Source organism: Rhizobium sp. BK456 (assembly GCF_014194045.1).
GTDB lineage: Bacteria > Pseudomonadota > Alphaproteobacteria > Rhizobiales > Rhizobiaceae > Rhizobium > Rhizobium redzepovicii.
Window position 1 is genome coordinate 1 of the sequence record NZ_JACIAO010000004.1, and the last position, 115343, is coordinate 115343.

At 61.6% G+C, this 115343-nt stretch carries 92 protein-coding genes and 2 pseudogenes (1 of these 94 running past the window's edge); 50 read left to right on the forward strand and 44 right to left on the reverse strand.

The annotated features are described in order from the left end of the window. From FHX03_RS12900 to FHX03_RS12930, 7 genes and pseudogenes are all read right to left on the reverse strand, one after another. Nucleotides 1-149, reverse strand: a pseudogene (locus tag FHX03_RS12900) (electron transfer flavoprotein subunit beta/FixA family protein); the annotation flags it as partial. Between the two features lie 11 nt (nucleotides 150-160). After that, nucleotides 161-1591, reverse strand: coding sequence for an aldehyde dehydrogenase family protein (locus FHX03_RS12905; RefSeq protein WP_183779645.1), 1431 nt, complete (start codon nucleotides 1589-1591; stop codon nucleotides 161-163). Nucleotides 1592-1604: 13 nt separating this feature from the next. Further along, complete coding sequence (locus FHX03_RS12910) at nucleotides 1605-2339, reverse strand: ABC transporter ATP-binding protein (protein ID WP_097628131.1); 735 nt, start codon at nucleotides 2337-2339, stop codon at nucleotides 1605-1607. Then, entirely contained in the window at nucleotides 2336-3154 is an 819-nt protein-coding gene (locus FHX03_RS12915) for an ABC transporter ATP-binding protein (RefSeq protein WP_183853968.1), read from the reverse strand. Before FHX03_RS12915 ends, FHX03_RS12910 begins: the two co-directional genes overlap by 4 nt. Beyond that, entirely contained in the window at nucleotides 3151-4461 is a 1311-nt protein-coding gene (gene livM / locus FHX03_RS12920) for a high-affinity branched-chain amino acid ABC transporter permease LivM (protein ID WP_183853970.1), read from the reverse strand. Before livM ends, FHX03_RS12915 begins: the two co-directional genes overlap by 4 nt. A 14-nt stretch (nucleotides 4462-4475) precedes the next feature. Then, entirely contained in the window at nucleotides 4476-5393 is a 918-nt protein-coding gene (locus FHX03_RS12925) for an ABC transporter permease subunit (protein ID WP_097628128.1), read from the reverse strand. 76 nt (nucleotides 5394-5469) lie between these two features. Further along, complete coding sequence (locus FHX03_RS12930) at nucleotides 5470-6585, reverse strand: ABC transporter substrate-binding protein (protein ID WP_097628127.1); 1116 nt, start codon at nucleotides 6583-6585, stop codon at nucleotides 5470-5472. 307 nt (nucleotides 6586-6892) lie between these two features. Here FHX03_RS12930 and FHX03_RS12935 point away from each other — a divergent pair, with 307 nt between their 5' ends. Genes FHX03_RS12935 through FHX03_RS12960 form a run of 6 tightly spaced genes read left to right on the forward strand, consistent with a single transcriptional unit; the run spans nucleotide 6893 to nucleotide 15592 of the window. Next, nucleotides 6893-8974: a hydantoinase/oxoprolinase family protein gene (locus tag FHX03_RS12935; RefSeq protein ID WP_183779649.1), complete on the forward strand. Its 2082-nt coding sequence runs from the start codon at nucleotides 6893-6895 to the stop codon at nucleotides 8972-8974. 10 nt (nucleotides 8975-8984) lie between these two features. Beyond that, entirely contained in the window at nucleotides 8985-10652 is a 1668-nt protein-coding gene (locus tag FHX03_RS12940; RefSeq protein ID WP_183853971.1) for a hydantoinase B/oxoprolinase family protein, read from the forward strand. Beyond that, nucleotides 10649-11860, forward strand: a complete 1212-nt coding sequence (locus FHX03_RS12945) for a pyridoxal phosphate-dependent aminotransferase (protein ID WP_183779653.1) — start codon at nucleotides 10649-10651, stop codon at nucleotides 11858-11860. Before FHX03_RS12940 ends, FHX03_RS12945 begins: the two co-directional genes overlap by 4 nt. 12 nt (nucleotides 11861-11872) lie before the next feature. Further along, the gene (locus FHX03_RS12950; RefSeq protein WP_097628123.1) at nucleotides 11873-12685 is read left to right on the forward strand and encodes an NAD-dependent epimerase/dehydratase family protein; all 813 of its coding nucleotides are present in this window, start codon (nucleotides 11873-11875) and stop codon (nucleotides 12683-12685) included. A gap of 7 nt (nucleotides 12686-12692) precedes the next feature. After that, complete coding sequence (locus FHX03_RS12955) at nucleotides 12693-13886, forward strand: NAD(P)/FAD-dependent oxidoreductase (RefSeq protein ID WP_183853973.1); 1194 nt, start codon at nucleotides 12693-12695, stop codon at nucleotides 13884-13886. 20 nt (nucleotides 13887-13906) lie between these two features. Further along, nucleotides 13907-15592 carry a thiamine pyrophosphate-binding protein gene (locus FHX03_RS12960; RefSeq protein WP_097628121.1) on the forward strand — a complete coding sequence of 562 codons (1686 nt, stop codon included), beginning with the start codon at nucleotides 13907-13909 and terminating at the stop codon, nucleotides 15590-15592. Between the two features lie 36 nt (nucleotides 15593-15628). On the opposite strand, the gene FHX03_RS12965 is transcribed toward FHX03_RS12960, so the two are convergent. Further along, nucleotides 15629-16360, reverse strand: a complete 732-nt coding sequence (locus FHX03_RS12965; RefSeq protein WP_097628120.1) for a FadR/GntR family transcriptional regulator — start codon at nucleotides 16358-16360, stop codon at nucleotides 15629-15631. 60 nt (nucleotides 16361-16420) lie between these two features. Then, the gene (locus FHX03_RS12970) at nucleotides 16421-19462 is read right to left on the reverse strand and encodes an FAD-binding and (Fe-S)-binding domain-containing protein (protein WP_183853975.1); all 3042 of its coding nucleotides are present in this window, start codon (nucleotides 19460-19462) and stop codon (nucleotides 16421-16423) included. Between the two features lie 95 nt (nucleotides 19463-19557). On the opposite strand from FHX03_RS12970, the gene FHX03_RS12975 reads away from it, so the two are divergent. The 6 genes from FHX03_RS12975 to FHX03_RS13000 all read left to right on the forward strand — a co-directional run bounded on the left by FHX03_RS12975 (nucleotide 19558) and on the right by FHX03_RS13000 (nucleotide 22784). Then, entirely contained in the window at nucleotides 19558-20307 is a 750-nt protein-coding gene (locus FHX03_RS12975) for an SDR family NAD(P)-dependent oxidoreductase (RefSeq protein ID WP_183853977.1), read from the forward strand. Continuing rightward, complete coding sequence (locus FHX03_RS12980) at nucleotides 20300-21049, forward strand: SDR family oxidoreductase (RefSeq protein WP_183853979.1); 750 nt, start codon at nucleotides 20300-20302, stop codon at nucleotides 21047-21049. Before FHX03_RS12975 ends, FHX03_RS12980 begins: the two co-directional genes overlap by 8 nt. Before the next feature lie 188 nt (nucleotides 21050-21237). Next, on the forward strand, nucleotides 21238-21528 hold the full coding sequence (locus FHX03_RS12985) for a hypothetical protein (RefSeq protein WP_097628117.1): 291 nt from the start codon (nucleotides 21238-21240) through the stop codon (nucleotides 21526-21528). A 121-nt stretch (nucleotides 21529-21649) separates the two neighbouring features. Then, nucleotides 21650-22003: a hypothetical protein gene (locus FHX03_RS12990; RefSeq protein ID WP_183853981.1), complete on the forward strand. Its 354-nt coding sequence runs from the start codon at nucleotides 21650-21652 to the stop codon at nucleotides 22001-22003. Nucleotides 22004-22033: 30 nt separating this feature from the next. Beyond that, nucleotides 22034-22360, forward strand: a complete 327-nt coding sequence (locus FHX03_RS12995) for a DUF2934 domain-containing protein (protein WP_183853983.1) — start codon at nucleotides 22034-22036, stop codon at nucleotides 22358-22360. A 4-nt stretch (nucleotides 22361-22364) separates the two neighbouring features. Further along, complete coding sequence (locus FHX03_RS13000) at nucleotides 22365-22784, forward strand: HD domain-containing protein (RefSeq protein ID WP_183853985.1); 420 nt, start codon at nucleotides 22365-22367, stop codon at nucleotides 22782-22784. 73 nt (nucleotides 22785-22857) lie between these two features. On the opposite strand, the gene FHX03_RS13005 is transcribed toward FHX03_RS13000, so the two are convergent. Together FHX03_RS13005 and FHX03_RS13010 are read right to left on the reverse strand one after the other, a co-directional pair. Beyond that, nucleotides 22858-23127, reverse strand: a complete 270-nt coding sequence (locus tag FHX03_RS13005) for a cyclase (protein ID WP_183853987.1) — start codon at nucleotides 23125-23127, stop codon at nucleotides 22858-22860. A gap of 53 nt (nucleotides 23128-23180) precedes the next feature. After that, a complete protein-coding gene (locus tag FHX03_RS13010) occupies nucleotides 23181-23444 on the reverse strand; it encodes a hypothetical protein (RefSeq protein ID WP_097628112.1) in 264 nt (87 codons plus the stop codon). A gap of 271 nt (nucleotides 23445-23715) precedes the next feature. On the opposite strand from FHX03_RS13010, the gene FHX03_RS13015 reads away from it, so the two are divergent. From FHX03_RS13015 to FHX03_RS13025, 3 genes and pseudogenes are all read left to right on the forward strand, one after another. Then, on the forward strand, nucleotides 23716-24222 hold the full coding sequence (locus FHX03_RS13015) for an HIT family protein (protein ID WP_183853988.1): 507 nt from the start codon (nucleotides 23716-23718) through the stop codon (nucleotides 24220-24222). 142 nt (nucleotides 24223-24364) lie between these two features. Further along, the gene (locus FHX03_RS13020) at nucleotides 24365-24640 is read left to right on the forward strand and encodes a type II toxin-antitoxin system Phd/YefM family antitoxin (RefSeq protein ID WP_097628110.1); all 276 of its coding nucleotides are present in this window, start codon (nucleotides 24365-24367) and stop codon (nucleotides 24638-24640) included. Then, nucleotides 24627-25055 (forward strand): annotated as a pseudogene (locus FHX03_RS13025) (plasmid maintenance toxin (PemK-like)). Before FHX03_RS13020 ends, FHX03_RS13025 begins: the two are co-directional and overlap by 14 nt. Before the next feature lie 42 nt (nucleotides 25056-25097). Here the strand turns inward: FHX03_RS13025 and FHX03_RS13030 are convergent. The 7 genes from FHX03_RS13030 to FHX03_RS13060 form a co-directional block, all read right to left on the reverse strand. Beyond that, entirely contained in the window at nucleotides 25098-26948 is a 1851-nt protein-coding gene (locus tag FHX03_RS13030) for a DUF2264 domain-containing protein (RefSeq protein WP_183853990.1), read from the reverse strand. 75 nt (nucleotides 26949-27023) lie between these two features. Next, entirely contained in the window at nucleotides 27024-28298 is a 1275-nt protein-coding gene (locus FHX03_RS13035) for an ABC transporter substrate-binding protein (protein WP_183853993.1), read from the reverse strand. Between the two features lie 31 nt (nucleotides 28299-28329). Continuing rightward, nucleotides 28330-29046, reverse strand: coding sequence for a YesL family protein (locus tag FHX03_RS13040; RefSeq protein ID WP_131710476.1), 717 nt, complete (start codon nucleotides 29044-29046; stop codon nucleotides 28330-28332). A 19-nt stretch (nucleotides 29047-29065) separates the two neighbouring features. Continuing rightward, nucleotides 29066-30175, reverse strand: a complete 1110-nt coding sequence (locus tag FHX03_RS13045) for an ABC transporter ATP-binding protein (RefSeq protein WP_131710477.1) — start codon at nucleotides 30173-30175, stop codon at nucleotides 29066-29068. A gap of 15 nt (nucleotides 30176-30190) precedes the next feature. Beyond that, nucleotides 30191-31363, reverse strand: coding sequence for a glycoside hydrolase family 88 protein (locus tag FHX03_RS13050; RefSeq protein WP_131710478.1), 1173 nt, complete (start codon nucleotides 31361-31363; stop codon nucleotides 30191-30193). Nucleotides 31364-31367: 4 nt separating this feature from the next. Then, the gene (locus FHX03_RS13055) at nucleotides 31368-32204 is read right to left on the reverse strand and encodes a carbohydrate ABC transporter permease (RefSeq protein WP_037145706.1); all 837 of its coding nucleotides are present in this window, start codon (nucleotides 32202-32204) and stop codon (nucleotides 31368-31370) included. Further along, the gene (locus tag FHX03_RS13060) at nucleotides 32201-33181 is read right to left on the reverse strand and encodes a carbohydrate ABC transporter permease (RefSeq protein WP_210298549.1); all 981 of its coding nucleotides are present in this window, start codon (nucleotides 33179-33181) and stop codon (nucleotides 32201-32203) included. Before FHX03_RS13060 ends, FHX03_RS13055 begins: the two co-directional genes overlap by 4 nt. Before the next feature lie 223 nt (nucleotides 33182-33404). Here FHX03_RS13060 and FHX03_RS13065 point away from each other — a divergent pair, with 223 nt between their 5' ends. Genes FHX03_RS13065 through FHX03_RS13080 form a run of 4 tightly spaced genes read left to right on the forward strand, consistent with a single transcriptional unit; the run spans nucleotide 33405 to nucleotide 38172 of the window. Continuing rightward, nucleotides 33405-35198: a heparinase II/III family protein gene (locus FHX03_RS13065; protein ID WP_183853995.1), complete on the forward strand. Its 1794-nt coding sequence runs from the start codon at nucleotides 33405-33407 to the stop codon at nucleotides 35196-35198. 16 nt (nucleotides 35199-35214) lie between these two features. After that, a complete protein-coding gene (locus tag FHX03_RS13070) occupies nucleotides 35215-36060 on the forward strand; it encodes a carbohydrate-binding protein (RefSeq protein WP_183779659.1) in 846 nt (281 codons plus the stop codon). A 53-nt stretch (nucleotides 36061-36113) separates the two neighbouring features. After that, nucleotides 36114-36782, forward strand: coding sequence for a response regulator (locus tag FHX03_RS13075; RefSeq protein ID WP_183853997.1), 669 nt, complete (start codon nucleotides 36114-36116; stop codon nucleotides 36780-36782). Further along, nucleotides 36772-38172: a sensor histidine kinase gene (locus FHX03_RS13080; RefSeq protein WP_183853999.1), complete on the forward strand. Its 1401-nt coding sequence runs from the start codon at nucleotides 36772-36774 to the stop codon at nucleotides 38170-38172. Before FHX03_RS13075 ends, FHX03_RS13080 begins: the two co-directional genes overlap by 11 nt. 81 nt (nucleotides 38173-38253) lie before the next feature. On the opposite strand, the gene FHX03_RS13085 is transcribed toward FHX03_RS13080, so the two are convergent. The 5 genes from FHX03_RS13085 to FHX03_RS13105 all read right to left on the reverse strand — a co-directional run bounded on the left by FHX03_RS13085 (nucleotide 38254) and on the right by FHX03_RS13105 (nucleotide 43419). Continuing rightward, nucleotides 38254-39135: an ABC transporter permease gene (locus FHX03_RS13085; protein WP_097628103.1), complete on the reverse strand. Its 882-nt coding sequence runs from the start codon at nucleotides 39133-39135 to the stop codon at nucleotides 38254-38256. 12 nt (nucleotides 39136-39147) lie between these two features. Beyond that, the gene (locus tag FHX03_RS13090) at nucleotides 39148-39966 is read right to left on the reverse strand and encodes an ABC transporter ATP-binding protein (protein WP_097628102.1); all 819 of its coding nucleotides are present in this window, start codon (nucleotides 39964-39966) and stop codon (nucleotides 39148-39150) included. A gap of 94 nt (nucleotides 39967-40060) precedes the next feature. Beyond that, nucleotides 40061-41074 carry an ABC transporter substrate-binding protein gene (locus tag FHX03_RS13095; RefSeq protein ID WP_183854001.1) on the reverse strand — a complete coding sequence of 338 codons (1014 nt, stop codon included), beginning with the start codon at nucleotides 41072-41074 and terminating at the stop codon, nucleotides 40061-40063. A 291-nt stretch (nucleotides 41075-41365) separates the two neighbouring features. Then, entirely contained in the window at nucleotides 41366-42094 is a 729-nt protein-coding gene (locus FHX03_RS13100; protein WP_183854393.1) for a FadR/GntR family transcriptional regulator, read from the reverse strand. Between the two features lie 317 nt (nucleotides 42095-42411). Continuing rightward, nucleotides 42412-43419, reverse strand: coding sequence for a LacI family DNA-binding transcriptional regulator (locus tag FHX03_RS13105; RefSeq protein WP_183854003.1), 1008 nt, complete (start codon nucleotides 43417-43419; stop codon nucleotides 42412-42414). A gap of 205 nt (nucleotides 43420-43624) precedes the next feature. Between FHX03_RS13105 and FHX03_RS13110 the strand changes: the two genes are divergently transcribed. The 6 genes from FHX03_RS13110 to FHX03_RS13135 all read left to right on the forward strand — a co-directional run bounded on the left by FHX03_RS13110 (nucleotide 43625) and on the right by FHX03_RS13135 (nucleotide 51370). Beyond that, nucleotides 43625-44947 carry an alpha-L-fucosidase gene (locus tag FHX03_RS13110; RefSeq protein ID WP_183854005.1) on the forward strand — a complete coding sequence of 441 codons (1323 nt, stop codon included), beginning with the start codon at nucleotides 43625-43627 and terminating at the stop codon, nucleotides 44945-44947. A gap of 49 nt (nucleotides 44948-44996) precedes the next feature. Then, on the forward strand, nucleotides 44997-46217 hold the full coding sequence (locus tag FHX03_RS13115; RefSeq protein ID WP_097628096.1) for an ABC transporter substrate-binding protein: 1221 nt from the start codon (nucleotides 44997-44999) through the stop codon (nucleotides 46215-46217). Nucleotides 46218-46284: 67 nt separating this feature from the next. Then, nucleotides 46285-47211 carry a carbohydrate ABC transporter permease gene (locus FHX03_RS13120; RefSeq protein ID WP_409565140.1) on the forward strand — a complete coding sequence of 309 codons (927 nt, stop codon included), beginning with the start codon at nucleotides 46285-46287 and terminating at the stop codon, nucleotides 47209-47211. Next, entirely contained in the window at nucleotides 47201-48085 is an 885-nt protein-coding gene (locus FHX03_RS13125) for a carbohydrate ABC transporter permease (protein WP_183854009.1), read from the forward strand. Before FHX03_RS13120 ends, FHX03_RS13125 begins: the two co-directional genes overlap by 11 nt. 194 nt (nucleotides 48086-48279) lie before the next feature. Beyond that, nucleotides 48280-49209, forward strand: a complete 930-nt coding sequence (locus FHX03_RS13130; protein ID WP_183854011.1) for a substrate-binding domain-containing protein — start codon at nucleotides 48280-48282, stop codon at nucleotides 49207-49209. A 16-nt stretch (nucleotides 49210-49225) separates the two neighbouring features. Further along, entirely contained in the window at nucleotides 49226-51370 is a 2145-nt protein-coding gene (locus FHX03_RS13135) for a methyl-accepting chemotaxis protein (RefSeq protein ID WP_183854013.1), read from the forward strand. Between the two features lie 58 nt (nucleotides 51371-51428). Here the strand turns inward: FHX03_RS13135 and FHX03_RS13140 are convergent, their stop codons facing one another. From FHX03_RS13140 to FHX03_RS13150, 4 genes are all read right to left on the reverse strand, one after another. Beyond that, entirely contained in the window at nucleotides 51429-52691 is a 1263-nt protein-coding gene (locus FHX03_RS13140; protein WP_097628093.1) for a DUF3422 domain-containing protein, read from the reverse strand. 171 nt (nucleotides 52692-52862) lie between these two features. Beyond that, the gene (locus FHX03_RS34420; protein ID WP_312865338.1) at nucleotides 52863-53297 is read right to left on the reverse strand and encodes an MFS transporter; all 435 of its coding nucleotides are present in this window, start codon (nucleotides 53295-53297) and stop codon (nucleotides 52863-52865) included. Next, nucleotides 53192-54223, reverse strand: a complete 1032-nt coding sequence (locus tag FHX03_RS13145; protein ID WP_246699238.1) for an MFS transporter — start codon at nucleotides 54221-54223, stop codon at nucleotides 53192-53194. Before FHX03_RS13145 ends, FHX03_RS34420 begins: the two co-directional genes overlap by 106 nt. A gap of 174 nt (nucleotides 54224-54397) precedes the next feature. Further along, the gene (locus FHX03_RS13150; RefSeq protein ID WP_183854015.1) at nucleotides 54398-55684 is read right to left on the reverse strand and encodes an ABC transporter substrate-binding protein; all 1287 of its coding nucleotides are present in this window, start codon (nucleotides 55682-55684) and stop codon (nucleotides 54398-54400) included. Nucleotides 55685-55875: 191 nt separating this feature from the next. On the opposite strand from FHX03_RS13150, the gene FHX03_RS13155 reads away from it, so the two are divergent. Genes FHX03_RS13155 through FHX03_RS13180 form a run of 6 tightly spaced genes read left to right on the forward strand, consistent with a single transcriptional unit; the run spans nucleotide 55876 to nucleotide 64015 of the window. Further along, nucleotides 55876-58398 (forward strand): hypothetical protein, encoded by a 2523-nt coding sequence (locus FHX03_RS13155; protein ID WP_183854017.1) that lies wholly within the window; start codon nucleotides 55876-55878, stop codon nucleotides 58396-58398. Between the two features lie 16 nt (nucleotides 58399-58414). Continuing rightward, nucleotides 58415-59509: a glycoside hydrolase family 105 protein gene (locus FHX03_RS13160; protein WP_097628089.1), complete on the forward strand. Its 1095-nt coding sequence runs from the start codon at nucleotides 58415-58417 to the stop codon at nucleotides 59507-59509. Further along, nucleotides 59506-60870: a glycoside hydrolase family 28 protein gene (locus tag FHX03_RS13165; RefSeq protein ID WP_183854019.1), complete on the forward strand. Its 1365-nt coding sequence runs from the start codon at nucleotides 59506-59508 to the stop codon at nucleotides 60868-60870. Before FHX03_RS13160 ends, FHX03_RS13165 begins: the two co-directional genes overlap by 4 nt. After that, nucleotides 60858-61964, forward strand: coding sequence for an ABC transporter ATP-binding protein (locus FHX03_RS13170; protein WP_183854021.1), 1107 nt, complete (start codon nucleotides 60858-60860; stop codon nucleotides 61962-61964). Before FHX03_RS13165 ends, FHX03_RS13170 begins: the two co-directional genes overlap by 13 nt. A gap of 2 nt (nucleotides 61965-61966) precedes the next feature. Continuing rightward, nucleotides 61967-62956, forward strand: coding sequence for a carbohydrate ABC transporter permease (locus FHX03_RS13175; protein ID WP_097628086.1), 990 nt, complete (start codon nucleotides 61967-61969; stop codon nucleotides 62954-62956). Between the two features lie 12 nt (nucleotides 62957-62968). Beyond that, nucleotides 62969-64015 (forward strand): carbohydrate ABC transporter permease, encoded by a 1047-nt coding sequence (locus FHX03_RS13180; protein ID WP_179867155.1) that lies wholly within the window; start codon nucleotides 62969-62971, stop codon nucleotides 64013-64015. A 181-nt stretch (nucleotides 64016-64196) separates the two neighbouring features. Here FHX03_RS13180 and FHX03_RS13185 read toward each other — a convergent pair whose 3' ends face one another. Next, nucleotides 64197-65348 (reverse strand): ROK family transcriptional regulator, encoded by a 1152-nt coding sequence (locus FHX03_RS13185; RefSeq protein ID WP_183854023.1) that lies wholly within the window; start codon nucleotides 65346-65348, stop codon nucleotides 64197-64199. 266 nt (nucleotides 65349-65614) lie between these two features. Here FHX03_RS13185 and FHX03_RS13190 point away from each other — a divergent pair, with 266 nt between their 5' ends. Beyond that, nucleotides 65615-66634 carry an AraC family transcriptional regulator gene (locus FHX03_RS13190; RefSeq protein WP_097628083.1) on the forward strand — a complete coding sequence of 340 codons (1020 nt, stop codon included), beginning with the start codon at nucleotides 65615-65617 and terminating at the stop codon, nucleotides 66632-66634. Between the two features lie 37 nt (nucleotides 66635-66671). Here FHX03_RS13190 and FHX03_RS13195 read toward each other — a convergent pair whose 3' ends face one another. Both FHX03_RS13195 and FHX03_RS13200 read right to left on the reverse strand, forming a co-directional pair. Beyond that, the gene (locus FHX03_RS13195; protein ID WP_097628082.1) at nucleotides 66672-67709 is read right to left on the reverse strand and encodes a LacI family DNA-binding transcriptional regulator; all 1038 of its coding nucleotides are present in this window, start codon (nucleotides 67707-67709) and stop codon (nucleotides 66672-66674) included. Between the two features lie 178 nt (nucleotides 67710-67887). Beyond that, complete coding sequence (locus tag FHX03_RS13200; protein WP_097628081.1) at nucleotides 67888-68520, reverse strand: TetR/AcrR family transcriptional regulator; 633 nt, start codon at nucleotides 68518-68520, stop codon at nucleotides 67888-67890. Nucleotides 68521-68630: 110 nt separating this feature from the next. Between FHX03_RS13200 and FHX03_RS13205 the strand changes: the two genes are divergently transcribed. The 5 genes from FHX03_RS13205 (at nucleotide 68631) to FHX03_RS13225 (ending at nucleotide 76676) form a co-directional block, all read left to right on the forward strand. Continuing rightward, nucleotides 68631-69704, forward strand: coding sequence for an efflux RND transporter periplasmic adaptor subunit (locus tag FHX03_RS13205; protein ID WP_097628080.1), 1074 nt, complete (start codon nucleotides 68631-68633; stop codon nucleotides 69702-69704). Next, on the forward strand, nucleotides 69701-70789 hold the full coding sequence (locus FHX03_RS13210; protein WP_097628079.1) for an efflux RND transporter periplasmic adaptor subunit: 1089 nt from the start codon (nucleotides 69701-69703) through the stop codon (nucleotides 70787-70789). The genes FHX03_RS13205 and FHX03_RS13210 overlap by 4 nt, the downstream gene beginning before the upstream one ends. Next, nucleotides 70786-73857 (forward strand): efflux RND transporter permease subunit, encoded by a 3072-nt coding sequence (locus FHX03_RS13215; protein WP_131710498.1) that lies wholly within the window; start codon nucleotides 70786-70788, stop codon nucleotides 73855-73857. The genes FHX03_RS13210 and FHX03_RS13215 overlap by 4 nt, the downstream gene beginning before the upstream one ends. A 69-nt stretch (nucleotides 73858-73926) precedes the next feature. After that, a complete protein-coding gene (locus FHX03_RS13220) occupies nucleotides 73927-75078 on the forward strand; it encodes an alpha/beta hydrolase (RefSeq protein WP_131710499.1) in 1152 nt (383 codons plus the stop codon). 143 nt (nucleotides 75079-75221) lie between these two features. Further along, the gene (locus tag FHX03_RS13225) at nucleotides 75222-76676 is read left to right on the forward strand and encodes an NCS1 family nucleobase:cation symporter-1 (protein WP_131710500.1); all 1455 of its coding nucleotides are present in this window, start codon (nucleotides 75222-75224) and stop codon (nucleotides 76674-76676) included. 113 nt (nucleotides 76677-76789) lie between these two features. Here the strand turns inward: FHX03_RS13225 and FHX03_RS13230 are convergent, their stop codons facing one another. Continuing rightward, nucleotides 76790-78673, reverse strand: coding sequence for a methyl-accepting chemotaxis protein (locus FHX03_RS13230; protein ID WP_183854025.1), 1884 nt, complete (start codon nucleotides 78671-78673; stop codon nucleotides 76790-76792). Nucleotides 78674-78873: 200 nt separating this feature from the next. On the opposite strand from FHX03_RS13230, the gene FHX03_RS13235 reads away from it, so the two are divergent. After that, nucleotides 78874-79584 (forward strand): DUF4272 domain-containing protein, encoded by a 711-nt coding sequence (locus FHX03_RS13235; protein ID WP_097628074.1) that lies wholly within the window; start codon nucleotides 78874-78876, stop codon nucleotides 79582-79584. 186 nt (nucleotides 79585-79770) lie between these two features. Next, nucleotides 79771-80814 (forward strand): magnesium and cobalt transport protein CorA, encoded by a 1044-nt coding sequence (locus tag FHX03_RS13240; protein ID WP_097628073.1) that lies wholly within the window; start codon nucleotides 79771-79773, stop codon nucleotides 80812-80814. On the opposite strand, the gene FHX03_RS13245 is transcribed toward FHX03_RS13240, so the two are convergent. From FHX03_RS13245 to FHX03_RS13255, 3 genes are all read right to left on the reverse strand, one after another. Next, nucleotides 80815-81588, reverse strand: coding sequence for a phosphotransferase enzyme family protein (locus tag FHX03_RS13245; protein WP_097628144.1), 774 nt, complete (start codon nucleotides 81586-81588; stop codon nucleotides 80815-80817). Nucleotides 81589-81612: 24 nt separating this feature from the next. Beyond that, nucleotides 81613-82494 carry an MBL fold metallo-hydrolase gene (locus FHX03_RS13250; RefSeq protein ID WP_183854027.1) on the reverse strand — a complete coding sequence of 294 codons (882 nt, stop codon included), beginning with the start codon at nucleotides 82492-82494 and terminating at the stop codon, nucleotides 81613-81615. A 65-nt stretch (nucleotides 82495-82559) separates the two neighbouring features. Beyond that, entirely contained in the window at nucleotides 82560-82943 is a 384-nt protein-coding gene (locus FHX03_RS13255; RefSeq protein ID WP_179867150.1) for a hypothetical protein, read from the reverse strand. Between the two features lie 219 nt (nucleotides 82944-83162). Between FHX03_RS13255 and FHX03_RS13260 the strand changes: the two genes are divergently transcribed. From FHX03_RS13260 to glgB, 3 genes are read left to right on the forward strand one after another with little or no spacing between them, the layout of a single operon-like run. Then, a complete protein-coding gene (locus FHX03_RS13260) occupies nucleotides 83163-86390 on the forward strand; it encodes an alpha-1,4-glucan--maltose-1-phosphate maltosyltransferase (protein ID WP_183854028.1) in 3228 nt (1075 codons plus the stop codon). Beyond that, the gene (treS, locus tag FHX03_RS13265) at nucleotides 86391-89672 is read left to right on the forward strand and encodes a maltose alpha-D-glucosyltransferase (RefSeq protein WP_131710504.1); all 3282 of its coding nucleotides are present in this window, start codon (nucleotides 86391-86393) and stop codon (nucleotides 89670-89672) included. Continuing rightward, the gene (glgB, locus tag FHX03_RS13270) at nucleotides 89669-91882 is read left to right on the forward strand and encodes a 1,4-alpha-glucan branching protein GlgB (protein ID WP_183854030.1); all 2214 of its coding nucleotides are present in this window, start codon (nucleotides 89669-89671) and stop codon (nucleotides 91880-91882) included. Before treS ends, glgB begins: the two co-directional genes overlap by 4 nt. Before the next feature lie 4 nt (nucleotides 91883-91886). Here glgB and FHX03_RS13275 read toward each other — a convergent pair whose 3' ends face one another. Beyond that, on the reverse strand, nucleotides 91887-93515 hold the full coding sequence (locus FHX03_RS13275; protein WP_183854032.1) for a thiamine pyrophosphate-dependent enzyme: 1629 nt from the start codon (nucleotides 93513-93515) through the stop codon (nucleotides 91887-91889). Then, nucleotides 93512-94687, reverse strand: a complete 1176-nt coding sequence (locus tag FHX03_RS13280) for an amino acid aminotransferase (RefSeq protein ID WP_097628068.1) — start codon at nucleotides 94685-94687, stop codon at nucleotides 93512-93514. The genes FHX03_RS13275 and FHX03_RS13280 overlap by 4 nt, the downstream gene beginning before the upstream one ends. A 149-nt stretch (nucleotides 94688-94836) precedes the next feature. Here FHX03_RS13280 and FHX03_RS13285 point away from each other — a divergent pair, with 149 nt between their 5' ends. Continuing rightward, complete coding sequence (locus FHX03_RS13285) at nucleotides 94837-95304, forward strand: Lrp/AsnC family transcriptional regulator (RefSeq protein WP_097628067.1); 468 nt, start codon at nucleotides 94837-94839, stop codon at nucleotides 95302-95304. Nucleotides 95305-95316: 12 nt separating this feature from the next. Here FHX03_RS13285 and FHX03_RS13290 read toward each other — a convergent pair whose 3' ends face one another. The 5 genes from FHX03_RS13290 to FHX03_RS13310 form a co-directional block, all read right to left on the reverse strand. Beyond that, nucleotides 95317-96078: an ABC transporter ATP-binding protein gene (locus FHX03_RS13290; protein WP_097628066.1), complete on the reverse strand. Its 762-nt coding sequence runs from the start codon at nucleotides 96076-96078 to the stop codon at nucleotides 95317-95319. Further along, on the reverse strand, nucleotides 96075-97115 hold the full coding sequence (locus FHX03_RS13295) for a FecCD family ABC transporter permease (protein WP_131710508.1): 1041 nt from the start codon (nucleotides 97113-97115) through the stop codon (nucleotides 96075-96077). Before FHX03_RS13295 ends, FHX03_RS13290 begins: the two co-directional genes overlap by 4 nt. Then, nucleotides 97112-98137 carry an ABC transporter substrate-binding protein gene (locus FHX03_RS13300; protein ID WP_183854034.1) on the reverse strand — a complete coding sequence of 342 codons (1026 nt, stop codon included), beginning with the start codon at nucleotides 98135-98137 and terminating at the stop codon, nucleotides 97112-97114. Before FHX03_RS13300 ends, FHX03_RS13295 begins: the two co-directional genes overlap by 4 nt. A gap of 169 nt (nucleotides 98138-98306) precedes the next feature. Next, a complete protein-coding gene (locus FHX03_RS13305) occupies nucleotides 98307-98588 on the reverse strand; it encodes a hypothetical protein (RefSeq protein WP_097628063.1) in 282 nt (93 codons plus the stop codon). Between the two features lie 27 nt (nucleotides 98589-98615). Beyond that, the gene (locus FHX03_RS13310) at nucleotides 98616-99080 is read right to left on the reverse strand and encodes a hypothetical protein (RefSeq protein ID WP_179867154.1); all 465 of its coding nucleotides are present in this window, start codon (nucleotides 99078-99080) and stop codon (nucleotides 98616-98618) included. A gap of 211 nt (nucleotides 99081-99291) precedes the next feature. Here FHX03_RS13310 and FHX03_RS13320 point away from each other — a divergent pair, with 211 nt between their 5' ends. Both FHX03_RS13320 and FHX03_RS13325 read left to right on the forward strand, forming a co-directional pair. Continuing rightward, a complete protein-coding gene (locus FHX03_RS13320) occupies nucleotides 99292-105591 on the forward strand; it encodes a HAMP domain-containing protein (protein ID WP_097628061.1) in 6300 nt (2099 codons plus the stop codon). A gap of 10 nt (nucleotides 105592-105601) precedes the next feature. Continuing rightward, complete coding sequence (locus FHX03_RS13325; RefSeq protein WP_131710511.1) at nucleotides 105602-107278, forward strand: response regulator; 1677 nt, start codon at nucleotides 105602-105604, stop codon at nucleotides 107276-107278. 54 nt (nucleotides 107279-107332) lie between these two features. Here FHX03_RS13325 and FHX03_RS13330 read toward each other — a convergent pair whose 3' ends face one another. Next, the gene (locus FHX03_RS13330) at nucleotides 107333-107659 is read right to left on the reverse strand and encodes a type II toxin-antitoxin system RelE/ParE family toxin (RefSeq protein WP_183854036.1); all 327 of its coding nucleotides are present in this window, start codon (nucleotides 107657-107659) and stop codon (nucleotides 107333-107335) included. Then, on the reverse strand, nucleotides 107659-107940 hold the full coding sequence (locus FHX03_RS13335) for a type II toxin-antitoxin system ParD family antitoxin (protein ID WP_116407837.1): 282 nt from the start codon (nucleotides 107938-107940) through the stop codon (nucleotides 107659-107661). Before FHX03_RS13335 ends, FHX03_RS13330 begins: the two co-directional genes overlap by 1 nt. A gap of 165 nt (nucleotides 107941-108105) precedes the next feature. On the opposite strand from FHX03_RS13335, the gene treZ reads away from it, so the two are divergent. The 3 genes from treZ to FHX03_RS13350 all read left to right on the forward strand — a co-directional run bounded on the left by treZ (nucleotide 108106) and on the right by FHX03_RS13350 (nucleotide 112082). Continuing rightward, nucleotides 108106-109899, forward strand: a complete 1794-nt coding sequence (gene treZ / locus FHX03_RS13340; protein WP_131710513.1) for a malto-oligosyltrehalose trehalohydrolase — start codon at nucleotides 108106-108108, stop codon at nucleotides 109897-109899. A gap of 26 nt (nucleotides 109900-109925) precedes the next feature. Then, complete coding sequence (gene malQ / locus FHX03_RS13345; RefSeq protein WP_183854395.1) at nucleotides 109926-111815, forward strand: 4-alpha-glucanotransferase; 1890 nt, start codon at nucleotides 109926-109928, stop codon at nucleotides 111813-111815. A gap of 105 nt (nucleotides 111816-111920) precedes the next feature. Next, entirely contained in the window at nucleotides 111921-112082 is a 162-nt protein-coding gene (locus FHX03_RS13350; RefSeq protein WP_003591297.1) for a hypothetical protein, read from the forward strand. Between the two features lie 87 nt (nucleotides 112083-112169). On the opposite strand, the gene FHX03_RS13355 is transcribed toward FHX03_RS13350, so the two are convergent. After that, nucleotides 112170-113357: a hypothetical protein gene (locus FHX03_RS13355; RefSeq protein ID WP_183854038.1), complete on the reverse strand. Its 1188-nt coding sequence runs from the start codon at nucleotides 113355-113357 to the stop codon at nucleotides 112170-112172. Between the two features lie 453 nt (nucleotides 113358-113810). Between FHX03_RS13355 and FHX03_RS13360 the strand changes: the two genes are divergently transcribed. Further along, nucleotides 113811-114686 (forward strand): DMT family transporter, encoded by an 876-nt coding sequence (locus tag FHX03_RS13360; RefSeq protein ID WP_183854039.1) that lies wholly within the window; start codon nucleotides 113811-113813, stop codon nucleotides 114684-114686. Between the two features lie 136 nt (nucleotides 114687-114822). Beyond that, nucleotides 114823-115343 carry the 5' portion of an ABC transporter permease gene (locus FHX03_RS13365; RefSeq protein ID WP_183854041.1) on the forward strand. Its footprint extends 394 nt past the window's final position, so only the first 521 of its 915 coding nucleotides appear in the window; the start codon lies at nucleotides 114823-114825; its stop codon lies beyond the right edge, outside the window.

A 115343-nucleotide genomic window follows, 5' to 3' on the forward strand; every position in this document is an offset into this window, starting at 1 on the left:
TTCAGCCGCAGCGCCTCTTCCACCGAGATCTCGTCGAACGGGTTCATCGACATCTTCACATTGGCAAGCTCGACACCGGAACCATCCGGCTTCACCCGGATCTTCACGTTGTAATCGACGACGCGCTTGACCGGCACGAGAATCTTCATGGTGTCCTTCCTTACGCAAATGTATAGGCTGTCTTGACCGAGGTGTAGAATTCCGCGGCGTACCGGCCCTGTTCGCGGGGGCCGAAGGACGAGCCCTTGCGGCCGCCGAACGGCACGTGGAAGTCGACGCCGGCCGTCGGCAGGTTGACCATCACCATGCCGGCTTCGGCATTGCGCTTGAAATGCGTCGCATGTTTCAGGCTTGTGGTGGCGATGCCGGAAGACAGGCCGAAGCTTGTGTCGTTTGCGACAGCGAGTGCTTCGTCATAATCCTTCACCCGGATGACGGCGGCGATGGGGCCGAAGATTTCCTCCCGCGCGATCCGCATCTGGTTGGTCGCTTCGGTGAAGAGCGCCGGTTCGAGATAGAAGCCGGGTGCTGCCCGCTCCAGCCTGCTGCCGCCGAAGGCCAGTCTTGCGCCTTCGTTTCGGCCGATGTCGATATAGTCGATGTCTTGTTTCAGCTGGCTTTGATCGACGACCGGACCGATATGCGTGCCGCTCTTGAGAGCGTCGTCGACGACGAGAGCCTCGAGACGTTTCTTGAGTGCGTCGACGAAACGATCGTGAATGCCTTCGGTGACGATCAGCCGCGAGGATGCCGTGCAGCGCTGGCCGGTGGAGAAGAAGGACGAATTGGCAGCTGCCTCGACGGCGACGTCGAGATCGGCATCGTCGAGCACCACGAATGGGTTCTTGCCGCCCATCTCCAGCTGGAACTTGCGGTTATGCTCTATCGAGGCAAGCGCGACGCGTTTTCCGGTCGCCGCTGATCCGGTGAAGGTGAGCGCATTGATATCGGGACTGTCGAGCATGGCTTGGCCGACCACGCTGCCGCGTCCCATGACGAGGTTGACGACGCCGGCGGGTGTGCCCGCCCGATGGAGGATTTCGACGAGGGACCAAGCGCAGCCGGGCACGAGATCGGCAGGTTTCAGCACGACCGTATTGCCATAAGCAAGTGCGGGCGCGATCTTCCAGGCAGGAATCGCGATCGGGAAATTCCACGGGGTGATGACCCCGACGACGCCCACCGGCTCGCGCGTGATATCGATGCCGACGCCGGGGCGGACCGATGGCAGCGTTTCTCCCGACAGGCGGAGAACCTCGCCGGCGAAGAAATCGAAAATCTGGCCGGCGCGGGTGACTTCGCCGATTGCCTCGGTCAGGGTCTTGCCCTCCTCGCGGGCAAGCAGGCTTCCAAGCTCCTCCTTGCGCGCCAATATCTCGTCGCCGGTCTTCTTCAGGATGGCATGGCGTGCCAGGATCGGCGATTGCGACCAGACCGGCAAAGCCGACTTTGCGGCCGCGATGGCCGTCCTGACGTCATCTGCGCTGGCGCGGGAGAATTCGCCGACAATGTCATTGGTGTTGGACGGGTTGATGTTCAGCGAGATATCGCCTGCAACCCATTCCCCGGCAATCAGGTTCTTGTGCAGCATGAAGGTCTTCCGTTCAGTGCAGTCCGAGATAGGCTTTGCGGACGTCTTGGTTGTCGAGAAGCGAGGCGCTGTCGCCGGAGAGATGGATACGGCCGTTTACCATGACATAGGCGCGCTGAGAGAGCTTCAGCGCATGGTTGGCGTTCTGCTCGACGAGAAAGATGGTCTTGCCCATCGCCGCGATCTCTCCCAGGACTTCGAAAACCCGCTTGACGATCAGCGGCGCCAGTCCCAGCGACGGTTCGTCGAACAGGATCAGCTCCGGCCGCGCCATCATCGCGCGGGCAATGGCGAGCATCTGCTGTTCGCCGCCCGACATCGTGCCGGCTGTCTGGTTGCGGCGCTCCTTGAGGCGCGGGAAGAGCTCGAACATGATGTTCCGGTCCTCTTCGAACCAGGCCATGCCGATCGGCGTCGTGCCCATCATCATGTTCTCTTCGACCGACATTTCCTGATAGATCTGACGCCCCTCGGGAACGAGCGCTATGCCGCGTCGGGAAATCCTGTTGGTTGGCATGCGGGAGATGTCTTCGCCGCGATGCAATATCCTGCCCGACGAGGCGCGCGGCGCGCCGAAAATGGAGGACAGCAGCGTAGTCTTGCCGGCTCCGTTCGCGCCGATCAGGCTGACGATTTCACCGGCGGAGATATGAACGTTGATGGCCTTCAGCGCTTCGATCGGACCGTAATGGGCATGAACGTCGGCGAATTCTAGAAGCGGCACCGGCGTGTCGGATGGCTGGCTCATGCATGGACCTCCTCTTCGCTGACGCCGAGATAGGCCGCGACGACGGCCGGATCGTTGGCGACGTGTTCAGGCGTGCCGTCGGAGATCACCTCGCCATGATCGAGCACGACGATGTGGTTTGAAATGCGCATGACGAGGCCCATGTCGTGCTCGATGACGAGCACCGTCTGGTCGTGGTCGGCGCAGAGCCGCTGGATGACCTCCGCAAGATCCCGGGTTTCCGAGGGGTTCAGGCCGGCGGCCGGTTCGTCGAGGCATATGAGGCTCGGAGCCGTGCACATGGCGCGAGCGATCTCGACGCGGCGCTGCCGGCCATAGGGCAGCTCGCCGGCAAGGCGGTTGGCGTCTTCGACGAGATTCATCTGCCGCAGCCAATGATAGGCGCGGTCGACTGCCTCTCTCTCGGCCTTGCGAAACACCGGCGTGCGGAAAACCCCGCTCAGAATATTGTTGCGGGTTGCGAGATGCTGGGCGACCAGAAGGTTTTCGATGACCGACATTTCCTTGAACAGGCGGATGTTCTGGAACGTCCGGGCGATCCCGGCGCGGGTGACGAGGTGCGAGCCGCCGGTGATCGGTTTCGTCACCAGCTCGCCGATATCGGTCGGACCATCGCGCCCGTTCAGGATGATGCGGCCGTCGCTGGCGCGATAGAAGCCGGTGATGCAGTTGAACATCGTCGTCTTGCCGGCGCCGTTCGGGCCGATCAGCGCGGTCACCGCGCCGCGTTCGACGGTGAAGCTGACGTTCCTGTTGGCGACGATGCCGCCGAAACGCATCGTGACGTTCTGTACGTCGAGGATGGTTTTGCTCATCGCCCCGCCTCCGCCTTGCTGGGGAAGGACAGTGCGCTGCCGACGCCTTCTTCCATCGTGCTCGGAAAGAAAGCCGGGCGTTTGATGCGCACCAGCCCGCGCGGCTTCCAGATCATCATGACGACCATCAGAATGCCGAAGACCAGCACCCGGTATTCGGCGAACTCGCGCAGGAGCTCGGGAAGAATGGTGAGGACCAGAGCCGCCGCGATGACGCCTGCCGTCGATCCCAGGCCACCGAGCACGACGATTGCCAGGATCAGCGCGGATTCGAAAAACGTGAAGGATGTCGGGTTCACGAAACCCTGTTGTGCGGCGAAGAAGACGCCGGCCAGCCCGCCGGTGGAAGCGCCGAGCATGAAGGCGGTGAGCTTGGTGAAGACGTGATTGACGCCGAGCGAACGGCAAGCGATCTCGTCTTCGCGCAGTGCTTCCCACATGCGGCCGAGCGGTATGACGCGCAGCCGCTCCACCGCGTAGATAACGAAGCAGACGACGAGAAACAGCACGAAATAGAGGAACCAGAACTTGTAATCCGCACTGTAGGGGATGCCCAGATATTCATGAATGGGCACGCCGCCCTGTTTGGCCGTGCGGGTGAATTCGAGGCCGAAGAAGGTCGGCGGCGGAACCGGAGCGCCGTTGGGGCCGCCGGTGAACTCAAGCCAGTTGTTCAGCACCAGGCGGATGATTTCACCGAAGCCGAGCGTGACGATAGCAAGGTAATCGCCATGCATCTTGAGGACGGGAAAGGCGAGAACCATGCCGCAAAGGCCGGCGAGGAACGGGGCAAGGATCAGCGCGCTCCAGAATCCCAGGCCAAGATATTGCGATCCGAGCGCCAGTAGATAGGCGCCGACGGCGTAGAAGGCGACGTAGCCGAGGTCCAGCAGGCCGGCAAGCCCGACGACGATGTTTAGCCCCAGGCCGAGCAGGCAGTAGATCAGCGCGAGGATTGCAATGCCTAGGAAATATTTGTCGGCAAAAAACGGCAGGCTCAGCCCTGCGACAAACAACAGGGCAAGGACGAGCATCGGCGACCGTTCCTTGCCGTTCATGACGGTCACGCCGGCGCTGTTGCCTGCCATGCGCAGGCTGAGCTTTCGACCGAGGCTGCTCATCTGAAATAGTGAGAGCGCCGATCGGCCCACCGTGACAATGGCGGCGAGCAGCAACGCCCGTGTCAGTTCGTTGGTGAACGAAAATCCGTCGAGCACCAGTCCCGAGATCGGACCGAACAAGACGATGGAGACCGTGAAGGTGAGGAGCGCTTGTTTGAGGAGCGTGTGAACGCGATTGGGTTCCATGATTCTGCTCCTCCTCAGACCTTCTGGATTTCAGGACGGCCAAGCAGGCCATACGGTCGGAAAAACAGAAGGGTGATGAGCAGCGCGAAGGCGAAGACGTCCTTGTAGTCGGTGCTGACATAGCCGGCGAACAGCGCCTCCGTCAGGCCGAGGACGATGCCGCCGAGCACAGCACCCGGCAGCGAGCCGATTCCGCCGAGAACCGCGGCCGTGAAGGCCTTGATGCCCATGACGAAGCCGATGAAGAAGTTGAAAGACCCGTAATTGAAGGTGACCAGCGTTCCACCAACGGCGGCGGTCGCTGCGCCCATGACGAACACCGTCGAGATGATCCGGTCGGTATTGACCCCCAGGATCGCCGAGATGCGGATATTCTGCTGGGTGGCGCGGCACTCGCGGCCGATCCTCGTGTAGTTGATCACATAGGTGAGCAAACCCATGGCGATCAGCGAGGCGAACAGGATGACCGTCTGCATATAGGTGATCTGCGCGAAGTGAGTTTCGTTGCCGATCCGGAACGCTCCCTGGATCAGCGTCGGTACGCCCTGGTCGCGCGCGCCCTGGGCGATCTGGACGTAGCTCTGCAGCATGAGCGAGATGCCGATCGCCGAGATGAGCGGAGCAAGCTTGGTCGAGCCGCGAAGCGGTCGATAGGCCACGCGCTCGATCACCCAGCCATAAACGGCGGTGATTGCGCAGCTGATCACCAGCACGGATATCAAGGCGAAGGGAACCGACTGGACGCCGAAATAAGCAAGCACGGCAAGGGTGATGGCGGCGATATAGGCCGATACCATGTAGACGTCGCCATGGGCGAAGTTGATCATCCGGATGACGCCGTAGACCATGGTGTATCCGACCGCGATCAGGCCGTAGATCGTCCCGAGCGTGATGCCGTTGAATAATTGTTGAACCAGGATGTAAAAGTCCATGGCGAACCCCTCTTATGTTTTCGGGGATGGATAAGCCGGCCGAACCTTGCGGTCCGGCCGATCCGGCAAAATTGCCTTACTTCACCAAGACAGGGCTTCCCTTGTCGTCGAAATTGTAGAAGACGAACTTGAAGTCCTTGATGTCGCCCTTCGCATCCCAGGTGATCTTGCCGATGGCGGAATCGACGGTGTTGTTGCGAAGATAGTCGGCCTGGGCCTTCAGCTCGTCGCCGGCCTTCAGCGCGGCGACGACCGCCTGCGCATTGGCATAGCCGTAGAGTACGTAGTTGGCGGGCGTAATATTGGCTTTCTTCAGCGCATCCTGGACGCCCTGCGTGGACGGATCCGCCAGCGGATCCGGTGTCGCCGAATAGTAGACGTTCTTCAGATTCTGAGCGCCGCCGGCGGCTGCGACGAGTTCTGCCTGGGCGAAGGCGTCGCCGCTGACGACGGCCACGTCGACACCCTGTTCCTTCAACTGGCGGATCAGCGGGCCGCCTTCGGGAATGAGCCCGCCGAAATAGACGGCGTTGGCGCCGGAGCTCTTGATCTTGGTGACGAGCGCATTGAAGTCGCGTTCGCCGCGGGTGAGACCCTCATACATGACCGGCTTTACGCCGCGCGCTTCGATCGTCTTCTTGACGGCGTCCACCAGGCCCTGGCCATAGGTGTCCTTGTCATGGATGAGGGCGATCTTGTCCCGCTTCAGCGTATCCAGAATGAAGCTGCCGGCCACCACGGCCTGCTGGTCGTCACGGCCGCAGCCGCGGAACAGATTGTCGAAGCCGCGATCGGTCACGGTCGGGTTCGTCGAGGACGGCGTCATTTCGAGGATGCCGGCGTCATTGTAGACTTCGGACGCGGGGATGGTGTTGGACGAGCAGAAATGCCCGATCACGGCCTGGACCTTGTCCTGGTCGACGAAACGGTTGGCGACCGCCACTGCCTGCTTCGGTTCGCAAGCGTCGTCGCCCTTCACCAGTTCGATCTTCTTGCCTTTGATGCCGCCATTGGCGTTGACGTCGCCGACATAGGCCGAGACGCCGCTGAACACCTGCTCACCGAAGGTCGCATTGGCGCCGGTAAAGGGGCCGGCGACGCCGATCTTGATCGTGTCGGCTGCGAAAGCGCTGGAAAAGAGCAGGGCCGAGGCGAGCGTGGTCGCCGTAAGAAGCGTTGAGATGGATTTCATTGTGCTTTCCCTCTGGTTGAAGCAACTCTGATGTTCTTGTCTTTCGGGATGCGAGTTCGGCCCGCATTCACCCTTCGCCGTGACGCGAAGCAATTATTTTTATTCAGTTATTCGTCGTTCTCCAAAAACGCTTGGAAAGCGCGTTTCGAGATCTTTGACTGTTTTTCCAATTGACACTTATATGATAAGTGACATATACGAGGATCGTCAAGCGGAAATGTTGCAGCGGCGCTGGCAACAGTGAAGAATGGCTGGATGCGGGGCCGCACGAGCGCGGACTCAAACGTGAGAACTGGGGAACAAGACGGTGAGCAGCACGCCACGAAACTGCCGGGTGGGCGTCGATATCGGCGGCACCTTTACGGATATCGCTCTCGACCTCGATGGGACGCTTCACTCGACGAAGATATTGACCGATTATACGGCGCCGGAGCGGGCGATTCTGAAGGGCGTCAAATCCGTCGCCGAGATGGCGGGCATCGCTCTTTCGGAGATCGGCATCCTTATCCACGGCACAACGCTTGCCACCAACGCTCTCATCGAGCGGCGCGGCGCCAGGACCGCTTTCGTGACGACCGAAGGGTTTCGCGATGTGCTGGAGATGCGCACCGAGAACCGTTTCGAGCAATATGATCTCAATATTTCCCTGCCGCCGGCGCTGATCGCCCGCGCCGACCGCTTCGTCATACGCGAGCGCATCGATGCTACCGGCAAGGTCCTGCTCGATCTGGACGAGGCCTCGGTCGCCGCAGCCGTCGAGAAGATTGCGGCGGGCGGCTATGAAAGTGTCGCGATCGGCTTCATTCATGCCTATGCCAATGGCGCGCATGAAATTGCCGTCCGCGATGCGATCCTGAAGCGGCTTCCTGGTATTTCCGTTTCGATCTCGTCCGAAGTCTCGCCGCAGATGCGCGAGTTCGAGCGCTTCAACACGGTCTGCGCCAATGCTTACGTCAAGCCGGCGATCAAATCCTATCTCGACCGTCTCGTCGTGTCGCTGAAGGAGATCGGCGTCGGCTGCCCGGTCTTCATGATCCATTCCGGCGGCGGCATCGTTTCGGTCGAGAGCGCCTCCGAATTTCCGGTGCGCCTCGTCGAATCGGGTCCTGCGGGTGGAGCGATCTTTGCGGCCGACATCGCCCGCCAATACGGTCTCGATACGGTTCTGTCCTTCGACATGGGCGGCACGACCGCGAAGATCTGCCTGATCGAAAACCAGGTGCCGAAGACCGCCAAGACCTTCGAGGTGGCGCGGACCTATCGCTTCCGCAAGGGATCCGGCATGCCGATTTCCATCCCTGTCGTCGAAATGGTCGAAATCGGCGCCGGCGGCGGTTCGATCGCTTCGGTCGACGGCATGCGCCAGATCCGCGTCGGGCCGCATTCGGCTGCCTCCGAGCCGGGGCCGGCCTGTTATCAGCGCGGCGGCAAGAATCCGACGGTAACCGACGCGGACCTGATCCTCGGTAAGCTCGATCCTGATAATTTCGCCGGCGGCGCCATCCCGCTTTCCATCGAGGCGAGCCGTAAGGCGATGAGCGACGATATCGGCGCAGTCATCGGCCTCGACCCGGAAGCTTCCGCCTACGGCACCTGCGAGATGGTGGATGAGAACATGGCAAATGCCGGCCGCGTCCACACCGTCGAGAACGGAAAGAACATTTCCGATTTCACCATGATCACCTTCGGCGGCGCAGGCCCGCTGCATGCCGCGCGGCTCTGCGAAAAGATGGGGATCTCGACCTTCCTCGTGCCACTCGGCGCCGGCGTCGGTTCAGCGATCGGCTTCCTCAAGGCGCCGTTCGGCTATGAATCGGTCCGCAGCGCCGTCTTCAACCTGTCGCATTTCGAATATGCCGAGGCCAACCGGCTGCTGGAAACCATGAAGGCTGAAGCGCTCGGCTTCGTCGAAGGCGGCCTCGACGCCGGGGCTCCGGTCATCGAACGCACGCTCTTCATGCGCTATGCCGGGCAGGGCTGGGACATTCCGGTGCCGCTTGCTGACGACAACTTCGATTCAACGAGCGCTGAGGCGATCGCAGCCGCGTTCGAGCGTGAATATGAGCGCTTCTTCGGTCGTGCCATCGAAGGTTTGGATATCGAGATCGTCAGTTGGTCGGTCAAGGCGAGTTCGCCGCTGCCGCCGGTCGAGCGCATCCCTTCCGTCGCCGAAGGCGGTGTCGTGCCGCCGGTCAAGACCCGCCGCCTGTTCGAGGCCTCGCAGGGCGCCTATCTCGACGCCGGCATTCACGAGCGGACCACGCTGAGGCCGGGCGACGTCGTCAAGGGTCCCGCCGTCATCGTCGAGCGCGAGACATCGGCGGTCCTTACCGCCTCCTTCAAGGCCATCGTCCAGCACGACGGCTGCCTGCTCGTAACCCGGATCTGAGGATCGTCACATGAACAAATCCATGATCGATATCCATATGCAGGTCATGTGGAACCGGCTGATTTCCGTCGTCGAGGAGCAGGCGCAGACGCTGATCCGCACTGCCTTCTCCACCTCCGTCCGCGAGGCGGGCGATCTGTCGGCCGGCGTTTTCGACCTCGACGGCCGCATGCTGGCGCAGGCGGTGACCGGTACGCCCGGCCACGTCAATGCGATGGCGGAATCCGTCGCGCATTTCATTGCCGATATCGGGCCGGAGAATATCTTCGAAGGCGACGTCTACATCACCAACGATCCGTGGAAGGGGACGGGTCACCTGCACGACATCACCGTCGTCACCCCCTCCTTCCATCACGGCAAGCTGGTGGGGTATTTCGCCTCGACCGCCCATGTCGTCGACGTCGGCGGCCGAGGCTTCGGCCCGGATGCGCGCGAGGTCTATGAAGAAGGCATCTTCATCCCGATCATGAAGTTCTTCGAGCGTGGCGAATTGAACCGGACGCTGATCCATATCGTCCGCAACAATGTGCGCGAAAGCGACAAGGTTGTCGGCGATTTCTATGCGCTCGCCGCCTGCAACGAGACGGGTCATCGCCGGCTCGCCGATATGCTGACGGAATTCAATCTCCCCGATCTGTCGACGATCGGCGGCTTCATCCTCAAGCACAGCCGCGAGGCGACGCTGGAGCGGCTGAGGAACCTTCCGCATGGCGCCTGGAGCTACAGCCTCGATCTCGACGGCTATGACGAGCCGGTGCATCTGGCAGCCAGGCTCAGCATCGGTCCCGAGGGCATCGTCGTCGATTTCGACGGCACCTCCGGCATGAGCAAGTTCGGCATCAACGTGCCGCTCGTCTATGCCAAGGCCTATGCCTGCTACGGCATCAAATGCGTGGTGGCGCCTGAGATTCCGAACAATGCGGCCTCTCTCGCCCCCTTCGACGTGGTGGCGCCTGAAGGCTGCATCCTCAACGCCAAGCGGCCGGCGCCGGTCGCGGTGCGCCACGTCCTCGGCCATTTCGTGCCGGATCTCGTTTTGGGCGCGCTGCATCAGGCGCTCCCGGGCCAGGCGCCGGCCGAAGGTGCGAGCGCGCTCTGGAATCTGCATATGAGCGTGCGCCCGCTTTCCGACCAGATCGGCGGCAAGGGCGCGGAAATCCTGATGTTCAATTCCGGCGGCACTGGTGCGCGCGCCTCCCTCGACGGCTTGAACGCCACCGCCTTTCCGAGCGGCGTGCACACGATGCCGATCGAGGCGACGGAGAATGTCGGCCCGGTCATCGTCTGGCGCAAGGAGTTGCGGGAGGGGTCGGGTGGTGCCGGCGCGCAACGCGGCGGTCTCGGCCAGATGATCGAAATCGAGGCGGCCGAAGGCTTCAGCTTCCGCTTCTCCGCCATGTTCGACAGGCTCGGCCATCCCGCGCGCGGCCGTGATGGCGGATTGGACGGCGCGGCCGGCGCCGTTGCGCTCGATGACGGCACGGTTCTCAAGGGCAAGGGGCTGCAATTCGTGCCGGAAGGCCGCCGCCTCGTTCTGTCGCTTCCGGGCGGCGGCGGTTACGGCGATCCGGCCGCCCGCCCGAGCGAGGCGGTCGAACACGATCTCAGGCATGGATACATCACCGAAGAACAGGCTGGCGCTTACGGCCGGAGCCGGAGCCAGGGAGGCAAGGCATGAATATGGTTGCATTCGAAAGCACGCGTGTCGCGACGATCAAGTCCTCGCCCTCCATGGCGGTCTCCATGGCCGCCAAGGCAATGCGGGCCAAGGGAGAGCATGTCATCGACCTGTCGCTCGGCGAGCCCGATTTCGATACGCCCGCTCACATCGTCGAAGCTGCGATCGAGGCGATGAAGCACGGCATCACGCGCTATACGGCGCCGGACGGCCTGCCAGAACTGCGCCAGGCAATCGTCGCCAAGTTCAAGCGCGAAAACGGCCTCGACTATGCCATGGACGAAATCTCCATCGGCAACGGCGCCAAGCAGATCCTCTTCAACGCTTTCCTCGCCACCTTGGAGCCCGGCGACGAAGTGGTCGTGCCGGCGCCTTACTGGGTCTCCTACACCGACATCGTCATCCTGCATGGCGGCGTGCCGAAGGTCGTTGCCTGCGGCGTCGAGGATGCCTTCAAGATCACGCCGGAACGCCTCGAAGCGGCGATTACGCCAAGGACGCGCTGGTTCCTGTTCAACTCGCCATCGAACCCGACGGGCGCGATCTACACGGCGGACGAGTTGAGGGCGCTCGGCGCGGTGCTGGCGCGCCATCCCCATGTCGCCATCATGTCGGACGAGATCTACGAGCATATCGTCTGCGCCGACGTGCCGTTTACCTCCTTCGCCGTCGCCTGCCCGGAGCTGAAAGAGCGCACGCTGATCATCAACGGTGTCTCGAAAGCCTATGCGATGACGGGATGGCGCCTCGGCTATGCGGCTGGTCCGAAGCAATTGACCAAGACCTTGAACAAGCTCCAGTCGCAGAGCACGACCTGCCCGTCCTCCATCACCCAGGTCGCGGCCGCTGCCGCCCTCGACGGCCCTCAAGACTTCGTCACGACGGCGGTCGCTGAATATAAGGCGCGCGGCCAACTTGTCGCCAAGGGTTTCGCCGCGATACCGGGCCTCGAAGTGCGGGCGCCCGAAGGCGCCTTCTACCTCTTCCCCAAATGCGCCGGCTATATCGGTAGGACGGCGCCTGACGGCACCCGGATTTCCAACGATACGGAACTGGCCTCCTATCTCCTGAAAGAGGGGAAGGTCGCCACCGTCCCCGGTGCCGCTTTCGGCGTCGAGCCCTATATCCGCCTTTCGTTCGCAACATCGCGCGAAAATCTCGCCATTGCCATCGAGCGCACCGCCGATGCGCTGGCCAGACTTCGCTAAGGGGAAAATATTATGACCGATTATCAGCGCACGCTTCTGACCGGCGCGGCTGGCGCTCTCGGAACCCAGCTGCGCGAATCCGGAACAAGGCTCGGCAAGATCGTCAGGCTGTCGGCGCGCAAACCCTGCGAAAACCTTGCTCCGCACGAGGAGGATGTTCCGGCTGATCTTTCCGATTTCGACGCCGTCTCGAAAGCGGTGGAGGGCTGCGACGCCATCATCCATATGGGCGGCCAGGGGCTGGAAGCGTCCTGGAACACCATTCTCAACGCCAATATCGTCGGCAGCTACAACATTTATGAGGCGGCCCGGCAGCACGGCGTCAAGCGTATCGTCTATGCCAGCTCCGTTCACGCTATCGGTTTTTACGAGCGCACCGAGACGATCGACGGCAATGCGCCGACCCGCCCCGACAGCCTCTACGGCGTGTCGAAGACCTTCGTCGAAAACCTCGGCCGCTATTATTTCGACAAGTTCGGCATCGAGACGGTCAGTCTGCGCATCGGCTCCTCCTTCCCGGAGCCGACGGACCGGCGCCATCTCATCACCTGGCTTTCCTATCGCGATTGCCGCCAGCTCGTCGAAAAGAGCCTGTCGGCCGAACGCGTCGGCTTCATGGTCGCCTATGGCATGTCCGACAACAGCCGGGCTTTCTGGGACAACCGCACGGCGGCTTCCCTCGGTTACAAGCCGGAAGACAGCGCCGACGACTACGAAGAAAAGGTCTTCGCGAAGACACGGCAGGGCGATCCCAACGATCCGGCCGTGCGTTTCCAGGGCGGCAGCTTTGCCGCCGCCGGCCATTTCGAAGACGAGAAGAAGTGAGACGCCGATGCAAGCATCCAAGTCATCCTATGACGTGGTGATCGTCGGCGGCGCGGTAGTCGGCAGTTCGGCCGCCTACTTCCTCGCGACCAATCCCGACTTCAAGGGCTCGGTCCTGGTGATCGAGAAGGACTGGACCTATCAGCGTTCGGCCACCGCGCTTTCCTCCAGTTCCATCCGCCACCAGTTCTCCAATGCAATCAACGTCAAAGTCTCGCAATTCGGCACGGAGTTCATCCGCAACTTCAAGGAAAACGTCGCCATCGATGACGACACGCCGGAGATCGGCTTTCACGAGGCCGGTTACCTGTTCCTTGCCGAGGACGAGCGCGGCGATCAGGTCTTGAGACGCAATCACGAGACCCAGCTTTCCTGCGGCGCCGAGGTGACGCTTCTCGATCCTGACGGCCTCCGCCGGCGGTTTCCCTGGCTCAATCTCGAAGGGCTGACGCTCGGCAGCACCGGTGAGCGTGGCGAGGGCTGGTTCGACAGTGTCGGCCTGCTGCAGGGCTTTCGCAAGAAGGCTCGCTCGCTCGGGGTCGAATACATCGAAGACGAGGTCGTCTCCGTCAACAGAGAGGGAGACCGCGTCGTATCCGTATCGACGAAGAGCGGTCAGACGATCGCATGCGGCACGATGGTCAATACCTCAGGCACCAACGGCAAGAAGGTTGCGCGGATGGCCGGTCTCGACGTTCCCATCGAGCCGCGGCGGCGCTCGCTGTTCGTCGTCGATTGCCGCACGCCGCTCGAGGGAAAAGTCGGCCTGACGATCGACCCCACGGGCGTTTTCTTCCGGCCGGAAGGCAAATTCTATCTGATGGGCACCTATCCCAAACACGATCCGGAAGTGGACCCGAACGATTTCGACGTCATGCATGACGAATTCGACGAGGAAATCTGGCCGATCCTGGCGAACCGGGTTCCGGCCTTCGAAGCGATCAAGGTCGTCAACTCCTGGGCCGGCCATTACGACTACTGCACCCTCGACCACAATGTCGTCCTCGGGCCGCATACGGAAGTCGGAAATTTCCTCTTTGCAAACGGCTTCTCAGGCCACGGCCTGCAGCAGTCGCCGGCGATGGGCCGGGGTCTCTCGGAGCTGATCGCCTATGGCGGCTTCAAGACCCTCGATCTTTCGCCATTCGGCTATGAGCGGGTGACGGTGAACCGGCCCTTCCTCGAAGACGCCGTCATCTAACGAACAGGAGAGGGAACCCGATGAGAAACGAAACATCAAAGCGCAGCGGCGGCCAGGTGCTCGTCGATGCCTTGCACATCCACGGCGTCGATCGTGTGTTCGGCGTGCCGGGTGAAAGCTATCTTGCCGCCCTCGACGCCTTCCACGACCTAGAAGAGGCCATCGAATTCGTCATCTGCCGGCAGGAGGGCGGGGCTGCCTATATGGCGGAAGCCTATGGCAAGATGACCGGCAAGCCCGGCATCTGTTTCGTGACCCGCGGGCCGGGCGCCACGAATGCGTCTATCGGCGTGCATACGGCTTTCCAGGATTCGACGCCGATGATCCTGTTCATCGGCCAGGTGGCGCGTGACCAGATGGAGCGCGAAGCCTTCCAGGAGATCGATTATCGCCGGATGTTCGGCCAGATGGCGAAATGGGTGGTCGAGATCGAGGACGCCGCCCGCATCCCCGAACTCATCAGCCAGGCCTTCCACCGCGCCGTCAACGGCCGGCCGGGACCGGTGGTCGTCGCGCTTCCCGAGGATATGCTGACCGATATGGTTGATGTCGCCGACACGCCGCCCCACAAAAAGGTCGAAGCCTTTGCCGGCGAACAGCAATTGGAGGAATTGCTCGGTCTTCTCTCGCAGGCCAAGCGCCCGATGACCGTCGTCGGCGGCGGCGGCTGGACGCAGCAGGCCGTGGATGACCTCAAGGCCTTTTCCGAGGCCTTCAGCCTGCCGATCGCCGCGTCCTTCCGCTGTCAGGACCTGTTCGACAACCGCCACGAAAACTATGCTGGCGACCTCGGCCTTGCCGCAGGGCCGAAGCTGATCAGACACGTCAAGGATTGCGATCTGCTGATATCGATCGGCGCCCGTCTCGGGGAGATGACGACAGGCGCTTATACGCTGATCGACATTCCCGTTCCGAGGCAGTCACTCGTTCACATCCATCCGGGCGCCGAAGAACTCGGGCGGGTCTATCACGCAAGCCTGCCGATCAATGCCAGCGTCGCCGGTTTCCTGTCGCAGGCGGCAAAGCTGAAGCCGCCTGTCGCACCGGTATGGACGGATTGGACCAGGACTGCCCATACCGACTACCTCGAAAACCTCAAGCATCCCGAGGTGCCGGGTCCGGTGCAGATGGGCGACATCATGGAATGGCTGCGCGGCCATCTCAAACCCGATGCCATCCTGACCACCGGCGCCGGCAATTATTCCGCCTGGGCTCATCGTTTCTATCAGTATCGCTCGTTCCGCACCCAGCTCGGGCCGACCAACGGCTCCATGGGTTATGGCGTGCCGGCGGCGGTCGCCGCCAAGATCACCGATCCCTCGCGCACGGTGGTTGCCTTTGCCGGCGACGGATGTTTCCTGATGAACGGCCAGGAACTCGCAACGGCGATGCAATATGACGCCCGGGCGATCTTCCTCGTCATCAACAACGGCATGTACGGAACGATCCGCATGCATCAGGAGCGCAGCTATCCCGGCCGTGTTTCCGGCACCCGCCTGACGAACCCGGATTTTGCCGCGCTGGCGCGGTCCTACGGCCTGCATGGCGAGACCGTGGAGAAGACGGAGGACTTCGCCGGCGCTTTCGAACGCTGCGAGGCATCGGGCAAGCCCGGCCTCATCGAAATCCGAATCGACCCGGAAGCGCTGACGCCGAAAATGAGCCTGACGCAGATTCGCCAGCAGGCGATTGCTCAGGGAAAATGATCGGGAATGCGCCGCCTGAAAGCTAGGCGGCGCGCTTCAATCTTCCGCGTCGATGCTCGCCGGCTCGTCGAGCATCGTGCGGTAACGATGCAAGCTTTCTTCCAGGTGGGTGATCAGCGCGTTCTTCGCGGCCTTGACGTCACCCTGGGTGATCGCGGCCAGAATGGCGGCATGTTCCTTGTTTATCTTCTTCAGATAACCGCTGTAGCCGCGCGCCGATTGCCGATGCTTGAGCACGAGATCGAAATTGATGCTCTCCATCACCGCTTCCAGAAAACTCGGAAAATGCGGATTGCGGGTGGCACGGGCGATCGCAAGGTGGAATTCGTAATCGGCGCGCGCCTCGACGACGGCATCATCGGTGACCAGGTTTTCGAGGGCGTCGTAGGCCCGGGCGATCTCGGCAAGCGCCTCTGGCGTACGCCTCGCGGCTGCAAGCGCGACGGACTGGATCTCGACGCCGAGCCGCAATTCCAGGATTTGCATCGCCGAGCGAATATCCTCGATGCGGCTGATCTCGAAATTGAGAGTCTTGGCATCCTTGTCGGAAACATAGACGCCGGCGCCCTGGCGCGCGGTCACCCTGCCGCCGACCTTGAGCGAGGTGAGCGCCTCGCGAATGACGGTTCGGGAAACGCCGAATTCCTCGCATAGCTGGGCACTTGACGGAATTTTCTCGCCGGGCGCATAAAGGCCGGAGTCGATGCGCTCCATCAGCTTCGCAACGACGATTTCCGCGAGATTGCCTCGTTGCGTGATGATTGACACTTGTGTGCTCCGGTTTCCACGATCGAATTTAGCACATATCACATGTCATGCCACATATGATCACGAGATGTCCGGCTTTTCGGAAATTATCCGGTTGATGACCTGAAACGGATGCGGGATACGCTTGCCGTCGATTTCCTTTACCTGGGAGCGGCACGAATATCCTGTCGCCATGAGGATATCGGCTTCACCGGCCGCATCAAGCTCGGGCTTCCAACTCATCGCATAGAGGCGTTCGGAGATCGGTCGGTTGCGGGCTTCGTGGCCGAAGGTGCCGGCCATGCCGCAACAGCCGGTTTGTGCCGCCTGAAGGTCGATGCCGAGGCTTTCGAATATTTTCTGCCATTGTGCGACGGAGGCGGGCGCATTGGTGCGCTCGGTGCAATGGGCCATCAAGCGGAAGCTTTTGCCTTCGGCAGCGGAAGGCGAGGCGGCGAGCCGATCGAGGTTGGCGACCAGCCATTCCTGCGGCAGCAGGACATTCGCCTTCGATATCCCCTTATATTCGCTGCGAAAGGCGAGCGTCATCGATGGATCGAGCCCGACGAGCGCCACGCCTGTTTCATCCAGTCGCTCGAGATAGCGGGCCGTCCGCTTGGCCGCCGCCTCGAAGCGTCCGAGATAGCCATGAACATGCAGGGCTTTGCCATTGGTGTGGGAGGCTGCAAGGAACGGCGTGAGCCCGATTTTTCTGGCGAGCCCGATTGCGGCAAGCGCAACGTCAGGATCGAAATAGGCGGTGAAGGCGTCGGCGACGAAGACGACGCAGCGCTGCCGTTCTTGCGGCGGCAGAGCTTCGATCGTTTGAGAGGTCGCAAGCGGCACGCCGAGGCGGGCGGCTTCCCTGGCGAGCGAGATCCGCGGCAAATGCGGCAGGGAGGTCAGCCCGACGACACGCATCATCGTCCTGCCGGCGCGCGTGCCCACGACCAGATTATAGGCGGGCCGGATGCGCCGGACGAGCGGCAGGGTGGTTTCGATCGCCGCGACCAGCGGATCCTTTAGCGGGCGGAGGTAGCGTCCGTAATAGAGTTCGAGGAATTTCGAGCGGAAGGCCGGCACGCTCACCTTCACCGGACACTGCCCCGCGCAGGCCTTGCAGGCTAGACACGTGTCCATCGCCGCGCGCACCTCGTGGGAAAAGTCATCGCGGTTTGCCGGGTTCAGCGAATTGAAGGCGCGCCGCGCGAGGCTGGCGAACGGAATGCTCCGCCGCAGGCGCGCCGCCTCCTGGCGGGGGTCGATGCGCTTGTCGGCCAGCAGCCTCAGCCATTCCCGCATCAGCGCGGCGCGGCCCTTGGGCGAAAAGCGCCGGTCGCGCGTCGCCTTGTAAGAGGGGCACATCGGGCTCGTTTCGTCGAAATCGAAGCAGGCGCCGTTGCCGTTGCAATAGGCGGCATTGTCGAAGGCGGAGCGGATCTCGTTGCCGATGATGCGATCGATGCCTCCGCGCAACGGAACATCGTCGATCTTCGTCAGTCCCTCCGCGGAAGGGGTCGCGATCTTGCCAGGATTGAGCCGATTCTCGGGATCGAAAGCCCGCTTGATCTCCTGCAGGCTGGGATAAAGAGCGCCGAAAAATTCCGGCACATATTCCGAACGTACGCCCTTGCCATGCTCTCCCCAGAGCACGCCGCCATATTTGCGGGTGAGCGCCACGACGGCGTCGCTGACTTCCCGAACCAGCCGGACGTGATCAGCGCGGGTCAGGTCGAGCGCCGGCCGCACGTGCAGGACGCCGGCATCGACATGGCCGAACATGCCGTAGGAAAGGCCGGCGCCATCGAGAAGTGCGCGGAATTCGCGAATATAGGCCGCCAGATTCTCCGGCGGCACGGCCGTATCCTCGACGAAAGCGACGGGTCTGACCGGCCCTTCCACGTTGCCGAGCAGGCCGACCGCGCGCTTGCGCATCGACCAGATCGCCTCGACATCGGCATGATCCCGGGCGATCGTATAACCGGCATGGCGGGCATTCGCGCCCGTGTCGAGCGCGGCGGTCACCTCCGCAAGCTGGCGTTCGAGTTCCTCTTCATCGTCGGCGAGCACTTCGGCAATATTGATGCCGTTCGTCGTGCTGTCCGGATCGTCGGGAAAGAAGCGCGCAATGCCGGTCCAGACGATGTCGCCTTTCGCGAGGCCGAGAACTTTCTCGTCGACCGTTTCCACCGAGGCGACGTTCAGCGCCACGAGGTTGCGGGCATCCTCCAAGGCGGTGTTGAAGTCGCCGTAGCGGATGTTGATCAGCGCCGCATGGGCGGGGATCGGCAGGAGGTTAAGCTCGGCTTCGGCGATCATCGCCAGCGTTCCCTCCGAGCCGCAGAGTATGGCATTGAGGTCGAAGTGTCCGTCGTCGCGCCTGACATGGGCGAGGTCGTAGCCGGTCATATAGCGGTTGAGCTTCGGGAAGATTTCGGCGATCTGCTCGTGTTTTTCCCGGGCGATCCGTTCAACCGCCCTGTGGATCTTGCCGACGCGGCTCTCTCGCGCGGCGATCTCCTCGAACGCTTCCGCGTCGAGCGGGCGCGACCAAAAGTCGGACCCGTCCGTAAGAACGATGCGCAATCCGAGGACGTGGTTGCTGGTCTTGCCGTAGAGGCAGGAACCCTGGCCGCAGGCGTCGGTGGAGATCATGCCGCCGATGGTGGCGCGGTTGGAGGTGGAGAGTTCGGGAGCGAAAAAGAGCCCATGGGGCTTCAATGCCCGGTTCAACTGATCCTTGACGACGCCCGCCTGGACGCGCGCAATCCTTCGGACGGGATCGATCTCGAGAATGGACGTCATGTGCCGCGAACAGTCCAGCACAATGCCCGATGTCAGCGATTGACCGTTGGTGCCGGTGCCGCCGCCGCGCGGCGCGAGGCTGATCCCTCGGAAGGCGGGTTCCGATAGCACGGCCGCCACGACCTGCAGGTCTTCGACGGCCCGCGGAAAAAGGATGCCGGTCGGTTCGACCTGGTAGATGGAATTGTCGGTCGAAAACACGGTTCGGCTTGCCGCGCCGGTTTCGATATCGCCGGAAAACCCCGCCTCGATAAGCCGCTGGAAGAAACCTGCGGGGGGCAGGGGGATTGAAACCTTCGGCTGGAGGCGTGGAATCATTTCGAAACCTTCAGAATGCACTTGAGCTTTACCAAGCTTAGCATATAAGTGATAACATACAATGATGGCGCAGCGCCAAACAACGAGGTGGAACTTTGAAGAACCAGACCGCAATCATCGTCGGCGGCGCTTCCGGGCTCGGATTGACGACGGCGAAGCTCATGATCTCGCATGGGGCCACCAGGATTGGGCTCATCGATCGCAACGAGGAACTGCTTGCTTCGTCGGCTGCGGCGCTGCGCGCGCTGGGCGCCGAGGTCGCAACGGCCGTTGCCGATATTTCCAAGTCGGAAACGGCGCATCGCGGGTTTAACGAGATCGCCGGCACGCTCGGCCGGATCCATGTGCTCGTCAACAGCGCCGCCATCTATCCCCGGCGGCCTATCCTTGAGATCACCGATGAGGAGTGGGATCTCGAAAATGCGATCAACGTCAAGGGTACCTATCATATGATGGTCGCTGCCGTCCTGCATATGCGCCAGCATGTGAACGCGCCCGCGGTGACGGGGCGGATCGTCAACGTGACCTCGGTCGATGCTTTCAAGGCCCACCCCCAAAACGCCCATTATGCCGCAACCAAGGCTGCCGTCGTCAGCCTGACGAAATCTTTTGCCCAGGAATGCGCCAAGGATCAGATCCTTGTCAATTCCGTCGCACCCGCCGGTTTTGCAACGGACCGGGCGAGGGAACTGGGATTCCTGCCGGAACTGGCCAAGGCCAGTGCGCTCGGCCGTGCGGCCGAGCCCGTCGAGATGGCGGAATGGATTGTCATGATGGCGTCGAGCCGCAACACCTATGCCACCGGCGAAAACGTCGTCGTCAGCGGAGGCTACATCTATGTCTGAGCCGCTGGCCTATCGGGTCGCCGTCGTCACGGGTGCGACGAGCGGCATCGGCCGCGCCACCGTCGGCAGGCTGCGCGACATGGGGCTGACGGTTTATGCCGTCGGCCGAAACGCCGAGGCGCTCGATGAATTGGCCGCGGAGAGCGGAGCCAAGCCGATCCGGGCCGATGTCCGCGACACCGCTGAAATCGTGCGGCAGCTTGATGGCGTTGATGTCGACATCCTGGTCAACAATGCCGGCATTCTCTCGACGCGGGCGACATTCAGCGAGATCGAACCCTCCGAGATCGACGCCATGATCGATACCAATCTCAAAGCGCCGATGCATCTGACCCGCGCGTTCCTGCCTGCCATGGTCGAGCGAAAGCGTGGCCATCTCATCTATATCGGTTCGAGCGGCGGCCAGGCGCCTTATCCGAACATGGCGGCCTACGGCCCGTCGAAGGCCGGGCTCAGCCTGTTTTGCGACAATCTCCGCTGCGATCTGCTCGGAAGCTCGGTTCGCGTGACGGAGGTGGTGCCGGGTCGCGTCCAGACGGACCTTTATCGCACCGCAATGGCGGGCAATCAGGCTCGGACCCTGCTCTACGACGGCTACCGTCCGATACAGTCCTCCCACATCGCCACTATCATCGCCAATGCCATCGAGCTTCCCATCTTCGTCGACGTAGCCCGGATCGAAGTCTTCCCGACGGATCAGGCGACCGGCGGCGGCACGATGGTCAAATTCCCTGGGCAGTAGGCGGGCAATCTGGAGACTTGCCGATAATGGCTGAACTTTCCGCTCCGGACTGTCGGCAATCCAGCGCCTCGATCGGGCGGCAACGATGCCGGTGCCGAGGCACCTGCATCGCCCTCCAGGGAACAGAAGCGCCACTCCGGCGTTCGAACTAAAGACGACGGTTCTCACGTCTTTTGGGAGTGCGCGATATGGAAGAGATGACCAATATCATCAAGGACCTCAGCATCGAGGAACGCGAGGAAATCTTCGTCGACATCGCTCGTACGCTGGAAGACACGGCACGTGAGGCCCTTGTCGAGGGCAATATGCAGTTTGCAGAAATTTCCAACAACATGGCCGAAGCGATCCGCGTCAACGCTGACGAACTCGCCCGCGACGATCCTGAGAATGCCGAGCGCGTGCTGCTGCAGGCAACGGCGATGATCTCGCAGTTCGAGGCCGTGCACCCCTATCGCATGGTGAGCATGGCCGTCCACTGACGACCGGCCGAGTGCTCCGGTTGATCCTCCGTTCAAATCATTTGCCATAGGCGGGAACTCTCGCTACCCGCGAGGGTTATCGGATCACAACATCCTTTGCATGAATGGAAGGAGGACCGCTATGACGTCCAGATCCGTTGTGCCGCCGGAAAGCGGTACCGACGACGCGCGCTCCGCCGACACGCGAGATGCCGAGAAGGATCGCCGAAGGACATTGGAGAATGTCCGCAGCACCGTAAGGCCTGAGACAGACGGCGACAGCAACACCGAAACTCCAAGCCTGAAGCTCGCGAAGGAATATCTTAGCCTCGGCGGGCGCCGCCGGTCCAAGATTGACGACAATATCACCGAAGTCCGCCCATGGGATCGAGATCCGCCCGAGGCCGAACGGTTCTGGACGGAACGGGTAGAGACGCTTTCAAAACATGACCGTAAACAGGTGGAGGATTTTCTTCCAACCATCAACACGCCCTGAACGGCTCATTGAAATGTGTTGGAGGAGATCATGGCTATAGACAAGCACGAGCAGATACGCCGCCGTGCCTATGAAATCTGGGAGGCCGAGGGCCGCCCTGATGGTGCGGACCAGCGCCATTGGCTGCAAGCCTGCGATGAACTGGCTGGCGACGATGAGCACGAGACCCTGCAGGACCTGCTCGATGAAGACGCTAGGGATGATGCGGCGCTGCTTCAAGGCGCCGGTGAGAGCGGCGATCTCGATCGGCCGCCACCAAGGCTTGGCCGGGCCGCCATGACTTCCGTGCCCGATATCGAGATGACCACAGGCGAAAAGCCGTCCCAGCGGAAGATCAGGAAGACTGAAGGGCCTTAATCGGATGCAGCATCTCGATCACGCCATCCAGATCGCTCTCGAGGCGCATGAAGGGCAGGCTGATAAGACCGACCGGCCGTACTTCGAGCACTGCCAGCGGGTAGCCCTTCTCGTTTCCGGCGACGAGACGCGAACGGTCGCCTACCTTCATGACGTCGCCGAGAAGGGAAACGGGTGGACGCTCGACAGGCTGAGGGAGGAAAGCTTTCCGCCGGCGATCATCTCCGCGGTGGATGCCTTGACACGGCGGCCCGACGAGGCGGACGACGACTTTGTCAGACGCGCGGCGTCAAACCCGCTGGCGCTGCCGGTCAAGCAGGCCGACCTCGAAGACAATCTTCGCCAGGCCGAACAGGCCAGCAAGAACACGGAGAAATACCAGCGCGACCTGGATCTCCTGCGCGATCTGAGGAGCGGGCAATAGGAGCGCTCGGAAGAGCGCGTACGACCCTACTTCAAGTCATGCGCCGAGAGCGGCTGCAGTCGTTTGCCCCATCTCACGTTTTATTGGCAAACCACACGGTCGGAGTGCCGAGCACGCCTCCGTTGCGCATGGCCGCCTTCAGCTCTTCGAGCTTGCCGAAGGCCTGAGCTGCTTCCAGTGTGGCGAACTCGTGCGTGACGGTAATGTCGTTGGGATTGTCAGTGGCCCGGTAGACGGCTTGCGCCGTAACGCCATTGGCCTTTTGCACCTGATCAAACGCATCGTATATCTTGCGCCATGTGGCGTAGTCGGAGACCTCGTGCCTCACGAATAGAGTGGTCATATCATCCTCCCGCGTTGCCCGCGCTGCATTGCCAAGTCCCGTTGAGATGTGTGTTACGATTGAACCAGGATCATCATGGTCTCCGGTAGGACGCCGTCACTCGCCATCGCATCGGCCGCGGTCTTAGTCTGCATGAAGGCCATCAACTTTTGTATGTCTGCGACCTCCATCACCAAACCAACGCGGTTGGGCGTTTGAGGGTCTGTAAAGGTGCGAATATTCGTGACGCCGACGGGTTCCAGCACCTGCTTGCGAACAGGCGAGGCGAGCCAGTGTTTCGTGTCTTTGACGTTGTGGCAGACCATTACGGTAGGCATCGCATCCTCCTCCCATGACTCCGAAATGAAGTCGGAGTATACCACTGGGGCAGGCTGGATTTCACTTAAATAATATTGCATTTAAGGAGAGCTAAACTATGAATTAAAGGGGTCAGTATGATTATTATAAGTAATCCGAAAATATTAATGGCGCGCGAGATAAATACATAGAACTCGCCAAATCTGAAGGATCGTGACGGATTTTGGGATACCATGGCAATATCGGTCGACGTATCATCGACAATCGAAGCCGCGCACGAGAGGGTCAGCAATGATCGAACGCGTACCATTTGATCTCAAGGCCTATGTGCGCGGCAGTGAAACAAAGCCATGCTTTATCTGCGGCTTGGTCAACAACGACCCCGCTTGCTTTCATCATCGCATTTTCGAGGACGATGAGACCATCATCTTCCTGAGCAAATATCCGACCCTTCCTGGTTATTGCCTTGTCAGTCCGAGGGAGCACCGGGAGGATCTGGCGCGAGACATATCGACAGACGAATATCTTCGATTGCAGGAGAAGGTTCACATCTTGTCGCGCGCCCTCAAAAGGGTGTTCGACGCCGAGCGAATTTATGTGCTTTCACTCGGCAGTCAGCAAGCCAATAGCCATTTACATTTTCACGTCGTTCCCCTGCCTTCGGGCGTGCCGCTTGAAAAGCAGCAATACCATGCGTTGATGGGTGAGCATGGCGTTCTGCAGATACCGGACGATCAAATGGCAGAATTGGCGCGGCGGATCGCTGAAACTTACGATACTGAACGGATCGCATCATAGCTAAACGGCGTCCTTGGAGTCGACGTGGCCGCCCTAATTTGGTGGCGCTACCGGTCGCCGCACTGTGTGAAAAGCAGTCGGCATCCGATCTCAACTCAAAAAATCCGGAAATCCCGTATATTACGGAAAATAGGTGATCCGAATGACATCCACAGTCACGGCCGCTGCCGTGTCCAAGAATTTTGGTGCCTATCAGGATGCGGCTGTACGTGAGCCGGTGATTATTACAAAGAACGGTCGGCCGCGGACGGTATTGATAGCCTATGAAGACTATCTCCGTTTCACGAAACGCGATCGTCGTGTCGACCTGACGACGACCCTCGGCGATGAAGAGCTTGCGGCGATCGAAGCGTCGCAGATGGGGCCGGGGCTTGAGCATTTGGATTCCGAACTAATGAATAAGCATGCTTCCGACTGAGCCGAAGGTTGGTTGGTTTTCCGCTATTCTTATCTCTGGCATTGGCAGCATCTCGAAGGTCGAGAGGAGGGCGACAAGGATCGTTCGGCCCTGGTGCTTGCGATCGTCACCGCGCTGGACGATGAAGTGCCGATCGTGCGAGTGCTGCCGGTGACCCATTCGCCACCGTTCGATCCGGCTGATGCGGTTGAAATCCCGGCCGCCACGAAACGGCTCTTGGGCTGGATGACGAGCGATCGTGCATCGTACTGACGGAAAGCAATCGCTTTGTTTGGCCGGGGCCGGACGCTCGGCCGCTCGACAATGAGAGCGGTTATTGGGCCCGCTGCCGCCGGCGCTGTTCGACGAAGTCAAGCGCCGTTTTGTCGAGCTGGCGCGCGGACAGCGTCATCGCGCCACTCCCCGCAGCGAATGATTGTGCCGCTGCAATAGGCCCCGAAGGGCGCCCGATCCCGAGCTAAGACTGAAGATCAAAGGCCGGCACGCGCACGCCGTTCTCACCGAAGTGCCGCTCCAGCTCGTCAAGATCCGGACGGGCCGGCGGATTGCCGAGCGCCTCTGCCCAGTTCTCGCGGCTGGGCAGGGCCATCGCCGCGGTGACGAGCACGGTGGTTCCCGGGCCGAGTTCGCCGCGCAACTGCGGCAGCAGGGTCTTGGCATGGACGAGGTTGGTGTTCGGGATCGGGCTCATTGTATGCCCGGCCCTCGGACCGGATGACAGATCCACGATGGCGCTGACATCCGTCTGCCCGTACCAGACGGCCCGGCCTTCCGCCTGTTCGGATCGATCGGCATTGAAATCGGCGCGTTCGATCGCAAAACCACCTTCTATGGTACTGAGCCCACGCGGCGTGGTTATGCGGTGAATGCGGATATGCCAGGGGTTTGCGGGAATGAGCCAGGTCTCGATAGTGACATCATTCCAGGGGCGCCAGCGCGAATAGAGCAGGTCGCCCGATATCAGCGCCTCTTCGAGGGATTCCCGCATGCGGAAATGGACGCCGTCGTCGGAGAGGCCGAGCGTGCCGTCGAAGCTCGCGGCGGGAAAATTGCGGTCGTCGGCTTCGATATTGAAGGCGTAGCGGGTGGAGTAGACGAATTTCGAATATTTCTCGTTTGCGCCGCGCATCTTGTCGTGCTGCTGGCCGGAGGAGAGCACGACGACATTTCCCGGCGTATGCATGGCGACCATGCCCGCCGGCTTCAAAGCCACCGGCTCCGAGAATTCCGGCTGCGGCGCTTCTTCGGCCGCCCAGAAAGGGTGATCCTGAGGAAGGGCGAGCGGCAGGAAGAATTTCAGCGCCCAATAGGGCGAGCCGGGAGAGTTATAGCTCTCGCTCATCAGCAGGTTCGGGTAGCCGTAGCCGATGGAGAGAACGCCATCGCGGTCGGCGATCGGCAGCGCCGACCACCAGCGGATATGGCGCATGTAGTAGCCCTTGATCTCGGCCCAGGGCAGCGCCTCGAGGCCGGCAAATGCAAGCGCGCCCCAGAAGCCGCCGGCGGCGAAACGGTAGGTCTGGCTGCGGCCGAAAGCAAGGGCGGCGCCATCAGGGCCGAACCAGTGGCGGATATCCCGGGCGAAGATTTCGGCGCGATGGCGGAAGCGCTGCTTGCGCGCCTCGTCGCCGCGCGCCAGCACCGCATAGATCAGGCCATAGAAATGCATGGCGAAGGGAATGTAATGATCGACCCGCCTGACCGGCCCGTCGCGATACCAGCCTTCGCCGAGATCGAAAGCCTCGGCCTCGTCGAGATAGGCGACAGTTTTGCCGTGGTCGAACGGAACACCGACGCGTTCCAGCCCGAGATCGATGAGGATACGGAAGAATTTCCAGTTGTTGTCGATGAATTCCAGGTTCCGCGCGGCGACAAGATAGGCAGAGACCGTCTTCTTCTCGTTGTCAGCAAGCGGCTCCCAGATATGTTCGGGCACGAGCGCCAGCGCGAAGCCGACGGCGGCGAGTTCGACCAGCCGCTGGTTGCGGTCGGCGAGATCGCCCCAATATTCGGGGTGGGCGGGATTGGTGCCGTTTGCCAGGCCGCGCCGATAGAGATCCCAATGCGGAAAATGGCCGCCGCCGGCGGCAAGGGGAACGATGCCCCAGAGCGGTCGTGCAAAACCTTCGAGATCCGCCGCCGCCCGGTCGAAGATCGCGCCGGCAGCACCCAGGCGCACCCGGGCGCCGCCTTCGGAGAAATAGGGCAGGAGCGGCTTGAAGAGATCGATGACGGCCTTGGCCAGATCGTCGCGTGTCGTCAGCGGGTTGCCGGAAAGCGGGTTGGCCTTGGTGGGATCGTAGATCATCGTCAACTCAGAATTTCGTAAAAACAGATTCGGCCGCGGGCCGATGTAGACCCGCGGCCGCCGATATCTCGTGGGCTACTTGATGGCTTTCACGCCCTCGGTCATTTCCTTGAGCCCGTCGTCGACGGAGGTGTTGTCGGTCATGATGGCGTCATGGGCGCGGTTGAGGACGACCTCGATCTTGGCGGCGTTCGGATTGACCGCCATCTCCAGATAGGTTTTCGACGGTATCAACGCTTCCTTGCTGGCCGCATCTTCGGGGAAACCAGGCGTCGAGGCGATCTTTGCGCTGACGTCGGCCGTCTTCAGCGCCGGGAAGGTGCCTGTCGCCGCGATCACCGCCGCGCCCTCGGGGCCGGTGACGAACTTGATGAAATCGAGGGCGGCATCCTTGTGGCTGGAATTGGCGTTGACCGCCAGCCCGGAGATCTGCGCAGCCGTGGTGCCGGCTGGCACGCCATCGGGATGCGGGAACTTCACGATGCCCCAGTTCTTGCTCTTTGATTCACCCGATTTCACCTTGGTGATCTGGGTGCCGACGAACCAGGTGCCCATCGGCAGCATGCCGATCGTGCCGTTGAAGAAGAGCGCCGAATAATGCGTGTTCGAGGTCTTCAGGAAGGCATAGGAGGGAATGGCGCCATCCTTCTGCAGGGTGAGGGCGCGCTCGTACCAGGGTTTCAGGAAGGCATAGTCGCCGTCGACAAGCGTGTGTTTTCCGTCAAGGATGCCGGGCAACTGGACAGTCGAGCGCCATGTATGCAGTAGCGCGCCATAGGTCTTGTTTGTGCCCATGCCGCCGGCAAGCTTCTCGGCGGTCGCGTCGAACTGCGCCCAGGTCATGTCGTTGGTGGGGTAGGGGACGCCGGCTTTGTCGAAGATGTCCTTGTTGTAATAGACGATCCAGAAGTCGGAGCGGAACGGCAGCGAATAGATCTTGCCGTCGACGGTCAGCGCCTCGATCAGGCCGCCATAGGGCGCCGGATCGATCTTCTGATCCTTCACGAAGCCGCTGAGATCGGCGATGTTGCCGGCGCGCACCAGATTGGTATAGCCCGGCACGTCCTTAATGGTGACGATGTCGATGTCTTTCGAGCCGCCGGTCAGCTGCGTCGAGATCATCTGCTGGTAGTCCTGCGAGCCGAGGTCCATCGGCTCGAACTTCACATTCGGATGCTTGGCCTGGTAGGCTTCGATCAGCGGCTTGTAATAGGCGGTCTTGTCCCAGTCCCACAAAGCCCATTTCAGCGTCACGGCATCCTCAGCCAGCGCTGCGCCGGCCGTCGTCGCGGCCAGAGTGAAACCTGCCACGGCAAGTTTCACCGTCCTCTCGAATTTGTCCCAATACATTCCTGTTCTCCTTCCCTGGATCGTCTCTGGATCAGTTATTTTTGAAGTGTCGGTGCGGCCGCATTGCCTCTGGTAGGTCCAGAACCAAGACCGCCGCCCGATGGACGCCGAATGCGACGGCGAACATTCCGAGTGAAAAATTGAAGGTCGCCGGCATGAACACGGAAACCGGATAGAAGAGGATGTGCGCCAGCCACAGGGCGGCGTTGACGGCGAGCGCGGCAAGCGCCGGCAGCGGGCGGGCGACGGAGGCGAGCGCGGCGAGGCGAAGGAGCCGCAACGCCGGCAGATCGCGCATGACCATCAGCACGATAAGATGGCAAGCGGTGACCGCGAGGAAGGCGGTGGCAACAAGCGCGACCGCCAGCGGCGCGGCGAGCATCAGGTTGTCACGCGCACCGGCTGCATAGCTGAGGATCGCATGGATACCGAGTGCCAGCCCGCCCGTCAGCGCCAGACCCCAGGCGGTGGCGCGCCAGAAATAGTGCAGGAATGCTTCAGTGAAGTCCCTGAGCAGATAGGTGTTGCGATCCTCGACGAAGGCCACCGAGACCTGGGCCATGGCGACGATTGCCGCCGGCAGCGTTACGACGGGGAGGCAGGCGAGGATGAACAGGATGTTGAGCTTGACCATCTCCCACCATTCGCGGGCGAGGATGTCTGCGAACAGGGCAAGGCCGGTCTTCGCAGGCGCATCCTTCGGAATGCCCGGCCCCTCCTTCGTCCACATGTCCCGCAACCACTGCATGGCCGTCTCCACCAGGCGCTCAGTAGAGAATCGAGCGTTCCGTTTCCTTGTCGAACAGTTGCGCATTGCTCATGTCGGCGACAAGCGTCGCCTCGTCGCCGATGTCGGGCCGGAAGCGCGGCGACACGCGGGCGATGAGATTGCGTCCGCCGGCCACCATGTTCAGGTGCACTTCCGAGCCCATCGGTTCGGCCAGTTCCACCACCGCCTTCACAGGTGCCATATTCTCGGCCGGGATATCGGCCGGCGGCAGTTCGTGGAAGTTCTCCGGGCGGATGCCGAGCACCAGTTCGCGGCCCTCATAGGGCGCGATCCTGCTCTTGTCCAAATGATCGGGCAGCGGCAGCTCGCGGCCGTCGAAGACGGCCACGTAGCCGTCACCCCGGCGTTCAATGACCGAGGGCAGCATGTTCATCTGCGGCGCGCCGATGAAGCCGGCGACGAACATGTTGACGGGGCGGTCGTAGAGGATCTGCGGCGTGTCGACCTGCTGGATATGGCCGTCCTTCATGACGACGATTCGGTCGGCCATGGTCATGGCTTCCACCTGGTCGTGGGTGACGTAGATGAAGGTGGCGTTGAGGCGCTTGTGCAGCTTGGTGATTTCCGAGCGCATCGTGCCGCGCAGCTTGGCGTCGAGGTTGGAAAGCGGCTCGTCGAGCAGGAAGACGGCAGGGTTGCGCACCATGGCGCGGCCGAGCGCGACGCGCTGGCGCTGCCCGCCCGAAAGCGCCTTCGGCTTGCGGTTCAGGAGATGGGTGATGTCGAGGATCTTGGCCGCGTCCTGTACCTGTCTATCGATGAAATCGCGCGACACTTTGCGCAGCTGCAGGCCGAATGCCATGTTCTTGTAGACGGTCATATGCGGGTAGAGCGCATAGTTCTGGAAGACCATGGCGATATCCCGGTCCTTGGAGGGGACGTCGTTCATGACGTCGCCGCCGATCCGGAGTTCGCCGCCGGAGATCTCCTCAAGACCGGCGATCATCCTGAGCGTCGTCGATTTGCCGCAGCCGGAGGGGCCGACCAGGATGATGAATTCCTTGTCGGCGATCTCCAGATCGATATCGTGGACGACGGTGAGCGCGCCGTAGGATTTGTTCAGCTCTTTAAGCGAAATGCTGGCCATCGGGTTCTCCTGAGGTCACCAATAGGAAGACCAGCGGCGCGACAGGCGCGTCAAAGCTTCCATGTAATAATAATCTCCCCAGGAGACGCACTCATCGACGCCCTCGCCGCGGCAGGTGTTGAACGGCGATTTCTTCGAATAGGTCGCGTGCAGCACCAGGCCGTTGGAGACGGTGGGATCCTTGACCGCATAGTGATCGGCAAGGCTCTTCATCATGCGCCGCGCCAGCACGCGGTAGCGCTCGGCGGTGTCGGCATCGACGAGCTCGGCCATCTCAAGCAGGCCGCAGGCGGTGATCGAGGCGGACGAGCTGTCGCGCGGCTCGCCGTCGCCGTCGGAAAAGACGAGATCCCAATAGGGCACCATGTCGGCCGGCAGCCGGTTGAGATAAAAGGCGAGCAGCCGGTCGAAGGTCTGGCGATATTCCTCGATCCGCTCATAGCGGTAGGAGAGCGCCATGCCGGAGATTGCCCAGGCCTGTCCGCGCGCCCAGAAGCTGTCGTCCCGATAACCTTGTTTGGTGGCGCCGCGCACCGGCGCGCCGGTGACCGGGTCCAGGTAGAAAGTGTGATAGGTGGAATCGTCAGGCCGCACCGAATTGGCAAGCGTGGTGCGGGCATGAATGAGCGCGATCTCGCGGTATTTCGGATCACCCGTCTCACTGCTGGCCCAATAGAGTAGTGGCAGGTTCAGCAGGCAGTCGATGATATAGCGGTATTCCTCCGGCTTGCCCTTGCGGCCCCAGGCCTGAATGAATTGACCGATCGGCTGGAAGCGCTCGATCAGCTGATCGGCGGCCAGGATCGCGGCCTTGCGGCCGTCCTCGTCCCCGACGAGCTTCCAGCCGGCGATGCAGGAAGGCGAATAGAGAAAGCCCATATCGTGATGATCGGTCTCGATGCGGTTGACGATCCGATGCAGGAAGGACTGAACCTGGATCTGGGCGGCATGCCGGAAAATGGGATCGCTGCTATGCTCGTAGGCGAGCCACATCTCGCCCGGCCAGAAGCCGGCCGTCCATTGGTCGTTGGCAACCGCGGGATAGAAGTTGTTGACGCTCGAATGGTTCTGCGCAGCGTAAGTAAACTGAGGAAGATTGCGCCTAACCTGCTCGACGGCAAGGTCGAGGGCCACCTTCACCTCTGCGTCTGTGATCGGCTGCGGGGCGACTGTTGAAACGGCATTCATGGATTTACCCCTTCAGTCCCGTCGAGGCGATGCCCTCGACAAAGAAGCGCTGCAGAGCGAGGAAGACGATAAGAACGGGAACGAGGGCGACGACGGAGGCCGCCATGATCAGCCCGTACTCGGCCGAATATTGCGAGATGAACATGCGCAGACCGATCTGGACGGTCTTCAGCTCTGTCTTGGTCAGATAGATCATCGGTCCGAGGAAATCGTTCCATGTGCTGACGAAGGTGAAGATCGTCAGCGTCGAGAGCGCCGGCTTGGAGAGCGGCAGCATGATGCGCGCCCAGATCTGGTATTCGTTCATGCCGTCGATGCGGGCTGCCTCGCAAAGCTCGGTCGGGATCGACATGTAGAACTGCCGCATCAGGAAAACGCCGAAGGCGGTGAAGGCCTGCAGGCAGATCAGCGCCAGATGCGTGTTGTTGAGGCCGAACTCGCGCATCAGCAGGAATTGCGGCACCATATAGACCTGCCAGGGCATGGCGATGGTGGCGATATAGCCGAGGAACAGCGTGTTTTTGTAGGGGAAATTCAGCTTGGCGAAGGCGTAGGCGGCAAAGCTGGAGGTCAGAAGCTGCAGCAGCGTGACGATGATCGTCAGCTTCGAGGTGTTGTAGATGAAGAGCGCAAGCGGGATCTTCGTCCAGATGTCGACGTAGTTCTGCCATTGCGGCTGCGACGGTATCCACTCAATCGGGAAGGCGAAGACGTCGCGGCTGAGCTTCAGCGATGCCGAGAGCATCCAGGCGAAGGGCATCAGCATGACAACCGTCACCGTGATGACGATCGCATAGAGGAGGACTGTTTTGACGGTGATCTTGCGTCCGGCGATCCTCATGCTTCGTCCTCCCTCTGGCGGCGGAACTGGAAGATTGTGACTGCGAGCACGAGGAAGAACAGCACCAGCGAAATCATGCTGGAATAACCGAGATCCCAGGAGGTGAAGGCCTCGTTGTAGATGTGGTAGACCAGCACCAGCGTCGAAGTGCCCGGTCCACCTTGGGTGATCATGAAGATCTGATCGAACACCTTGAAGGACTGGATCGTCAGCATGACGGTGACGAAAAAGGTCGTCGGCCCGAGTTGCGGCACGGTGACGTGGATGAACTTCTGCCAGGAATTGGCGCCGTCGAGATCGGCAGCCTCATAGAGTTCGGAATTGATGCCCTGCAGGCCGGCCAGGTAGATGACCATGTAATAACCCATGTTCTTCCAGATGCCGAAGAGGATCACCGTCACCATCGCCCAGTGGCGGTCGGCCGACCATCCTGGCATGTTCTTGGGGTCAAGGCCGAGCGTGTAAAGGATCATGTTCACCGGCCCCATCTCGGGGTTGAAGATCATGTTCCAGACGACGGCGACGGCGACCAGCGAGGCGACATAGGGGAAGAACATTGCCGTGCGGAAGAAATTCCGTCCCACGATCTTCTGATTGAGAAGAACGGCGAGGCCGAGCGCGCAAAGGAGCGTCGCCGGCACCGAGGCGGCCGTGTAGATGATCGTGTTCCAGAACGCCGCGATGAACGCCTTGTCCTCGAAGAGCCGCCAGAAGTTGTCGAGGCCTGCGAAGGTGATCGCGTTCGAGCCGTCCCAATGCATGAAGGCAAGCGCGAAGGCGAAGAGGATCGGGCCGAGCGTGAAGACGGCGAAGCCGAGGAAGTTCGGCGCGATGAACGAATAGGCGACGAGCGCATTGCGGACCTTGCGCTGGCGCTTGGACAGGACGGTGACCTTCCGGCGGGCCACGGCCGGGGCGCCATCCCTAGAGATGACCGAATTCGATATGGACACCGATGCTTCCTCCTGGGCGGGCATTCTGCGGCTGGCGGCTTCCAGGATTCTCCAACTTCAATCCAGAGCCGTTTGGGCGGGCGGGCGCCGCCTGTTCTTCCTCCTGCCAAGGACATAGCACATCTCCCGTATTGGTCAAACAAGTTCTGAATAGATCATACAAATTTTATGGCGAGCACCAAAAACATATGATAGGTGAGCATCAGGGCGATGCCGCCATCAAGGCTTTTCCAATGCGGGGAGGGACATGTTCAGCGAGATTTCAGAGAAGCTGCCGGACGTCCTCAGCGATTTCACGCCGGGATCTACCTACTCCGACCGTGAGAGATGGAACGCGGTGCCGCAGACTGCGCGGGATGTGGTCGTGCGCGATGCCGAAGCCACATTTGCGCGCGCCTGGCCTCTCATCACTGCCTCCGATTACCGGGAGTACACGCAGACCGGCGACCGCTCGCACTTCGAGGCGCTTTATTTCACCCGTCGGCGGATGCTCAATGATCTTGTGCTAGCCGAACTCTTGGAAGCGGGGGGGCGGTTCCTGCCGAAGATCGTCGACGGCATCTTCCTGATTGCCGAGGAGAGCGGCTGGCAGCTTCCGGCGCATAATGCCTATGGGCGCGGCGGCCCGCGTTTGCCGCTTCCCGACACTTCGCAGCCGGTTGTCGATCTCTTCGCGGCCGAAACGGCAGCCCTTCTGGCGACGATCGTCGCCCTGCTCGGCGATGCGCTCGACGGCATCAGCGCGGAGATTGCGGCGCGTGTGGAACGCGAGATCGAGACCCGCATCCTGACACCCTATCTCGGCCGGCATTTCTGGTGGATGGGCAGCGGCGAGGAGCGGATGAACAATTGGACGGCCTGGATTACCCAGAATGTTCTTTTAACCACCTTCTCGCTGAAGACCGACAAGCCTACACGCCGCGCCGTGGTCGAAAAAGCGCTCGGCAGTCTCGATGCATTCCTTAAGGATTATGCCGAGGACGGGGCCTGCGAAGAGGGCGTCGTCTATTATCGCCATGCCGCACTCTGCCTGAACGGCGCGCTGACCGTGCTCGATAGCGTGGCGCCCGGCCTGTTCGACGGGATCTGGCAGCAGCCGAAGATCCGCAATATGGCCGAATACATCGCCAACATGCATGTTGCCGGCCGCCATTATTTCAACTTCGCGGATTCCTCCGCGGTGGTCGAGCCTTGCAGCCTACGGGAATACCTGTTCGGCAAGTCTGTTGGTTCGGAGATGCTGGCGACGTTCGCCGCAGCCGACCGGGCGGCAGCCGAGACCCCGCACCTGCCCGGCGAATGGAACCTCTGGTACCGCGTTCAGGAGCTGCTGGTCGGTCATACGATCCCCGCCGCCGAACCGCAGCCGGCATCCGGCCGGGATATCTTTTATCCCGGCATCGGCCTGTTCATCGCCCGCGACGGGCAATTTTCGCTCGCGGTCAAGGCCGGCAACAACGGCGAAGGCCACAATCACAACGATGTCGGCAGCCTCACGCTCTACAAGAACGGCCGACCCTTCCTGATCGACGTCGGCGTCGAGACCTATACGGCAAAAACCTTTTCGCCGCGGCGTTACGAAATATGGACGATGCAATCGGCCTATCACAATCTGCCGACCTTCGAAGGCGTCATGCAGTCCGCCGGCGAAGCCTTCGGCGCCGGCGATGTCGATTTCGATTTCGGCGACAGCGAGGCGCGCATCTCTCTCGATATATCAGGCGCCTATCCCCCGGAAGCGAATGTGCGCAGCTATCGGCGCACGGTCTCCCTGAAACGGGGTCGCCATGTCGAGATCGTCGATACCTATGACGGCGGCAAGCCGGCCGTCCTGTCGCTGATGACATGCGTGGCGCCGACCGTCGCCCCCGGCCGGATCAATCTCGCCGATCTCGGCAGCATTTCCGTCGACGGCGCCGGGTCGATCGAGATCGACGAGATCGACGTTGATGACATCAGGCTGAAAGCGGCCTGGCCCGAGAAGCTCTACCGGCTGCGCCTGCCGTTTGCCGGCAAGCTTCTGAGATTGCGGATCGTCTAGCCTGAGGAGGGCGAGCATGGAATTGACGCTGAAGATCATGGATGCCGATGGCTTCGTGCTGGCAAGCGCCACGGGGCAGGGCGAGACGTTTCTGGTCTATCGGCAGAGCTATCGCGAGGGCGACTGCGTCGTCGTGGAGGCGTCCGAACCCGGACATATCTTTCTGGCGCTGGACAGCGCGAATCAACCCGGCCCGGTCTATATGAAGGGTTGCGATTATTGCCTCGCCGTGCCGTTCGGCGACAAGCGTAAACCCTATTCGCCGAACGCCTTCAGGGGCGATATTCATCGGCTTTCGGTCCGAAGCGCGCGGCCCGACGAGATTGCCCAGCGGCGTAATCTCGCCCTGAACCCCTGGGACGATCACGCCAATCGGACGCTGTTTCCGCATGCGCGCGCGAATGTCGAAACCCGGGGTGAGGCCGTCTTTGCCGCGCGCAACGCCATCGATGGCGAAAAGGCCAACGACGATCATGGCTTTTGGCCCTATACCAGCTGGGGCATCAATCGAGATCCTGAAGCCGCGCTGACGGTGGAATTCGGCCGGCCCGTCCGCATCGATGAGATCGTCTTCTACCTCCGGGCGGACTTCCCGCATGATTCCTGGTGGGAGAAAGCCAGCGTCACCTTCTCGAACGGCGGGAGCTGCTCCTTTCCGCTGGTGAAGTCCGGTGCTGCGCAAGGCTTTTCCATAGAACCCTGCATCGTCGAATGGGTGGAACTGCACGGCCTGATCAAGGCGGAGGACGGCTCGCCCTTTCCGGCGCTGACGCAGATCGAAATCTGGGGAACGGAGGTGCCGATGGCCGGAGACCGGAACTTCGCAGCCGTTGCCGTCGAGGGCGAGGCCGAGCACGCCTAGAACCACCCGTGTCGCGCTTCCGCCAGACCGTCTGCCCGTGCTAAGGGGGATGGATGAGACTGCTTGTGGTGGAGGACAACAAGGATCTGGCGGCCTGGCTGGGCAAAGCCCTGCGGCAGGCGCAATATGCTATCGATATCGCCCATGACGGCGAGGATGCCGAACATATGCTCAAGGTGGCCGAGTATTCGGCGATGATCCTCGACCTTGCGCTGCCCAGGCTTGACGGATTGACGCTTTTGAAGCGGCTAAGGCAGTCGGGAAACAAGCTTCCGGTGATCATCCTGACCGCGAATGCAAGCTTGGACGGCCGTGTGGCGGGGCTCGACAGTGGCGCCGACGACTATCTCGCCAAGCCCTTCGAAATTGCCGAGCTCGAAGCGAGAATCCGCGCGGTGGTGCGCCGCGGACAGGATCGCGCATCGTCCGAGATCACCGTCGGCAACCTGCGTTTTTCCGGCGGAACGCGGCAGTTTTTCGTCGCGGACGAGCTGCTGCAGCTGACGCCGCGAGAATATGCCGTTCTTGAACAGCTCGTCATGAAGCTGGGCAACACGGTGTCGAAAGCCGCTCTTTCCGAAAGCGTGTTCGGTTTCGACGACGAGGCGGATCCGAGCGCCATCGAAATCTACGTCCACCGGCTCAGAAAGAAGCTCGAAAGCAGCTCGGTTCAAATCGCGACGCTGCGCGGGCTCGGTTATCTCCTCAGACATGTCGAATAGCATCGTCATAAAGGCCGGCGCGACGATTGCGCGGCTCAGCCGGAGCCTGAGAGTACAGTTGCTCTGCTGGGTACTGCTGACCCTTCTCGGCGCGATCGGCTTCAATCTTTACGACAGCTTCTGGACGGCGGATGCGACGGCGAAGCTGGTGACGGATCGAACGCTTCTGGCCTCGGCCCGCGTCATCGCCGAGGCCGTCCGCGTCGACGAGGGCGGCAATGTTCAGGTGGACGTGCCGCCGGCAGCGCTCGAGATGTTCGATACGGGTTTCGGTGACCGGGTCTCCTATCAGGTGATCACCGCCTGGGGCAGTCTGGTGAGCGGCTTTCCCGATTTGCCGTTGCCGACTGTCCAACGGGTAGGTGAGGATCGCGCATTCCATGGCGCCAATGTGCGCGTCATGATGCTCGACCATCCCGTCGTCGGTCTTCCTGATGACGGCACCATCTCGGTCACTGTCGCCGTGACCCATAACAGCCAGTACGCGATGCGAAGGCAGCTGTGGCTTTCGGACTTCTCCAAGCAGTTCGTGCTCGTCTTCGTTGCAAGCCTGGTGACCATCCTCGGGCTCCAACGCGGCCTGGCCCCGGCTCTCCGACTGCGGGACGCCGTGCGCCAGCGCGGCCGCAACCGTCTCGATCCGCTGCCGCCCGAGATGGTGCAGAGCGAACTGCAGCCGCTCGTTCATGCGCTCAACGACTATATGGAGCGTGTCCAAAGCCAGATGGCCGCGCAGCGGCGGTTCGTATCGAATGCCGCCCATCAACTGAGAACGCCCCTGGCGCTGATTTCGACCCAGGCAAGCGTGGCGGCCCGCGAAGCCGATGCGGCCCGCCGCGACGAGGCGCTTATTGCCCTTCGCACCAGCACGCGGCAGATATCGCGCCTCGCCAGCCAGCTCCTGACCTTGTCACGGGCCGAGCCCGGAAGCCGGCGCCCGCGCAGCGATGCGGCCGACCTCAGCAAGGCCGCCCGCGAGATCTTGGAAGCGCATGCCGAAGAGGCGTTGAGGCGCAACATCGACGTCGGTCTGGAAGCGGACGGCCCCGTCATCGTCGAAGGCGACGGGACGATGTTGCGGGAGATGCTGGTCAACCTCGTCGACAACGCGATCCGCTATACTCGGGCCAATGGACGGGTGACTGTTGCGGTGGGGCAGGCCGATAGGCATGCCATCGTAACCGTCGAAGACAACGGGCCAGGTATTCCGAGCGGGGAGCGCGAACAGGTTTTCGAACGATTTTACCGGATCATGGGGACCGAAGCGGAAGGCAGCGGCTTGGGGCTGGCGATCGTCCGTGAAGTCGTCGAAGGCGCTGGCGGTTCAGTCTCGCTCGGCGACGCTGAAGGCGGCGGCCTCGTCGTGACCGTGCGGCTTCCGCTCACGTGAACCTGAAGCGCATCAAATGCAGAAGGCCGGGCATGATGCCCGGCCTTCTCTTCGATCTGCCTTGGGAGGAGGTCGATCGTATTACTGCGTATCCATGTGCTGCTGTGGGCGCCATTTCGCCAGGCGGTTCTCGATCACCGTCATGATGAATTCGGCAACGAGCGTGACGACCATGACGAGCAGGATCGCCGCGAACATGCCGGCCGCGTCGAACGTGCCCTTGGCGATCGAGATAAGCTGACCGATGCCGAAGCGCGCGCCGACGAATTCGCCGACGATCGCGCCGATGATCGCAAAGCCGAAGGAGACGTGCAGGCTGGCGAAGATCCAGCTCATCGCCGAGGGAATGACCACCGTGCGGGTCACCTGCCAGTCCGAGGCGCCGAGAATGCGGGCATTGGCGATCATGTTGCGGTCGGCCTCGCGCACACCCTGGAAGGCGTTGGCGAAGACGACGAAGAACACCATGATGAAGGCAAGCGCGACCTTGGAGGGCAGGCCGAGACCCATGATCATGATGAAGATCGGGGCAAGCACCACGCGGGGGATAGAGTTGATCGCCTTGATGTAAACGGAGAAGATGTCCGACAGGAAGCGGTTGCGGCCGAGGCCGATGCCGACGAAGACGCCGGTGATCGAGCCGGCGAAGAAGCCGATCAGCGCCTCCTCCATCGTCACCCAGAGATTATACCAGAGCGACCCTTCGGTGGTGCCCTCGGTTGCCCATTCGTAGAGACGCTGAAGCACGCCGCTCGGGCTTGAGTAGAAGAACGGATCGATCCACTGCATGTTGGAGGAGAGCTCCCACATGCCGATCACGAAGACCAGGATGGCGATCTGCCAGAAACGCACGAGCGTATTGCGCCGGCGTATTGCCTTCAGCGCAGAGGCTTCGATCTCGGCATCTGATGTTCCCGGGCGAAACAGCGCGGCGGAACCGGCCTCGAAAGTGGTATGTGCCATGATATCCTCCTCTCAAGCCGCTTCGCTTGCGCGGCGGTAGCTGGTCTCGACCTCTTCCCGGAGGTCCTCCCAGATCGTCTTGCAATAATCGATGAAGTTCTGTTCGTAGCGGATCTCCGACACGACGCGCGGGCGGGGAAGATCGATCGTGTAGACCGACTTAACCGTGGCGGGGCCGGCTGTGAGCACATAAACCTTGTCGGCGAGCGCCACGGCCTCTTCGAGGTCATGGGTTACGAAGACCACAGAAGCCTTTCGCTCCGCCCAGAGCTTGAGGAGCTCCTCGTGCATGACGGTGCGGGTCTGCACGTCGAGCGCCGAGAAGGGCTCGTCCATCAGCAGGATTTCCGGTTCGTTGATGAAGGTCTGCGCCAGCGAGACGCGCTTGCGCATGCCTCCCGACAGCTGATGGGGATAGTGGTGGAGAAACTTCGACAGGCCGACGCGCGCCAGCCAGCCGCGGGCCATCTTTTCTGCCTCGGTGCGAGACTTGCCGCGGAACAGCGGCCCGGCCATGACGTTGTCGATGACGTTCTTCCAGGGGAACAACGCGTCGGTCTGGAAGGCGAAGCCGACCCGCGGATCGATGCCGGTGATCGGCCCGCCCATCAGGCGGACTTCGCCGGCGGAGGGGCGTGCCAGGCCCGTTACGAGATTGAGCGTCGTCGATTTGCCGCAGCCGGTGGGGCCGACGACGGCGACGAACTCACCGCGGGCGACCGTCATGTTGAAATCGCGCAGCGCGGTCAGGGATTTTCCGGTCGGCGAGACGAAGCGCCGGCTGACATTGATCAGCTCGATCGCGGGGATCTGTTTGTTGTCCTGTTGCATGGTAATACCTGAGGCGTGCTTGAGGGCGCGCACGCAAAGCCCATGATCGAACGGAGACCGCTCCCGCTTGGGAGCCGGGAGCGGCGCGACTGACTTACTTGACGTTCTTGACGAATTCCGTCGTGTAGGTCTTGGAGAGGTCGATCTGCTTGCCCTTGACGTTCTTGGAGAATTCCGAGAGCACAGCAAGCACGGTCTTCGGACCGTCTTCGGGCATGACGCCATCCGGCGTGAACATGCCCTTGCCGTCGTTCAAAGCCTTGATGTAGCCGTCCTTGTCGCCGACGTAGAAATCCTTCGGCATCTTATCCGCGATCTCGGCTGCGGAATGCGTGTTGATGTAGCGCAGGGTTTTGACGAAGGCGTTGGCGAGCTTCTGCGCCTCGTCTTTGTGCGCGTCGACCCAGGCGGTTTCCATGTAGAGCGAGGCGGCCGGATAGGTGCCGCCGAGCGCCTTTCGCGTCGATTCGACCGTCCGCATGTCGACGAGAACACTGGCTTCGCCGGTTTTGATGAGGCGCGAGATCGTCGGCTCCGTCGTCATGCCGGCCTGGATCTGGTCCTGCTGCATGGCGGCGATGAACGTGCCGCCGGCACCCACAGGAACGGTGACGACGTCACCCGGCTGCAGTCCGGCCTTCGAGGCCATGAAGAGCGTCAGGAAGTTGGTGGACGAGCCGAGGCCGGTAACGCCGAGGGTCTTGCCCTTGAAATCGGCCGGCGATTTGATCTCAGGATGCTTGCTCGAGACCATCTCGACCTCACCCGGCGCCTGGCTGAACTGGACGAGGGATTCGACGAATTTGCCCTTAGCCTGCAGGTCTACGCAGTGATCGTAGAAGCCGACGACCCCCTGGACGGCGCCTGCCAGCAGCTGGTTTTCGGCGTCGACGCCGGCAGCTTCGTTCAGGAGCTCGACGTCGAGGCCCTCGTCGTTGAAGTAACCGAGAGATTCGGCGAGCTTGGCGGGCAGATAGATCTGCTTCTCATAGCCGCCGACCATGATGGTGATCTTGTCGGCCGCATGGGCAGCTGTTGAAGCAAAGGATGCCGCGGTCAGCAGCGTGGAAAAAGCGACGATGTGAAAAAGGCTGCGTGAAGAACGCATTGATATCTCCTCCTGGTGGTGTGACCGCATCGTCGTCTCGCCACTTAGACCGTGTCTCCTCCACGATGCTGCCCTTTCCTATGACCTCGAAGCTTTCAATTAGCTTTCAGCCGCTGACGGGGTAGCCAGTCCGTCCATGCATCCCGCTGATGCGCGCCGGTGCAGAGGCGATCACAATAAAGGCGGCTGCGCAAACCGGCCAGCAGGTTCGTTCCCGACGCCACGTTCGGATGGCGGGTTGGCTGGTGATTTCCGGAAAACCTTGAGTGCTGGCAGTGCTTCTGGCAGGCCTCAGCTCGTAAAGCTTCGCAGATCCTTCAGCAGGTTACGGTATCTGGCTTGGCTGCCGACCAGATGCTCGCGCATTGCGTTGCGCGCGGCCTGATCATCCCTGTCGGAGATGGCCATGACGATCGCTTCGTGTTCCCTGTGGATCAGCTTTCGGTAAGCGGTCTGCTCGGCGGTTCTCGTTTCTGGAACGAGCCGCGACTGCGGGATGATCACGGTTCCCTGCGATTCCAGGAAGTGTTTGAACAGCGGGTTGTTCGTCGCCTCGGCGATCGCGACATGGAGGTCGAGATCCGCCTCGCGGATGGATTGATCGGTCTCGATGCGCTGGAGGATTTTCCGGTGGCATTCGAAGATCGCCTCCTCTTGTGCCGGCGAGCGGCGCAAGGCGGCAAGTCCCGCCGCCTCGATTTCGACAGGCGTCCGGATTTCGAGCACCTCCAGATCGGAGGCGACGCGGGCCTTGTCGACCTTTCGGCCTGACAGCGACGGATCGGCGCCGATCACGAAAATGCCCGCGCCCTGGCGCACTTCGACCAGTCCATCGGAACGAAGCGCAGCGACAGCCTCGCGCACTACGGTGCGGCTGACGCTGTGCGTCTCGGTGAGTTCATGCTCGCTCGGAAGCTTGTCGCCGGCGGCATACTGGCCGCTGAGGATTGCTTGCCGGAGGCTCTCGCCGACCTGCGAGACCAGCGACCCCGAGCCTCTGCTGCGATCCTTTACCTGCATAGCCACGCCTTGACCCCCGCTCCGGCTTTGATCCGCATGCCGACAAGATTGGCGGCATGCGGAATCTATATTCATCACACATGTATGACAAATCCTCCGATCTTTCAATGACTAACGGCATCGTCGCTATCTATTTTGCTGGAGTGTCGCCGGGCGCAGAGCGTCTTGTTGGCCTTAGTCGGCATTGCTCCTCATGCTGAGGTGCGCAGCCGAAGGGCGAAGCCTCGTAGCACGCCGCAACGCTGCTTCTTGCATGTATCAGCGCCTGAGCACCCACCTCGTCCTTTGCCTAGTCAGCAGAGCCCGAGGGAGGGGACTCAGAGCCGCCTGGTCGACTCCCCGCGCACGAATCTCGGCGTCAGGATAAAATCCTGCGGCGGCTCGGCGGCGACCTCGGGGCTTGCGATCCTTGCCAGCAGGCGCTGGGCCGCGAGTTCGCCGAGCTTCTGCGCATCCTGCACGACCATGGTGATGCGAGGCGTGATGACGTTGCTCCAGGGCACGTCGTCGACCATCGCCAGCGATACGTCGTCGGGGCAGCGGAAGCCCATTTCCTGCATCACCTGCAATGCTGCCAGGCCCATCATGTTGTTGGCGCCGATGATGGCGGTCGGGCGGTCGCGCCGCGTCAGCAGGCGCATCGCCTGCGCATGGCCGCCGGTTCTGGTGTAGCCGCCTTCGACCACCAGCGAGGGGTCGATATCCACGCCGGCGGCGGACATCGTATCCATAAAGCCCTTCAGCCGCTCATCGGCGGTATGCAGGCCGGAGGGGCCGGAAATGAAGCCGATGCGCCGGTGGCCGAGCTGCAGCAGATGCTCCGTCAGGATGGTCGTCGTCAGCGGATTGTCGGAGCCGACGAAATCGCGCGCCGCGCCCTCCACCTTCTGGTCGAACATCACGATCGGGGTCTTGAAATCGCGCAGGAACGCCGCGTATTCCGCGCCGTGGCCGTTTGTTGCCAGCGCGATGCCGGCGATCTTCTGCGCTTCCATCCGCTCCAGCAAGGCCCGTTCGAGTTCGGCCCGGCCGGAAGAATCGGCGATCAGGACGAAATAGCCGTGATCGAGCGCCTGATGCTCGATCTCCCGGCGGATATCGCCGAAGAACATGTTGCCGAGATTGGCCGAAACAAAACCGATCAGCGAACTGCGCCCGCGCGCCAGCGTCTGGGCCACCGGATCGATGCGGTAACCGGTCGATTTTATCGCCTGCTGGATGCGGTCGAGCGTCTCGACGCCGACCCGCTTCGGGCTGTTGAGCGCGAGCGAGACAGTCGAGATCGAAACCCCCGCAAGGCGCGCTACATCTCGTATAGTGGTCATATTTTCGAACCGGTTCTATGGCTTAATAGTGCCAGATTTCATCTGCCAGTGCAATAGGTTGCCGGGGTAGCGGCGCCAAGCGGCGGATATCCAGTCACATTTTAGCTGGCTGATTTCAGCTTGACAGGCGAGGAGCTCGGGTGAATGATCAATGTACCGAACCGGTTCGATGATGTGATGGGCCGGAAACAGGGAGGAGAAACCTGTGACGATTGCAGCGCGTCAGCTGGAGAAACCGGCATCGGGAGAGACGGGCAAGCACGCCTGGTTCAGCCATGATCGCCTTGGCATGTTCATCCATTGGGGCCTCTATGCTCTCGGAGCCCGGCACGAGTGGTTGAAGAACCGCGAAGAGCTGACCGATGAGCATTACCAGCGCTATTTCGACAATTTCGATCCCGATCTCTACGATCCCAAGGAATGGGCCCGCCGGGCGCGTCTCGCCGGCATGAAATATGTCGTGGTGACGACCAAGCATCACGAGGGCTTCTGCCTTTGGGACAGCAAGGTTACCGATTACAAGGCGACGAATACGCCCTGCGGCAGGGATCTGCTGACGCCGCTGGTTGAGGCGTTTCGCGCCGAGGGGCTGAAGATCGGCTTTTATTATTCGCTGCTCGATTGGCACCATCCTGATTTTCCGATCGACGTCCACCATTCCCTCCGCAACCATGCCGACGCCAAGGCGCTGAACGCCGGCCGCAACATCGGTAATTACGCCGCCTATATGCGCGAACAGGTGCGCGAGCTTCTGACCGGTTTCGGCCGCATCGACATCATCTGGTTCGATTTCAGCTATCCCGGCCGCGAATATCACGGCCTGCCAGGCAAGGGACGCGCCGATTGGGAAAGCGAGCGGCTGATCGAGCTGGTGCGCGAGCTGCAGCCCGAAATCATCGTCAACAACCGCCTCGACCTGCCGCCGGGCAAGCTGCCGGATGTGACGACGCCGGAGCAATATACGCCGCGCGTGGCGCCTGCCATCGCCAGCCAGGGGGTACTCTGGGAAGCCTGCCACACCTTCAGCGGCTCCTGGGGCTATCACCGCGACGAGGATAGCTGGAAGAGCCCGGAACAGATCATCCAGCTGCTGATCGATTCCGTCGCGCTCGGCGGCAACCTGCTGATGAATGTCGGCCCGACCGGGCGCGGCACCTTCGACGCGCGCGCCGTCGATGCGCTTGCGGTCTACCAGAACTGGATGGCCGTCAACGGCCGCTCCATCTACGGTGCCGGGCCATCGGAACTGCCGGTGCCGGCCGGATGCCGCTATACCCAGCGCGGCAATCGCCTCTATCTGCATGTCTACAACTGGCCCTACCGCCACATTCATATCGAGGGCCTCGCCGACAGGATCGCCTATGCGCAGTTCCTGCACGATGCCAGCGAAGTGCGTTGGCTCAGCCAGACGAAGGAAGTGGATTCCAATATCGGCGTGATGGTGCCGGAAGGCATGATCACGCTCGAACTGCCGGTTCGGCGACCTGACGTTACCGTCCCGGTGATCGAGATCGTCCTCAAGGCGTGAACTCGGTCGCATCCGCGTGTTCATTGCGTCATGGAGGGAGGAGAAACCCATGAAGGTTCTGAAGAAAGCGCTTTTGCTTGCCACAATCGGCGGCAGTCTTTTTGCCACAGCCGCATCGGCCGAACAGGTCAACCTGACTTGGCAGATGTGGACCGGTTCCGATGCCGACACCAAGGGCTGGCAGCACCTGGCCGAGATGGTCACCGCCAAGTATCCCGATATCAAGGTGACTCTGACGACGACCGGCTGGGTCGACTACTGGACGAGGCTGCCGGTGCTGGCGGCGTCGGGACAGCTTGCCGACATCGTTTCCATGCAGTCGCTGCGCATGCCGAATTTTTATTCGCTGCTTGAGCCCCTGAATGATCGGATCGCCGCCGACAAATTCGATGTCGGCGCTTTCACCCCCTCGATCATCGGCGGCATGTCCGTCGACAAGCAGCTTTACGGCCTGCCTTACGACGTCGGTCCGTGGGTCATCTATTATAACCAGGACGCGCTCGAAGCCGCCGGCGTTCCGCTGCCGAAACCGGGCTGGACGCTTGCCGAATTCACCGATGCCGCCAAGAAGCTGACCAAGGACGGCAAATACGGCTTCGGTATCACCCCGACCAACTATTCGGTCCTGGCGGCTGCCTGGGGCGATAAATATGTCAACGACGCGGGAGAGCTCGACCTCACCAATCCGAGCGCCGTTGCCGCGGCCGAGAGGGTGATCGGCTTTGCCGCCAAGGACAAGGTGGCGCCGCTGGTGCCGTCGAGCGCCGATGCCGGCACGGTCATCCAAGGCCGGTTCTATTCGGGCAATGTCGCCATGTATGTCGACGGTCCATGGTCGATCATCGGCATGAAGGACAAGGTCAAGTTTAAAATTGGTTCCACCTCTCTCCCGCGCGGAGACGGCGAGCTTACCGCCGTCACGGCGGGCTCCGGTTTCGGCATCGCCACGACGAGCAAGAACAAGGATGCGGCCTGGAAGGCGATCCAGGTGCTGACCAGTCCCGAGGCCCTGCAGTATCTTGCCGAACAGGGGCGTGCGCTGCCGGCGCGTGCGGCGTCGCAATCCTCCTGGTACAAGGTGGCCGCCAAGGACATCACCAATGGCGGCGAGGCCATCGACTATTCTCTGGCGCATTCCGTGCCCTACGTGATCACCAACAACTGGGCGGCGGTCGAAAATCTGTTCAACCAGTATTTCCCGCCGGCCTTCGGCGGCAGCGCCGACGCCAAGCAGACGATGGAGTCGATCCAGAGCCTCGCGCAGCAATAGAGCCTATGCGTCCGAAAGGATGCGCAGGCGCCCGCCGCGGCAGGAATTGCCGCGCATGGAGGAAGACATGTCGGAAAGCGCCGTTGCCGAAATCACCCTGGAGCCTGGTCGGCCGCGGCGCTTTCTGAAGCCCGAGACGCAGACGGCCATGCTGTTCCTGCTGCCGAGTTTTCTCGGCTTCATGATCTTCATGGCCCTGCCGATCCTGGCGTCGCTGGCGCTCTCCTTCACAAACTGGCAGCTAATCTCGACGCCGTCCTTCGTCGGTCTTCAGAATTATATCAAGCTCTTCACCGTCGATCCGGCCTTCTACACCATCCTCAGAAACACGCTGTTTTTCGCCGTCGAATATCTGGCGGTGAACATCATCGTCTCGCTGCTGCTGGCGGTTTGGATATCCAGCCTGAAGCGCGGCAAGGCGATCTTCCGGGTGATCTTCTTTCTGCCGACCTTCACGCCGACGATTGCCGCGTCGGTGGTGTGGCTGCTGATCTTCACGCCGGATGGACTGGCCGACACCGTCATCCGTTCGCTCGGCCTCGGCCTGCCGAATTTCCTGCTAAACCCGACCTGGGCGATGCAGGCGGTCGTGATCGTCACGCTCTGGGCCAATGTCGGCTATAACGTCGTGATGTTCAACGCCGCCCTCGATCTGGTGCCGAAACACTATCTCGAAGCGGCGACGATCGACGGCGCCAATGCCTGGCAGCGCTTCTGGCGCATCCGTCTGCCGCTGATCTCGCCCACCGTCTTCTTCGCTACCGTGATGACGGCGATCACCTCGCTGCAGGTCTTCGACGAAATCTTTGCAATGACGCGCGGCGGCCCGGGCTCGGCGACGGCAACCCTCGGCTTTGCCATCTACCAGAAGGGCTTCACCAATTTCCAGATGGGCTATGCCTCCGCTCTCGCCTGGGTGATGTTCGTCATGATCATGGCGCTCACCATCCTGCAGTTCCACATGCAGCGCAAATGGGTGCATTATGACGACTGACCCGACCTCACGGCATCCGTATTCCGCCTCCGCGGGTCGGCATCGTCTCCTGCGGCGCATCGGCACCTTCTTCAGTTATGCCGGCCTTTCACTGATCGCGCTGCTTTTCCTCTTCCCCTTCTTCTGGATGGTGTCGAACGCGGTGCGCTCGAATGCCGAGGTAATGGCCGTGCCGGTTCGCATCTTCCCCGAGGAATATCATTGGGGCACATTCGTCGAGGCCCTGGTGGCTCTGCCATTCGGCACCTTCCTGCTGAATTCCCTGGTGGTCGCCTGCGGCGTCACGGCGATCGTGATTGCGGTATCGTGCCTGTCCGCCTACGCCTTCGCGCGGCTGCGGTTTCCCGGCCGTGAGGGGCTGCTGCTTACCTATCTCAGCACGCTGATGATCCCGCAGGTGATGCTGGTGATCCCGCTTTTCCTCCTGGTCAGCAAGCTCGGCTGGATCAACACCTATCATGGCATGATCCTGCCGGTCGCCTTCTCGTCCTTCGGCACGTTTCTGCTGCGACAGTTCATCCTCGGCATTCCCAAGGATCTCGACGAGGCGGCGATGATGGACGGTGCCTCGCGCCTGCGCATTCTCGTCACCGTCATCATGCCGCTCGCCATGCCGGCAATCGGCCTTTTGTCGCTCTTCACCTTCATCGCCCAGTGGAAGAGTTTCCTGTGGCCGCTGATCGCTACCAGCGGGGTGGAAAAAGCCACACTGCCGCTCGGGCTCACATTGTTTCAGACCCAGCAGGGCACGGCGTGGAACTATATCATGGCCGGCGCGACGATCTCTATGCTGCCGGGCGTGGTCCTGGCCATCGTGCTGCAAAGGGTGATCTATAGGGGCATCACCGTCAGCTCCGGCTTCGGCGGAAGATAGTAAAAAACAGAGATTTATGTGCATCGCGCGAAGTTCGAGACGGAGCCTGTCAAGGTCGGTTGCTCGCCGCCGAAGAAGGCGCTTCCGCGCCACAATATCCTATCCCCGTTCTTAACTTTCGTTTCCTCACGAAAAGTAAAATTTAACCAAGATTTGAAATAACGCATTCACATCCGAATTGCGTAGGGGAATTCATGAAAACGGCCACGCTTGCATCCATCGCCTTGGCGATATCGGTCTCTGTTGCCAATGCACAGACGATCGGGGTTTCGATGACCAATCTCGATAAATTCAGAGAGATGCTTCTGAACGGCGTCGTCTCGCACGGGAAGACGATATCAGGCCTCAAGCTCGTCACCGCGAATGCCGAGGGCGACAACGAACTTCAGAAGAAGCAGGTTCAGCAGTTCGTTGCCGACAAGGTCGACGCCATTATCATGATGCTGTCTGATGGCGATTTCGGACCGCAAATGACCAAGATCGCAGCGGATGCCGGCATTCCCCTTATCTACATCAACACGACGCCCTCCAATCTCTCGGACTTGCCGGACAATCAGGTCGTTGTCGCCTCCGATGAGAAAGACTCCGGTACGCTGGAGACAAAGCAAGTGTGCTCTCTGCTCAAGGGCAAGGGCCGTGTCGTCGTGCTGATGGGGGAGGTCTTCCATGTGGCCGCCCGCACCCGCACCCAGGACATCGCCGATGTCATCGCGACGCCGGAATGCAAAGGCCTTGAGATCGTCGAGCAGCAAGCGGCCTATTGGTCGCGCGATTATGCCGATCAGCAAATGCAGGAATGGCTGGCGGCCGGCGTCAAGTTCGATGCTGTTATCGCCAACAATGACGAGATGGCGCTCGGTGCGATCCGCGCCATGAAGAAGGCCAATATCCCGATGAAGGACGTCGTCGTCGCCGGCGTCGATGCTACCGACGATGCGCTTGCCGCAATGGTGGCCGGGGACCTCGACGTCACCATTCTCCAGAGTGCGGTCGGGCAGGGGGCGGCGGCCGTCGACGCTGCCGTGAAGCTCGTCAACAAGGAGAAGGTGCCTCGCGAAAACAACGTCCCCTTCGAACTCGTCACACCCGAGAACATTGCCCAATACCTGCCGAAGAGCCAGTGAGCATAAGAGGCCTATGATGTTGCATTTCTGGAATAAATTCGGCATTCGCGCGCAGATCACCGCAGGCTTCGTGCCGTTGATCCTGCTGATGAGCCTGCTCACCGTCAGCGCGATCTCCGGCATGAACGGGCTTGCCGCGATCTTCGCTTCCTATCGTGTCACGGCCGGCCAGAGTCTGGCTATCTCCGACTACAGCGACCAGTTGCACGAGATCCAGATGTCGGCGGAGGCTTTCCGTTCGACCCCGACGCAGGCTGTCGTCGACAGTTTCCGCGCCGGCGTGAAGGCCTTCGAGGCGGACGACCCGCGTTTTGCCGGCAACAAGGACCTGCAGTCGGGGCTTGCAGAAATCCGCCGGGATATTGCCGCCTACGGCAAGGCCTTCGAACAGATCGTTTCCCTGCAGGCTCGGCGCGACATGTTGATCTCCAAGGTCACCGAATTCGGCCCCTGGACCAGCATCGCGCTCAACGACGTCGTGCGCAGCGCCTGGCGCCAGAACGACGTGACGCTGCTGCAGATGACGGCGGCGACGCTGGAGGCCTTGAACCGCAGTCTCTATTTCTCTGAACGCTTCGTGCATTCCAACGATTTCGCGGCTTACGACACGGCGCAGGCGGCTCTCGCCGAAGCCGTGGCGCTCAATGACGCCGCCGCCAAGGCTGCGAAGAATGAGCTGCAGAAGAAGCGCCTGATGGGCGCCGGGCAGCTCATGCAGAACTACACCGCCCGTCTCGGCGACATGAAGGAGGTGCTGCAGGCCTCCGGCAATATCCGCCAGACGCAGCTTGGCGTGCTCGCGCCGAAAATATCAGGCGAATTCACGGATTTGCAGGCGACCGTGACAGGTGCCCAGAAGGCCCTTGATGGTTCCGTGGAGGCGACGGTTGCCTCCGCGACCAGCACGACGCTCGTCATCAGCGGGCTGCTGATCGTCATCGGCCTCGTGCTTTCCTATTTCGTCGGCCTGCTGATTTCCTCTGCGGTGCGCAAGATGGCCCAGTCCATGGAGCAGCTTGCCCGCGGCGAGGAGGGGATCGCGATAACGGGCGTCGAGCACCGCCACGAACTCGGCGCCATGGCGCGTTCGCTGAAGGTTTTCCAGGAGACGGGCCGCGCCAAGCTGATCGCCGAAGCCAATGCCGAGCGGGCTCGCCTCGCCGCCGAAGAAGAGCGGCTGCGCCAGGAAGCCGAGCGGCTGTCCGATGCGCAGGTGATGGAACATGCCTTCCGCCAGATCTCCGTCGGTCTCGACGCGTTGTCGAAGGGTGATCTCACCGTTCGCGTCGGCGAAGTCGACCATCGCTACGTCAGGATTCGCGATCATTTCAACAATTCGGTCGCAAGCCTCGAGGAAGCGGTCGACTCTGTCATTCGCGCGGTCGCCACCATCCGCTCCGGTCTGTCGGAAATCTCCACCGCCTCCAACGATCTCGCCCGCCGCACCGAGCAGCAGGCAGCCTCCCTGGAAGAAACGGTCGCAGCACTCGGCGACGTGACCCGCGGCGTCAACGGCACGGCAGAGGGTGCAGGCCGCGCCCAGGCCGTCGTAGCAACGGCCCGCACCAATGCCGAAAAAGGCGGCGAAATCGTCGCCCGGGCCATCGACGCGATGACGGAAATTCAAAATTCGTCGTCGAAGATCGGCAACATCATAAGCGTCATCGACGAGATCGCCTTCCAGACCAACCTCTTGGCGCTGAATGCCGGCGTCGAAGCGGCGCGCGCCGGTGAGGCGGGCAAGGGCTTTGCCGTCGTCGCCCAGGAAGTCCGCGAGCTCGCCCAGCGCTCCGCCAATGCGGCGCGGGAGATCAAGCAACTGATTTCCACCTCCTCGGCGCAAGTCAAGACCGGTGTTCAACTGGTCGGCGAATCCGGTCTCTCGCTGGAACAGATCGTCGAGCAGGTTACCGCCATGAATGCGACCGTCGCCGAGATCGCCGTTGCTGCCCGCGAACAGGCAACGAGCCTGCGCGAAGTCTCGGCCGCCGGCGACCAGATGGACAAGGTGACCCAGCAGAACGCCGCGATGGTCGAAGAAACCACGGCGGCGGCCCAGAGTCTGACGCAGGAAACCGAAAGCCTTGCTGATCTGTTGCGGCGGTTCAAGACGGGCAGCGGTCGGGCACGAGACCATCGCCCCTACGCAATGGCATCGTGACGATCTGTCGGAGCGGTTAATAGAACACCGCCGCTCCGAAGGGGCGGCGGTGACCCCGTCAGTGGCTTTCGGATGTGGGGCCGTGCGGCACGCCGGCGATGCTTCGGCGCACGTGACGGACCGCGGTCCAGACGGCGAAGAGCACGAGCGGGATGGCGCCGAGAACAGCGAGTTTTGCCACGTGCGGATCGACGCCCAGTGCGGAAATGCTTTCGAGGCAGATCTTCACCAGGCCGACGGTATAATAGGTGATGGCGATGACCGAAAAGCCTTCGACCGCCTGCTGGATATGCACCTGGATGCGCGCCCGCTCTTCCATTGAGGTCAGCAGTGAGGCGTTCTGATCCTCGAGCTGAACCTGCACGGTGGTTCTGAGAAGGTCTCCGGCCAGGCTGACGCGTTCGGCCAGCTCGTCGAGGCGCCGTTCTGCCGCATAGACCGAGCGGACAGCCGGTTGGAAGCGTCGGTCGATGAACGTACCGAGCCTTTGTCTTTGCTCGACCCGCTCTTCTCGAAGCTCCGACAGCCTGCTCGCCACGATCTCGGCATAGGCTTTTGTCGCGCCGAAGCGGTGGCGGGCGAGTGCCGAGAAGTTGAGCACATCGGAAGAGAGCCTCGTCACCTCGGACAGCAGCGCCTTGTCGACTTTGACGGCGCTCTGCATATGGACGATCAGGAGATCGAGGCGCTGGTCAAATGCGGAAAGCTTCGACACGGTCTCGCGCGCCATCGGCAACGCCAGCAGCGCCATCATCCGATATGTCTCGATTTCCAGGAAACGCCGGACCATGCGGCCGGTCCGATAGGCGTTGAGGTTGCGGTTGAAGAACAGGAACTCGAGGAATCCGCTGTCGGTCAGCCGAAAGTTCGAATGCACCTCGGCGTCGCCGCCGCCGACCCGCGAAGCGACATAGTCGAGTTTGGGTTTTTCCAGGATGCGCCCGTCCTTCTCGTCACGCACCAGCACGCGCACGGCCGCGATGACCTTTCCGCCAATCTGGCCGCAGCAGGCCCGAAAAGCTTCCGGCGGGTTGCTGCCGGGTTCGGCCGATGCCGGCACCACGAAGGTGAGGGTGAGGAACTCGGTATGGGCTTCCCATTTCAGTCGGCCGTCGCCGACGCGGCCGATGCCGTGATTGCCCTCGCCCGTCGTGGTGACATCTTCCAATCCCGGCAGGGAACCGGGCAGCGAAGGAGGGCCATTCTCGCCGATGATAGCGACATGCCAGACATCGGTGTCGCCATCGAAATAAAGCGACGGCCGGGCATGCAACTCGTTGTGAAGCTCCCTGCGCAGCGGATGCTCGGAACCCATCGGCATGGAGATGCACCTCTATACGATAGACAGTCGCTGGATCGCCGGCGGAAGGACCGGGTGCCGGCGCTTGATAATTTGATATGGCGCCTGGAGCTGGCCCCAGGTCGACAACGCCTATAGCCTCTCCCGCGGCTCGTGTCACGACGCCTTCGCAGCAGTCGCCCAATCGCGCGTTCAGAGTGAGCGCCAGGCAAGGATGCTCCCGAGCAACTGCACGCTGCCGCCTGCAGACATCGCGACGATGAAGCCGGTTTCGGCTTCTCCGAGGAAGGCGAAGATCGCCCCGAGCAGGGCGACGCCTATCGTCGCGCCCACCATGCGGGCAACGTTTATCAGGGCGCTCGCCGTGCCGGAACGATCGGCGGTGACGGTTGAAACCGCGACCGCGGTTAGGGGGCCCGTCGCCATTCCCATGCCGACGCCGGTCAACAGCAGCCCGATCTCTTCGGCAACGAACCAGTCGGCCAGGAAGGATGCGCCGAGCAGGAGATTGCCCAAACCCATCAGCGCCAGCCCTGCCGATATGGTGCGTTTTTTCCCAAGGCGCTCCGAGATCGTGCCGGAGAAGGGGAGATCGCGATGAAGCTGAGGGCCATCGGCAGCAGCGATAGTCCTGCTTCAAAGGAGGCCAGGCGGCCGAGGCTGAGGGAGACCAGTGGAAAGAGAAACAGCGTGCCATACATGCCGAAGGTCATCGCCGCCGTTCCGGCCATCGCCCCGCGGAATTGGCTGTCCTGGAACATCGACATCGGAACGAGGGCCGTCTGTTCCAGGCGCTTCTCCACCATGACGAAGAGCAGCAGGAGAGCCGCGCCGGCGATTGCCAGGAGCGCCGTCCACAGCGGCGGCAGATGCGATGATTCAATCGCGGTGAGGGTAAGGGCGGTGAGGGATGCGATCCCCAGCAACTGACCCGGCAGGTCGAAGGATCTGCCCTGCCGATCGGCGCTTTCCGGAATGAAAAGCCACGCGCTCGCCGCCGCGATCAGCGCGATCGGGATGACCACGAAGAAAACGGATCGCCAGCCGAAACCGCGGATCAGAAAGCCGCCGAGGGTGGGGCCGATCGCAAGCGACATCCCATTGCAGCCGGCCCAGATTCCGAGCACGCGCGCACGGAGCTTCTCATCCCGGTAGATGACCCGGATCAGTGAAAGCGACGCCAGCAGCAGGAGGGCGGAGCCGAGACCGGTCAAGGCCCTGGCCCCGATCAGCATTGCGATGCTCGGGGCAAAGGCGCAGACGAGGCTCGCCAGGGCAAAAACCGCACAGCCGATCACGAACATCCGGCGCCGACCGTAGAGATCGGCAAACAGGCCGCCGCTGATGAGGAGTGCTGCGTAAACGAGATTATAAGCGTCGACGACCCACTGCAATTGCGTCACCGACGCCTTGAGGTCGAGGCCTATCGGCTGGACCGCCAGATTGACAACCGATGTGTCGACCTGCGCCACGATCACGCCGAGGCAGAGAATGGCGAGGGCGGCTGGTCTCAGGTCCGAGCGGGAGTCGGTGTTTCGATTGATGATATCCATAACGCTACCTTTCCTTGCGGGAAGACGTAGCGTGGTTCAGTCCATCGACAATTCGAAACCGATCGAACTGTTCGGCATGTTGGCATAGGCAGAGGCAAAAAAACGATCAGCCACGGCCCGTTGCGAGGCCGTGGCTGATGCAGCGCGCAATCTGTGGGAGACAGGCGCGGCCGTTTACTTGTTGGCGGCGAGGGCGACGTTGACCTTGTCGACGTCTGCGCTCATCGCCTTGAAGGTGTCCTCAAGGGAAAGCTCGCCGACGATCAGCTGGCTCATCCGCTGGACAATGAGCTGATAGATGGCGGAGGAGCCCTTCAGGCGTTCCAGGTCGCGAGCTGCCTTCGGCGCGCTGTTGCGGCTTGCGAGGAAGACGGCCATGGCGTCCTTGGCGTTCTTGCTATCGAGCTTGTACTGCGGATCCTTGATGTCGGCGCCGGTCAGGATGACGTAGTTTTCGGCGATTTCACGCTGGACCTTTTCAGAGCCGAGGAACTCGATGAAGGAGGCGACGGCCTGCGGGTACTTGGTGCGCTTGAAGCCGACGATCGCGGTACCGCCCGGCATCGCATAGCAACCGGCATCGCCGCAGGGCGCGCTGATCGCCGTCCAGTCGAAGGCGTCGCCGATCTTCTTCTGGAACGGATTGACCATCCAGTTGCCGGCAAGATAGGTCACGACATTGCCGTTGACGAACTCGTCACCCATGTTCTTGTACTGGGTTCCGCCGGCCGCGCCCCACATTTCCTTTGGGAAAGAGCCGTCCTTCGTCCAGTTGTAGAGATCGGTGATGTAGTGCTTGGCGGCATCGTCAGGGAAGGAGAACTTGCCGTCCTTGACGTAGTTCGAGCCGTAGGAGAAGGCCGCGCCGGAGAAGCGGTGACCCGAGCGGTCCATCGTGAAGGGGATCTGGGCGCCGGTCGCCTTGGCGACGCGCGCCGAGGCTTCGACGATGTCCTTCAGCGTGGCGGTCGGCTTCGGAAGCGGTTCTTTCGCCTGCTCGAACAGCGTCTTGTTGACGAAGGGCAGGTTGAAGGTCTGCGAGGCGACATAGCCGTTGATCGAGTTCGGCTCGTTGACGCCGGGGAAACGAAGCGTGTTCAGGCTGTCGCCGTGCAGCTTGGCGAAGACATCGGGATCCTTCATCAACGGGCGCATGTCGAGGTAATAGGGCGCCAGCTGCCAGTCGGTGATCTTGGCGATGTCGGGACCTTCGCCGATGGCAAGCTGCACCGGCAGCTGCTTGGCGACGGCATCGTAACCCGAGGAGACGAAGTTCACCTTGATGTCGGGATGCGCCGTCTCGAATTCCTTGCTCAGCGCTTCCATCCGCTCGACATAAGCCTGGTCGTCGTCGGTGAAGAGAAAGGTGATCGTCTGCGTTTCCGCCATGGCCACGCTCGACCATGCGAAAGAAACCGTAGCCAACGCTAGTGCGAAAGCCCCTGAAAGATACGTTTTCATTTTCATCCTCCCATGAAAACATTTTCATCAATCGCGGCCTTGGCCATCGATAAGTGAATTTCATATACTTGACAATCGTTCCGTCAAGCTATTTTCTACGCAAATAGCGATGTTTTTGAGCAATTTTCAAAAATCACGCACCCAAATAACCTAATGAAAATATTTTCATAGGATTGCGGAGGAGGCGATCTTTGAAAACGGAAAGCATCAAGCGGCCTGATGGCATGGCCCCGGCATACAGCGTGGCGGCGGGGCAGACGGTGACGGCCTGGGCCGTTTCCGCCCTCATTGAGCGCTATTTTCCCGGCGAACCGGCCCCGGCCGAAGATCGCGTGAACTATCGCTTCATCAACGGTTTCGTCGATGTCGGCGACCTGCCGTGCCGCAAGGCCTTCTGGTCCACCATGGTCGGGCGGGCGCTGGAGCCGGACACGTCCTGGCCGACGGAAAGCCTCTATCTTCCCGGCTCGAACCGCCGCGTGGAGTTTACCAGCTTCTGGCATGTGCCCGCACATGTCAGGCGATGGCTGAAGGGCACGTTCAGGACGGAAGCCCCGCGCACGCTCAATCTCGCGCTCAAGACCTGCGGCGGCGTCCGCATCTGGGTCAACGGGCAGGAGGCGGTGCGCTTCGAACCCTTCAGGCGCAACGTCGAGAGCGCAACCGAGATCATGCTGACGCTCGAGGCCGGCGACAACGAGATCCTCGTCCATACAGAAGACCTCGCCGAGCGCGACACGACCTGGTTCTTCGAGCTCGAAATGCTGCACAAGGAGCCGCTCTGCGTGCTGCTGCCGGTGCCGCTGGATCAGAACGAGGTGCGCGAGCTGGAAACCCTTTCGCGCGGCGTGCGCCCGGCCCGCGACGTCTTCATCAATCAGCCGCTGGAGATCATCTTCGACACGGCGCCCGAGCGCGACCTGCCCGTCGATCTCAAGGTGGTCGGCCATGGCCATGAGCGGCCGATTCTTGCCCATTCGAAACTGACCCTGCGCGCCGGCGAGAGCCGTCTGATCGCCGAAGAAGTCTGCGGTATTGCGGACGGTTATCACGGCATTCACATGACGATCGGTTCCGGACCGGGTTCGGTCACCCGCGTCATCGATGCCGCCTTCATGAGCAGCCTATCGCCATTGCCTGAAGAGGCGTCGCTTTCCGCCCGCAAGCGGCAGGCGCTGGAATACAGCGCCCGCTTCGGCGCCAATCGCGCCGGGCGTCTCATCGCGATGATGGAAACAGGCCATCACGATCCGGAAAGCTTCGAGCGCATCGTCGATGCGACCCTTGCCTCGATCGATGCGCGGGAGGATTGCTCGGACTTCATCATGGTGCCCCTCCTCTGGCTGCTCGGCGCCTATGGCGACCGGATGCCTGCGGCCACGGTCGAACGCATCCGCCGTTCCGTTCTCTCTTATCGCTACTGGGTCGACGAGCCGGGCAATGACACGATGTGGTTCTGGAGCGAGAACCATGTGCTCTGCTTCCATACCAGCCAGCTGCTGGCCGGGCTGTTTCTCCCCGATGCGGTGTTTTCGGCCTCCGGGCGGACGGGACGGCAGCAGGCGGAACTCGCCGTCGAGCGGCTCGGGCGCTGGTTCGACAGCGTCGAGGCTCATGGCCTGGCGGAGTGGAATTCGGCCGCCTATTACCCGATCGATTTCATCGGCCTGCTGGCGCTGGAGCGCTGGGCCGAGAGGGGGATTGCCGATCGCGCCCGCGGCCAGATCGACCTCATCTTCCGCATGATCGCCCTTCATACGCTGGCCGGCGTTCCGGCCGGCTCGCAGGGCCGCGCCTACGACAAGGAACTGCGCGCCGGCCCGCTGACCGAGCTTGCGCCCTTTGCCCAGGTGGCTTTCGGCACCGGTTGGCTCAACAACGGCGTGGCGGCATTGACGATGTTCTGCGCCGGCGGCTACGAGCCGCCCGCCGATCTGATCGAGCTTGCCGCCCCTTTCAGGGGCAGAAGCGTCGAGGCGCGTTACAGCCAGGGGCTCGAGAGTGGAAAGCTCGTGCTGTTCAAGAACGAGGCGGCGCAGCTTTCGACGGTGGTCGATCACAAGACTGGTCGGAAGGGTCACCAGCAGCACGTCCTCGACATCAGGCTGGCCGGCCATCCAATGGCGCGACTCTGGGTCAACCATCCCGGCGAGGACGATCCCTGGGGCAATCAAAGGCCGTCCTATTGGGCCGGCAACGGCATCCTGCCGCGTGTCGCCCAGCATCGTGATGTCGCCCTGCTGATCGAGGACACAAGCGACGCACGGCACGCATGGACGCATGCCTATATCGGCCGCGATGGCCTCGATGATCTCATTGTCGAAGGCAAGTGGCTGATCGCACGGTCGGGCCGGGGATTTTCCGCCCTCTGGGCCTCCAACGGCCTGGAACTGATCACCGAGGGGCCGACCGCCGGCCGCGAGGCGCGCTCCTACGGGTCGCTCTGTGGCTGGGCTGCTATCGTTGGATGCGGCAATGGCGACGCCTTCAAAACCTTCCTCGAACGCCTGTACCAGACGGCGGTTTCCTTCGATCCTGCGCTTCGCCTGCTGACGCTGACGCCGCCGGGCGGCCCCGTGCTCTCGCTTTCCTATGCCGACGGTCTTTCGATCGCCGGCAAGCGCCGGCCGTTCACACATGATCAGCCGCACCCGATTCTCACCCACGACAGTGCCGCGTCCCAAGCCGGTACTGACGGACCGCTCTACTCGTAAAACATAGGTCCCCAGCATGAACACTACATCTGTCGATAACGCCGCGCTCCTGACGACGATCGATCGCGTGGCAACGGCTTTCAGCCGGCTTAGAGGCATCAAGGAAGGTCTCGTGACCGGAAGCTCCACCTCCGGGATCCAGTTCGACGAGTGGGACTGGGAAGTCGGCGTCGGCCTCTACGGATTCTTGCGACGTGCGATTTCCACCAACGATCAGAAAGCGCTGCAGGAGCTCGTCGCCTGGTATGCCGGCCAGATCGAGCGCGGCCTGCCGCCGCGCCAGATCAACAGCACGGCGCCGATGCTGCCACTGGCAATCCTCGTCCAGCATGTCGACCGTCCCGATTTCCGCGCGCTGGTCGAGGATTGGGCCGAATGGCTCGTCAAGGAATTGCCGAAGACGGAGGAGGGCGGCTTTCAGCACGTCGTCAAGGAACGCCTCAACGACGGCGAATTGTGGGATGACACGCTGTTCATGGCCTGCCTGTTCCTCGCCCGCGCCGGCGTGCTCTGCAAGCGCAACGACTGGATCGATGAGGCCGTCTATCAGTTCGTGATCCACACACGCTATCTCTCCGATCCGGTCAGCGGTCTCTGGTATCACGGCTGGACCTTCAACGGCCGGCACAATTTCGCCAACGCCTTCTGGGCGCGCGGCAATGCCTGGATCACCGTCGCCATTCCCGAACTCTTCGATCTTGTCCCGACGCTCGGCGAGAAGGATCGGCGCTTCCTTTCGAATGTTCTCGTCAGCCAAGTGCGCTCGCTGAAGGCATATCAGCGGCCGGACGGGATGTTCACGACCCTTCTCGACGATCCGTCCTCGCCGCTGGAAACCTCGGCGACGGCAGGCATCGCTTACGGCATATTGCGCGCTATCGATGCCGGCATTCTGGACGAGAGCGACAGGGCCTATGCCGAGCGTGCGCTTGCGGCGGTGCTGGCGCAGATCGACGAGGAGGGCGTCGTCCACGGCGTCTCGGACGGCACGCCGATGGGGCACGACCTCGATTTCTACCGGCGCATCCCGAACCTGCCGACGCCTTACGGCCAGGCGTTGACCATGCTGCTGCTGACGGAAGTCTTTCTCGAAAGCGGTCAGCGTCAATGAGTGCCGCCTCCCTCGTTTCGATCGAGGCGCTCGACGGCGACAATACCGAGCGCCTGCAGGCGGCGATCGACGATCTCTCGGCTTCCGGCGGCGGACGCCTGGAGCTCCTGGCGGGCATCCACATCTGCCGGGGGCTCCGGCTCCGTTCGGGCGTCGATCTGCATCTGGCCGCCGGCGCGATCCTGCGGCCGGTTCCGGACTATGCAGCCTATGCGCATACGACTGTTTCGGTGATCGCCGAGAAGTCAGATCGCGGCATGATCGTCGCCAAGGGCGCGCGGCGGATCGGCCTGACGGGGCCGGGGCGTATCGAAGCCGGCTGCGAGAGCTTCATCATCGGGGATGACGAGACGGTAGGGACCTTCATTCCGGCCGAATTCCGCCCCCGCGTCGTCGTCTTCGAGAGCTGCGACGAGGTCGAGATCAGCGCGCTACATATCAGCCGTTCGCCGATGTGGACGTTGCACTTCGTCGACTGCACCGATGTCGCGGTCCGCAACGTCACGATCGAAAACGACCGCCGCCTTCCCAATACGGATGGTATCGTGTTCGATGCCTGCCGCGGCGCCGTCATCGAGGATTGCGCGATATCGACGGCCGATGACGGCATATGCCTGAAGACCAGCATCGGCCCGCAGGGTGTCGCAATCGGGCGATGTGAGAATATTTTTATCCGCCGCTGCGCCGTTCAGAGCCTCAGCTGCGCGCTGAAGATCGGCACGGAAACGCATGGCGACGTCACCAATGTCGTCCTCGAGGATTGTAGCGTTTCATCTTCCAACCGAGCGCTCGGTATCTTCTCACGCGACGGCGGCCGGATATCGAACGTCAGGTTTTCGCGGATTGCTGTCGAGTGCCGCGAAACGCTCGACGGCTTCTGGGGCTCGGGGGAGGCGCTGACCGTCAACGTCGTCGACCGTATCGCTGAGCGCCCGGCAGGCGCCATCGAAAACCTCATTGTCGAAGACATTACCGGGCGCATGGAAGGGGCGATCACCGTCATTTCGGCTTCGTCCGCCGGCATTCGCAATGTATCGCTGGCGCGCATCGGTGTGGATCAACGGCCCGGCGAACTCGGCACCGCGCAGGCCTACGACCTGCGTCCGACAAACGCGGACCTTGCGCCGAAGGCAGACGGTGGCGGCCGCGCCAATGCCTGGACGCGCGGGGCGGACGGGCGGGTGATCGGCCTGCAAGACTATCCGGGCGGAATGCCCGCCGTCTACGTGGCGGGGGTCACCGGGATATTGATGAACGAGGTGCGGATCGCGAGACCGACACCGCTGCCGCAAGGCTGGAACGCAATCGACGTCGTCTTCGAAACGGCGGCACCCGACGGGAGTGGGGCATGGCAGAACTGAAACTTTCCACCGTCAACAAGTCGTATGGCTCCGTCAAAGTGCTGCATGACGTCGACCTCGATATAAAGGACGGCGAATTCGTCGTCTTCGTCGGCCCGTCGGGATGCGGCAAGTCGACCCTGTTGCGCGTCATTGCCGGCCTGGAAGAGGTTACGTCGGGCGGCATTGCCATCGGCGGCCGCGACGTCAGCGCCATTTCGCCGGCCGAGCGCAAAATCGCTATGGTCTTCCAGTCCTACGCGCTTTATCCGCATATGAGCGTTCGCAAGAACCTCGCTTTCGGCCTGGAGAATCTGAAGTTCAAGCGCGCCGAGATCGAGGCGCGCATTGCCGAAGCCGCCAGGATGCTGGCGATCGAACCCTATCTCGACCGGCGCCCGAAGCAGCTTTCCGGCGGCCAGCGCCAGCGCGTGGCGATCGGCCGCGCCATCGTGCGCGAACCGGATATCTTCCTCTTCGACGAGCCGCTGTCCAATCTCGACGCGGCGCTGCGCGTCCAAACCCGGGCTGAGATCACCAAGCTCCATCGCGAGATCAAGACGACGATGATCTATGTCACGCACGACCAGGTCGAGGCGATGACCATGGCCGACAAGATCGTCGTGCTGCGCGCCGGGCGGGTCGAGCAGGTCGGCGCACCGCTGGAACTCTTCGATCATCCGCGCAATCTTTTCGTCGCCGGCTTCCTCGGCTCGCCGCGCATGAACATCATCAAGGGGAAAGTATCGGGCATCAGCGAGAGCGGTGTCGCCATCGATGTCGCGGGCGGCGGCAGGATCGTCGGCGACGTCGATCCCGAGGGCATTACGGTCGGACAGGATGTGCTTGCCGGCATAAGGCCCGCGCATTTCTCCCGCTCCAGCGAAAAGGGCCTGCCGTTCATCGTCCAGTATCACGAAGGCCTCGGCACCGAGACCTATGTTTACGGCAATCTTGCCGGCCAGGACGAGCAGATCATCATCCATGAGGCCGGCCATTTCGCGCCTGTTCAGGGTGACCGGATCATGATCGATGCCGATCCGGCACGCGTTCACCTGTTCGATCCCGAAAGCGGCTTGGCCTTTGCCCGCCGATCACGACAGGGGAGGCGCTGACCATGGCTGCTGCTGGTGCATTGCTCTCCCAGGCGGGCGACATGGCGATGAGGGTGGTCGAGGCTCCGATGAATGCGGTCGAGCGCATCTTCGGCCGCAAGCGCATGCCCTGGCTGTTCCTGGCGCCGAACCTCGTTCTCTTCGCCATCTTCACATTCCTTCCGATCGCGATCGCGGTCGGCTACGCCTTTACCGGCGGCACCAATCTTTTCGTCTCGGAGCGGCCCTTCGTCGGCTTCGACAATTTCCGCGCCCTGCTTTCCTGCGGCAATTATCTGCAGCCGGGAACCTGCCAGGAATCGCTGTTCTGGACGGCGGTTTGGAACACGCTCTGGTTCGTGGCATTGAACGTCACCGCCACATTGCTGGTGGCACTGATCACGGCATTGATCCTCAATAGGGCGATCTTTGCACGCGGCTTCTTCCGAGCGATGTTCTTCTATCCCGTCTTGCTGTCGCCCGTTGTCATCGGCCTGATCTGGAAATGGTTCCTCGATCGCAACGGGCTGTTGAACGCCTTCTTCCAGATGATTGGCGTGCCGCCTGAGATTTTCCTGCTGGATGTCGGCTGGTCGCGTTTCTTCGTCGTCGTGGTGTCGGTTTGGTTCCATATGGGCTTTTACACCCTCATCCTGCTCGCCGGTCTCCAGGCGATCCCGAAGGAACTCTACGAGGCCGCCTCCATCGACGCCGCTTCGCCGCGCCGCACCCTCTTCAGGATCACGCTGCCGCTGCTTGCGCCGAACCTGCTCGTCGTCTTCATCCTGCTGATGATCAAATCCGTGCAGATCTTCGACGAGGCCTGGGTTCTGACGAATGGCGGCGGGCCCGGCACGGCCAACAGCTTCATCGTCCAATATATCTACCAGATGGCCTTCAGCAGCGATCTCCGCCTCTTCGGCCTTGCCTCAGCCGCCTCGGTTCTGATGGGATTGGTGCTTCTGGTTCTCACCCTCATACAACTGCGCCTCGGCAAGCGAATGGAGTCCTGAATGAACAGCTCTATGAACCCGATCCGCTTCATGACGCGCACGCGCCGGGCCGGACGCATCGACATCACCGATATTCTGTCATGGGTCTGGCTGATTGGCGGAACACTGGCGGTGCTCGTTCCCGTCGTCTGGGCGGGACTTTCCTCGCTGAAGCCGGCGGCCGAAATCACCCGCTTTCCGCCGACGCTGCTTCCGCGCGCCGCCGTGGAGCAGACCGTGCCCGGCTTCGACAAGCCGCTCAGCCTGTGGCAGGTCACGCTCGACGGTCAGCCGCGCGAAATGGCCATGGTGCGGCGCATCGGCCTCAAAGCCCAGATGGTCGATCCGGCAAATCCGGGACAGCCGGTCAGCGTCGACGTGAAGGGGATCACGCCGGTCCAGCATCTGACCGTCGCCACCGAGAATTACACCGACCCGCTGACGCGCTTCAGCTTCCTGACCTTCTTGAAGAATTCAGTGTTCGTCACCGTGGTCGCGACGCTGCTGACGCTGATCGTCAACGCCATGGCCGCCTTTGCGCTGTCGAAATATAAGTTCCGCGGCGACACGACGGTTTTCGTCATCATCATCTCGACCCTGATGATCCCGCTCGCCGTCGTCATGGTGCCGGCCTATCTCGTCATCGTCGGGGTCGGGCTTGCCGACAATCTGTGGGGCGTCATCCTGCCGACGATCGCCTCTCCGACTGCCGTCTTCCTGCTGCGGCAATATATGCTGACCATCCCCGACGAATTGATCGAGGCGGCGCGCGTCGATGCAGCGAGCGAATTCTGCATCTTCTGGCGCATCATCCTGCCGCTGACAGCGCCGGCGCTTGCGGTGCTGGCGATCTTTTCGGTGCTCTGGCGCTGGAACGACTTCCTCTGGCCGCTCATCGTTCTCAACAGCCGTGAGAATTTCACCCTGCAGGTCGGTCTGAACGCATTCCAGGGCGAGTTCTCGGTCCAGTGGCACTATATACTGGCGATGACCTTCCTCAGCCTGCTACCCGTCACCGTCGTCTTCCTGTTCCTGCAGAAATACATCACGACAGGCATTGCAGGTACAGGGATGAAGTGATGAATTCTAACGCGTCGTCCGTTCTGAGCTGAGTGCTTCCAATCTCGTCGCGCCGGCTGATGCGCGCCAAACTTGATCCTGCGGTGCGATTCAGTCCTTCTTAGCGACGCCGTCACGCATTCTTGCGTGCCCCGGCACGAGGGGATGCAGAGTTGGAAGCACGGGCTTGACTGCCGGAGCCTCACAAAACTGTTTCGAAGAGTGGGATCAAGGCCGCGCCAATCGCGCCGGGAGCATCAATGATATCCGCAACTGCAAGCTGCGGAACGTCGCGCACTGCGCCGTGACGAGGCAGATTGTTGAATTCGGTCCGTTCGATCAGCATTCTCGCAAGGGAATGCGGAAGCTCGCCGCCAAGGACGATGAGCGCCGGATCGAAGATCGCGCAGATCGCATTGATGGCGCGATTGTGGGCCGGCATGACCCGGTCGACCCACTCCTCGACGCCGTCCCAACCCACCAGTTCTTCGTTCTTCAGGTCGTTCAGGGTCAGGCCCGGGCGCCCTTTGGCGCGAAGATGTTCGAGCAACTGGTTGAGTGCGGGACGGTCGTCATAGTCCTCACGCGCAAAGAGAACGGAGAATTCGCCGGCGTTGCCGAAACTGCCGCGAAACGGCATGCCTCCGGAAACCAGGCCGCCACCGTAGCCGTGAAGATGGGCAATATAAGCAAAATCCGCGGCATCTCGGCCAACGCCGAAGATCGCTTCCGCCAAGGCTGCGGTCCTGGCGACATTGTCCGCCCAGACCGGCAAGGCAAGCTGCTTCCCGAGCAAAGGTGCGAGATCGATCAGTGACCAATGAGCAAGCGGCAGAGGACAATTGAAGGCAGTCTCCAGCATACGGTGGCCGGCGACCGCAAGGCCGACGCCGAGAATGTCTCGGCGTTTGGCGCCCCGGCGGGCAAGAATGTCTTCGACTGCCGCTTCGATCCGTTCCAATTCCACCGACAGCAAGTCGCCTGCCTGCGGGATTTCCATATTCTCCAGAGGTTCGCCGAAACCCATGAGACAGAGGCCGATCGAGCCGACGTTGACGGCGATTCCGAGCGTCAGACACCAGTCTTTTCGAAGGGTCAGTTCCGGGCTGGGCGGGCCCGCCCGCCGGGCTTCGGCATGGGAAAAGACGATCATTCCTCGCTCATGAAGCCGCGCGACGATCCTGTGCAGGGATTGCTGGGTGAGGTCGAGCGGCTCGGTCAGGTCGGAGCGCTCGATCCCTGGGGATTTCCAGATCAACCGCAAGAGGTCCCGCTCGTTGCGGGACGCCACCCGGGCCGGTTGTGCATCGCGCAAAAAATGCGTGGCAACATGTTCTAGCGGATCATACTTCATTTGCAGATCGTTTTGATTTACACTGTGAGTGTGAAGCACATTGAAGGGGCGTGTTGCTTCTGTCAAATGAGGGGATTCGGTCCCTCGTTTGCCGAGCTTGCTTACCTCATCAAGATTGGCCAAGCCAGCCGAGATGAGCTTATTTCAGGGACTCAAAGAGCGGGTCCGTGCGTTTGGAGGAGAACCCATTCGCCACCACTCAAGCCTGAGCGGGATGGAACGTTCGGCCATGGGGAGGCGGGTGCTGAAAGAGAGGATCGAGCTGCATGAGGTACGAGAACACGGCGCGCGCTCCTGAGCGCGAGGATTATGAGTTCGCACCGACGCACCAAGGCCACGACTTCGAGTCGATGGTTAAAACATTGTCGACCGGTTATGGGGTTTTTGCCGCACAACCGCTGGGCAACGACCGAAACTTCCGTTGGGCGGCAGACTTGAGAAGAGGCGATGGGTTTACGGTCCTTCACTCCGTCTTTCAAAGTTCATGGACAGTTCGAACGCTCAATGAGACGCCCCAACACCTTGCTTTCTACCTCCCACAGACAGGGTCCTTTCGAGTGTCCATTGGGAAAAGGGCGGTTGAAAGTGGAGCGGGTTATGTTCTCATGGCCAATAACCATGAGGCCGGTGATCGTTTCGTCCAGGGTCCGCACACTTCGGATGTCCTCTTCCTCGACTGGAAAATCGTGAAACGTGCGCTCATTTCACTTGCGGAAACGCCGCTGTCCGAATCGCTCGACCTTGAGCCCATCCTGGATCTTTCGACACAATCGGGCCAGCTTATCGGCAACCTGGTGCAGACGATCGTGCAAGGCATGCGCAACGGCGGTCCGCTTCTGTCTTCTCCTCTCGCCATGGCAACGATGAGCGAAACGCTCGCTCATCTTGTCATCCGATTTGGCCACCACCGCCTGTCCGGCCATCTGGAAAAAAAGAAAGTGTCGCTGGTTGCGCCTTGGCATGTCCGGCGTGCCATCGACTATATGCATGCCAATATCGCCGAACCTCTCACCATGACGATGGTTGCGGACGATGTCGGCGTTTCACTTCGCGCCCTGCAGACGGGCTTCAAGGCCTTCAGGGGGACTTCGCCGGCTGGTTACCTGCGCACGATCCGGCTGCAAGCGGCCCGTGAGCAATTGCGGGATCCAACGAACCAGCAATCCGTCCGCGAAATCTGCACGATATGGGGCTTCGCGCATGCGGGCAGGTTCTCCATCATCTATCGTAGCACCTTCGGCGAAAGCCCGCGGGATACGCGCCTGCGGGCGGAGCGCTTGCGTTAATTTAGGCTTCAGCCTTTGACGCCTTCGGATGATTTTTTTAGCGCGGCGGGGCGATGCTGCCGCGCAGAACGAGGTGGCATCCGAGTTCCAGGCGATGGGCCGGCCGCTGCGGGTCGTTGGCGACCAGCCTCTGTTCGATGAGCGCCAAGGCGGCAGCGCCGAGCTTGTCGGTAGGTACGCTGACGGTTGAAAGCGGCGGACGGCTGAATTCGCCGGGGACGATATCGTCGAAGCCCAGCACGGAGATCGCTTCAGGCACGCCTATGCCGTGATCGGCCAATGCCTTCAGGCAGCCGAGCGCCAGATTGTCGGCGGCGCAGAAGACGGCGGTGGCACCTTTCATCGTGGGATCGCGGTCGAGCAGCGCGTTGATGGCAGCCTCGCCGTGACGAGGCTCATATCCTTCGGCCTCCACGATCATGTCTTCGGGCACGGGAAGCTGTGCAGCGAAATAGGCATCGGAAAAGCCGTCATATCTGCGCTGGATGGTCGTGCGGCCCTTCCAGGTCAGGTGCAGGATGCGGCGATGTCCGAGCGCCAGCAGATGCTCGATGCCAAGACGCGCCCCGAAGCGGTTTTCCGGTGTCACCGTATCGACCAGCATGGCCGGATCCTCGCCGTTGACGATAACAACCGGCATATCAGGGGAAGAGAGGCTGCGGATGAGTTCCGGCTGATCGTCGTTCAGCACCACGATGCCGTCGGCGCGCTCGGAGAGCGCGATCTGCCTGACCTCAGCGCCGTCGATGCGCCGTCCGGTGCTGACGAAAGGCACGATCCGGATGCCGCGACGCTCGCACTCCTTCCTGAGGCCGTTGAGGATGGTCCAGCTCACCAGGTTAAGGTCGCTCTCCGGCGCGGCATCGCCCGGAATGGCAAGAAGCAGGACGCGCAGCGCCGCGATCGTCGCCTTCTTCCTGCGGCGGTCGAGATATCCTAAGCGTTTGGCCGAATCCAGGACCCGTTCGCGCACTTCGACCGTCAGCGGCGCGGTTCCGTTCAGCGCATGCGAGGCCGTACTCAGCGATACATCAGCGTCGCGCGCGACATCCTTGAGATTGACTTTGCGTTCCACTTTTATTCCGTCGCGAATTGAGGTTGTGCCTTCGAAGACACAAGCTAACGCGATGTTTTCACATAAAGACTTCAGAAAAGCTACGTGCGCTTTCGCCTATTTTTCCGCTTTCGGCGATAACTGGCCGCAGCGCTGCCGCAAACGGGCGATGATTGCGGGCGCCGAGAGCCATTGGTGATCACAGGGGATTGGCGAGCAGGCCGTTGAACAGCAGGTCGAAATAGGTCCGCAGGAAGGCCTCCTTGTTGGGAGTGGGCACGCGGCGGTCGTCGAATATCAGCCGCAGAACCGTCGTCGTCAGGATAGGCGCGACTACGATGTCGGAAAATTCCACCGGAATTGGACGAAACTCACCCGCCGCCACACCCTCCAGGATGAGGGCGTCGATCTTGGCAATGATCGGCGCGATGAACTGATCGTGGTGGCGATCGATCAGGTCGGGGAAACGCTGTCCCTCCGAAATGACCAGCCGCGTCAATTCGCGCGTCGTGCGGTCCTCGGGGATTTGGTCGTAAAAGAGGCCGAGAATGGACGTCAACCTGTCGGTAGCGCTGCCACTCAGCCGATCGGCGATCGCGAGCAGCTCCTGAAACGGCACGGAGAAGTGAATGATCATGGCTTCGAATAGCTTTTCCTTCGTCTCGAAGTAGACGTAGATCGTGCCCTTGGTGACGCCGACTCTGTCGGCGATGTCTTCGACCCGTGTGCCGGAAAAGCCGCATTTGACGAATTCCTCAAAGGCGGCATGCAGGATCTGGACGGGCCGTAGCGCCTTCTGTTCCGCCCTTGTGAGCTTCTTCTGAGCTGCCATTTCCCACCTCCCCGCTGTTGCGCGCGCACTCGTCCCTGCGGCGCAAAGTTTCATTGACTAATGCGTCAGTCAATTATATAGCAGCTGCCGTGGAGAGCAAGAGGTCAACTATGAGAACCATTCGGATCGCTATCGCGATCGTATGCGCCATCGGTCTCGGATCATGCAGCGATTCGAGCGGGCCGACAGAGCCGATCCCGCGGCAGGTCGGCGTCGTCGTGGCCAAGTCTGAGCCACTGGCCGAGGGCGGCGCGCTGACCGGAGAAGTTCGGGCCCGTATCCAGACCGATCTGTCCTTCCGCGTCAGCGGCAAGATCGTCGAGCGGTTGGTGGAGGTCGGGCAGAGCGTGAAGGCGGGCCAACTGCTTGCGCGCATCGATCCGGAAGAGCAGAAGGCCGACCTGGATGTGGCCGCCGCCAATCTTCAGTCCGCTGAGGCGCAGCAGACCCAAGCGCAGCTTGCCTATGATCGCCAGCAGAGTCTGTTTCGAACGCAGGTGACGACGCGTGCCGCGCTCGATCAGGCGCAAGAGGCGCTTCTGACCGCGCAGGCATCGGCGAAGTCGGCGCAGGCACTGTTGGAAACGGCTCAGGACACTCTGTCCTACACGGAGTTGAAGGCGGATGCCGACGGTGTGATCACCGCGCGCAATGCCGAAGTAGGGCAGGTGGCGCAGGCAGCCCAGGTTGTCTTTACCCTTGCTCATGACGGCGACCGTGACGCCGTGTTCGAAGTGGTCGAAAGCGCATTCCTGCGTCCGGTGGACGGCGATGGAACCGTGACCCTTCTGTCGGCCCCTTCGCAGAAGATCACGGCTAGGGTTCGCGAAATTTCTCCGACGATCGATTCCTCCACCGGCACGATCAGGGTCAAGGTCGCGATAACGAGCGATGCTCCCATTCCGCTCGGCGCTCCCGTCGTCGGGCGATTCACTTACGTCCCGCAGGACGTCATCCAATTGCCCTGGTCGGCCATGACCTCCAAGGATGGCAAACCGGCCGTCTGGATCGTCGATCCCGCGTCGTCGGCAGTTTCGGTCAGGGCGGTCGACGTTGCCGGTTACGAGACCGGCAGCTTCATCGTGAAATCGGGCGTCTCGACAGGAGAGACCGTGGTGACCGACGGGACCAAATTCCTCAGACCCGGTGAAATCGTGTCTTATCTCAAGGAAGCTTCCAAGTGAGTATTCGTCTCAAGATAGTCGCACTGATGGTGGGCACGGCCCTGGTTTCCTCTTGCGCGCCGAAGGAAGACGAGAGCGGAAAGGAGGCGCCTCGTCCGGTGCTGTCGATGACCGTCAAGCAGACGTCCGCTTCGAGGCTCAGCCTGACGGGCACGATCGAGCCGACGATCGAGACCGAACTCGGTTTCCGGATTCTCGGGCGAATGATCGCCCGCAATGTCAATGTCGGGGATGTCGTCAAGAAGGGTGACGTGGTTGCCGCCATCGATCCGCTGGGGCTGGAGCTTGCGGTGCGCAGCGCCCAATCCGACGTGGAAAACAGCGACGCTCAGCTCAGAAACGCCGTGACCACCGAGCAGCGCCAGCGCGCGTTGCTGGAGTCGCGCTCCGGCACCGAGGCCGCGCTCGAAGAGGCCGAGCAGGCAAGACGCACGGCCGCAGCTGCCGTCGCCAAGGCGCAGGCCAATCTCGACAAAGCCAAGGAGCAGCTCGGTTATGCCCAGCTTCGGGCGGAATTCGACGGGGTGGTGACGGCGACCTCGGCCGAGGTCGGTCAGGTCGTCTCCGCCGGCCAGACCGTCGTGACAATCGCGCGGCCGGACAAGCGCGACGCCGTTGTCGACGTGCCGCAGGGCGCCGCCCAGAGGTTGAACATCGGTGCGCCGTTCGAGGTGACGCTGCAGCTCGATCCGACGATCCGCACATCCGGCGTCGTGCGCGAGATTGCGCCGGAGGCGGAGACGGCTACGCGGACGAGCCGGACCAAGATCGCGCTCAGCGATCCGCCTGAGGCTTTCAGGCTTGGCTCCGTCATCACAGCCTTAGCCACCATCGCCGCCGATCCGGAGATCGTGCTGCCGTCTTCGGCAATCCTTGCCGCCACCGACGGCCCGAGCGTCTGGATCGTCGATGTGCCGGGCAAGAAAGTCTCGCGCCGCCGCGTGAAGATCGACGGAGACGTAGTCGATGGCGGCACTGTCCGCGTCACCGAAGGGCTTGCCCCCGGAGAACGGGTGGTCGTGGCCGGCGTGCATAAACTTGAGGATGGCCAGGCCATCAGGATCGACCAGGAGATCAGCCAGTGAAGTCCTTCAATCTCTCCGACTGGGCGCTCGAACACCGGTCGCTCGTCTGGTACTTCATGATCGTCTTCATTCTCGCCGGCGCCTTCTCCTATCTGAATCTCGGCCGCGAGGAAGACCCGAACTTCACGATCAAAACGATGGTGATCACCGCGCAGTGGCCGGGCGCCTCCGCCGATGAGGTGACGCGGCAGGTGACCGACCGGATCGAGAAGAAGCTCCAGGAACTGGAATCGCTCGACTACACGAAGAGCGAGACCGTCGCCGGCCAGACGACAGTCTTCGTCGAACTGCTGCCGACCACCAAGGCAAGGGATGTCGCGCCGACCTGGCTGCGCATCCGCAACATGATCGCCGACATCAAGGGCGATTTCCCGACCGGCGTCGTCGGTCCCTTCTTCAACGATCGCTTTGGCGACGTGTTCGGAAACATCTACGCCTTCACCAGTGACGGCCTGACCCAGCGCCAGCTTCGCGATCTTGTGGAAGATGCCCGCTCCGAGGTTCTGACCGTGCCTAATGTCGGCAAGGTCGATGTGGTCGGCGCGCAGGACGAGGCGATCTATCTCGAATTCTCCACCCGCCAGATCGCAGCCCTCGGCATCGACCAGCAGTCTGTCATCCAGACCCTGCAGGCGCAGAATGCCGTGACGCAATCCGGCTTCGTCGATGCCGGGCCGGAGCGTATTGCCTTGCGGGTGAGCGGACAGTTTACCTCCGAGGAAAGCCTGCGGTCGATCAACCTTCGCATCAACGACCGCTTCTTCCCGCTGACCGATGTCGCTACGATCAAGCGCGGCTATGTGGACCCGCCCTCATCGCTGTTCCGGTTCGACGGCCAGCCGGCGATCGGACTTGCCATCGGCATGAAACAGGGCGCCAACCTGCTGCAGTTCGGCGAGGGGCTCGATGCGCAGATGAAACGTGTCGTCGGCGATCTTCCGATCGGTGTGGACGTCCACCGTGTTTCCGACCAGCCGCATGTCGTCGATGAGGCGGTTTCCGGCTTTACCCGGGCGCTCTTCGAAGCGATCGTCATCGTGCTCGTCATCAGCTTTATCAGCCTCGGCCTTCGCGCTGGTATGGTGGTGGCGATCTCCATACCGCTCGTGCTGGCGATCACCTTCGTGGTGATGGAATATTCCGGCATCTCGCTGCAGCGCATCTCGCTCGGCGCACTCATTATCGCGCTCGGGCTGCTCGTCGATGACGCCATGATCGCTGTCGAAATGATGGTGGCCCGCCTGGAGGCGGGCGACGATCTGAGGAAAGCTGCAACCTACGTCTATACGTCGACCGCCTTTCCGATGCTGACGGGAACGCTCGTCACCGTCGCCGGCTTCATTCCCGTCGGTCTCAACAACAGCGCCGCCGGCGAATTCACCTTTACGCTTTTCGTGGTCATCGCGGTTTCGCTGGTCGTTTCCTGGATTGTGGCGGTGCTGTTCACGCCGCTTCTCGGCGTCACCATCCTGCCGAAGACCATGAAGTCGCATCATGAGAAGAAGGGCCGCTTTGCCGCCGTCTTCTCCTGGCTTCTGGGGTTGGCGATGCGCTGGCGCTGGATCACCATCATACTGACTGTCGGCGTCTTCGGCCTCTCGATCGGCGGCATGGGGCTGGTGCAGCAGCAGTTCTTCCCCAATTCTGACAGGCCCGAGCTGATCATCGACTGGAACCTGCCGCATAACAGTTCGATCGCCGAGACCAACAGGCAGATGGCCATGTTCGAAAAAGAGATGCTGGGCGGCAACAAGGATATAGATCACTGGACAACCTATGTCGGCCAGGGCGCCCCGCGCTTTATCCTTTCCTTCGACGTGCAGACGCCCGACGTGTCGTTCGGACAGACGGTGATCGTCACCAAAGGCCTCGACGTGCGCGACAAGGTGCGGGCGGAACTGCAGGACTATCTGACGAAAACCTTCCCGGGCACCGACGCCTTCGTCAAGCTTCTCGACATCGGTCCGCCGGTGGGCAAGCCGGTCCAGTACCGCATCAGCGGCCCCGATATCCAGACAGTCCGGGAAGTCTCCCAGCAATTTGCCGGCGTCGTCGGGCAACATCCGCTGCTGTCGAACATGGTGCTTGATTGGAACGAACCCTCGCGTGTGGTCAAGGTCGATGTGCTGCAGGACAAGGCGCGCCAGCTCGGCGTCTCCTCGGAGGATATCGCCACCGCTCTCAACGGCATCGTTGAAGGCTCTACCGCCACACAGATCCGCGATGACATCTATCTGGTCAACGTCGTCGGGCGCGCCCGGGCTTCCGAACGCGATTCCATCCAGACGCTTGAGAATCTGCAGCTCTCGACCTCCAACGGCAAGGTCGTGCCGCTCTCGGCGGTTGCGAATTTCCGCTACGAGCTCGAGCAGCCGACGATTTGGCGTCGTGACCGGCAGCCGACGATCACCCTCAAGGCGGCCGTCATTGGTTCGACGCAGCCGGCCACGATCGTCGACCAGCTCAAGCCGAAGGTCGAGGAATTCCAGAAGAGCCTGCCTGTGGGATACAAAGTGGAAGTGGGCGGTGCGGTCGAATCCAGCGCCGAAGCGCAAGGGCCGATTGCGGCGGTGGCTCCGCTGATGCTGTTCATCATGGCGACGATCCTGATGATCCAGCTGCAGAGTTTCAGCCGCCTCTTCCTGGTCTTCGCGGTCGCCCCGACGGCGCTGATCGGCGTGGTGGCGGCGCTGCTGCTCAGCAATGCGCCGATGGGCTTCGTCGCAATCCTCGGCATACTGGCGCTGATCGGCATCCTGATCCGCAACTCGGTCATCCTGGTCGTGCAGATCGAACATCTGCGCGCCGAGGGTGTTGCGGCCTGGCAGGCGGTCATCGAGGCGACCGAGCACCGCATGCGGCCGATCATGCTAACCGCTGCGGCTGCCACCCTCGCGCTGATCCCGATCTCGCGCGAAATATTCTGGGGACCGATGGCTTACGCCATGATGGGCGGCATCGTTGTGGGAACCGCGCTCACCCTGCTGTTCCTGCCGGCGCTCTACGTCGCATGGTTCAGGATCCCGAGAGACGAAGCCGTCAAGGCCGATGTCCCGGCAGAGGCATGAACGAGTCCGTCAGCCATCGCAGCGGCCGAAGCGGCCGCTGCGCGCCTTGACCTGCGAAGGGATCGCTCGGTGGAGCAACGACGTTTGAACGGGCTTGCGAAGATAGCTCCTGCCGTGCTGGTCGCGCTCGGTCTGGTGGCGCTGACGGGCTGCGTCTCGAGGCCGACGCCTGATGTCTTGAAGCCGGTGCATCTGCAGGCTCGGGCCGATGAGGCCGTTTCGAACCGGGTTAGCGTGCTGGCTGCGACGAACAGGACCCCCGATACCATGCGGGGCGGGTTTGGGAGCGCATGGGCCGACAACCTCACCTATGAGCAATATGCATTTTCGGTCCCTCCGGACAGGAAGGGTACCACGATCGCATACCCGACCTCGACACTGGATCCCGAACGGCAATTTGCCGTCATCGGCCGCAAGCAGCTTGCAAAGGACGCCTTCGTTGAGGAGGCGCTCCGGTCGGTGCAGCCGGACGGCACCATCGGCATCTTCGTGCATGGTTACAACTACAGTTACCAGGAGGCGCTCTATCGTACGGCGCAGATCGCCGCGGATGCGAAAATGCCGGGGGCTCCGATCCTGTTTTCCTGGCCTTCGGCTGCAGCCGTCGCCGGATATGTCGCAGACCGGGATGCGGCGCTCGCCTCGCGTAGCGCGCTCGATTCCCTCGTCACCTCGCTTTCGGCCTCCGGCAAGGTGAAACGCATCGTCCTGTTCGGACATAGCATGGGTGGGTTCCTGGTCATGGAGACGGTCCGCCAGCTCAAGCTGCAGCATCGCGACGATGTCGTCGACAAACTGGCGGTAATCCTCGCTGCCCCCGACATCGACGTCGATGTCTTCCGCTCCCAACTGGCGGATATCGGGCGAATGCCGATCCCCATATCCCTGCTCGTTTCCAAGGACGACCGGGCGCTCGTGGCCTCGAGCTTCATCGCAGGAGAGCGGCCGCGCGTCGGGCGTCTCGATATCAACGATCCCGTTATCGAGGAGGCCGCCGTGAAAGAAAGGCTCCGGGTCATCGACATCACCTCGATCCAGGCGTCCGACGGACTGGGGCATGATCGTTATGCATCACTCGCCAAGTTCGGTGCGCAGCTTGCCTCCTTCGAAAGCGGCAAGCGTACATCCGCCGGCGACGTCGGCGCCTATGTCTTCGACGCGGCCGGCGCTGCAGTCGCAAGCCCGTTTCGTCTGGCCGGACGCGTTGTCGGCGCACACTAATCCGCGCGAGGCGCCCAGCGGGATCTGTACAGCGCGGGCACCGACATTGTGTACAATATGACTATTAAATTGTCAGATGCCTAAATGAGGCGCAAACTTCCGTCCGGGGTCGAGTCGGCCTCAGGGGATATGGGAGGGCATTCATGAGCATTCGAAATCCGTCTCCCTCGTTATACAACGAGGATCTTGCACCCGCCGAGGAGCGCAAATGGGGTGCGTTCAGTATCTTTAACGTCTGGACATCTGATGTTCACAGCCTGTGGGGCTACTATCTGGCGGCGAGCCTGTTCCTGCTATGCGGCAGCTTCGTGAATTTCGTCATCGCCATCGGCATCGGCTCGCTGGTCATCTTTGTGCTGATGAGCCTGGTCGGCAATGCCGGCGTGCGCACCGGCGTACCCTTTCCGGTTCTGGCGCGTGCTTCCTTCGGCACGTTCGGCGCCAACGTTCCGGCCCTGGTTCGGGCGGTGGTCGCCTGCTTCTGGTACGGCGCGCAGACCGCCGCCGCATCCGGCGCGATCGTCGCTCTTCTGATCCGCAACGAGAGCCTGCTCGCCTTCCATCAGAACAGCCATATGCTCGGCCACTCGACCCTCGAACTTATCTGCTACATCGTCGTCTGGGCGCTGCAACTGCTCATCATCCAGCGGGGCATGGAGACGGTTCGCAAGTTTCAGGATTGGGCAGGTCCGGCCGTCTGGATCATGATGCTGATCCTGGCCGTCTATCTGGTCGTCAAGTCGGGCACCTTCTCCTTCGGTTCGGAGATCCCGCGCGACGTGCTGATCGAGAAGACCAAGGATGCCGGCGTGCCGGGCGAGCCCGGCTCGTTTGCAGCACTTGCCGCGGTGGCCGCCACCTGGATCACCTATTTCGCAGCACTCTATCTGAATTTCTGCGATTTCTCGCGTTACGCAACCAGCGAAAAGGCGCTGCGCAAGGGCAATCTCTGGGGTCTGCCGATCAACCTTCTGGCCTTCTGCCTTGTCGCAGGCGTCACCACCACGGCGGCCTTCACCGTCTATGGTGAGGTTCTGCTGCATCCGGAAATGATATCGGCGAAATTCGAAAGCTGGTTCCTGGCGCTGCTTGCGGCCCTGACATTCGCGATCGCCACGCTCGGCATCAACGTCGTGGCGAACTTCGTCTCGCCGGCCTTCGACTTCGCCAACGTCTTCCCGCGCCAGATCAACTTCAAACGCGGCGGATACATTGCCGCATTGATCGCTCTCGTGCTTTATCCGTTTGCTCCCTGGGAGACGGGTGCGGCGCATTTCGTCAACTTCATCGGGTCGACGATGGGGCCGATCTTCGGCATCATGATGGTGGACTACTATCTCATCCGGAAAAGCCAGCTGAACGTCGAGGCGCTCTATCATGAGAATGGCGAGTTCCGCTTCCAGAACGGCTGGCACGGCAATGCCTTCATCGCATTCGCGGTCGGCGCGCTGTTCTCCTCGATTCTGCCGACCTTCACCAGCATCCTGCCGGATTGGTGGGGCACCTATGGCTGGTTCTTCGGCGTCGGAATCGGCGGGGCGATCTATTTCGTGCTGAGAATGGGCGCCCGGCGCAATCCGGCCTTCGCCGCACGATAAAAAGAGAGGCGCCCGGCATTGCGGGGCGCCTTCATCTCTGGTCTGTGCAAGCGGTTAGGGCGAGGGCGAGGGCCGTTGCCGCAGAACCGCTGCACACTTTTGCGCGACCTGCTTTAGCGGCGAGCGGCAACCGCATGGATCACGGCGCGGGCTGTCGGCTGCGCCATCGTTCTTGCCGTCGAGCGAAGGGCTGACGATTGGTTGGACGTCGTATCGTCGAGCCTGAATTGGGCGATAAGCTCGCGAAGTGTCTGGGCTTGCTGCGCGAGTGAATCTGCTGCTGCCGTCGACTCCTGCACCATGGTCGCGTTCTGCTGCGTGGTCTGGTCCATCCTGTTGACCGCAACGTTGACTTCGCTGAGGCCGATCGACTGCTCTTTCGCAGAAGTGGCGATCGAGTCCATATGGTGATTGATCTGGGTGATGAAGCCGCCGATGGTCTTCAGGGCCTGGCCGGTGTCGCGGACGAGCTTGACGCCGCTTTCAACTTCCTTCGAAGAGTTCTGGATCAGCCCCTTGATTTCCTTGGCTGCACTTGCCGAGCGCTGGGCGAGTTCGCGCACTTCCTGGGCGACGACCGCGAAGCCTTTGCCGGCCTCGCCGGCACGGGCGGCTTCCACGCCGGCATTGAGCGCGAGAAGATTGGTCTGGAACGCGATTTCGTCGATGACGCTGATGATGTTGGAGATCTGCTGCGACGAGGTCTCGATGCGTTCCATTGCCTCTTCGGCGTGGGAAACGACTTCCGCCGAGATACCGGCGCTGCGGTTTGCCTCGGTGGCCACCGTGCGCGTCTCCTCGGTCCGCTTGCTGGAGTTCGCAACGTTTGCGGTGATCTCTTCCAGTGCGGCTGCCGTTTCTTCAAGCGAGGCCGCCTGCTGCTCCGTGCGCTTCGACAGATCGCTTGCACCGGAGGAGATTTCGCGCGTGCCTTCATCGATCGTGCCGATGCTGTCGGAAATAGCCCGGAGCGTCCCGCCAAGCTGGGTCACGGACTGGTTGAAGTCGTGGCGCAGTGCCTCGAAATCGGGCGCGAAGGCCTCGTCGAGTTGGAAGGCAAGGTCTCCTGCGGCCAGCCGCTTCAAACCGGCGGCGAGACCCGAGGTGGCGATGCGCAACCGCTCCGATGCGTCGGCTTCCGCCAGCCTCTGGGTGTCAACGCGGTCAGCCTCCGCTCGGACGCGGTTTTCCTCGGCCTCTGTCGCCATCCGCTTGTTCGCGATGGCGGCCTGGCGGAAGATCTCCACCGCCCCTGCCATGGATCCGATTTCGTCGGCGCGGTCGGCAAATGGGATCTGTGAACCTGTGTCCCCCTCTGCCAGACGCCGCATCGAGGTGGTGATGCCGGTAATCGGGTTGGCGATTGCCTTCAGCACGAAAGCGACAGCACCGAGAACGAGCAACCCGGCGACAGCGATCGTTGCAAGCAGGTAGAATTCTATGGAGGCGAAGGTCTCCGTGCTGAGGTCGGCGGCCTTCTTGCTGCCGATGACGTTCAATTCGACCAGGGCCGCCGTGGCTTCCTTGAGCTTGTCGGAATAAGAGCGCATTCCCCCGCCGAGATATTGCCCGGCTTCCTCGGTCTTGTTGGCACGGGAAAGGACGAGGAGTTGCGAGCTGCTGGAGATGTAACCTTCAACGCTTTCCTTGATCGTCTTGATCAGGTCGCGCTCGCGATCGGACGACGCCAGCGGAAGATAGGCGTCGACCGATTTGCGTATCGCATCCTCGGCAACTTTGATTGCCTCTTCGCGTGTTTTCTTTTCCGCCTCCGACTGCGCGATGATGTGATCGCGGTAAGTGAGGCGCAAATTCGTCATGGCGAGATTGATTGCCTGCGACGCCTGCACGCTTGGCAGCCAGTCGGTGGCAATTTCCTCGGTCGAGCCGTTCGTTTTGCGAAGACCGTCGACCGCGAGATAGGCTACAAGACCGAAAAGAAGAGCTACACCGCTGAAAATCAACAGCAAACTCGTTTTAATGTTTGGACGACGCATAGAAAGTCCTCGATCGAACGGTCCGGCCTCATACCGGCTTGGCTAGGGACATTTGTACCGAGAAAAATTTAACGATTTGCTCAATATGTAAAATGCCGTTTACCAACCCTTCCGGAAACCGACGTCGCTTTTGCGCAAAACATATCCCGATCGCGCTGGAAATGTTTATCGATGCGTCAAAGAGATGAGAGGAGCCATACATGATGAAGCGCCTGTTTTCTGCCCTTCTTGCATTGATCCTTCCGGTTCAGGCAGCCGTCTCGCAACCCGCCGATGAGGCAGGGGCGCGCAAAGCCCGGTCTATCGCCCAGCTTCAATCGGAAGGGGTGCCGACGATCGATCATCTGCCGACCGTCGAGCCCGAGAGCGAGAGTACCCGCCGAAATACCAAGGCGGTCGTGCAACGCACGATCGCGCTTGCGATCGTTGCCGTGAAAGGCGAGACCGGCGACCATGCCATGGGTCAGGCTCTCATCCGGCAGTTCGATGCAGTGAGTTTTTTCACCCCGAAAGAAAAGGCCTTCATGGACGATCCTGATCCCTCCGATCAGGATCGCGCAAACTTCGCGTGGCGTTACGAAGGCGTGCACGTCATGTTGTGGGCACTCGGGATTTCGCCGCAGCTCGAACGTCCCGACCATATCTGCGACGTCCCGTTCATTGCGAAAACGCTTCGCGAATTGGGAACGGACGGGTTGATGCGTCGCGCCAAACTGCGCCCGCAAAAAGAACTGCTCGACGCCGCCGACCTGATCTACCGCTATGATTGGGCGGCCGTGAACGCAAGACTGAAGGGTGAAGAGCCGCCGACCGGATTGGACAAGGGCGTGGTCTACGAATGGCATTACGCCCTCAACTGGCTGATCGGCTACATGGATCAGGACTGGGATGACATTTCCACGGACACGTGATGTGGGTTGCGCGTTCTGCAATGAGTCGCTGGCGCAGAGCTGACAAAAGCCAATGCGCAATCAGCGTTTCTTGGTTCCGCACTGAGACGGATGCATGTTTTACGAAATAGCATTATGATCGACGCGACGCCTGGCCGGCGTTGGTGCGGATGCGTGATCCGTGCGGGAGCGGGAGGACGGCAGGATTTGGAACGGCTGAAGGATCTGGACGAAATTTCCGCGCAGGCGGGCGGCGGTTCGGCATCGTTGCCCTATGAACGGCCCGGCGTCGTGGCTGCCGCCGTGTATCAGCATGGGCAGCGCATTCGCGACATCAGGATAGAAGAAGCCGGCGAATGGCGCAGTCGGGAGAACGCCATCGTCTGGATCGGTCTGCACGAGCCGGACGAAGTGCTGCTGCATCAGGTCCAGGCCGAATTCAATCTCCATGCACTGGCGATCGAGGACGCGGCACAGCCCCACCAGCGACCGAAGCTGGAGATTTATGGGGACGCAATGTTCATCGTTGCCCGGACCGCCCATATGAAGGATGACGAAATCATCTTCGGCGAAACGCATTTGTTCGTCGGCCGCGGTTATGTCGTCTCCGTTCGCCACGGTGACTCGTCCTCTTATCTGTCGGTGCGGCAACGGTGCGAAGCAACGCCCGCGGCGCTCGCCCATGGTGAAAATTACATCCTCTATTCCATCCTCGATTTCATCGTCGACAACTATATGCCGGTCATCGAAGTCGTGCAGGAGGAGGTCGAGAAGCTCGAGGATCTGGTGCTGCGCGAACAGCTGGGGAAGTCCGATATCGAGCGGCTTTATCTGCTGCGGCGGAAGCTCTTGCGGCTGCGCAATGCCGTTGTGCCGCTCGTCGACGTCTGCCGGCGATATGAGCACATCGATCTTCCCGGCATGGATCCGACGCTTCAGTCGCTGTTTCGCGATGTGACCGATCACGTGCGCCGGGTTCAGGAAGATATCGACGCTTTGCGCGAGGTGCTGGCCTTCGCCTTCGAGGCTAGCGTGATGATCGGCCAGACCGAGCAGACGGCGATTGCCCGCAAGCTCGCCGCCTGGGCGGCAATTCTCGCCGTTCCCACGGCGATCGCAGGCATTTACGGCATGAACTTCAGCGATATGCCGGAACTGAAAACCCAGTATGGCTACTTCGTCGTGCTCGGCGTCATCGGCGTCCTGTGTCTCGGCCTCTTTGGCTTCTTCCGTCGGAGGAAGTGGCTCTAGCTATAGGAGCGCGTTCAGCAGTCGGTCTCGATGTTGCTGCACATAGTCGATATCGCTTAGATACAGCTGAGCGTCCCCTGCGGCTACGTGCTCCGCGAAGGTCTCGTCTCCGGCCGAAGCCCTTGCCTGCATGAAATTGGCAAGCGCCTGGAGCCGCCCGCAGACCATCTCCGGGAGCTGTTGCCGTTCTTTTGCCGTTGCCCCGTAGGCCGTGCAGAAGATTTCCGCCCGCCGCAGCTGTTCATCGAGACCTGACAGCACGCCGGGATGGGAGGGATCGGACAAAGGCGCCCAGCGATAGACCGCGTAGGCCAGATCCCAGAGTCGCGGTGCGGGATGCGCGGTATCGAAATCGATGATCCCGACAGCCTCATGCTCTGTCGTGGCGACGTTGTAAGGCGCGTAATCTCCGTGGCAGACGATTTCCCGCGGTTCCTGTGGCGGCAGCATCCACGTCTGGATTTCACCATCCTGCTCCAGAAACCCTTGTGATGCCGCGTGAAAATCGCGCAGAAGCCTGGCCGCCGAAACCAGCATGCGCTCCGATCCGACAAACGTGTCGCCCAGGTCTTCGCAGACGCGCCCGGCGACGAAGCTGACGATCTCCTGGTTTTTCCCTGTGATGTCGATCGGCTCCGGCGCCGCCAGAAAACCTCTGTCCCTGACATGGCGCAAAAACCGGTGCACCGTGGGCGTCCACGCGCCTGATGGTCTAACGACGGTATCGCCGTCGCGCCAGATCTGCCCGGTTCGTCCGCCTTCCAATGGCTTTATGTCATTCTCCCCCTGCAGATCCATCTACGCGGATTTCCGTTTTTCCATGTGGGCCTGAAGGGTGGCGCCAAGGTTTGTCTCGTGGCAGTTCCGGTAGAACGTCACCGTTTCCGCAGGCATGCCGTCGGGGATGGCGATGAAATCTTCAAGCCGGAAACCGCTTGAGCGGCTGAGCTGAACGTCCGCCAGCTGGTTCTCGCTCAACCCGTCGACACGTTCGGCCAGGGCTTCGAAATAGGCAAGATTTGCCTTCACCGTCGAAGGCGAAGATGTCTGGCCATGCGCGGGGATGACCAGCCTCGGTTCGAGATCACGGATCCGCTCCAGCGATGAACGGATCAGGCGAAGGTCTTCGGCACTTTTACTCCAGACTTCGGGGATAGGATATTCCACCGCATCGACGGCCAGGCAGATGCGAAGCTCGGGAATCCAGACGGCGATATGGTCGGGCGTGTGCCCGGGCGTATGGATGAGTTCGAGCGTCAGATCGCCGCCGTTGAGAAGCATCGAGCCGGAGAAGGTTATATCGGGACCGATGAGCTCGACATTGCGAAACCGCGGTTCCTGGCCAGCCTTGTCTTTCAGAACCTGTTGCTCGGAGGGATCACGCAAGCGGTCGAGTGCTGCGGCATGCGCGATAATCGGAGCGCGGCCGGCAATGGCGGCATTTCCCCAGAAGTGATCCCAATCCATATGCGAATTGATGACAATCAAGGGGCGAGCCGCCGTCTTTTCTTCTAGCAGATCCAGCGCCATCCGGCATAGCTCGGGCGTTCCAAGCGTATCGATCAGGACGCTGAACCTCTCGGTCCGGACAAACACGCCATCGACTTCATCTCCCGCCCGAACGATCACGATCCGGTCGTCAAGTTCGGGATATGAGCACAATTCTACCGGTGCATTCACGTCTGGTCGCCTCTATTGCAATCGGTCTCTCATTCAGTACATCAAATCAGCTCGGGTGCTCGCCCTTAAGGGTGGTGCGTCTTTCGCTCTACTGGGACATGTACATCCCACCGTTTCATCACAGCATTCGGCACCGCGTCTGGGCAGACGACCATCACGCTGGGTTTTGAGCGGCCGAGGCTCTTCGGCGTCCACTGTGTCTGAAGCGGGACCGCACATCGGGGAACCAGCACCTTCGCGTTGGGCTCCAGCACGTTCCACTGCTCGTGCTCACTGGCGTTCTCCTGCGCGACGAAGCGCCTGGCCTCCTCGCGAATTTCGAACAGGCCGTGTTTTAATTCTGTCGAACGATCGGTTTCGATGCTCCAGGAGGTGAGGCACAGTATGCAAGCCGACAGGGTTGCGGCGACGAGTATGGATCGAAGCTTGGATGCGCGCTCAATAGCCACCTGACTCCCTCTCCCCGGACGGCGGAAGATTATCCGGATGCGGCTGGAATTCTCAAGTCTCTTCGTCCCCTGGGCGGGCTTTGGTGCTCGAACGAAATACGTCCCCTCGATCCGGCGCCGATGCGGCTGATGCTTTCGTACAGCCGCGAATTGGCCGTGCCGGTGGAACAACAACCGCCAAAGGAAGTTTGCCTGAAAAGCAACTCGAGGCGGCGGCCGATGTTATTTTCTGCGAACGGGGGTGTGTTGAGCACCCCACCCCGGATCTATTATGCCAATCCGCTCCTTCTCCAGGGCATCGATGCATGGCGCGAGGTTTTCGACCATGCGGCGGACACCGGTTTCGATCACGTGCTGACGGCGCCCCTCTTCGACCGGGACGGGGAGCGCAGCGTGTTTGCTTCCCGGGACTTCGATCGTCTCGATCCTGAACTGTCGCTCGGAAGCGATGTCGGGGATGGGGTGGCGCGCTTGGCGGAGGCTGGCCGCAAGAGCGGCGTTGCCTTGATGATGGATCTGATGCTCGACGGCAGGGGGAGGCATCCTCAGGCGGGATTTCGTCCCGTCGATCCGAGACGCTCGCCACTGGACCCGGCAGAACCGATGGCGGCGATGGGGGCGGAACGACAATCGCAGCTGTTGGCGGAATGGACCGAACGGCTGCAGCGGCTGTCCGACGCCGGTCTCGCCGGCTATCGGGTGCTTGGGATAGATCGGGCGACGCCGGCGTTTTTCAAATCGCTGATGGCGGCGGTGCGCGAAAAGACCGAGGCGCAATTCCTCGCGTGGACGCCCGGCACCGATTTTGCGGTGAGGGGGGGTATCAACGAGGCAGGTTTCAACGGTTGTTTTTCGTCGATGGCCTGGTGGGATTTCGACGAGAGATGGTTCATCGACGAGCATCGCGTGCAGCAGCCGCTCGGCTGGCAGATCGCTTTTCCGGAACCGCCATTCGCGCGGCGTATCGCGCACGGAACCGAGAGCCGCGAAATCCTTGAACGGCGCGCCGTGAGAGCCCTGCGCCTTGCTGCTTCGCTCGGGGGTGGCCTGATGGTTCCGATGGGCTTCGAATATGGCGCAGCCACGCCGCTCGATCCGACGCATGGCAACAGGTCGGGTCTCAGGGGATTGCGTCACGACCTGGCTTTCGATCTCTCTTCCGAAATCCGGCGTGCGAATAGCGAAATCGGCACGATCGACCATGCGCCTGCTTCATCGCTGCGCCTGATCCGCAACGCCAATGGGCCGGTCTCGGCACTCCTGCAATCCGAGGTGCAGGATCTGCGCAGCGCCGACAATGTGCGCTTCATCCTGCTGAACAGAGACCTTCGGCGAAGCGCGCCCGCGCCGGTGACGGCACTTCGCGAAGCGGCCTCCGGCTTTCTGCCCGTCGCAGCCGACGGTGGGGTTCTCCGCCTGCGGGCAGGGGAGGCGCTGGTCATCCAAGGCAAGGCGCCAACGCCGATCACCTCCAGACCCGCCCTGGAGATCACGCAGGCGACGGCATCGCCTCGGCTTGCCATCGAAAACATCACGCCGCGTGTCGATGATGGGCGCTTTCCGGTCAAGCGGGTGGTGGGCGACATCGTTACCGTCGAGGCTGACATCTTCGCCGACGGCCACGACCCGATCGCCGCCGTCCTGCTCTGGCGGCCGCTCGACGCCATGGCGGATTGGAACGAGACGGAGATGCATCTTATCGAAAACGACCGCTGGCGCGGCGAGTTCCTGCTCGAGCGCACCGGCCGCTACGAGTTCGCCGTCGAGGCGTGGAAAAACGCTTTTGCGATCTTCCGCTACGAGCTGACCAAGAAGAACGACGCCCGGCTCGACCTGAAGCTCGAGCTGCAGGAGGGATTGAACCTCGTCCACGCCGCACAGGCCGGGGCGCCGGCAGCGCTCGGCCCCGAACTGCACGCCCTGAGCGACAGTCTCGAAAGCGCCTCGGACGCCGAGCGGACGGCGATCCTGCTCGATCCCCAGACATCCGAGCTGATGAACAAAGCCGACAGGCGGCCGTTCCGGCTCCGCTCCACGGCAAGCGCCGTCGATGCCGAGCGCAAGGAAGCGGCCTTTGCCAGCTGGTACCAGATCTTCCCGCGCTCGCAGAGCGGTGATCCCAACCGGCACGGCACCTTCGACGACGTCATCCCGAGGCTGGCCGATATCCGCGGCATGGGCTTCGACGTGCTTTACTTCCCGCCCATTCACCCGATCGGCTCGACCAACCGGAAGGGGCGCAACAACAGCTTGAAGGCCGGTCCCGGCGATCCCGGGAGCCCTTATGCGATCGGTTCCGAGGAGGGCGGCCACGATGCCATCCATCCCGAGCTCGGCGATTTCGAGGATTTCGGCCGGCTGGTCGAGGAGGCGGGCCGGCACGGGCTGGAGATCGCCCTCGACCTTGCGATCCAGGCGTCGCCGGATCACCCCTGGCTGAAGGAACATCCCGGCTGGTTCGACTGGCGCCCGGACGGCACGATCAAATATGCCGAGAACCCGCCGAAGAAATATGAGGACATCGTCAACGTCGATTTCTACACCAAAGACGCGCTGCCCTCGTTATGGATGGAGCTGAGGGATGTTGTCCAGCTATGGGTGGACCAGGGCGTCAAGCTGTTTCGCGTCGATAACCCGCACACCAAGCCCTTTCCCTTCTGGGAATGGCTGATCGGCGATATCAGAGCGCGTCATCCCGATGTGGTCTTCCTGTCGGAAGCCTTCACCAAGCCCAAAGTGATGTACAGGCTGGCGAAGATCGGCTTTTCCCAGTCCTACACCTATTTCACCTGGCGCAACGCCAAATGGGAACTCGAGCAATATATGCGCGAGCTGACTGAGACGGAGGCGAAGGAATTCTTCCGTCCGCACTTCTTCGTCAACACCCATGACATCAATCCGGACTTTCTCCAGAACGCGCCGCGCCCGGCCTTTCTGATCCGCGCCGCCCTTGCCGCCACTCTCTCTGGCCTGTGGGGCGTCTATAACGGCTTCGAGCTCTGCGAGGGGCGACCCGATGTCAAGCGCAAGGAATATGCCGACAGCGAGAAATACGAGATCCGCGCCTGGGATTATGACCGGCCGGGCAATATCGTCGACGAAATCAGGATGCTCAACCGTATCAGGAACGAGAACACTGCCCTGCATTCGCATCTCGGGCTGACGCTTTTGAATGCTTGGAATGACAATATCCTGTTCTTCGAAAAGGCAAGTAAGGCCCGCGACAATGTCCTGCTGATCGCGATCAGCCTCGACCCTCACAATTTTCAGCAAAGCGATGTCGAACTGCCGCTCTGGCACTGGTCGCTCGGCGACGGCGGCACGCTGGATGCCGAGGATCTGGTCGGTGGGCATCGTTTCAAATGGACCGGCAAACGGCAGAGCATCAGCCTGAACCCTGAGATCCTGCCCTTTGCGATCTGGCGCGTTCGAGCAGCGGAGGCATGAATGGACACGATGAACCCCGATGGCATTGAGCAGCCCCTCTGGTACAAGGATGCGATCATCTACCAGCTGCACATCAAGTCGTTCTACGACGCCAATGGCGATGGCGTCGGCGACTTTGCCGGCCTGCACGCCAAGCTCGATCACATCGCGGCGCTCGGCGTCAATGCCATCTGGCTGCTGCCTTTCTTTCCCTCGCCGCGCCGCGACGACGGCTACGACATCGCCGACTACGGCAATGTCAGCCCCGATTACGGCACCTTGGAGGATTTTCGCGCCTTCGTCGACGCCGCACACCAGCGTAATATCCGCGTCATCATCGAGCTCGTCATCAACCACACCTCCGATCAGCATCCCTGGTTCCAGCGCGCCCGTCAGGCACCGGCCGGATCCCCGGAGCGCGATTTTTACGTCTGGTCGGATACCGATCAGAAATTCCCGGAAACGCGCATCATTTTCATCGATACCGAAAAGTCCAACTGGACATGGGATGCCGTGGCGGGCGCCTATTATTGGCATCGCTTTTATTCCCACCAGCCTGACCTCAACTTCGACAGTCCCCTGGTCATGGAGGAACTGCTGAAGGTGATGCGCTTCTGGCTGGAAACCGGTATCGACGGCTTCCGCCTCGACGCGATCCCCTACCTTGTCGAGCGCGAGGGGACGATCAACGAGAACCTGCCGGAAACCCATGCGATCCTGAAGCGCATCCGTGCCGCTCTCGATGCCACCCATCCCGGCGTGATGCTGCTGGCCGAGGCCAATCAATGGCCGGAGGATACGCGCGAATATTTCGGCGACGGCGACGAATGCCACATGGCCTTCCACTTTCCGCTAATGCCGCGCATGTATATGGCGATCGCCAAGGAGGACCGGTTTCCGATCACCGATATCCTGCGGCAGACGCCGGAGATTCCGGAGAATTGCCAATGGGCGATCTTCCTGCGCAACCACGACGAACTGACGCTCGAAATGGTGACGGACGCCGAGCGCGACTATCTCTGGGAAACCTACGCATCCGATAAGCGCGCCCGCATCAATCTCGGCATCAGGCGGCGCCTGGCGCCGCTGATGGAGCGCGACCGCCGGCGCATCGAGCTGATGAACGCGCTGCTGCTCTCTATGCCGGGAACGCCGGTGATCTATTACGGCGACGAGATCGGCATGGGCGACAATATCTATCTCGGCGATCGGGATGGGGTGAGGACGCCGATGCAATGGTCTCCGGACCGCAATGGCGGCTTCTCCAGGGTAGACCCGGCGCGTCTCGTCCTGCCGCCGGTCGCCGATCCGCTCTACGGTTTCGAGGCCGTCAACGTCGAGGCACAGAGCACGGACGCGCATTCGCTGCTCAACTGGACGCGCAAGATGCTGGCGCTGCGCGGTCGGCATCCGGCCTTCGGCCGTGGTTCGCTGCGGTTCCTCGCGCCGGAGAACCGCAAGATCCTCGCTTATCTCAGGGAATATGAAGGCGAGACGCTGATGTGCGTCGCAAACCTCTCGCGCCTGCCGCAGGCCGTGGAACTCGACCTGTCGAGCTTTGAGGGCCGCGTTCCGATCGAATTGACCGGCATGTCGCCCTTTCCGCCGATCGGTCAGCTGACCTATCTGCTGACATTGCCGCCCTACGGGTTTTTCTGGTTCCAGCTGGAAGCCGATGCCGACCCGCCGGCATGGCGCACCGCTCCGCCGGAGCAGCTTCCCGATCTGGTGACGATGGTCACCCGTCGCGGCCTGCTCGACCTTGTCGATGAACCCAAGCTTGCACGCGTTCTCAGCAACGAAATTCTGCCGGCCTATCTGGCGAAGCGGCGGTGGTTCGGGGCAAAGGACCAGCCGCTGCAGGCGGCGCGTCTGATCTCCGCAACGCCGATCCCCTTTGCCGACGGGATTGTTCTCGGCGAACTGGAGGCCGTGCTGCCGAACCATAGCGAATCCTACCAGCTGCCGCTGGCGGTCGCCTGGGACGATGCGCAACCATCGGTGCTGACCCAGCAGCTTGCGCTCGGTCGGGTCCGCCAGGGCCGGCGCGTCGGTTTCCTGACGGACGGATTTGCCGTGGAGGCGATGGCGCGCGGCATCCTGCGCGGGCTTGGCGACCGCTCGCGCACCACCGGCCGCACCGGCACGCTCGAATTTCTCGGCACGGAACGGCTCGACCGTCTTGCCGTCACCGATGACCTTCCGGTCCATTGGCTCTCGGCCGAACAGTCAAACAGTTCGCTGATCGTCGGCGATCTGGCGATGATCAAGCTGATCAGGCACATCTTTCCCGGCATTCATCCGGAAGTCGAGATGACGCGCTATCTCACCCGCGCCGGCTACGATCACACCGCGCCCTTGCTCGGCGAGGTCGCGCACACGGACTCCAGTGGACGCCGCTCGACATTGATCATCGTCCAAGGCGCGATCCGCAATCAGGGCGATGCCTGGAACTGGATGCTGAACAACCTGCGCCGCGGGGCAGACGAACTCGTGCTGAACGACCCGGCCGTCCAGCCGGGCGACGACGTCTTCCAGCCGCTGATCAGCTTCGTTGCGATGGTCGGCATGCGTCTCGGAGAACTGCATGTCGTGCTTGCCGGGGAGACTGCGGACGAAGCCTTCAGCCCGGTAATCGCCGGCGACAGCGAAGTCGAGGCGATGAAGAAGGCGGTTGCCGGCGAAGTCGCCTATGCCATGTCGAAGCTTGCCGAACGGGAGGAGAATGCCGATCCGGCGATCGACCTGCTTGCAGCGCCGTTGCTCAAGCGCCGCTCCGAACTCGTCGAGCTTGCCGCGACGCTGGCCGAGGCCACGCGCCATACGCTGATGACGCGCACGCACGGCGATTTTCACCTTGGTCAGATCCTCGTCAGCGAGGGCGATGCCGTCATCATCGATTTCGAGGGCGAGCCCGCGAAAAACCTGGCCGAGCGCCGCGCCAAGACCAATCCGCTGCGCGATGTCGCCGGGCTTTTGAGGTCACTGAGTTATCTCGTCGCCACCGCCCAGCTTGATAACGACGCCGTCATCGAACATGAGAACGAAGTCCGGCGCGAGGCCATCGCCCGCTTCGGGCGCCAGGCGGAAGAGGCGTTTCTCGACGCCTATGCGCAGGCGGTTTCGGCATCGAAGGCGCTTGATATGCCACCCGATCAACGACGGAGGGTCCTCGATGCCTTTCTTCTCGAAAAGGCCGCCTATGAGATCGCCTATGAGGCCCGCAACCGGCCGAAATGGCTTCCGATCCCGCTTTCCGGCCTCACCGAAATCGTCTCGCGTCTGGCGGGGGTCCCGGCATGAATGTTGAGCGCTCGGAACTTCTCGCCGGAATCGGGCACGATGCCCTCTGGGCTCTGATCGATGGGCGCCACGGCGATCCTTTTTCGATCCTCGGTCCCCATGAAAGCGGCGGGATGACCATCGTGCGGGTCTATCTGCCCGGGGCGGAGGCGGTCGATCTCATCGAGGCTGGGAGTGGACGGGTGGTGACGCCCTTCAGTGTCGCCCATCCCGCCGGCCTGTTCGCGGCGGCAACCGGTTTGAGGACCGGATACCGGCTGAAGATCACATGGCCGGATGCGGTGCAGATCACCGAGGATCCCTATAGTTTCGGCCTGCTGCTCGGTGAGCTCGACCTTCATCTAATATCGGAGGGCACGCATTACAGTCTGAGCCGCACGCTTGGCGCAGTGGCGATGTCGATCGACGGCATATCAGGCGTTCGTTTCGCCGTATGGGCGCCGAATGCCCGCCGCGTCTCGGTCGTCGGCGACTTCAATGCCTGGGATGGGCGGCGAAATCCGATGCGGCTGAGGCAATCGGCGGGTGTCTGGGAGCTGTTCATTCCGAGCCTCGCCGCCGGCGAAAGATACAAGTTCGAGATCGTCGATGCCGAGGGCACCTGCCTGCCGCAAAAGGCCGATCCGGTGGCGAGGGCGAGCGAAGCTGCCCCATCCACCGCCTCGATCGTCGCATCGTCGACGCCGTTTCGATGGACGGATGACGGCTGGATGAGGGACCGCTCCCGCCAGGAAAGGCTGGAAGGCGCGATGTCAGTCTATGAGGTGCACGCCGGCTCCTGGTTGCGCGACGGGCGGGACGGCAACAGGTATCTCGACTGGGTCGAGCTCAGCCAGCGCCTCGTTCCCTATGCCAGCGACATGGGATTCACCCATATCGAACTGCTGCCGATCATGGAGCATCCGTTCGGCGGCTCCTGGGGTTATCAGCCGCTCGGCTTGTTTGCTCCGACCGGCCGCTACGGCACGCCGGAGGATTTCGCCTATTTCGTCGACCGCTGCCATGGCGCCGGGCTCGGCATCATCCTCGACTGGGTGCCGGCTCACTTCCCCACGGATGTCTGGGGTCTTGCCCGCTTCGACGGCAGCGCGCTCTACGAGCATGAGGATCCGCGCGAGGGCTTTCACCGCGACTGGAATACGCTGATCTACAATCTCGGACGCAACGAGGTGAAAGGCTTCCTGATCGCCAGCGCGCTCGAATGGCTCGAGCGCTATCATGTCGACGGCTTGCGCGTCGATGCCGTGGCCTCGATGCTCTACCGCGATTATAGCCGCAACGAAGGCGAATGGATTCCAAATCAGTATGGCGGGCGGGAGAACCTGGAGGCGGTTGAGTTCTTCAAGCACCTCAACAGCATCGTCCACGAGCGCTGCCCGCATGCAATGACGATCGCCGAAGAATCGACGGCCTGGCCGGGTGTGACGAAGCCGCCGGAAGAAGGCGGGCTAGGCTTCGACATCAAATGGAACATGGGCTGGATGCATGACAGCCTGAGCTACATCGAGAAGGATCCGGTCTATCGGAGCCATCATCATGGCACGATGACCTTCGGCATGATCTACGCCTATTCCGAGCGGTTCATGCTGCCGATCTCCCATGACGAGGTGGTCTATGGCAAAGGCTCGCTGCTGACGAAGATGCCGGGCGACGAATGGCAGAAATTTGCCAATCTGCGCAGCTACCTCGCTTTCATGTGGGGTCATCCCGGCAAGAAGCTGTTGTTCATGGGGAGCGAAATCGCCCAGCCGGGCGAATGGAACCATGATGCTTCGGTGAGCTGGGATGTACTGGACCGGCCTCAGCATGTCGGCATTCAGCGGCTGGTCAAGGACCTGAATAGCCTCTACGGGGAAGAGCCGTCATTGCAATTCGGCGATTTCCATCCCCAGGGCTTCGAATGGGCAGCAGCCGACGACGCCGCCAATTCCGTCCTCGGCATGCTCCGTTATGGCAAGGACCGCTCTTCATCCGTCCTTGTCGTATCGAATTTCACGCCGGTGCCGCGCTACGGCTATAGGATCGGCGTGCCTGATGATGGCGTGTGGATCGAGCGGATCACCACGGATGCGCGCGAATATGGTGGCTCCGGCCTCGTCAACGGCGCGCTGTCGAGCGAACCCATCCCCGCCCATGGGCGGCCGGTTTCCCTGGCGCTGACGTTGCCGCCGCTGGCGACGATCTTTCTCAAGGGACCGTCGCCTAGATAGGGATTCATTCGGCGTGCGGCGCCGGATGAATGAACGGCCAGGGACTTGCCTCGGATCCCTTTTCGATCGGAACCTCGATGAGCACGGGCTCGTCGAGAGAGAGGGCTTTCTCGATCCTCTCTTTGAGTTCGTCGGGGCTTGTCACCTTGAACGCGCGGACACCGAAGCTCTCGGCAAGCGCGACAAAATCCGGATTGGTCAGCTCCGAGCCAAGATAGCGACCCTGATACGCCTGCTTCTGATCGCGCAGAACATTGCCATAGGCTGAATTGTTGAAGACGATGGCGACGACATTGATCTTGTGCTGGACGGCAGTGGCAAGCTCCTGAACGCCGAACATGAATCCGCCATCGCCAGAAACGGAAACAACCGCTTTATCGGGATTGGCGACCTTCACGCCCAAGGCGGTGTTGAAGCCAAAACCCAGATTGTCCTGATAACCACATGTCACGTATTGGCGCGGGCCGTAGACGGGGAAGGCAAAACGGGCGGTAAAGCCCATCTGGCTGATCTCCTCGACGAAGAAGCCGTCTCTGGGAAGAGCCTCACGAATGGCGTCGAGATAGGCAAGCTGCGGCTGCACTTCCGAGAACCGAGATCTGGCCTCTTTGTTGATGTCGGCAAATTCGCGGGTGCGATCGTCGCGCCGGGAACCTGACAATACATCGATCAGAGCCCGCGTTCCCGCCTTGGCATCGGCGACGATGCCGACACCGGGCTTGAGGCGGACCATTTCGGTCGGATCGATATCGATGCGGATGATCTTGAGGCCTTTGGGAAGCCATTTCCAACGCATGAACTGCAATTCGAGCCGGCTGCCGATACCGATCAGAACGTCCGTCTTCTTCCAATATTCATAGGCGGCGACGAAATTCAGATAGTTCGGGTGATCGTCGGCGACGATGCCCTTGCCGGAACGATGGGAGGTGACGGGCGACTGCAGCAGTTCCGCAAGCGCGGCGATCTCGGCGCCGGCCTCCGCCGCGCCGCCGCCGACCATGATCATCGGATTGCTGGCACACGCTATCAGCGCCGCTGCGGCAGCGATCTGATCGGAGTTGACAGCCGGGTGAGGCGCTCTCGTACCGACGGAAAGATCGACTTCGGGGCCGGATTGGCAAAACACGTCCCATGGGGCTTCGACCGCTCCCGGACCCTGGCGGCCGGAGAGCATCTTGCCGACGACCTCGGCCATGACGGGGCCTGCCTCGGACGGATGATTGATGCGTTCCGCCGTCTTGGTAAGCCCGCGCATTGTCGCGAGTTGATCGGGCAGTTCGTGCAACTGCCCTCTGCCCTGGCCAATCAGGTGGGACATGATGTTGCCGGTGATGCAAAGTACCGGCGCGTTGGCGCCGTAAGCGGTGCAAAGCGCTGCCCCGGAATTGAGAACACCCGGGCCGGGGACGACGGTATAGGCGCCGATCCGCCCGGTGGATTTGGCATAGCCATAGGCCATATATCCGGCGCCCTGTTCGTGCCTAGTGTGAATGAACCGAACCTTGTCGCGGGCGCCGTAGAGCGCATCGTTGAAATCATACATGTGGGCGCCCGGGATGCCAAACACCGTGTCGATCCCATGGGCGACGAGCGAACGGGTCATCGCCTGGCCGGTCGTTTCCTTCTTGCTCATTTCAAGCAGCCTTCAGCGCGAAGTGCGGTCACGATGGCGCCGGCATCGGCCGGCTGCATGCCCGCAAGGTTCATACGGCCGGAATCGGCCATGTAGATGCCGTGTTTGGCGCGCAGCGCTGCGGCCGTTTCTTTCGACATGGAGAGATTGGAGAACAGGCCGCGCTGCCGGCTGATAAAGGCCAGATCGGCGGCTGCGGCGGCGAGCGCCGCGCGGTTGCCGTTGACACGCTCGCACATCTCCTCGAGTTCTGCGCGCCACATTGCCGACATTTCGGGGCTCTCGAGAATGGTTCTGACGATCGCGGCGCCATGATCGGGCGGCATCGACCAGTTCACACGGGCAAGGGCCGCCATATTGCTTTCGGCCTTGCCGATGTCGTCGACATTGCGGGTCATGAGGTAGAGCGCGCCGACGCGCTCGCGATAGAGACCGAAATTCTTATCGCAGGAATAAGCGATCAGCGCCTCGTCGACCGCGTCGAGGATCATCCGTGTCGGTGCGGCGTCCTGTTCGAGACCGTCGCCAAGCCCTTGATAGGCAAGATCGATGAACGGCACCAGCCCGTGTGCAACGAGGAGTCCGGTAATCTGCCGCCACTGCTCCATGGTGAAATCGATACCGGTCGGATTGTGGCAGCAACCGTGAAGGAGGACGACATCGCCTTCCGCAGCGGAAGACAGGGCGTCGACGACGCTTTCGAATTTGACCTGTTGCGACGTCAGATCGACGAAGGCGTAGTCCTTTACGGCCAGCCGCGCCGAGGCGAAGATCGGCGCGTGGTTCGGCCAGCTGGGCGTCCCCAACAGAACCTTAGCGGATGGATTTGCCGTCTGGATGAGCTCGGCGCCGAGACGCAGCGCGCCGCTGCCGCCCGGTGTCTGAATGCCGACGAGGCGATGATCGAACGTCGGCGATTTGCCGAAAATAATGGGTTGCAGCAGTCGGACGAATTGCAGATCGCCTTCCGGGCCGAGATATTTCTTGCTGTCCTGGGTCTCGAGAAGAAACTGTTCCGCCGCCTTTACGGCTCGCATCACCGGCGTGCGGCCCATGGCGTCGCGATAGACACCGACGCCGAGGTCGATCTTTCCGCTGCGCTCGTCGACCTGAAAGGCCTTGATGAGGGCAAGCAGGCTGTCGGCCGGCCGGTTATTCAGTTTCTCAAACACAAGTCCACCTCCGTTTTATCCGATGGCTGGAGACTAACGGAACTTCCGCGGCGATTTTATGCGATTATCTGCCTAATGCGATATGCAGATGCAGACAATCTGCGTCATTTGGCTATACTACGCGGAAATTCTGCTTATTTGGATGGGCCATGCTTGACCAGTTCGATATCAAATTGCTCGCCGCCCTCCAGCAAAACAGTGAGGTGACGCAGGGTGAATTGTCGCAGAAGGTCAATCTCTCCGCGACCCAATGCGCACGCCGTTTGGAAAAGCTGCGCAATGAGCAATACATCCAGAGCGTCGTTGCTATCCTCAATCCTGCAAAACTGGGTTTTGCCGTCGTTGCTCATACCCTCGTCAGCCTGCGCGCGCATACGGAAGGTGGAAACGAGCGGCTTCATCGCTTCATCGAAACCGCGCCGGAGATTCTGGAGTGTTATTCGCAGACGGGGGATGCCGATTTTCTGATGAAGGTGATGACGCGCGACCTCGACCATCTCAGCCAATTTCTCGAGAGAATGATCCGGGTCACCGATAATCTGGCCTCGGTCAAGTCAAGCATCGTCCTGAAAACGCTGAAAAAGACGACTGCTTTGCCGCTGCAGATCGTGACGTGAGGGTGGCCACTCTCATCTGAGATAGTGGATATGCGGGCGCGAATGATGGGGCGAGGCTTCGATGCGGGCTTCGACGGAAAAGACGTCGCGCAGAAGGTTCTCGCTCAGCACGTCTTCAGGTGCGCCGGACGCGACGATCCTACCCTGCTGCATGATGATCAGCTCATCGCAGAACATGGCGGCATGGTTGAGATCGTGCAGGGCGACGATGCTGGTGATCGGCAGGCTGGAGACGAGCCGCATCAAGCCGATTTGGTGCTGGATGTCGAGATGGTTTGTGGGTTCGTCGAGGATCAGCTCCTGCGGCGACTGGGCGAGCGCTCTGGCAATATGGGTGCGCTGCTTTTCGCCGCCCGACAGGTTTTGCCAGCGATCGTCTCGCTTCTCTGCCATACCGGCACGCGCAAGTGCCGCTTCGACCGCCTCTTCGTCGGCTCTCGTCCAGCCGGAGAACATGGAACGATGCGGGAAGCGGCCGAGCTTGACGACATCAATAACCTTCAGATTGGCATTGGTCGCCGCATGCTGCTCGACGAAGGCGATGCGCTGGGCGATCGAGCGGCGGCTGATCGTGCCGATGTCGTTCCGATCAAGAGTGACGCGGCCGGAATGGGGCCGCTTCAGGCCGGCGAGAAGCCGCAGCAGTGAGGTCTTGCCGGAGCCGTTCGGCCCGAGTAGGCCGAGCATCCGGCCCGGCTGAGCCTCCAGGGAAACGCCGTCCAGGATGGTCTTCCTGCCAATTTTCCAGGTGAGGTTGTCGGCCTTGATGCTCATGACGCGCGCTGGAACCGGTAGAGGATGATCGAGAAGAAGGGAACGCCGACGAGCGCCGTGACGACGCCGATCGGCAGGATTTGGCCGGGAATGAGGGCGCGGGCGGCGATATCGGCGAGCACCATGAAGATCGCTCCCGCGATGGCGCAGGCCGGTAGCAGGCGGATATGCAGCGGCCCGACGAGGAAGCGGGCGACATGCGGCACGACGAGGCCGACAAAGCCGATCGAGCCGACCATGCTGACGATCGTCGCCGTCATCATGGCGGTGAGCCCGAAGAGCAACAAGCGGGCGCGGCCGACATTGACGCCGAGCGAAGAGGCCGCCTCGTCGCCGAAAGCGAAGGCGTCGAGCACGCGGGCATAAAACAGACAGGCGGCAAGACCGAGGCCGACGACAACCGAGACCAACGCGAATTCCGGCCAGCGCACGCCGCTGAAACTGCCCAGCAGCCAGAACATCACGTCGCGGGCCTGCTGGGCATTGGCCGAGGTCGTGACGATATACGAAGTCGAGGCATTGAAGAGCTGCGAGGCAGCCACGCCGGCAAGGATGGTGCGGTCGGCACCGCCGCGGGTGCCGTTCGAGAGCAGCGCCACGAAGAAGAAGGCGGCGAAGGCGCCGGCAAAGGCGCCCGATGACAGCGACACCGCGCCCGCGCCGAGCCCCAGGATGACGATCGCCACGGCGCCGGTGGAGGCACCGGCGGAGATGCCGAGCACATAGGGTTCGGCAAGCGGGTTGCGCAGCAGCGACTGCATAATGGCGCCCGACAGCGCCAGGCCCGCGCCGCAAAAGGCGGCGACCAGCGCGCGGCTTAGGCGATAATCCCAGATGACCGTTTCGTGGATGCGGTTCAATTCGACCGTGGTCCATCCGAGCCGGTTGGTAACGGCCGAAAAGGTGGTCGCCAGCGGAATCGGCAGATCACCGATTCCGACACTGACGCCGATGGCGACAGCGATGAGACAGAAGGAAGCCAGGAGCAGCGCGGCGACCGCTCCCAACTGCCTGAAGAGACGGCCCGCGTCCGTCACTTCAGGAGACCGAGGGCCTTCAACTGCTCGGCCACCTGCTCGGCGCCGTAAATCGTCCGAATGGTCGGGTTCATCGCCTGGCCGTCCATGACGACGAGCGCCTTGTTCTTGACGGCCGGGGTCTGGCTGACGGCCGGATCGGTGTTCAGGAAGTTGATCTTGGCCTCAGGCTTGTCGAGCTCCCAGCGGTTGCGGTCGAGGCTGGCGACGACGATGACGTCCGGGTTGGCGGCGATGATGCCTTCCCAGCCGACGGTCGGCCATTCTGCTTCCGCGGTGATTGCGTTGTGGCCGCCGAGCACGTCGGCGATGAAGCCGGAGGCGCTGTTCTTGCCGCCGACATAGGCGTCGGCCGACGGGCTGGGGCTGGAGAACCAGAAGACGTAGGAGAGGTTCTTGCCGTCCTTGGCAACGCTTCCGCGAAGCTTGGCTTCACGCGCCTTGAAGTCGGCGATCAGCGCCTGGCCGCGATCGGCGACGTCGAAAATCTGCGAGAGTTCATCGATCTCCTTGTAGAGCAGATCCATGTTCCACAGTTCGGCGCGGCTGCCGTACTGGTCCTTGACGTCCTTGGTGCTGAGGCAGGTGCTGGGCGAAAGATAGGTGGCGACGCCGACCTTGTCGAAATCCTCGCGCTTGGCGACCTTGCTGTTCGGTCCGACCAGGCTTGGCAACGCCACGGCCACGAAGTCGGGATTTTCGGCGAGCATCGATTCGAAGGTCGGCATCTCGACTGTGAGAAGCTTGACCTTGGCATTGGCTTCCGCCAACTGCGGCAGCACCTTGCTCGGCCAGAAGGCGGTGCCGACCATCTTGTCCTCAAGGCCGAGCAGCAGCAGGATTTCCGCGCTGTTCTGGCCGAGGCCGATCGCCCGCTCGGGAGCCTTCTTGAACGTCGCCTCAGCGCCGCAGTTTTCCAGCGTCAGTGGGTAGGTCGTCGAACCTGCCAAAGACGGGGTTGCGGCAAGGCCGATCAGGGCGGAGAGGCCGCAGGCGGCTAGAAGTGATTTGAGGCTGGTCACGTAGAAATCCCGGTGCGTGTGTGTATTCGGCCGGGGTATAGCCTCAGAAACGACGGGAAAACAAGACCAAATAAATCAACTTATCTGGAAAAGTCGACAATGCTCGACAAGCTGCCGGACAGCGTGCCGGATCCATCCGAGCGATGCGGCGTTTTGTAAACCTTAGACGTCAGCTCAGTTTTCCCACAAGCTTCGCATAATCCGAAAATGTCAGCTGTTCACCTTTCCCGGCGGCTTCACCGGCGAGTTGCAACACCCGGATGGGAAACAGGATCGCGGCGCGGTTGGCGCCCGACAGTTCATGATCGTCGTCCTCCTCGATTGCCTTTTGGGCCTTCGACAGCGCGGCGTTGATTTCCCCGCGCGTCAGCACTTCTTTGTCGACGATTGCGTCGCAGATCGACGTCATCGCCATGATCAGCCCCTTGAGCTGTAGATTGGCCGTATTCATGAGAACTCCAATAAAAAGGGGTGGCCTCTAATCCGGTTGGACTGGGCGGATCGTGTCGACCGAGACCATGCCCTCGACGATGCCGCGCTTGATATCGCGTCTGTTCCGGTCGATCTCTATGACAGTATAGAGCTTGTCGTCGCGGAAGGCACTGGCATTGACCGTCGTCACATCCTCGGCGGGAGCCGCATCCACTTCCATGAAGTCGAGTTCGCGCGCCGCGGCGACGATCCTTGCATCACCCGGCGTTCTGGCGGCCACGATGACGATGCCGTGGCCGGGGGCATTGTCCCATCTTGGATCGTCGGGAGCGGCGATCGGTTCCAGCCGGTAGATGTTGAGCATCTCGCCGCCCGTTTCGGGTGAGGCTTCCGCCGCCGCATCCTGCATTTGCGCTTGGCTCTCGACCGACTTTCCGAAGGTGGTCGGGCTGGTCGCGCTGTTGATCTCTTCCTTGCCTGTCCTTGAGACGTTCGACATGTCGCTCTCCATTATCACGACGGAAACGACGGGTGGCGCGGAACTGTTCCCGCCTGCACGAAAATCCGCAAATCCTTTGAAAGGTCTCAGGCGGGCGTTGTGGATTGATGCAGCTACCAAGTTCATTTTGAATGGCAAATGATGATAAGCTGTATGCGGGGATAGCCCATACCATTTTCCGCGTTGAGCACTAAATTACCAGTCGTCGAAGAGGGGGATTTTCGTGAGCAACCAAACCAGTGAACGCGCGCGCGACAGCGTCGCGGCAGACAGCCTCAATGGCCACGACCACAAAACCATGGCATTCGACGATGCCAGCGCGCTCCTGGAGGTCCTTGTCGCGGTCAGGCGCGGCGACTTTTCGGTGCGGATGCGGTCGGATCTGACCGGCGTCACCGGCAAGATCGCCGATGCCCTCAACGACATTATCGCCGGCAATCAGCGCATGGCCCAGCAACTGGAACATGTCGGCCAGGTTGTCGGTCGCGACGGGCGCACGAGCACGCGCGTGCGCTTCGGCCTGTCGGATGGTTCCTGGTCGGAGATGGAGGGATCGATCAACGGCCTGATCGACGATCTCCTGTGGCCGACGACGGCCGTCACCCGGACGATCACCGCGGTCGCCAAGGGCGATCTGCTGCAGACCGTCCCCCTCGACGTTGACGGCCGGGCGCTCAAAGGCGAATTCCTGCGCTCGGCCGATATCGTCAACACGATGATCAAGCAGCTGAGCGTCTTCACCTCCGAGGTGACGCGCGTTGCCCGCGAGGTCGGCACGGACGGAAAACTCGGCGGGCAGGCGCAAGTGCCTGAAGTGACCGGCGTCTGGAAGGACTTGACCGAAAGCGTCAACTCGATGGCGTCGAACCTGACGGCGCAGGTGCGCAACATCGCGGAGGTGACGATCGCCGTTGCCAACGGCGACCTTTCCAAGAAGATCACCGTCGACGTGCGCGGCGAGATCCTGCAGCTCAAGGAAGCCATCAACACGATGGTCGACCAGTTGCGCTCCTTTGCCTCGGAAGTGACGCGCGTGGCCCGCGAGGTCGGCACCGAAGGCAAGCTCGGCGGCCAGGCGCTGGTGCCGGGTGTCGCCGGTACCTGGAAAGACCTAACCGACTCCGTCAACGCCATGTGCGGCAACCTGACGGCGCAGGTGCGCAACATCGCCCAGGTGACGACGGCCGTGGCGCGCGGTGACCTGTCACGCAAGATCACCGTCGACGTCTCGGGCGAAATCCTCGAGCTGAAGGAAACCATCAACACGATGGTCGACCAGCTGAACGGCTTTGCCGGCGAGGTGACGCGCGTGGCGCGTGAAGTCGGCACGGAAGGCCGCCTCGGCGGCCAGGCGCAGGTGCCAGGCGTGGCGGGCACCTGGAAGGACCTGACCGACAACGTCAATTCCATGGCCTCGAATCTCACCGCGCAGGTGCGCAACATCGCCGAGGTGTCGACCGCCATCGCCAATGGCGACCTGTCGAAGAAGATCACGGTGACGGTGTCGGGGGAAATTCTCGAGCTGAAGGAGACCATCAACACGATGGTCGATCAGCTGAACGCCTTTGCTTCGGAAGTCACCCGCGTCGCCCGCGAAGTCGGCACCGAGGGCCGGCTCGGCGGCCAGGCCAATGTGCGCGGCGTCGCCGGCACCTGGAAGGATCTGACCGAGAATGTCAACTCGATGGGCGGCAACCTGACGGCGCAGGTGCGCAACATCGCCGAAGTCTCGACCGCGATCGCCAATGGCGACTTGTCGAAGAAGATCACCGTCGACGTGAAGGGTGAGATCCTGGAGCTGAAGGAAACCATCAATACGATGGTCGATCAGTTGAACGCCTTCGCCTCGGAAGTCACCCGCGTCGCACGCGAAGTCGGAACCGAGGGCCGGCTCGGCGGCCAGGCCAATGTGCGCGGCGTTGCCGGCACCTGGAAGGATCTGACCGACAGCGTCAATTCCATGGCCTCCAACCTGACGGGACAGGTGCGCAACATCGCCGAAGTCGCGACCGCCGTCGCCCAGGGAGACCTGTCGAAGAAGATCACCGTCACCGTGTCCGGCGAAATCCTCGAGCTGAAGGAAACCATCAACACGATGGTCGATCAGTTGAACGGTTTTGCCGGTGAAGTCACGCGCGTGGCGCGCGAGGTCGGCACGGAAGGCCGGCTCGGCGGCCAGGCCAACGTGCTCGGCGTCGCCGGCACCTGGAAGGACCTGACCGACAGCGTCAATTCCATGGCGGGCAATCTGACGGCGCAGGTGCGCAATATTGCCGAAGTCTCGACCGCGATTGCCAATGGCGACTTGTCGAAGAAAATCACCGTGTCGGTTTCGGGGGAAATCCTGGAACTCAAGGAAACGCTGAACACCATGGTCGATCAGCTGAACCGGTTTGCATCAGAAGTCACGCGCGTCGCCCGCGAGGTCGGCACCGAAGGCAAGCTCGGTGGCCAGGCGCAGGTGCCGGGTGTCGCCGGCACTTGGAAGGACCTGACCGAGAACGTCAATTCCATGGCCTCCAACCTGACCGGCCAGGTGCGCAACATCGCCGAAGTCACGACGGCCGTGGCGCGCGGCGACCTGTCGCGTAAGATCACCGTCGACGTGAAGGGGGAAATCCTCGAGCTGAAAAACACCATCAATACGATGGTGGATCAGCTCAATGCCTTCGCCGGCGAAGTGACGCGCGTCGCCCGCGAAGTCGGCACCGAAGGCAAGCTCGGTGGCCAGGCGCAGGTGTCCGGCGTCGCCGGCACCTGGAAGGACCTGACGGACAGCGTCAACTCGATGGCCGGAAATCTGACGGCGCAGGTGCGCAACATCGCCGAGGTGGCGACCGCGATCGCCAATGGCGACCTGTCGCGTAAGATCACCGTCGACGTGCGCGGCGAAATCCTGCTGCTGAAGGATACGTTGAATACCATGGTCGACCAGCTTCGCTCCTTCGCCGGCGAAGTGACGCGCGTGGCGCGCGAAGTCGGCACCGATGGCCGCCTCGGCGGTCAGGCCGTCGTTCCCGGCGTCGCCGGCACCTGGAAGGACTTGACCGACAACGTCAACCTGCTCGCCGCCAATCTGACGACCCAGGTTCGAAACATCGCCGAGGTGACGACCGCCGTGGCGCGCGGTGACCTCTCCCGCAAGATCACCGTCGACGTGAAGGGGGAAATCCTCGAACTGAAGAACACTATCAACACCATGGTGGACCAGCTCAACGCCTTCGCCGGTGAAGTGACGCGCGTCGCCCGCGAAGTCGGCACCGAAGGCAAGCTCGGCGGCCAGGCGCAGGTGCCGGGTGTCGCCGGCACCTGGAAGGACCTGACCGACACCGTCAACGTCATGGCCGCCAACCTGACCGAACAGGTGCGCGGCATCGTCAAGGTGGTGACGGCTGTGGCGAACGGCGACCTCAAGCAGAACCTCACCGTCGCCTCCAAGGGCGAGGTGGCAGCACTCGCCGAAACCATCAACAACATGACCAATACGCTTGCGACCTTCGCCGATCAGGTGACCACGGTGGCGCGCGAAGTGGGCGTCGAAGGCCGCCTCGGCGGCCAGGCGAATGTGCCAGGTACGGCGGGGACGTGGAAGGATCTGACCGGCAACGTCAACCTGCTTGCCGCCAACCTGACGACGCAGGTGCGCGCCATTGCCGAGGTGGCGACCGCCGTCACCAAGGGCGACTTGACGCGCTCGATCAAGGTCGATGCACGCGGTGAAGTCGCCGAACTCAAAGACAATATCAACACGATGATCGACAACCTGCGCCTGACAACGGAGCGCAACACCGAACAAGACTGGCTGAAGACCAACCTGGCCCGCTTCACCAATATGCTGCAGGGCCAGCGCGACCTGACGCTGGTGGGCAAGTTGCTGCTGTCGGAGCTGGCGCCGCTCGTCAGCGCGCATCAGGGAGTGATCTACCAGGTCGATGCCGATGAGGAACAACCGTTCCTGTCGCTTCTGTCGGTCTATGCGCAAGGGGTCGAGGCGGCGCATCCGCCGCGGCTCGATTTCGGCCAGGGACTTGTCGGCCAGTGCGCCAGTGATGCTCGCCGGATTCTTGTCACCGACCTTCCCGAGAATGTCGTTCCGATCAGTTCCGGCGTGTTCACGACCCTGCCGCGAAGCGCGATCGTGCTGCCGGTGCATTTTGAGGGGCAGGTGAAAGCGGTGATCGAGCTTGCCTCCGCCGGCGAATTCACCGAGCTGCAGCTGTCCTTCCTTGACCAGCTGACAACGTCGATCGGCATCGTCCTCAATTCGATCGAAGCGACCATGCAGACCGAAGGCCTACTCAAGCAGTCGCAGAAACTCGCCGCCGAGCTGCAGACGCAGCAGCGCGAGCTGCAGCAGACTAACGAGCAGCTCGGGCAGAAGGCGCAGCAGCTCGAAGAACGCAACGTCGAAGTCGAGGCGAAGAACCAGGAGATCGAGCAGGCCCGGCGCGCGCTCGAGGAAAAGGCCACCGAGCTGGCCCTGACATCGAAGTACAAATCCGAATTCCTCGCCAACATGTCGCACGAGCTGCGCACGCCTTTGAATTCGATCCTCATTCTCGGCCAGCAGCTCGGCGAAAACCCCGACGGCAACCTGTCGGGCAAGCAGGTCGAATTTGCCAAGACGATCCATGGCGCCGGAACCGACCTTCTGAACCTGATCAGCGATATCCTCGACCTGTCGAAGATTGAATCCGGAACGGTTTCGGTCGATGCCGAGGAGATTTTCGTCAGCAACCTGCTTGAGGTGATGGCCCGGCCATTCCGTCACGAGGCGGAAAACCGGAGCCTGTCGTTTGCGGTCGAGATCGGCGGTGATGTCACGAAGAGCATCATCACGGATTCGAAGCGGCTACAGCAGATCCTCAAGAACCTGCTGTCGAACGCCTTCAAATTCACCGCGCAAGGTGGTGTGACGCTTCGCGTCGCGTTGGCGGCGGGTGGCTGGTCCCCGGATCATCCGTCGCTCCGGCACGCGCCTTCGGTCATTGCCTTCGAAGTCGTCGATACCGGCATCGGCATTCCGCCGGAAAAACAACGCATCATCTTCGAGGCGTTCCAGCAGGCGGATGCGTCAACGAGCCGCAAATATGGCGGCACCGGTCTCGGGCTGGCGATCAGCCGCGAACTGGCAAACCTGCTCGGCGGCGAGATTCAGCTGCGCAGCACGCCGGGCGTCGGCAGCACCTTCGTCCTCTATCTGCCGCTCACCTATGTCGGCGCCGGCGCGGTTGCGCCGAAGTCCCTTCCATCGGCCAATGTGGTGGAGTTCGCCGAGGCGGCAGCCAGCCGCCGCGCCGAGAAGACCATCGAACATGTGGAAGACGATCGCCACCAGATAGCGGCCGGCGATTCGGTGCTGCTCGTCGTCGAGGACGATGCGCATTACGCTCGTGTCCTGGTCGATCTTGCCCGTGACAGCGGATTCAAGGTTCTGGTGGCGATGCGTGGCAGCGATGCGCTGTCACTCGCGCAGGACTACCGGCCGGCGGCGATCTCGCTCGACATCTTCCTGCCCGATATGCTCGGCTGGACGGTGCTGAGCCAGCTCAAGCAGAATCCGCAGACGCGGCATATCCCGGTGCAGATCATCAGCCTCGACGAGGATCGCCAGCATGGGCTCACCCGCGGCGCCTTCGCCTTCATGAGCAAGCCGACGACGCCCGAGGGCCTCGGCAAGGCGCTGTCGCGCTTGAAGGCCTACGCGCAACCGCGCCGCAAGCATCTGCTGCTGGTGGAAGACAACGAGGCCGAGCGGCTGAGCGTCACCGCGCTTCTCGGACATGACGACATCGACATCACAAGTGTCGGCTCCGGATCGGAAGCGCTCGCCGCCCTCAGGCAGGATCCGCCGGATTGCGTGGTGCTCGACCTTTCGCTGCCTGACATGTCCGGCTTCGACGTGCTGGAGCAGATACGCGACGACGCCGAGATCGGGGAGGTGCCGGTGGTCGTCTTCACGGGCCGAGAGCTTTCCCCTGAGGAAGATGCGACGCTGCACAGTATGGCCCGAAGCGTCGTCGTGAAGGGCGTGGAGTCTCCGGAGCGTCTCCTCGATGAGACGGCGCTGTTCCTACACCGGGTCGTCGCCGACCTGCCGGCGGCAAAACAGGCGACCCTGCAGGAACTGCACAGCTCGGACGAGGATCTCGTCGGCGAGACCGTGCTGCTCGTCGACGACGATGCCCGCAATATCTTTGCGCTGAGCAGCGTACTGGAACGCCGGGGAATGCGGGTACTGACGGCCACGACCGGCAGCGAAGCCATCGACGTCATCAACAACGAGCCTTCGGTGGCGATCGTTCTGATGGATATCATGATGCCGGGAATGGACGGCTATGAGACGATGCAGGTCATCCGTTCGGAGCCACGGTTCCGACGGCTGCCGATCCTGGCGCTGACGGCGAAGGCGATGAAAGGCGACCGCGAGAAATGCCTGGAAGCGGGTGCATCCGATTACCTGGCGAAGCCGGTCAATACCGAACAGCTTCTGTCGGCGCTTCGCATGTGGCTGCACCGCTGAGGATCCAGTCATGAACCCCGTCAACATCCTCCTCGTCGACGACCAGCCTGCGAAACTCCTGAGCTACGAGGTCATTCTCGAAGAACTCGAGGAAAACCTCATCAAGGCGCAATCGGCGCGCGAAGCTTTCGAGCACCTACTGCGCACCGAAATCGCGGTGATCCTCGTCGATGTCTGCATGCCGGAACAGGATGGCTTCGAGCTGGTCGGCATGATCCGGCAGCATCCGCGCTATCAGAACACCCCGATCATCTTCGTTTCCGCGGTGATGCTAGCCGAACCCGACCGGTTGCGCGGCTATGCGGTGGGCGCCGTCGACTACGTCTCCGTCCCGATCGTGCCTGAGGTGCTGAGAGCCAAGGTCAGGGTCTTTGCCGATCTCTACAGGAAGACGCGGGAACTCGAACGGTTGAATACCGAACTGGAGGCTCGGGTTCGCCAGCGCACCGCCGAACTCGAGGCCTCAGCCGCTCAGCTGCGGGAGCTTAACGAGGAGTTGGAGCACCGGATCGATCAAAGGACGCGCGAGCGTGAGGAAGCGCTGGCGCAATTGTTCGAGGCGCAGAAGCTCGACACGATCGGCCACCTGACGGGCGGGGTGGCGCACGACTTCAACAACCTTCTGATGGCGGTGCTCGGCAGCCTCGGCCTCCTGAAGAAGCGGCTTCCGGCGGATGAACGCAGCGAACGCCTGCTGACGAATGCGATCCAGGCGGCCGAGCGCGGCACGGCGCTGACCCAGCGCCTGCTTGCCTTCGCGCGCCGCCAGGAGTTGAAGCCGCAGGCGGTCGATTTCCTCAGGCTGTTCGAAAACGTCGAGGATCTGCTCGCCAAGGCGGTGGGGCCGCGCATCGAAATCCACAAGCGCATTCCGGCGGATCTGGCTCCGCTTCTGGTGGATAGCAACCAGTTGGAGCTGGCGCTGCTCAACCTGTTCGTCAATGCCCGCGATGCGCTCGAAAGCGGCGGCGCCGTGACGGTTGTCGCGGCAGCGGCCGAAGACGGTCGGCCGGCCGGCCTCGCCGGCGGCAATTACATCAGGATATCGGTGTCGGACGATGGCGAGGGCATGGATGAGGCAACCGTCGCTCGCGCCGCTGAACCGTTTTTCACCACCAAAGGGGTCGGCAAGGGCACCGGTCTCGGCCTGTCGATGGTGCATGGCCTGGCAGCGCAATCCGGCGGCTCGATCCAGATATCGAGCGCGAGAGACAAGGGCACGACCGTATCCCTTTGGCTGCCCGTCGCCGAGGCCTTCGTCAAGACGCAGCCGGCCGTCGAGCCTCCTGCGACGGAAGCCTTAAACCCGGTATCACGGCCGCTCGCCATTCTCGTCGTCGACGACGATGCGCTTGTCCGGACGGGAACTGTGGCGATGCTGGAGGATCTCGGACACCTGCCGCGCGAGGCATCTTCCGCCTCGCAGGCCCTGGAATTCCTGGCCGACGGACGAGATTGCGATCTCGTCATCACCGATCATGCGATGCCCGGCATGACAGGCGCCGAGCTTGCGCGCCACCTACGCTCAGCCTTCCCGGGCCTGCCGATTATTCTTGCTTCGGGCTATGCCGAATTTTCCGAAGACCACGGCCTCGGCCGGATGCTCAGGATGACGAAACCCTTCACCCAGGAACAGCTTCAGGCAGCCATGGACAAGGCACTCTCGGGCAAAGTCGCGGCGGCGTAGCGGCCGTGCGCAAAAGTTCGAGCGCGTTTAAATCGGACAGTTTAGATAGATTTCCTAATTCGATGGAGCGGAAATGCTCATCTCGTCAATCTCAAACTGCTGCCCGGCATAGAGGATACGGAGGACAACAACCTCGGCGGTCTCGACGATGAAAGCCGCGCTTACCCGGCGCTCAAAGCCGACAATACGCAATCCCGGCCGGAGATCCTCACGAATGGTGCCTCTCTCAGGATATGTCTCGAACCCACTCACAAAGATTTTGATGCGGGTCACGTAATTGCGGGCGACGACAGAAGATGCGGATTTCCTACGGACGAAACTGTAGATTTGCGCCAAATCCAACTCCGCCTGATCGGTGAGGCGGATATGATAGAGCTTCATTAGTCGTCTTCTCGATCGATTTCGTCCATGCGCGCTTCTAGCCGCTTCCAGACCTCTTCGAGAGGCTTGGCCTTTGTGGGGTCTGCCTTATGGGCATCATAAGTGGCCACGACTTCCGTTCGCAGCCAATGCTCGACAGCATTCTCGCGTTCCTGCAAAGCACGCAGGCCCTCGCGTATGACTTCGCTTTCCGAGGCGTAATCACCGTCGGACACCCGCTGCTTGACTCGCTTCGCCATTTCCACGGGAAGTGTGATGCTCATCTGTTGCGTCGAACGCATACGCTGCACTCCTATTTTGCAGGATAGTTATAGCATACGGTAGGATAAAATCCTACTCGGGAGGGATAGAGTCATACTCTTTCCAGCATTTGCTGAACGAGGGATGCCCGATGGCGTCCGCGTGCGGACGAAACTTTTTGCTCCTGCAAAAGTTACCCAAATCCCATGCTCTTCACAGAAGGCTTTCCCTTGACCAATATGACGTTCGGCCCCGCAATCACTGAAGAGGGTATTCTGTTTCGGCTCTGGGCTCCCCTGCATGAAAGCGTGTCGTTGAAGATCGAAGGCGCCGATCCGCGGCCGATGCAGGCGGCGGACGGTGGCTGGCATCGATGCACGGTTCCGAATGCCCATGCCGGCACGCGCTATCGCTTCGTTCTGCCGGACGGTCTTGAAATTCCCGATCCCGCCTCGCGGTTCCAGCCGCAGGATGCGCATGGCCCGAGCGAAGTGGTCGACCTCACCGCCTATCGCTGGAGGACGAGCGACTGGAGCGGCCGGCCGTGGGAGGAAATGGTCATCTACGAGATGCATATCGGCTGCTTCACACCGGAGGGGAGTTTCACCTCTGCGATCGAGCGACTCGATCATCTGCGGGAGCTGGGTGTCACGGCGTTGCAGATCATGCCGGTCGGCGAATTCCCCGGCCGTTACAGCTGGGGTTATGACGGCGTGCTGCCCTATGCCCCCGACAGCAGCTATGGCCGGCCGGAGGATTTCATGGCGCTGGTGGATGCAGCGCATGAGCGCGGCATCTCGGTGTTTCTCGATGTGGTCTATAACCACTTCGGGCCTGACGGGAATTATATCCCTTCCTATGCGCCGCTCTTTACCGACCATCATAAGACGCCCTGGGGCCACGGCATCAACTATGACGGCGACGGATCGGAGATGATCCGCGAATTTGTCATTGAGAACGCCATCTACTGGATCACCGAATTCAGGCTTGACGGCTTCCGCTTCGATGCCGTTCACGCGATCAAGGACGACAGCGACGAGCATTTGCTTCACGAACTTGCCCGCCGCGTCAGGGCTGCAGCCGGCGACCGGCACGTTCATCTGATCGTCGAAAACGAGGAGAATGACAGCGATCTGCTGAAGCGAGACGAAAAAGGCGAAGCGAAGCTGTTCACCGCCCAGTGGAACGACGACGTCCACCATGTGCTGCATATCACTGCCACCGGTGAAACCTTCGGCTATTATGCCGATTACGCCGGCGACGCCGGCAAGCTCGGCCGGGCGCTGGCGGAAGGCTTCGTGTTCCAAGGCGAACCGATGCCCTATCGGGGGGCAAGCCGCGGCAGGCCGAGCGGTCACCTGCCGCCGACGGCCTTCATCTCCTTCATCCAGAACCATGATCAGATCGGCAACCGGGCGCTGGGCGACCGGGTCTTGGCGTCGAGCCCGGCCGACGCCGTCAAAGCCGTCATATCAATCTATCTGCTGGCGCCCGAGATTCCGATGCTGTTTATGGGCGAGGAATGGGGCGCTGCAGAGCCTTTCCCGTTTTTCTGCGATTTCGACGAGGAGCTGAACGAGAAGGTCAGAAAGGGCCGTCGCGAGGAGCTTTCGCGCCTGCCGGGCTTCGACGCCGACGACCTTCTCGACCCGACGACGCCATCGACCTTCGCTGCGGCCAAACTGGATTGGTCGAAACGCGCTTCCTCCGAGGTGCTCGATTTCTACAGAACGCTTCTCGACCTCCGGCACCGGAGGATTGTTCCTTTGCTGAAAGGCGCAACGGGCGGAAGCGCTGTCTACCGCTCGGCGGGACATGCGATCGCAGTGGATTGGGCCCTTGCGGAAGGCCGGCATCTTCATCTGCGCGCCAACCTCGGCAAAAAGGCGACAGCGCTCGGCTCGCAACAGGACGGCGCCGAGACGATATTCCGTCTCGGCGGAAGCGACCGCGGCGATCTGGCGCCCTGGGCGGTGATCTGGAGCCTGAGCGAGGCGTGACGGCGGTGGGAGAGAAAGGTCGAATGATGAAGTCCGCTGAACTCGACAAGCTCGCCCGCCTCCACGGCATCAGCCCGACAAGACCCAGCCCCGAGAACCGGGAGGTGGTGATCTCGGCCGCGACCAAGCGCAAGATACTCTCGGCATTGAATATTGAATTGACGGCGGATCACGAGGCCGGCGCGCCGCAGTGGAAAGCGAAGCCGGCGCGAGGGAAGATCCCGGCGTCGTTTCTTCCGGATTTCCTGTCTGATACCCGGATCTGGGGCATGAGTCTGCAGCTCTACGAGATCCGGTCGGCACGCAACTGGGGTATTGGAGACTTCCAGGATCTGGCCGATATCGCCGATCTGGCGGGGGCGCTGGGAGCGGATTTCATCGGCCTCAATCCGATTCACGCGCCGTTCCTCGCCGATCCCAACCGCTGCAGCCCCTACGAACCCTCAAGCCGCCAGCATCTCAACCCGCTCTATATCGCGGTCGATCAGGTGCCGGGGTTTGCCGGCAATTCCGAACTCGAACAGGAATTGGAGCGCCTTCGCCAATCCGATCTCGTCGATTACATCGGCGTCGCGCGGACCAAGCTTGGAGCCCTTCGTGATCTCTGGTCGGCGCGGCGACAACGCCGTGTTGATGACGAAGCCGAGTTCGACGCATTTGTCGCGAATGGCGGCGACAGCCTTCGGCTGCATGCGCTGTTCGAATGCCTCTCCTCGTCCATGGTCGAGCGCGGGGCGGGCGCCAGCTGGCAACGATGGCCGGCCGAGTTCCAGCGCTTCGACAGCGACGCTGTCGGCGATTTCGAACGCGAGCATGCAGATGATGTTCGCTTCCACATGTGGCTGCAATGGCTCGCCCACCGCCAGCTGATGCAGGCGGCAGATCGGGCGCGCAAGGGCGGCCTCAGGATAGGGCTCTATCTCGATCTTGCCGTCGGGGAGGCGGTCGATGGCTCGGCGACGTGGAGCGAGCCGGATATCTATGTCTCGCAGGCCACGATCGGCAGTCCTCCCGATCCATTCGCCGTCGATGGGCAGGACTGGCACCTTGCCGGATACCTGCCGTCCGAAATTGCCGGAGGGGAGATGTCGCCTTACCGGCGCATGGTCGGCACCGCCATGCGTTACGCCGGCGCCATTCGTATTGATCACGCCCCGGCGATCCGCCGCCTTTTCCTGGTTCCGTTAGGCAGCAGGCCGGATAGCGGCGCCTACGTCCGCTATCCCGAGGACCGGCTGTTGCAGATCCTCGCCGAGGTTTCCGCCGAACATCGATGCCTTGTCATAGGGGAGTCCCTTGGAATGATTCCCGAAGGCTTGCAAGAGGATCTGGCTACTGCCGGCATTCTCTCCTACCGGATCCTTTCCTATGAACAGGATGAGAAGGGCTTCAAGCCCGCCAATGCCTATCCGGTCCTCGCGCTCGCCTGCATTTCGACGCATGACCACCAAACGCTTGCCGGCTGGTGGCGCGGCGCCGACATTCAGGATCGCTGTGAACACGGTATCGTGCCGCCCGATATCACCGAAGAACATCTCAAACACCGCAGGCGCGAGCGGAGGTATCTGAAAGCGGTCTTCAACGCCGCGGGCCTCGACGTACCGTCCCGGCTCACGGCGGCGCGGGCAAGCCAGGAAGCCTTGCAAGATCTGACGGTGAGCGCCTATCGTTTCATTGCGCGCACTCCATCGCTTCTGACATCGGTGCGGCTTGCCGATCTCACCGACGAGAAAGCGCCGACCAATATTCCGGGCACCAGCGACAGCTATCCGAACTGGAAGCCGAAGCTTTCGGTTTTGCTGGAGGATTTGCTGTCGGTCCCGCTGCTCAAGCGCGTAACGGCGGCGATGCGGGAGGAAAGGCCGCGCTTCGCCTCCGCGGCGCGAATGGAAATCGATCGGGGACGGAACGAATAGGAAGCCGGCGAATTTTTATCAAATAAGGACAGGGAAAGCCGAGATGAGGGCCTATCCGCTGTCGCCGCTTTAAATGCGGCACGACCAATATGATGGAACAAGATCATGACGACCGCATTCATCCTTATCGCATTGGCCCTGATCATCATCTACGCCGGCCCGACGTTGCTGTTTTTCTGCGTCGGCTATGCCGATTATATGCTGGAGCGGCGAAGACACATGATCGCGCTGAAGCACGCTGTGAGGCGTCGCAGCGACGAGCTGTAGAGCAATTCCAGGAAATCGCCGAATCTCGCCTGGGGAAATGAAGCTGGAGGCAGGTCCGAACCCGCCTCCAGCTGCTGGCGCGCCAGCTTAGTCGTTTGCCGTGACCTTGACGCCAAGGACCGACGGAATGGTGTTCGGCGCACCCATGGCGGCGCCGATGATCATCGGAAATGGAACGGGCTTTTCCGGTGCTGCGCTGACCGTCAGGTTCTTCGGCCCGTCGAGATAGGTGTTGACGGCAGCCGACACCTGGTTCTGCAGCTCCGGCAGGTTGAGCTGCGCCATCATGATCGGCACAAGGCCTTTCAGCGATTGCGTCAGCTGGTCGCCCGTGACGCCCTGTTGGGCGCCGGCATAGTCGAGTGCCTTCTTGGTGATCGAGGCATCGTCGAAACGGATCGAGGCGCTGTTGAACGTCAGCTGCTGCATCAGTCCCAACATCGCAAGGCCGACGGCCTGGTTGGCCTCTTCCTTGTTCGGATTGGCCTCGGCGGTCTTCACCGCTTCCTGCAGCGACTTGACGAAGGCCAGCGTGTAGCCGGAGAAGTCGACGGCGATATTCAGCCGGCCGATATTCTTGAAGTCGAAAGCGTATTCGTCGACAGCGATCTTGCCGCTATCGACTTCCCAGCTGCCCTTCATCGTCACCGTGCCGTCGATCGTGGTCAGCCCGAGTTTCTCGATGGCGTCCTTCGCGCTCGCATCCTCGACCCGCGACAGGTCGGCTTTAAGGCCAGCGACATTGGCGTCATAAGTAAAGCCGCCATCCTGGCGCTCGAGGTTCGACTCGATGCCCTCGATGGCAAACACGTCCTTGCCCTTGACGTTGAGAGCGATCGGCCCGGTGCTGACCGTTTCATAAAGGAGGATGTCGTTCAGCGTCTCGCCCGTGGCATTGGCCGGAATCGTGAGGCCCGCGATCTCGATGTCCTTTGCGGAAAAGCGGCCTTCTTCCTGGCTCATGTCGATATCCGGGAAAGAGACGGTTTTGGCGTGATAGCCGCCGCCTTCGGTCTCCTCGACGCCCTCGAAGGTGAGCTCGCCGATCTTCAAAGTGTCGCCGGGCAGGTTTGCATATCCCACCTGGACGCCCGTCGCGGTTACCGTATCGCCATCGACATCAGCCTTTTCGAAGGTGATGACCGTGCCGCCGGCACTGGTAGCGGCATTGAGCTTTTTCATCATATCAGCGCCGTCAAGCGCGAAGGAGGGGCCGGCGAGGGCCAGGAAGGCAGTGCTTGCCATCATCAGGCGGAGATCGCGCATATGCTTCATGAAAATATCCTTATGGAGTAAGTAGACGTGGGGTTGTGAAATTCCCGGACCTATCCTTCCTGCTCTGAAGGCCCGAGAGCTGGGAGGGATGTCGCGGTTACATCTGGCCGCTAATTCGGTGGTGAGGAGGTCACGCACCGCCGGAACTGTCGGGCCGAGGAGATATAGCCGGCCTTCCCGAGAGGAGGGACGGCGTGATTTTCTCCAGCACGGGTCGTTTTGCGGCTCATTCTCAGACGTAGAGTGTATTCCCTCGATTCTTGCAACCCTGAAATTCCGTTGTCACGTGAAGCCGCTCAGGCTGCATTTTTTAAAACTAATATATTTGTATTTTAGTGTGGACGGCCGCTGGCGGATCGCGATAAGACCGTGGCTGCAGATGCTGGTCAGCGCGCTTGCGGTATCGAACGACCGATATGGCATGGGCTGCACTCGTCGATCAGGAGAAATGGAATGCAGCCCGGTCGCACAGGCCTGGCCGTCTGCATGATGGTGGCGGCCGCCTTGTTAAACAGTCTCGACGCAATCATCGTGCGCTCGCTGGCCGGCGGTGTACATCCATTGATGATCGGCTTTTTCCGATCGTTTTTCGGGCTCCTAGCCGTCTCGCCGTGGATCGTGTCTCGCGTTGGTCTGAGAGCCTCTCCCTACCGGGTCCTGCATGTCGTGCGTGCGGGTCTGAAGCTTGCCTCGCTGGTTGCTTTGTTCATCGCCTTTGCGCATGCGCCATTGGCCGATGCCACAGCGATCAATTTCACCATGCCGATGTTTCTCGTTCTCGGTGCGTGGCTCGTACTCAAGGAGCGTGTCGGCGTTTCCAGCGTCGCTGGCATCGTGGCAGGCTTTATCGGCGTCATGATCATCATTCGTCCTGGAGAGTCCGCTTTCGACCAATGGCTGCTTTTTGCGCTGGCGGGAGCGGTCTTGACGGCGGCCAGCCAGTTGATGCTGCGGCGAATGGCGTTGAGGGACAGCGCGGACCGGCTGGTTGCATGGAACCTGATCACGACGGTGCCGCTCGGCCTGATCGTCATGCTGCCTGTTTGGTCGATGCCGAGTTGGAGCCAACTCGGGCTGCTCGCCATGCAAGGGGCACTCGGGGCATTTAACATGACGCTGATCACCCGCGCCTTCGGCATGGCGGCTGCAAGCGTTCTGGCGCCGCTCGACTTTCTCCGGCTGCCCGTGGTCGCGCTGATGGCCTTTTTGTTTTTCTCGGAAATTCCTGCGCCCCAGACATGGATCGGCGCGGCGGTCATCATTGGTGCAACCATCGTCGGCACGGGGGGTATGGCTTGGAGACGGAAGCCGCCGGTCGATAAGAGCTGACGAATTTGAGAAAGGGGGTTCACAAAAATTCTAGATACACTAATATTTCAGTTCGCGCTTGTCGACGGGGAACTGACGGCGGACACGCGAAGACCAGGCGAACGGTCCCCTATGGGTTTCACTCGGGAGGAGTGGCATGAAGAGTTTCATCGGCAAACGCGCGATCGCCAGCGGCGTATCGCTCGTGGTGCTTATCGTCATCGTGTTCTTCCTGTCCCGGCTGACCGGCGATCCGACCGATCTCTACCTGCCGATTGATGCGACCACGGAAATGCGCCAGCAATTCCGCGAAATGAACGGGTTCAATGACCCGTTGATCATCCAGTTCGGCCGTTATGTCGCGGATCTCGCGCAGGGCAACTTCGGTCAGTCGCTGCGGCAGGCTCGTCCTGCCATGGACGTCGTGCTGGAGGCCTTCGTCTGGACCTTCTGGCTGGCTGTCATCACCATGACGCTGGTGACGGTTGCTGCGATCGTCATTGGTTCGCTCGCGGCGTTTCGCGTCGGCGGTGTCTTCGATCGTCTTGCCACCTTCTTCTCGCTGATCGGTGCTGCGGCCCCGGATTTCTGGCTTGCCATCGTGGCGATCGTCATTTTCGCCGTCAAACTTCATGTCCTGCCGACATCCGGAACGGGAACCTTCTGGCACTGGGTCCT

What these genes read in the sequence shown, in the direction of transcription:
- FHX03_RS12905 (WP_183779645.1), bottom strand. Translation starts at nt 1,591, where the DNA reads ATGCTGCACAAGAACCTGATTGCCGGGGAATGGGTTGCAGGCGATATC.
- FHX03_RS12910 (WP_097628131.1), bottom strand. Translation starts at nt 2,339, where the DNA reads ATGAGCCAGCCATCCGACACGCCGGTGCCGCTTCTAGAATTCGCCGAC.
- FHX03_RS12915 (WP_183853968.1), bottom strand. Translation starts at nt 3,154, where the DNA reads ATGAGCAAAACCATCCTCGACGTACAGAACGTCACGATGCGTTTCGGC.
- livM (WP_183853970.1), bottom strand. Translation starts at nt 4,461, where the DNA reads ATGGAACCCAATCGCGTTCACACGCTCCTCAAACAAGCGCTCCTCACC.
- FHX03_RS12925 (WP_097628128.1), bottom strand. Translation starts at nt 5,393, where the DNA reads ATGGACTTTTACATCCTGGTTCAACAATTATTCAACGGCATCACGCTC.
- FHX03_RS12930 (WP_097628127.1), bottom strand. Translation starts at nt 6,585, where the DNA reads ATGAAATCCATCTCAACGCTTCTTACGGCGACCACGCTCGCCTCGGCC.
- FHX03_RS12940 (WP_183853971.1), top strand. Translation starts at nt 8,985, where the DNA reads ATGAACAAATCCATGATCGATATCCATATGCAGGTCATGTGGAACCGG.
- FHX03_RS12945 (WP_183779653.1), top strand. Translation starts at nt 10,649, where the DNA reads ATGAATATGGTTGCATTCGAAAGCACGCGTGTCGCGACGATCAAGTCC.
- FHX03_RS12950 (WP_097628123.1), top strand. Translation starts at nt 11,873, where the DNA reads ATGACCGATTATCAGCGCACGCTTCTGACCGGCGCGGCTGGCGCTCTC.
- FHX03_RS12955 (WP_183853973.1), top strand. Translation starts at nt 12,693, where the DNA reads ATGCAAGCATCCAAGTCATCCTATGACGTGGTGATCGTCGGCGGCGCG.
- FHX03_RS12960 (WP_097628121.1), top strand. Translation starts at nt 13,907, where the DNA reads ATGAGAAACGAAACATCAAAGCGCAGCGGCGGCCAGGTGCTCGTCGAT.
- FHX03_RS12970 (WP_183853975.1), bottom strand. Translation starts at nt 19,462, where the DNA reads ATGATTCCACGCCTCCAGCCGAAGGTTTCAATCCCCCTGCCCCCCGCA.
- FHX03_RS12980 (WP_183853979.1), top strand. Translation starts at nt 20,300, where the DNA reads ATGTCTGAGCCGCTGGCCTATCGGGTCGCCGTCGTCACGGGTGCGACG.
- FHX03_RS12985 (WP_097628117.1), top strand. Translation starts at nt 21,238, where the DNA reads ATGGAAGAGATGACCAATATCATCAAGGACCTCAGCATCGAGGAACGC.
- FHX03_RS12990 (WP_183853981.1), top strand. Translation starts at nt 21,650, where the DNA reads ATGACGTCCAGATCCGTTGTGCCGCCGGAAAGCGGTACCGACGACGCG.
- FHX03_RS12995 (WP_183853983.1), top strand. Translation starts at nt 22,034, where the DNA reads ATGGCTATAGACAAGCACGAGCAGATACGCCGCCGTGCCTATGAAATC.
- FHX03_RS13000 (WP_183853985.1), top strand. Translation starts at nt 22,365, where the DNA reads ATGCAGCATCTCGATCACGCCATCCAGATCGCTCTCGAGGCGCATGAA.
- FHX03_RS13005 (WP_183853987.1), bottom strand. Translation starts at nt 23,127, where the DNA reads ATGACCACTCTATTCGTGAGGCACGAGGTCTCCGACTACGCCACATGG.
- FHX03_RS13010 (WP_097628112.1), bottom strand. Translation starts at nt 23,444, where the DNA reads ATGCCTACCGTAATGGTCTGCCACAACGTCAAAGACACGAAACACTGG.
- FHX03_RS13015 (WP_183853988.1), top strand. Translation starts at nt 23,716, where the DNA reads ATGATCGAACGCGTACCATTTGATCTCAAGGCCTATGTGCGCGGCAGT.
- FHX03_RS13020 (WP_097628110.1), top strand. Translation starts at nt 24,365, where the DNA reads ATGACATCCACAGTCACGGCCGCTGCCGTGTCCAAGAATTTTGGTGCC.
- FHX03_RS13030 (WP_183853990.1), bottom strand. Translation starts at nt 26,948, where the DNA reads ATGATCTACGATCCCACCAAGGCCAACCCGCTTTCCGGCAACCCGCTG.
- FHX03_RS13035 (WP_183853993.1), bottom strand. Translation starts at nt 28,298, where the DNA reads ATGTATTGGGACAAATTCGAGAGGACGGTGAAACTTGCCGTGGCAGGT.
- FHX03_RS13040 (WP_131710476.1), bottom strand. Translation starts at nt 29,046, where the DNA reads ATGCAGTGGTTGCGGGACATGTGGACGAAGGAGGGGCCGGGCATTCCG.
- FHX03_RS13045 (WP_131710477.1), bottom strand. Translation starts at nt 30,175, where the DNA reads ATGGCCAGCATTTCGCTTAAAGAGCTGAACAAATCCTACGGCGCGCTC.
- FHX03_RS13050 (WP_131710478.1), bottom strand. Translation starts at nt 31,363, where the DNA reads ATGAATGCCGTTTCAACAGTCGCCCCGCAGCCGATCACAGACGCAGAG.
- FHX03_RS13055 (WP_037145706.1), bottom strand. Translation starts at nt 32,204, where the DNA reads ATGAGGATCGCCGGACGCAAGATCACCGTCAAAACAGTCCTCCTCTAT.
- FHX03_RS13060 (WP_210298549.1), bottom strand. Translation starts at nt 33,181, where the DNA reads ATGCCCGCCCAGGAGGAAGCATCGGTGTCCATATCGAATTCGGTCATC.
- FHX03_RS13065 (WP_183853995.1), top strand. Translation starts at nt 33,405, where the DNA reads ATGTTCAGCGAGATTTCAGAGAAGCTGCCGGACGTCCTCAGCGATTTC.
- FHX03_RS13070 (WP_183779659.1), top strand. Translation starts at nt 35,215, where the DNA reads ATGGAATTGACGCTGAAGATCATGGATGCCGATGGCTTCGTGCTGGCA.
- FHX03_RS13075 (WP_183853997.1), top strand. Translation starts at nt 36,114, where the DNA reads ATGAGACTGCTTGTGGTGGAGGACAACAAGGATCTGGCGGCCTGGCTG.
- FHX03_RS13080 (WP_183853999.1), top strand. Translation starts at nt 36,772, where the DNA reads ATGTCGAATAGCATCGTCATAAAGGCCGGCGCGACGATTGCGCGGCTC.
- FHX03_RS13085 (WP_097628103.1), bottom strand. Translation starts at nt 39,135, where the DNA reads ATGGCACATACCACTTTCGAGGCCGGTTCCGCCGCGCTGTTTCGCCCG.
- FHX03_RS13090 (WP_097628102.1), bottom strand. Translation starts at nt 39,966, where the DNA reads ATGCAACAGGACAACAAACAGATCCCCGCGATCGAGCTGATCAATGTC.
- FHX03_RS13095 (WP_183854001.1), bottom strand. Translation starts at nt 41,074, where the DNA reads ATGCGTTCTTCACGCAGCCTTTTTCACATCGTCGCTTTTTCCACGCTG.
- FHX03_RS13100 (WP_183854393.1), bottom strand. Translation starts at nt 42,094, where the DNA reads ATGCAGGTAAAGGATCGCAGCAGAGGCTCGGGGTCGCTGGTCTCGCAG.
- FHX03_RS13105 (WP_183854003.1), bottom strand. Translation starts at nt 43,419, where the DNA reads ATGACCACTATACGAGATGTAGCGCGCCTTGCGGGGGTTTCGATCTCG.
- FHX03_RS13115 (WP_097628096.1), top strand. Translation starts at nt 44,997, where the DNA reads ATGAAGGTTCTGAAGAAAGCGCTTTTGCTTGCCACAATCGGCGGCAGT.
- FHX03_RS13120 (WP_409565140.1), top strand. Translation starts at nt 46,285, where the DNA reads ATGTCGGAAAGCGCCGTTGCCGAAATCACCCTGGAGCCTGGTCGGCCG.
- FHX03_RS13125 (WP_183854009.1), top strand. Translation starts at nt 47,201, where the DNA reads ATGACGACTGACCCGACCTCACGGCATCCGTATTCCGCCTCCGCGGGT.
- FHX03_RS13130 (WP_183854011.1), top strand. Translation starts at nt 48,280, where the DNA reads ATGAAAACGGCCACGCTTGCATCCATCGCCTTGGCGATATCGGTCTCT.
- FHX03_RS13135 (WP_183854013.1), top strand. Translation starts at nt 49,226, where the DNA reads ATGTTGCATTTCTGGAATAAATTCGGCATTCGCGCGCAGATCACCGCA.
- FHX03_RS13140 (WP_097628093.1), bottom strand. Translation starts at nt 52,691, where the DNA reads ATGCCGATGGGTTCCGAGCATCCGCTGCGCAGGGAGCTTCACAACGAG.
- FHX03_RS13145 (WP_246699238.1), bottom strand. Translation starts at nt 54,223, where the DNA reads ATGGATATCATCAATCGAAACACCGACTCCCGCTCGGACCTGAGACCA.
- FHX03_RS13150 (WP_183854015.1), bottom strand. Translation starts at nt 55,684, where the DNA reads ATGAAAACGTATCTTTCAGGGGCTTTCGCACTAGCGTTGGCTACGGTT.
- FHX03_RS13160 (WP_097628089.1), top strand. Translation starts at nt 58,415, where the DNA reads ATGAACACTACATCTGTCGATAACGCCGCGCTCCTGACGACGATCGAT.
- FHX03_RS13165 (WP_183854019.1), top strand. Translation starts at nt 59,506, where the DNA reads ATGAGTGCCGCCTCCCTCGTTTCGATCGAGGCGCTCGACGGCGACAAT.
- FHX03_RS13170 (WP_183854021.1), top strand. Translation starts at nt 60,858, where the DNA reads ATGGCAGAACTGAAACTTTCCACCGTCAACAAGTCGTATGGCTCCGTC.
- FHX03_RS13175 (WP_097628086.1), top strand. Translation starts at nt 61,967, where the DNA reads ATGGCTGCTGCTGGTGCATTGCTCTCCCAGGCGGGCGACATGGCGATG.
- FHX03_RS13180 (WP_179867155.1), top strand. Translation starts at nt 62,969, where the DNA reads ATGAACCCGATCCGCTTCATGACGCGCACGCGCCGGGCCGGACGCATC.
- FHX03_RS13185 (WP_183854023.1), bottom strand. Translation starts at nt 65,348, where the DNA reads ATGAAGTATGATCCGCTAGAACATGTTGCCACGCATTTTTTGCGCGAT.
- FHX03_RS13190 (WP_097628083.1), top strand. Translation starts at nt 65,615, where the DNA reads ATGAGGTACGAGAACACGGCGCGCGCTCCTGAGCGCGAGGATTATGAG.
- FHX03_RS13200 (WP_097628081.1), bottom strand. Translation starts at nt 68,520, where the DNA reads ATGGCAGCTCAGAAGAAGCTCACAAGGGCGGAACAGAAGGCGCTACGG.
- FHX03_RS13205 (WP_097628080.1), top strand. Translation starts at nt 68,631, where the DNA reads ATGAGAACCATTCGGATCGCTATCGCGATCGTATGCGCCATCGGTCTC.
- FHX03_RS13225 (WP_131710500.1), top strand. Translation starts at nt 75,222, where the DNA reads ATGAGCATTCGAAATCCGTCTCCCTCGTTATACAACGAGGATCTTGCA.
- FHX03_RS13230 (WP_183854025.1), bottom strand. Translation starts at nt 78,673, where the DNA reads ATGCGTCGTCCAAACATTAAAACGAGTTTGCTGTTGATTTTCAGCGGT.
- FHX03_RS13235 (WP_097628074.1), top strand. Translation starts at nt 78,874, where the DNA reads ATGATGAAGCGCCTGTTTTCTGCCCTTCTTGCATTGATCCTTCCGGTT.
- FHX03_RS13260 (WP_183854028.1), top strand. Translation starts at nt 83,163, where the DNA reads ATGTTATTTTCTGCGAACGGGGGTGTGTTGAGCACCCCACCCCGGATC.
- treS (WP_131710504.1), top strand. Translation starts at nt 86,391, where the DNA reads ATGGACACGATGAACCCCGATGGCATTGAGCAGCCCCTCTGGTACAAG.
- glgB (WP_183854030.1), top strand. Translation starts at nt 89,669, where the DNA reads ATGAATGTTGAGCGCTCGGAACTTCTCGCCGGAATCGGGCACGATGCC.
- FHX03_RS13275 (WP_183854032.1), bottom strand. Translation starts at nt 93,515, where the DNA reads ATGAGCAAGAAGGAAACGACCGGCCAGGCGATGACCCGTTCGCTCGTC.
- FHX03_RS13285 (WP_097628067.1), top strand. Translation starts at nt 94,837, where the DNA reads ATGCTTGACCAGTTCGATATCAAATTGCTCGCCGCCCTCCAGCAAAAC.
- FHX03_RS13290 (WP_097628066.1), bottom strand. Translation starts at nt 96,078, where the DNA reads ATGAGCATCAAGGCCGACAACCTCACCTGGAAAATTGGCAGGAAGACC.
- FHX03_RS13305 (WP_097628063.1), bottom strand. Translation starts at nt 98,588, where the DNA reads ATGAATACGGCCAATCTACAGCTCAAGGGGCTGATCATGGCGATGACG.
- FHX03_RS13310 (WP_179867154.1), bottom strand. Translation starts at nt 99,080, where the DNA reads ATGGAGAGCGACATGTCGAACGTCTCAAGGACAGGCAAGGAAGAGATC.
- FHX03_RS13325 (WP_131710511.1), top strand. Translation starts at nt 105,602, where the DNA reads ATGAACCCCGTCAACATCCTCCTCGTCGACGACCAGCCTGCGAAACTC.
- FHX03_RS13330 (WP_183854036.1), bottom strand. Translation starts at nt 107,659, where the DNA reads ATGAAGCTCTATCATATCCGCCTCACCGATCAGGCGGAGTTGGATTTG.
- FHX03_RS13335 (WP_116407837.1), bottom strand. Translation starts at nt 107,940, where the DNA reads ATGCGTTCGACGCAACAGATGAGCATCACACTTCCCGTGGAAATGGCG.
- treZ (WP_131710513.1), top strand. Translation starts at nt 108,106, where the DNA reads ATGCTCTTCACAGAAGGCTTTCCCTTGACCAATATGACGTTCGGCCCC.
- malQ (WP_183854395.1), top strand. Translation starts at nt 109,926, where the DNA reads ATGAAGTCCGCTGAACTCGACAAGCTCGCCCGCCTCCACGGCATCAGC.
- FHX03_RS13350 (WP_003591297.1), top strand. Translation starts at nt 111,921, where the DNA reads ATGACGACCGCATTCATCCTTATCGCATTGGCCCTGATCATCATCTAC.
- FHX03_RS13355 (WP_183854038.1), bottom strand. Translation starts at nt 113,357, where the DNA reads ATGAAGCATATGCGCGATCTCCGCCTGATGATGGCAAGCACTGCCTTC.
- FHX03_RS13360 (WP_183854039.1), top strand. Translation starts at nt 113,811, where the DNA reads ATGCAGCCCGGTCGCACAGGCCTGGCCGTCTGCATGATGGTGGCGGCC.